The sequence below is a fragment of the Sorangium sp. So ce1335 genome, from assembly GCF_051521615.1.
Classification (GTDB): Bacteria; Myxococcota_A; Polyangia; order Polyangiales; family Polyangiaceae; genus Sorangium.
In genome coordinates this window covers 6,489,421-6,604,763 of record NZ_CP150363.1, presented here as the reverse complement: position 1 = coordinate 6,604,763, position 115,343 = coordinate 6,489,421, and the positions used below count along the sequence as shown (strand labels likewise).

Here is a 115,343-nt window from a genome sequence, read left to right as displayed (position 1 = left end):
TAGAGCTCGACACGACCCAGCGCCTCGGGCTCCTCACCCAGGCGGGCATGATGGCCGGGACGACGCACTCGAACATGACGAACCCCGTGACCCGCGGCTCGTTCGTGATCAACAAGCTGATGTGCAAGAAGGTCCCGCTCCCCACCGGCGACATCCTGGAGAAGGTCAAGCCGCCGGAGCCGTACACCGGCGCGACGGCGCGGGAGCGCTACAGCCAGCACAGCCAGGATGCGGTCTGCGCGGCGTGCCACCAGTTCCTGGATCCGGCCGGATTTCCGTTCGAGAACTACGACGCGGTCGGGCTGTTCCGCACGACGGAGAACGACGTGCAGATCGACGCGAGCGGCGGGGTCCCGGGCACGGACGTCACGGTGAGCGGGCCGATCGAGCTGGTGCGGGCGCTCGCCGAGGACGAGGACGTGCTGAGCTGCTTCGCGACGCGCTGGGCCGAGTACGGCTATGGTCTCACGCTGGGCTCCGAGGACGCTTGCACCAAGAAGGACATCACGGCCGCCTTCGTGGCGTCCGGGTACAACGTGAAGCAGCTCCTGATCGATCTCACGCAAACGGACGCTTTCCACTACATGGCTGCCCGAGAGGAGTGATGGTGATGTCGAACTTTCGCTTGAGCCGACGTGCCGTGCTGCGCGGTGCTGGCGCCATCGCCATCGCGCTCCCCTGGCTGGAGATCATGGGCCCCGAGCGCACGGCGCGCGCGGCCCCGGCTCCCGCCAAGCGCTTCCTCTCGGTCTACACGCCGGGCGGGACCGTGATCAACCGCTGGCGGCCGACCGGCACCGAGACGAGCTTCACCCTGGGGCCCATCCTGTCGCCGCTCGCGCCGGTGCAGGACCGGCTGCTCGTGGTCGACGGCCTCGACCTGAAGAGCGCGCGCGGTGAGCAGCACCAGAGCGGGATCATCGCCTGGCTGACGGGCACGGCGCAGGAGGGCTCCTCGAACGGCGGCTACGGCAGCGGGCCCTCCGTCGACCAGGTGATCGCCTCGCGGATCTCCGCCGGTCAAAAGGCGAAGGCGAGCATCGAGATCGCGGTGCGCTGGGCGACGGGCAAGTCCCACGGCCTGGTGTCGCCGATGAACGCCGCGAATTTCGAGACCGCCGCGCCGTACAAGCCGATCCCGCCGCGCCTCGATCCGGTGGAGATCTTCACCGAGCTCTTCGGCACGCTGGATCCCAGCGCCGGCAACGATGCCGCCCGCCGCCTCGCGCGGAAGAAATCGATCCTCGACTTCCTCGACGGGCGCTACTCCGCCCTGTCCGCGCGGCTCGGCGCCGCCGACAGGCAGAAGATCGACCAGCACCTGACGAAGATCCGCGAGATCGAGAAGAGCATCAGCAACGTGCCGGTCGAGACGAGCGCGTGCAAGGCGCCGGAGCGGGTCGACACGTCCGACTACAACCCGCGCACGGGGCTCAACTCGGCGGACAACGGCTCGATCAAGGACACCTCGACCGACGCGGCGATCCCCAAGGTCGGCAAGCTCATGATGGACATGCTGGTGATGTCGCTCGCCTGCGACATCACCGCGGTCGGCACGCTGCAGTGGAGCGACACCGAGGCGAAGCACACCTTCCCCTGGCTCAACCTGAGCGAGCACCACCATTACTACCAGCACGACGGCGGATTCAAGCCGAACGAGTGCGAGCTCATCTGCAACTGGTATTCAAAGCAGCACCTCTATCTCCTGCAGGAGATGGAGAAGGTCGACATGGGCGGACACTCGCTGCTCGACGAGAGCGTCGTCTTCTTCGGTTCCGAGCTCTCGGATCCGCCGAGCCACAACAAGACGAACATGCCGTTCCTGCTGGCCGGCGGCGGCGGCGGCCTGCGCACGGGGCGCTGGGTCCGGTACCCGAACCTCCCGCACAACAACCTCCTCGTCTCGATCCTGAATCTGTTCGGCGACACCCGGGACACGTTCGGTGACCCGCGGTACTGCACCGGGCCGCTCACGAACCTGACATAGCCCTCCCGGCGCCGGCGCACGGCCGGCGCGCCAGGACAGGTCCTCCGCGCGGCAGCCGCCGCAGATGCAGCGGCAGCCGGCCCAGGGTCGCTGGGCCAGCTGCCGCGCTCCGCTCCTCGGGGCCCGGCCGCCCCGGCGCTCAGGCCGGCGCGAAGAGGCCCGAGATGGCCGTCGTGTGGAGGTCGTCGTCGCCGATGACGAGGTCCGGGACGCGCAGCGCCCCCGCGCACGCCATCCACAGGTCGTTCGTCGACCGGAGGCCGCGGCCGCCGTTGTCCCACACGCGCCCGCCGACGAGCCCGGTCTTCGCGCCGCCGAAGAGCAGCCAGGGCACGTTGTCCCAGTTGTGCTTGCGGGTGCCGACCTCGGTCACGTACGGGATGAGGGTGTTGTCGAGGAGCGTCCCGCCGTTCACCTCCTGGGTGGCCGCGAGCTCCTTCAGGAACCCCGCGAGCTTGTTGGCGTAGAACTCCTCGACGCGCGTGAGGAACTCGAGCGTATCTCGCGTGTCCGGATCATGGCTCGTCGTGTGGTGGACCTTGAAGATCCTCGGGTCCGGCGGCCAGAGGTCGCCGAAGCTCACGTGGTTCGTCCCCGGGGTCCACTGGAAGGTCACGACGCGCGTCAGGTCGCACCGGAAGGCGGCCTTGAGCACGGCGAAGTGCAGGGCCCCGATGCGCGCGTGCTTCTCGTCGTCGCGCTCGCCCACGACGTGGTTCGAGGAGTAAGGGTCGATGTACTCGCTCACCTGGACGATGTCCGGCGGCTGTTCCATCCCGCAGAACGCGGCGTTGTGCGGGTCGGCGTCGAGCTCCTTCTCCACCTCGCGGATCGCCTCGACGTGCGCGTCCAGCATCTCGCGCTGCGCGCTCGGCGCGAGCTCGTGGAGGCGGCCGAGGTCCCTGCTCGCGAAGTCGAGGACGCTCTTCTTCTGCCGGCGCGCCCTGGCGAGCGCCTCGAGGTTGTCGCTCGTCGTCCCGCCGGGCATCAGCGTGCCGAACACCCGCTCGTAGACCTCGAGCGGCTGGTAGTACGGCGTCATCGGGCTCCGCGGGCCGGAGTACGACATGTGTCGCGTCGACACCTCCGGGGTGTCCGCGCGCTTGTCGCACGAGATCTGGAGCGACGCGATCGGCGTCCCTTGCAGATCGGGCGACTGCTTCACGAGGAGCTGGTCGATGCTCGGCCCCTCCGCCATCGGGTCGTCCCCGCCGTTGCCGGGGTAGAGCTGCCTTGTCCGCCGGCCGGTCGCCATCAGGACGGTGCCGCGCTCGTGGCCGCCGCCGACCGACCCCTCGTAAGGCAGCTTCAGGTCGCGCAGCACGACCATCCGGTCCCTCACCGGCTCGAACGGCCGCAGGATGCGGGACAGCGTGAAGCTGGTCCCGCTCCCCTGCGGCCACCAGTTCTCGTAGACGGTGCCCACGGGGCGCTGGATGATGAGGAGCCGCTTCGGGCCCTCTGCGCCCTCGGCGGCCCGCTCCATGCCGCGGAGGATCGCGAACATCCCCGCGGCGGCGCCGATGCCCTGGAGGAAGCGACGGCGGGAAGAGGCATAAGGTAGGTTGCGGTTCATGGTCACTCCTCCTCGATGCGGTCGGTGAGCGCGCTCGACGTCGCGATGGCCTTCACGATGGCGGGCAGGGTGCGCGCGCCGTCCGGCAGCGCCTCCACCACGCGCGCGACCTGGCAGTCGACAGGCCTGAGCAGATCGTCGTCGGTGCCGTAGGTGACGAGGTTCCGCGTCACGCACGCGGCGAAATCCTTCGTCCGCGCGACAGCGTCGGCGAACCCGAGCGCGCTCGCGTAGCTGCCGGACAGCCCGGGGATGCCCTTCACCTCGACGCGCGCGTCGATGGGCTCTCCGTCGAGCGTCTCCCGATAGCGGCCCAGCGCATCGTAGCGCTCGAGCATCAGGCCGAACGCGTCGATCCCCTCGTGGCACCCGCCGCAGGTCACGTTCTTCGCGCGCGCCTCGGCGCGCTCTCGCTCGCTCATGTCGGCCTCGAGCAGGTCCGCCACCGCGTCCGCGAGCGCCTCCGGCGGGGAGGGGAGCTTCGGCAGGCAGAGCAGCGCGCCGCGGACGAACAGCCCCCTCGCCACGACGCTCGTGTTGTCCGTGCGGGAGAGCGTCGCGAGGACGCTCGCCTGCGTGAGCAGGCCGGCGCGCTGGTCGGCGGGCAGGGTGACCGGCGCGTACTCCTCCGGCGCGCCTTCGTGCTCCACGCCGTACACCCTGGCGAGCGGCTCGTTCACGAGCGTCTCCCGCGACGTGAGCAGCTCGGAGACGTCCGCGCCGCGATCCCAGAGGACCGTGTCGAGGAACAGCTCGGTCTCGTGGAACATGCTCGCCTGGAGCGCGGGGCCGTACTCGGGGAACATCCCCGGATCTTTCACCGTGCCGAACAGGTTGCTGAGCCCCCACGCCGCGAGCAGCGTCGTGCTCAGGCTGTGCCGGGTCTCCGGCAGCGCGAGCAGCCGCTCGGTCTGCCGTTCGACCTCTTCCGGATCGCGGAGGGCCCCGGAGTCGGCGGCGGCCATGAGCTCGTCGTCCGGCGGGCTGTCCGTGAGGAAGAACGCGAGCTCGCTGGCGATCTCGTGGGGCGACAGCTTCACGACGCCGTCGCGCCGCGCCTCGCCGAGCTCCGTCCGGTAGCTGAAGGAGGGCGACGCGAGGACGGCCTCGACGGCGAGCTTCACGCCGCGCTCGTAGCTCTCCTCCTTCCCGACCTCGAACACAGCCCACAGGTCCTCGAGCTCGTCCGCGCCGAGCGGCCTCCGGAACGCCCGCGCCGCGAACCGGCCCAGGAAGTCGCGGGCGCACGCGTCATCCCCGCTCGTGGCGCAGCCCGTCACCTCTTCGAAGCGCCCTTCGAGGCTCTCCGCGGCGTGAGCGGCCGCGTCGAGCCGGGTGCGCACGAGCGATGTGCCGACGGAGAACCCCTTCTTCATGAAGGGCTTCGTCCTCTCGTCGGGCGCCTGATCGGCGCGCACGGCGGCGTCCCCGAGCAGCGCGCGCACGGAGTTCGTGAACTGGAGATCGGCCAGCAGCACGACCCGGCTCGCGAGCCGCGGCGCGCACTGCGCGTCAGCGCCTGGCTGCTCGCCGCCCGCGCCAGGTCGCTCGGCGCCCCCGCGCGGCTGCTCGTCGCCGGCGCCCCCGAGGGTGCCCGTGCACGCCGCCGCCACGATGGCCGAGGCGCACGCGGCGAGCCGCGCCGAGCGGCGCCCCCCGCGGGAGCGCTCCCGGGCGGCCTGCCTCTCCCCCGGAGCAGGGGACGCCGTGCGCCGAATCCATTCCCAAATCCGAGGTCGAACCATGATCACGCCTCCCGATCTCTCCCGAGGCGCGGGTGCCCGTTCGCTCACCCGCCGCTCGAGATCAGCCTGTTACATGGGGCGAGACGCGCCGCGTCCGACGCGGAAGGCGAGCGGCCTCCGGCCGGACACCCTCTCGAACCCCCTCACGCATCACCACACCATCGAACAAGACCGATGACATCGACGGGCCAGCGACGTGCGATGAGCTGCCATCTCGTCGCCGGCCCAGGTGCGAGCGCGACGTCGCCTCATGGCAGCAGGTCGGCGATCAGCTTTCGCTGCATACGAACGCACGACAGCCTCCGTAATAAGTTCGTTTACGGATGAAATTCCGGATGAATGCACGTGAACCGATGCGCGTGCGGGTCCCAGGAGGCGTCTCACCCAGCCTGGTAGGCGCGTGGGACGCCCTCGCGACCTCACCGCTGCGCGCGTCCGCGGCGGCCCAGCGAACGGAATCGCGCAGAGAGCGATTCTGACCCAAGGGGACGAAGGGCCCGGCGAACGACCGCCGATCCAACGAAGCCCCGAGGCCAATTGTGAACGTTCACATGTGTGGATGTCAAACGAAATGGACAGGCGGCGGCGGCTCTCGATCCACCCGAGCAGCAGGCGGAGGCTCATGCGCCCAGACGCGGAGAAATCCAGGCGCACGGTCGTGCGCGGAGGCGTCAATGAGGCGGGCCGCGAGGTCCTCGTGACGCGGCGCTCCAGCAGAGGCCCACGCGCGTTGTCGTCGATCGAGGCTACCCGCGATCGCTCGATAATGGTTGACACCGATCATGTGAACGTTCACTATTTGCCGGCTGGGCGTCTGTTCGCTTTCTGGGGAGCATGCGCGACATGGATGCCTGGCATACCGTCCTCGGCCCTGATCCAGCGGCCGGCAATGGCGACGCCACGCGCGGCGTGAACGCATTTCGAGCGTGAACAGCAAGGAGACTTGCCGTGAAAGAGACGAGATCCTCGGGCAAGAGTTGGGCGGTCATGGCGCCCTTCCTGATGGCGCTGCTCGCGATCATCGGGTGCAGCAAGAAGAACGAAGGGACGGGCGCCGGGCCCGCCGAGGGGAGGGACGCGAAGCCGAAGATCGTGAAGCTTGCCTTCATCACCAACAACGCGAGCGAGTTCTGGAAGATCGCGCAGGCAGGCGTCCGGAAATACGAGCAAGAGAGCAAGGTCCAGGTCGACGTGAAGATGCCGCCGAACGGCACCACGGAGGAGCAGAACCAGATCCTCGAGAACCTCTCGAGTCAGGGCTACGACGCCATCGCCGTGAGCGCCGTCGCGCCGAACGATCAGGTCCCGGTCCTCAACAAGGCGGCCGAGCGGAGCAAGCTGATCACGTTCGACTCGGACGCCCCGAAGTCGAACCGGCTCCTCTACATCGGCACCAACAACTACGAGGCCGGCAAGGCGCTCGGCGCCCACATCGTGAAGCTCCTCCCGAACGGCGGCAAGATGGCCGTGTTCGTCGGCATGTTCTCCGCGGACAACGCGAAGCAGCGCCTGCAAGGCATCCAGGACGCGATCGCCGGCAAGAACATCGAGATCGTCGACAAGCGGGAGGACAACACGGACCGCGCGAAGGCGCGCTCCAACGTGGAGGACATCATCAACGCGCACCCGGACCTGAGCCTCGTCGCCGGCCTGTGGTCGTACAACGGCCCCGCCATCGCGGCGGCCATCGAGGCCCTCGGCAAGAAGGGAAAGGTCCTCGCCGCCGTGTTCGACGAAGAGGAGGAGACGCTCACGGCCATCGAGAACGGCACGATCTCGGCCACGGTCGTCCAGAAGCCGTTTCAATTCGGTTACCTGGCGAGCAAGTGGGCGCATGAGCTCGCGACAAAGCCCGACGCGGCGGGGACGCAGATCCCGGCCGACAAGAGCATCGACACCGGCATCGATGTGATCGAGAAGTCGAGCGTCGCGGAGTTCAAGCGGAAGCTCGCCGAGATGAAGAAGTGAACGTGGCGGCGTCCGGACCGGCGCTGCTCGCGATGAGCGCGATCACGAAGCGGTTTCCCGGCGTGGTCGCGCTAGAGGGCGTCTCCCTCTCGCTCAGGCCGGGCGAGGTGCTCGCCCTCATGGGCGAGAACGGCGCCGGCAAGAGCACGCTCATGAAGATCCTCGGGGGCGCCCAGCAGCCCGACGAGGGCGAGATCCGCATCGACGGGAAGAGGGTCGCCCTCGAGAGCGTGCGCGTCGCCAAGCGCCTCGGCATCGCGCTCATCCACCAGGAGCTGATGCTGGCGCCGAACCTGGACATCGCGGCCAACATCTTCCTCGGCAGCGAGGGCGGCGGGACCGGGCTGCTCCTCCGCCCGCTGCCGAGGGGCAGCATGGTCGCCCGCGCCAGGGAGCTGCTCCAGCGCGTCGGCTTGGCGCTCCCGCCGTCGACCCCGGTGTCCGCGTTGACCGCCGGCCAGATGCAGATGGTCGAGATCGCCAAGGCGCTCGCCCTGAACGCGCGCATCATCATCATGGACGAGCCGACTTCGTCGCTCACGAGCGGCGAGTCCGAGCATCTCTTTCAGATCATCCACAAGCTCCGGGCGGACGGCATCGGCATCGTCTACATCTCGCACCGCATGGAGGAGGTCATGGCGCTGGCGGACCGGGTGACGGTCCTGCGCGACGGCCGCCACGTCGGCGACCTCACGCGCGCAGAGGTGACGCACGAGAAGATCGTCTCCATGATGGTGGGCCGCGAGCTCAGCGCGCACTACTTCCCGGAGAAGCGGCCGCGCAGGTCGACCGAGCCCGTGCTGGTGGTCGAAGGCCTCGTCGTGCCCGGCGCGCCGGCGCCTATCTCCTTCTCGGCCCGGCGCGGGGAGATCCTCGGCTTCGCCGGCCTCGTCGGCTCGGGCCGCACGGAGCTCATGGAGACGATCTTCGGGGTGACCCCGGCGCTCGGCGGGCGCATGACGCTCGAGGGCGAGGCGTTCGCTCCTCGAAGGCCCGGGGACGCGATCGACCGCGGGGTCTACCTGGCGCCGGAGGATCGAAAGCGGCACGGCCTCGTGCTGCCGCTCAGCGTCGCAGAGAACACCTCTCTGCCCAACATCGCCAGCTATGGCCGCTGGGGCTTTCTCGACAGGAGGACGGAGCGCCGCGTCGCCGACGCCGAGGTGAGGCGCCTGCGGACGAAGACGCCCGGCATCGGTGAGCGCGTCGTGAACCTCTCCGGTGGAAACCAGCAGAAGGTGGTGCTCGGCAAATGGCTGGCCATGAGCCCGCGCGTGCTCATCCTGGACGAGCCGACGCGCGGCATCGACGTCGGCACGAAGGCCGAGATCTACCGCCACATGGCCGCCCTCGCGGAGGAGGGCATCACCATCCTGATGGTCAGCTCGGACATGGAAGAGATCATGGGAATGAGCGATCGCGTCGCCGTCATGCACGAGCGACGCATCAAGGGTGTGCTCTCGCGGGAACGGCTGAGCCAGGAGCGGATCGCGACCTTGATGACGGGCCGCGCCGACGAGGAGGCGCTGTCATGAGGCGCGAGCTCGGCATGACCATCGCGCTCGCCGTGATGTGTCTGGGTCTCTACCTCTCGAACCCGGATTTCCTCGGTCAGTCGAACTCGATCAACACCCTGCGGCAGATCTCGATGCTCGGGATCTTCGCCATCGGCATCGGCTTCGTCATCATCACCGGCGGCATCGATCTGTCGATCGGGTCCGTGATCGGCCTGACGGGGGTCCTGATCGCCAAGATCTCGTCGAGCCAGGCCGGCGGCCTGGGGTGCTCGCTGTGGATCGGCATCCCCGTGGCGCTCGGCGTGGCGATGCTGATCGGCCTCGGCCAGGGCTTGCTCATCACGCGGCTCAAGCTGCAGCCGTTCATCGTCACGCTCGGCGGCATGCTGCTCGTGCGCGGCGTCTCGCAGACCATCGCCGAGGGGGGCACGCTGAGCCTCGGGGGCTCGCCGCTGCTCGGCCTCGCGAACGGCGGGCTGCTCCGGGTCGGGAGCGACGCGCTCGTCCCGTACCCGCTCCTGATCTTCCTCGCCGTCATCGGCGCGGCGACCTACGCGCTGCACTTCACGGTGTTCGGCCGCTACGTCTATGCGATCGGCGGCAATCGCGACGCGGCGGAGTACTCGGGCATCAACGTGAAGCGGGTGGAGACGTCCGCCTACGTGATCTCGGCGGGCCTCGGCGGCGTGGCCGGCGTCTGCTACGCGTCGTACATCGGGCAGATGTCGCAGCAGGTCGGCATCGCGTACGAGATGTACGCGATCGCCGCGGCCGTGCTCGGCGGCTGCTCGCTCCGCGGCGGTGAGGGCACGGTGCTCGGCATCATCATCGGCTCCGCGGTGATGCGCGTCATCGACAACGGCATCAACATGTTCCAGCTCCCGTACGAGGACGCTGACAGCATCCAGCGCATCTGGCGCCTGGACCCGAACTGGACGTTCATCATCATCGGCGCCGTGATCCTCGTCGCCGTGATCCTCGACCAGATCGTGCACATGGTGCACGCGAGGCGGCGCATCCGGCGTGCCTCCGCAGGGGCCGCTCAGGCGGCGCCGAGCGCCCCGGCGCACGGAGCGGCGCCATGAGCTTCCTCGACGTACCCGTCGAACTCCAACGCATCGCCGAGCGCCGCATCATCGCCGTCGCGCTGGGCCCGGAGCAGCTTCGCACATGAACAAGACACCCGACCCGCTGATCCTCGTCACGGGCGCGACCGGCAAGGTCGGCCGCGCCTTCATCGCCCGTCTGCTCGCCGAGCCCGGCTTCGCGCGCTGGCGCGTGCGGGCCCTGTGCCACCGCCGCCCGCTGCCGTCAGACGGCCGGGTCGAGTCGGTCTTCGGCGCGATCCAGGACCGTGAGGCCGTGCAGCGCGCGCTCGAGGGCGTGACGCACGTGCTGCACCTGGCCACCAGCAAGGAGACGCCCGAGGACGCGATGGACGTGTCGGTCAAGGGCCTGTTCTGGCTCCTCGAGGGCTGCAGGACGAGCGCGACCTTCCGCCAGTTCATCCTGATCGGCGGCGACGCGGCGATCGGGCACTTCCACTATCCGCACCCGATCCCGGTCGTCGAGACCCAGCCGCACAGCGCCTATCCGGGCTGCTATGCGCTGTCGAAGGTGCTCGAGGAGACGATGCTGCAGCAGTACTTCATCCAGTATGGGCTGAACGGTTGCTGCCTGCGCGCGCCCTGGATCATGGAGAAGGACGACCTGCGCTGTCACCTGAGCTTCGGTCCGGACGTGTTCGGCGCCCCGCGCTGGTGTGACCTCGTCGGCGCCGAGGCCGCCGCGGACTACGCCGCGAGCGGCGCGATCCCGGTGCTGCTCGACGACGCCGGCGCCGGGGTGCTGCGCAACTTCGTGCACGTGGACGATCTCGTCGGCGCGATCGTCGCGGCGATCGACCACCCGCGCGCCCGCCAGCAGCTGATGAACGTCTGCATGGACGAGCCGCTCGACTACGTGCGTGTCGGCGACCACCTCGCGCGCACGCGCGGCTGCCCGCTGGTGCCGATCAGCGAGCGGTATCACTCGACCTGGCTGGACAACAGCAAGGCGAAGTTCCTGCTGGGGTGGCGTCCGCGGTACGACATGGAACGCCTCGTCGAGTCCGCCTGGGCGTACCAGCGGCCGGCCGACGACCCGCGGCGGATCTGGTACCCGGGATAGAGCCTGTTCACGAGCGCCGGCACACCGGCCCGTTCACGCCGCCTTCATGTGGGCGCCAGGCTGGCAGGCCTGGCGACGGTCCCCGTCGCTTCACCAGGCGGCCAGGGCGCGCTCAGCGGGCGGCGCGCGGGCGCTCCGTGGGCCGGAGCGCGTGGGCGATGCCGCTCTGCAAGCTGCCCAGCGTGGTGATGCCGGAGAGGTCGGCGCCGAGCTCGACAAGGGCCCTCGCCACCTCCGGGCGGATGCCCGTCACGACCACGCGCGTGCCGAGCATCTGGGCGGCGCGCGCGGTCCGCGTCAGCGCATCAGCGACCAGCGCGTCGACGGCGCGCACGCCGGTGATGTCCAGGATCGCCGTGCGGGCGCGCTGGCCGCTGATGCCGGCGAGCAGCGTCTCCATGATCTGCCGCGCGCGCGCGCCGTCGACCGTTCCGACGAGCGGCATGGCCAGGACGCCGTCGGCGAGCGGGATGAGCGGCGTCGACAGCTCCCGCAGGGTCTCCTGCTGCGCGGCGATGATCTGCTCCTGCAGCGCGGTCCGCTCGGCCTCCGCGCGCCTCAGGTCGGTGTCCTCTCTCACGACGCCGCCGACGCCGACAACCTCGCCGCGCTCGTTGCGAACAGGGAATTTGACCGTGTAGAAATAGTAATTCTGGCTGCCGTAGTCCAGGACCTCTTCGTACCGCATCTCCTGGCCGCTCGCGAGCACCTCCCGCTCCTTCGCCACGATCGCGTCGGCGACGCCGGGCGGGGTGGCGCCGAACTCATGCTCGTCCTTGCCGAGGAACTCGATGGCGTGCCGCCCGAGCGCGCGCGCGTAGTGGCGATTGACGAACACGTAGCGCCCCTCCGCGTCCTTGATGAACATGACGTTCGGCGAGTTGTCCACGAGCTGCAGGAGGAGCAGGTACCGCTCGTGCAGCAGGCGCTCTCTCTGCTGCGGATCGTCGCCCTCATCCACGATGGCCGCGATCTCCCGGACGTCGCCCCGCGCGTCGCGCAGCACGGCGTAGGTCCACCGGCAGGTGACCGCGTTTCCCTGTCTCGTCCTGGCCGCGCTCGTCGTCGTCGCGAAGAGGCTCTCGCCAGGGTCGTGGTTGAACGCCTGCACCGCCTCGGGCGACACCGGATCCGCGGCCACGAGGTCGGTCAGGCGGCGGCCCAGGGCCTCGCCCTCGCTCCACCCGAAGAGGCACCCGGCGCCGTCGCTCCAGCGCGTCACGGTGCCATCCAGGCGCCAGTGGATCAGCGCCGGCACCTGCGTGGCGCCCCGCGCGAACGGCGCGTCGAGGTACGCCGCCGCCGCGCTGACCAGCCCTCTCTCCCGCCCGAGCTCACCGCGCAGCGCGGCGAGCTCCTTCTCCAGCTCCTCGACGCGCGCGCGCAGCGCCGCGCTCTCTGCCCTGTCGTCGACGTGACCATCGGTGTGCGGGGACACCCCTCCTGGCCCGGGCATCCCGTCGAGCTGGCCATGCCCGCCGGCCGTGCCCCCTGCTCCCCGCTCGCGGTCTCCTCCGGATCTCCCGTGCGCGTCTTCGCGTCCGCTTGGTCCGGACGCCCGCTCGCTCGTGTCGCGGCTCATGCTCGCCCCTCCGCGCGCTGCTCCGAAAGCGCGTCGCGCCCAATGTAACGGTTTTGCAGGTCGAGGTCTCGCCAGAAAGATGACACGGCCCGCCGCGCGGCGGGCCTGTCGTCGCCGGCGGTGACGATGGCCCGGCGACGAGCGCCTGCGCCGCTCAGGCGAGCATGCCGTCGATGGGCCCCGAGCCCTGACCTTCACCGAAGTTCTCGGTCCACTCGGTCTTGTCGCGAACGGCGGCGGCGATGAGGCCGTTGAAGAGGCGGTTGTTCGTGACGTTCCCGGCGTCGATGTACTCCCCCTGCTTCAGGTAGCCGCCGCCGCTTCCGGCGATGATGGTCGGCACGTTGCGGAAGCTGTGCGACGGGCCGTCCGCCACGTGGTTCGTCCACATGAGGATGGACTTATCGAACAGATCGCGCTCCTTGAAATGATTGAGACCGTGGAGCAACGTCTGCATGCGCACCACGTCGATCTCGGCGTGCGCTTGCTCGGCCGTCGGGTTGTTGCCCGAAGCCGCGTCCGACTGGACACGATGGCTGATGTGGTGGAAGGGCCAGCCGAGCCCCGCGTTCGACGGCACCGCATACTTCGTCTGATCCGTGCCGTCGCCGTGCTGCAGCGTCGCCACGCGGTTGAAGTTGCAGGCGAACGCCAGCGCCACGAGCTCGAGGTGGAGCTTCGCGACGTCTTCGATCATGCCGTCCATCTTGAACGCGAAGCCGCCCTCGAGCGCCTCGAACGCCGACGTCGTGAGGCCCGCCTGGCTGCAGGCCCCGCCCATCTCGCCCATCGTGACCTCGGTGTCGCGGATGGAGTCGAAATGCTGCTGGAGGCGCAGCTTGTCGGCGGCGCTCAGCGCCGGCATGCGCATCAGGCTGTTCAGCTCCTCCATCACGAAGTCGTTCACGCTCTTGCGGCTGCGGAGGAGCTCCTCGGCGACCTGCGCGCCGTTGCCGCCACCGTTGCCCGTCAGGCCGACGAGCTTGGAGTAGAGCGCGTACGGGTTGTCGTCCGCCGAGCGCACCTGCCCGGCGCCGCCGCCCTTGAAGGAGATGCGCTCTGCGATGTACCCGTTCCTGCGGTTGCCGGCGTAGAGCGTGAGCGGCTCGGCGCCGCCCTCGTTCACCAGCTGGGCGATCACCACGTCGGCGGACACGCCGGTCGAGGCCACGGTCTTGCCACCGCCCTGCGCCGGGCGCGCGGTGAGCGCCTGAGACAGGCCCTGCGCGTGGCCGCAGTTGGTGGGGCCCCCCATCGGGAAGTTGATGCCGCGGATGAACAGCAGGTTCGGGGCGTGAGGCGCGAGCACGTGCGTCGCCTTGCCCGTCATCTCGGCGAGCCCGCTGGTCGTGAGCGGGCCCGTCTTGTCCGGGAAGAACTTGTTACCCACCACGCCGCACGCCGCCACGATGTAGAGGCTGAACACGGGCGGGTTGTCCGCGGCCCAGGCCGAGCGCGCCGGCAACCCCTCGAGGAACGGAAGGGCGATGGCGACGCCGCCCGCGCGCAGGAACGCGCGCCGGTTGATACCGCGCCGGCGCGCCGTGTGCGGATGGGTGATGTTCGTTGCGTTCTTAAGGTTCACAGCGCGCCTCCCATGCGAGTCCGGAATGCCTCGTTCTTCACCAGCTCGATCATCATCGCCTTCACCGAGCCGCCGGCGCCCACCGAGCCGCCGGCGCCACGGCTCACGTCGGCGAGCCCCTCGACGAGCGGCAAGTCCGCCGGGACGACGTCGCGCTGGAGCGCGAAGCTCGCGAGCTTCTTGGCGTAGCAGAGGTGGGCCTGCTCGCCCTCCGCCATGTAGCGCATCAGCTCGCCGGCGTCCGCGAACGACTTCGGTCCCTCGGAGAAGGTGTAGACACCGCTGCTGTCGATCGGCAAGCCGCCGTTCTCCTCGTCCCGATATCGCCCCATGCCGTCGAAGTGCTCGAAGGCGAAGCCGACGGGGTTGATGAGCTGGCTGTGGCACGCGCCGCCGCAGGCGCCGGTGAGCCGCGTGATGCGCTCACGGTTCGTCTGCCCGGGCTCGAGCGGCGGGACCGGCGGGATGTCGGGGGCCGGCGCTCCGAGCGGCGTGCACAGCACGTCGAGGTTGATGCTGACGCCGCGGTGGATCGAATCCGACTCATCGTTCAGGGCGTTCAACGTCAGGTAAGGGAGCTGCGAGAAGAAGCCGACGCGATCGGGGCCGAGGTCCCGCTCCACGACGCCGCGGCCGCTCGGCGCGAGGCCGTAGATGCTCGCCATCCCCGGCCCCACGAAGCCCTTGGTGGACGTGAGGATGTCCTTGACGCCGAGGCCCTCGGTGAAGATCTTCTCGAAGAACAGGTACGCGCTCTCCTCGTACTCCTCGTTCAACGATTCGTCGTAGTCCGGCACGCCGATCTTGCTGATCGTGGCGTAGCGATCGAAGTGGAGCAGCTCGCGATGGAAGTACCGCATGGCATCGACCGCGGCGGGCTCCTCCAGCATGGGCTCGGCGACCGCGGCGATCGCCTCCGGCGTCGTGAGCGTGGACGCCTTGTCGAGCAGCTCGTCGCTCGGCGCGGCGTCGCGCAGAAGGAGCGAGAGCTTCGCCGCGACCTCGTAGCCGTCGAGCGGCTCGCCGTCCTCGCCGAGCTCCGTGCGGTAGAGGAAGTGCGGCGACTGGAGCATCGTCCGAATGACGAGCTGCGCGCCCTTGGCGAACGCGCTCTTCGAGCCGGACATCTCCGCGCCGGTCTCGAAGAGCGCCGTGTACCGGGCGATCTCGGCGTCCGTCAGCGGACGGCGATACGCTCGGCGCCCCACGGCCTCGATGAAGCCAGCCGCGTCCGTATCCGGGTAGACGTTCGCGAGCGCCGCATCCGAAGCCGTCACCTCCTCGGCGAGCGCCTCCGCCGCCGATCGGTAGTCGTCCCACGAGCGCTGGTTCACGCTCAAGAGGTGCTCGTTGTTCGTGAAGTCCGTCGTGCCGGCGACGGGCTTCTCGAACGCTTCGGACAGCGACGAAGGGGCGTCCAGGTTCAGGACCACCTGCACGCTGCGCGCCCACTGCGAGTTCGTGAGGCGCACGAACCGGTGGTACTGCGGCGCGCCCGGCATGTCGATGCCGCGCGCCACGCCGCCCTTGACCGGGCCGCTGCCGCCCGGCACAGGGTCGTCGCTCCCCTCCGGATCGCCCAGGGCGCCCGTGCACCCCGCGAGCAGGAGCGCCGCGACGCAGAGCCCCGCGCCGAGGGCCCGCCTGCGGCGCGGCGAGCCGGTGATCGAAACAGACGGTGAGGTCATCGATGCCTCCTGACCAAGCTTGGGTGACGAAGAATCAATTCCAGCGTAGCGATGATGCGATCGTCCAGGAATCATGCCCCGGGCGCCGCCGGGGCGAGCACGATCCTCAGTAGGTCGAGAACAGCGCCCAGAGGAGCTTCGGCGCGAAGGCGGGCCAGCCGTGGTTCGTGTTGTTGTAGTTCGGGTCTCCGTGCTCGCACCAGTAGACCGGATAGTCCTCGTCGCAGCCCTGGTACACGACGCAGTTCGAGCGATCGTCCGTGTACCCGTCCACCGGCGTCGTGCTCGCCTGGCAGTGGTTCAGCGCGGTGTAGAAGTCGCGCGTCTTCGGACCGTTCTCCGTCCCGACCACCGAGTCGCGCTCTCCGTGGATGACGACCGCCGTGACCTGCCCGGTACAGCTCCGGGTGCCGGCGTTGAGCGGATACTGGGGGACGTTCTTCGTGGCGCACGGGCCCACCGCGCGCAGCTTGTCCGCGTGCTCGCAGCCAAGGATGCTCGAGAAATCGCCGCCCGAGCTCTCGCCCGCCGCGAACACGCGCGCCTTGTCGATGCAGAAGCTGCCCGTGATCTGCTCGTAGAACGGCTGAAAGAAGGAGACGTCGTTCGCGCCCCAGCCCGAGTTGGAGTTGGCCGGGTGAGGGTAGACGCGGATCCACGCCTCCCTGGGGCCGGCCGCCTCGAAGCCCGCGTTCTGCTCTGCCCAGTTGATCGGGTTGTTCGTCGGGTTGAACATGATCATCACCGGATACGGCTTGCTGGCGTCGTAGTCGGTCGGCAGCTTCACGTAGTACTGGTGACCCGATACGGTGAGCGGGCTCTGCGCGCTGCCCGTCTGCGGATTGGCCTTGCCGCAACCCGCGCTCGGCTGCGGGGCGACCTTGCCGTCCATCGATCCGCCCGCGCCGCCCGCTCCAGGCGAACCGCCGGTTCCGCTCGTTCCTCCCTCACCGCCCGTTCCACTTGCGGACGCGCCGCCGTCGCCGGCCGTGGCGCCGCTGCTGGTCGTGGTGCTGTCGGCGCTGCTCGAGACGGCAGCCCCGCCCGCTCCGGGGTGAGGGGTGTCGCCAGACGAGCTCGCGCCGTCACCACCGTCACCACTGCAGGCCGAAAGAGCGCACGTGCTGGCCAGCGCCGCGAACAATGTGACTCGAGCGATGGTAAGCTTGTTGGACATTTGAACACCCAGGAGCTATTTCGCCCTCACCGGCAGCGTTCCACGAGGCGCGCGCTCAGCGTGAGGTCGTTTCCGGTTGATTGGAATAATCGGACGCCGACGGCAAAGCTGAGTCGGCGGTCGCGCCGAGCCGTATATTGTGAGCGTTCACAACTCAGGTGTCAACACTTGTCGGCGGGACCGTGGCAGTCGCCGAGCCCGAGGGAGGACAGGGGCACGGCGCCTGTTGAAGGAAGGAGCCGTCGACGGTATGGCACATCACTCACCGACGGAGTGGCTCGAAGCTGACCAGAGCCGTCGGGGTCGAGGAGGTCGAGGAAGGTAGACGGCGGGGCAATTTTGTTGACGCCTCGTATGTGATCGTTCACATCTTCGCGCGGGGCGTTTTTTTTCATTTGTCTTGAATGGGCCGTGCTGCGCACCGTGCCCTTCGTCCTGCGCTCGGGATCGAGCCTTTGCACCGGGTCTGTTCGCTCGGTCGTCGCGGGCGCGCGGGGAGGGTGAGGCCGCGGGGGCATCCGAGGCTCCGGAGAGCCACGAGCGTTGAGCGGCGCGCCCAGAACGGGCTGAGCACGCCCCGGGAGTGAGCATGAACCAACGTCGATTCCATTCGTCACTGGCCTGCATCGGCTGCGCGCTGTCGATCGCCGCCTGCGGGGGCAATGACGGCCACAGCGGCGCCGCCTCCACCGGTCAAGGGGGCGGCGGCGCCGGCACGACGGGCGCCGCCTCCAGCGGCTCCAGCGGGGGGGCCCCTGGGGGCGCGTCGGCCAGCACGGGAGATCCATCGGGAGGCGGTATGGGCGGTGGAGCGCCCGGCGGCGGGACGACGGCGGGCGGCGGCGAAGGCGGCGCCGGGGGCTCGGGGGGGGCGGGCGATCCAGGCGAGTTCGAGCCGGTGACCATCTCGTTCGGGACCACGCTCGATCCGCGCGCTCAGGTGCTCGAGGCGCGGGCGCTCGCCGAGTCCGTCGCCGATCCCGGCTCTCCGCAGTGGCGCGCCAGAGGCGACCAGCACAGGACGTATCGCTTTCCAGCCGCCGGCGTCGACGTTCCGTACCGTGTCTGCGTCCCGGAGCGCTGGGACGGCGCGTCGAAGTTGCCCCTCGTGATGTTCCTGCACGGCGCCTCGAACGACGAGAGCTCGTACCTGGATCAGAACAACAAGCAGATGGTGAAGCTGGCCGACCAGCACGGTGTGGTGCTCGTCTCACCGCTCGGCTACGGGGGCGCGTACGGCAACTTCCTGCGGCTGCCGGCCGTGTTCGGGCAACCCGAGGAGGCGGAGAAGCTCCTGGCCATGCGCACGCCGGAGCGCGAGCGCGATCAGGAGCTCAGCGAGAAGGACGTCATCAACGTCCTGGAGCTCGTGCTGAACGAGTACCCGATCGATCGCGGCGCGATGTTCCTCACTGGACACTCGATGGGGAGCGGCGGCACCTGGTACATCGGCGCCAAGTACGCCGACTACTGGACGGCTCTGGCGCCGATGTCCGGGCCGTTCGTCCAGGAGTCAGGCTATCCGTGGGACCGGCTGCGCGACATGCCCATCTTCGTGACGGAGGGGACCGGCGCCACGCCTTCCCTCGCTGGCAGCCGGGAGCTGCGCGACTGGATGATGGCCGGCGGCTTCGCGATCACGTACAAGGAAGTCGACGCGGACCATGGAGGGATGGTTCCGCTCGTGCTGCCCGACGTCTTCGACTTCTTCGACCGCCAGTAGCCCGCGCGCGGCGTGACCCGCACGCGCGGCGTGACCCGCGCGTGCGGCGTGAGTCGATAGCGCGGCAGCGTCCGCAGTCGGGGCAGGGGGGCGACGGAGCGCCCCCGAACCGGCCCGTTCATCGACGCGGCGCTCGTGGGCAGGAGACCGGGGGCCAGAGCAGAAGCCTGGAACACCGATCCCGTTGAGCGAGCGAGAGATGAACCGCCAAGACGCCGAGGGCGCCAAGGAGAAGACGACATCTTGGCGTCCCTGGCGCCTTGGCGGTTCGAAATTCCGCTCGTTTCGGGCGGGTCCAGCCCGCTTGTCGCTCTAGCGGATCGCCTTCAACAGGCCGAGGCGGTACGGGAGCTGCGAGTACTCGCCGCCCGAGCTCGGGTTGCGTCCCTGGTACAGGAACTGCAGATTGCAGGTGTCGATCGTCGCCGTCTCGTCGTTGCCGTCGCGCAGCAGCTCGCCATGGCTGATGTCGTCGCTCCAGTCAGCCACGCCTTGCGCGTAGGTGACGTTGTTCTGACCTGCGAACGGCGTGTTCCAGGTGTCCGCGAGCGGGGTCCACGCGCCGTCCAGGCGATCGGCGGTGAACGCGCGATAGAACCTGGCGCCCGTCGGGCCGATGGCCTCGATGAGGGTCAAGTACTTGTCCATGCCCTTGATCTTGTACGTGGAGCTCCCCTCGAACAGGTTGTACCGGTTCGAGTCCTGGAGGGCGACCGAGACAGGACCGAACCCCTTCGGGAAGTTCTGCACGGTGGTCTGGCTGCGGTACATCTTGCCGTCATCGCCGGTGAAGAAGAGGTAACAGTTGGCGCTGTCGCAGATCACCCAGTAATCGATGGGCAGGCTGGGCATGCCGGCGGGCGTGGACGCGAAGAAGTTCTGGGGTCTGCTCCACGTCTCCGGGCGGCTCGGGTCGTCGGCCGTGGAGAACTGCGGCGGCTGGGATTGATAGATGAGGTACCACTTGTTCTGGGGCCTGAAGAAGAAGATCTGCGGCGCGCACCGATAGCCGCTGAACCCGGGCGTGCGATCCATGTAGTAGTGCGGCGCGGACGCGGCCTGGGGCCAGTCGGTGAAGCTCAGGTGGGTCATCTGCCAGTTCCCGGAGGTGTTCGCCGTGGTGGCATAGATGTTCCAGCGCTGGTCATGGAAGACGACCGTCGGGTCCTTGATGGCCACGATGTTGTGGGTCGCGTCGGACTTCGGGCTCACAAGGATGCCGCTCGACTGCCAGCGGAAGGTGCTGGGCAAGCCGCAACCCCCGCCGTCAGAGCCGCCAGTCCCACCGCCCGACCCACTGCTCGACCCACTGCTCGACCCACCGCCCGACCCACTGCTCGACCCACTGCCCGAGGTCACGGGCACGACGCGGAACTGCTGGTTCGTCCCGCCGTTCGACGACCACTGGACCACGGCGGTGCCGTCCGCGGTGCCGCGCGCGTAGACGTCCAGGGCCTTGCCGCTGTGGCGCGCCGTGAGGCGCACGGCGCCGCCGGCGACGTCGGCGAACGACCACTGCTGGTTCTCTCCGCTCCAGCACGAGTACTGCTGGACGCGGGCGCCGTCGCTGGTCGAGGCCCCAGCGACGTCCATGCAACGATTGCTGTTCACGTTACGGATGCGGTAGTAGCCGCCTCCCGCCGATTCCATGCGGAACTGCTGCCGCGTCGAGCCGTTGCAGGTGGCGATCTGCAGGCCCGCCGCGTCCGCGGTGCTGCCTCCGGCCACCTCGACGCACTTCCCGCTCTGGGCGGCGACGATGGTGTAGGTCGCCGCGGTGTCGATGGTGACGCCCTCGGCGGCGTCGTCGAGCTCGACGTCGGCCTCGTCGAACTGCTCGGCGGAGCCGCACGCGGTCGTGGCGGCGAGCATCGTGAACAGCGACACGTGTTCCAGTCTGATCCTCATCGTTATCTCCTCTCTTCACAGGGGTGTGAAGCGGCAAACAAGACACATTCGAAGGCGCCCGGGATCGGCCGCGCGGGCCCTGGCTCCACGGGCAGCCCCCGTCGAACCTTCGACCCTGCGGGCGCGGCTGCGCGGCGATGCGGTCGAGCTCGCGCGCGCGGCGCTCCGTGGTGCGCGCGTCTGCGCGCTCGGCGTCAGCGCCCCAGGTAGCTCATCAGCCAGGACATGGCGGGCCGCATCTGGCCGCCGCTGCTCATGAGCCCTGAGTTGGACAGCCAGGTCTGGCCGCTGACGTAGCCCCAGAGCGTGATGCCCTTCACGCTCGGGTGGTTGTAGAACATGGGGAACTGGCTCTGCATCACGTTGAGCTGCTGCGCGTCGTTCGCCAGGTCGATGTCGTACTCGGTGATGTAAACCGGCAGACCGGTGCCGGCGAGCCTATCGAGGAAGCCCTTCACGGTGCTGGTCGGGATCGAGAACGCGGCGTGGGCTTGCGCGCCGATGCCGTCGATGGGAGCCCCCGCCGCCCGGATCCGATTGACGATGTTGATCGTGTTCTGATTGTCGCTGCTATATTCGATGTTGTTGTAGTCGTTGAGCAGCAAGGTGGCGTTCGGGCAGTACTGCCGCGCCCATTTGAACGCTTGCACGATCCAGTCGTAGCCGCTCGACCCCGCGCCGCCGAGGGCGTTCATGTACACCGGGGTGGTGTGCGGGGGCGGCTCGTTCACGACGTCGATGATGGCGACGTCCGGGTAGCGCTGGCAGAACGCTCGGATCCACTCCTCCACCTCCGCGCGCTGCTCGCTCTGCGGCAGACCGGCGAGCCAGCCCGGCTGCTGGGCGCCCCAGATCAGGGTGTGGCCCTTGTAGGGTATGCCGTTCTGGCGCGCGTAATCCCGGACTCGGTCCATGCCGGCCCAGTTCATCACATCCCGCTGGGGTTCGACGGAGCCCCACTTGCCCTCGTTCTCCGGGGAGATCTGGTCCCAGTAGCGGGCCAGATCCGATCGCACCTGCCCGCCGGTCGTGATGTTGCCGACGAACTTGTCGCCCTCGCCGCCGCCTCCCGAGCCGCCCGGGTTCACGGGTGTGATCCGGAATTGCTGGTTGGTCCCGCTGTTCCACGACCACTGGATCACGGCGGTGCCGTCCGCGGTGCCGCGCCCGTAGACGTCAAGGGACTTGCCGCTGTGGCGCGGCGTGAGGCGCACGGCGCCGCCGGAGACGTCGGTCAACGACCATTGCTGGTTCTCCCCGTTCCAGCAGGAGTATTGCTGGACGCGGGCGCCGTCGCCGGTGGAGGCGTCCGCGACGTCGAGGCAACGGTTGCTGTTCACGTTGCGGATGCGGTAGTAGCCGCCGCCCGCCGACTCCATGCGGAACTGCTGCCGCGTCGAGCCGCTACAGCTGGCAATCTGCAGGCCCGCCGCGTCCGCGGTGCTGCCTCCGGCCACCTCGACGCACTTCCCACTCTGGACGCTGACGATCGTGTAGGTCGCCGCGGTGTCGATGGTGACGCTCTCGGCTGCTTCGTCGAAATCGAAGTCGGCTTCGTCGAGCTGCTCGGCGGGGCCGCACGCGCCGAGCGCGAGCGCCGTCAGCAGGGGCCATCGTTCGAATCGCGTTCTCATGAGGTTCTCCCGTGCCCGAGCGGGCATGTCGCAGGTTGTGGAGTGAGCGCGGCCTCTTCGAGGCACGAACAGGCCGCGATCCGCCTGAGATCGTCGCCGCGGGTCAGCTCTGTGCACGGCGCCGAGCGGATGCTCGCAAACCGGCGCGCGCGCGGGTCACCGTGGAGACCTCGCGCCCAGCGCTGCTGACGCGCGACCGCAACGCCCGCGAGCTCACCGCTGCTCGCGCACGTGACGACCGAGCGGACTGAACCTGTGCCGAGACCGATCGGCTGACGAAGGTCTCGGCGAGTAGGACCACCCCTCCGGAGCAAAGCAAGAAATGCGAACGAACCCAAATGTGAACGCTCACAAGCACGATGTCAACCTGGATCGACCTCTCTGCGGTTCCTCGAGACGGAAGGAGGACGAATCTGACAGGGCTTCTCCGGAGCGCCGCGTCTGGATGCGCAGGTGCCGGCCTCATTCACGCTTCCGCGCGCGACAGTGCACCTGAATTTATCCGCACTCGGACGCGCAGCGACTGATCGCGTCGGCGCTCGTACCGTTGCTCACCCCTCGGGCCGGAGGACACCTCCCGGGTCGATCTGTGTTGACATCGGATGTGTGAACGTTCACGGTGTCGCGGTTGGTATCCTTATGCTTCGCTCTCGAAGGGGCGTCCTGCGCCCGAGCCCCTCGTCATCCGGTCGATCTCGGCGCCGATCCCGTTCGCGCCGGGCGCACACGCGCGGTCGAGCAGAGGAGCGCCGGAGCGTCATGAGCCGAGCGAACCACGACATCGACGGTGCCTGACGAAGTCTCAGGACAGCAAGGATCCAGGAATGGCAACGAGCACCACATCCCTCCAAGGTAAGCTCTTCAGGGTGGCGTTGCCGCTTTGCGGCGTGGTCGCGTCTCCCGTCGTCGCCCTGGCAGACAACCCCATCGTGCAGACCATCTATACCCCCGACCCTGCGCCCATGGTGCACGGTGACAGGGTATACCTCTATACCGGGCACGACGAGGACAGCGCCACGGACTGGTTCACGATGAACGAGTGGAGGGTGTACTCCTCCGCGGACATGGTGAACTGGACCGATCACGGCTCGCCGCTCAAGTTCAGCGATTTCAGCTGGGCAAAGGGCGACGCGTGGGCAGGCCAGGCCATCCACAGGAACGGGAAATTCTACTACTACGTTCCTGTCACGAGCCGCTCGCTCAACAGGATGACCATCGGCGTGGCGGTGTCGGACAGCCCTACCGGTCCGTTCAAGGACGCCCTGGGGCGGCCGCTCATCACGGCCAACTGCGGCGACATCGATCCGACGCCGTTCATCGACGACGACGGCCAAGCGTACCTGTACTGGGGGAACCCCAGCGCGTGCTACGTGAAGCTGAACGAGGACATGATCTCCTACCAGGGAGACGTCGTGCGCGTGCCCATGACGGCGGCGAGCTTCGGACAGCGCACCGGGGAGAACGATGGCCGCCACACGACCAAGTACGAAGAAGGTCCGTGGCTCTACAAGCGCGACGGGCTGTACTACCTTGTGTACGCGGCCGGCCCCATCCCCGAGTACATCGCCTACTCCACGAGCAACAGCCCCACCGGCCCGTGGACGTACCGGGGGGTCATCATGCCCACGGAGGGCAGCAGCTTCACCAACCACGCGGGCGTCATCGACTTCAAGGGGAGCTCTTACTTCTTCTACCACAACGGCGCCTTGCCGGGCGGCGGAGGCTTCCGCAGGTCGACGGCCGTCGAGCAGTTCACGTTCAACGCCGATGGTACCTTCCCGACGATCAGGATGACGCAGGCGGGGGCGCCTGGCGTCGGCAACCTCGACCCGTATGTCACGACCGAGGCGGAGACGATCGCCTGGGGGGCCGGCGTCGAGACCGAGGTGTGCAGCGAGGGCGGGATGAACGTCACGTCGATCGAGGACGGCGACCACATCAAGGTGAAGGGCGTCGACTTCGGCACCGGCGCTGTGTCGTTCGACGCGCGCGTGGCCTCGGCGAACGGCGGCGGCAGCATCGAGCTGCGCCTCGACAGCCCGACCGGCACGCTGGTGGGGACCTGCACGGTTCAGGGGACCGGCGGCCCCCAGACGTGGGTCACCAACTCCTGTCCGGTCGACGGCGCGACAGGGATTCACGATCTGTACCTGAAGTTCACCGGTGGAGACGGCCCCCTGTTCAATTTCAACTGGTGGAAGTTCACGCCGATCGACGCCCCGGATCCGACCGGCGGCGGGGGCGCGCCGAGCGAGGGGGAAGGGGGAGCGACGGGCAGCGGCGGCTCGGGCGGCTCGGGCGGGGTCGGGAGCGTCAGCAGCGCAGCGACGACCGGCACCGGAGCGACGACGGGCAGCGGCGCGGGCGGCGCGGGCGGCGACCCCGCCGATGGCGCCGGCGCCGACGAGGGCGGCTGTGCCCACCGGGTCGACGCGGGGCCCAGCTCCCCCGCGGGGGCGCTCGCCGCCTTGATCGCGCTGGGCGCGGTCGTCGCGCGGCGGCGTCGCGCGCGAGGCGCCGAGCGGAGCGGCGGCGCCGCGAGCTGATTGTCTGGTGCAACGACCGCGCGCCCGCCGAGTGGTCTACCGAGCGGGCGCCGGCGGTTTCAACACTCTCACTGGAGGTTCCACGATGTTCACGAGATTCCGCGTAGGTCCCATGCTCGCCGCTGCCTCGATGGCGCTCGCTGTGAGCTCGACGGCGGCCGCGAAGCCTTACAAGGGCGCAGAGATTTACTCGACGCAGGCCCAGCTTCACGGTCGCATCGAGGTGCGCATGCGGATGGCGCGCGGCAGCGGCATCCTGTCGACCTTCTTCACCTACAAGGACGGCTCCGAGATGTCGGGCGCGTTCTGGGAGGAGATCGACATCGAGGTCTTCGGAAAGGGCGACGCCCGGAGCTGGCAGTCCAACATCATCACCGGGATGGGCACGAGGGTGACGTCGGAGGGGGTGCACCCGACGAACGTCTCCCTCGCGGACGGCTACCACACCTACACGCTGGAGTGGACGCCGGACTACGTCGCCTGGAGCCTCGACGGGACAGAGGTCAAGAGGACGACGGGGCGGCAGGTGGCCGACCTGAAGAATCCTCAGTCCCTGCGCTTCAACACGTGGGCCTCCGATGCGGTCGAGTGGGTCGGGCCGTTCGAAGAGTCCGCCCTCCCGCAGCACCAGTTCGTCAACTGGATCAAGTACTACCGCTACAACAACGGAGCCTTCGAGCTCGCGTGGCAGGACGACTTCGACTCCTTCGACACCGGGCGGTGGAGCAAGGCGGACTGGACGTTCGACGGGAACCGCGTGGACTTCGACCCGCAGAACGTGACGGTGAAGGACGGCGTGCTCGTGCTTTCGCTGACACGGGAGGGGCAGACCGGGTTCACCGGGGCCGTGCCGCGCGATGAGGACACCGGGCCAGGCACCGGCGCGGGCGGGGGAACGACGACGACGACGACGACCTCGACAACCTCGTCCGGGAGCGGCGCGGGCGGGGAGGGGACGGCGACATCCTCCTCCGTGAGCGGCGCGGGCGGGGAAACGGCGGCGACGACCTCCTCCGGGGTCGGCGTTGGCGGGGCGCCGAGCGAGGCCACCTCCTCCGGGGCAGGCGGCGCACCGGGCGAGGGAGGCGGGACCGGCGGAAACGTGCTGGACGAGCTGGACGAGTGGTCCTCCAATGAAGGTTGCGGGTGCGTCGCCGCCGGAGCCAGCTCCACGGCGAGCTCGTGGGCCGCGGCGCTCGCCATGGGGCTCTCCGCCCTGGCGATGCGACGGCGCCGGACCCGTGTCTCGTCGTCGCGGCCGTGACGACGCGGGGCGCCGCGGGGCGCCGCTGGAGCGACAAGCGGGTTGAACCCGCCTGAAACGAGCGGAATTTCGAACCGCCAATGCGCCGAGGCGCCAAGCTATCGTCTTCTTCTTGGCGTCCTTGGCGCCTTGGCGGTTCATTTCTCGCGCGCTCAACGCGATCGGTGTTCTAAATAGCCGATCCCGAATCGGCAACGGGCGAGCTGACCACAGGCCGCAGGCTCGCGGACGACCCCGGGTACGGGGAGAGGGCCTCCAGGCAATCATCCACCTCCTCGACGAGTTGGTCGATGCTCGCGCACCGATGGTTGCGGGTGACGTTGTCGTGGACCTGCTTCCAGACACGTTCGATGCGGTTGTACTGGGGCGCATACGGCGGCAGGAAGTGCAGCACGAGCTTGCCTCCCGCGGCCTCGACGAATGCTCGGGTCTTCTTGCTCGTGTGGATGCCGAAGTTGTCGACGATGACGTGCAGCCGCCGGTAGCGCCGGTAGCGGCGCAGCAGCGTGGCCAGCGCCGCGATGAACAAGTCGCTGCTCTTGCGAGCGCCGAACGCCCACGTCAGCTTGCCCGAGCCGATCGTCAGCGCGCCAGCGACGTAGCGCTTCTGGTTGTTGCCGGGCGTGAGCACACGCTTCTGCCGACCGCGCCGCATCCAGTCGAGCCCGAGCCGCGGGTTGAGATCGACATCCATCTCGTCGACGTAGAACGCGATCTCGTCGCGGGGCAGGCTGCAGATCAGCTTGCGGATCGCTCCGATCCTGCGGCGCTCGCGCGCCTTCGGCCACGGGCAGCGGACGACGGGACGGGGGCGCTTGCGGCGCGCCCCCATCGCTCGCAGCAGCCGACCGATGTGGCCGACGCTCAGGCGTAGCCCGGTGTCGCGTTCGAGCTGGAGCGCCAGCAGCTCGCGCGTCCACGTCGGCCGTGCCCAGCCGAAGTCCTGCGGGCTCGCGTCGAGCAATTGCTCAAGTCGCCGCCGGTGCGCTGCAGAAACCTTGCGCTGACCGTTGTGTGCGCGATGGTCGCGTAGGCCCGCAAGTCCTTCGGCGAGAAAGCGCGAGCGGATCCGGCTGATCGTCGAGCGAGCGACCTGGAGCTCCTCTGCAATACGTGCCGGCGTCGCTCCGGCGTCCAACCTCAGCAGAATCAGGCAGCGGATTCGGTAGGCCCCGTCCCGCGCTTTTCGGGCTCGCTGCTGGAGCACCCGCTTGTGCCGGGAACGAAGCCGAAGAACATTCTCCCCATCGGCCTCTCCTCCTCGTGGTGGGTTCGTTCACAGCGGCCACGAGCGCACGGAGAGGCCGACCTGCAAGCTTTCCGTTCAAGCGCTTGGAATTGCTGGCGTTCCCGAATCAGGATCGGGAATTTAGATCTTCTCCCAGCGTCCGCTCTCGGCGGAGCGGAAGAGCGCGTCGATGACCCGCATGTTGCGGACCGCGACCTCGATCGGGTTCTCGACGGGGCCACCCGCGCGGATGGCGCGCGAGAACGCCTCGCTCTGCAGGTGGTACTGGTCGACGATGGGAAACGAGCTGACCCTGGCCGAGCTGCAGTCCAGCGTCGAGCCGTCGTCGAGGAAGATCCTGCACGGCTGGTCGGCGGGGGCGTTGAACGGAATCTCGATCTCGATGCGGCCCCTGGTGCCGAGCGCGTTCACGCGCTGGTAGGCCACCGCCTGCGTGCTGCACGTGAACGTCAGGTGCGCGCCGCCGTAGTCGAGCAGGCCCGAGGTCAAGCGATCGGTGCCGAACTCGGGATCGCGCTCGATGAGCGCCATCGCCCGCACGGGCTCGCGTCCGAACAGGAAGCGCGACGTGTTCACCGCGTAGCAGCCGATGTCGTAGAGCGCGCCGCCCCCGACTTCCTTCCTGTTGCGGATGTTCGTAGCGTCGCGGTTGAAATACGAGAACGCCGTCTGGACGCTGACAAGGTCGCCGATCCGGCCGCTCCGCACCCAGTCCCTGGCCTGCTGCCACTGCGGGTGATTGCGGATCATGAACGCTTCGGCGATCAGCTTGCCCGTCTCGTGCTGGACGTCGACGAGCGCCGCGGCGTCCTTGGCGCTCAGCGCGATCGGCTTTTCGCACAGGACGTGCTTGCCGGCGCGGGCCGCGCGCGCCGTCCACTTCACGTGCAGGTGGTTGGGCAGCGGGTTGTAAATGGCGTCGATCTCCGGATCGTCGAGCAGCTCATCGTAGCTGCCGTACGCTCTCGGGATCCCGAGCGACTGCGCGGCGGCGCGCGCCTTGCCGATGTCGCGCGACGCCAGCGCGGCGAGCTGGGTCAGGGGCCCCCGCTTCATGCCGCGCAGGCTGACCTTCAACGCGAACTGGCTCGCCCCGAGGACGCCCCAGCGCACGGGGGTGAGGTTTTCGTCGGGCTTCCGGCCTTCGGCGGACGTGGACATGGGCTCCTCGCGACGCTGATCGCTGACGGCGTCTTGTGAACGAGCGGCTCGCATCGACAGCGGCGGGGGAGCCCTCGCCAGGAGAGGCGCGCCCGGCACGACGAGCGTAGAGCGGGTGGAGACGCCTCGGATGTCGAAAAGTAATGTGAACGTTCACATTGCGGAAGTCAATGAGAGCCACCGAGATCTTGCGCGGCGGCGGCCGGTCGCGGCCTCCGCGTAGGCCGTCTCACCAGCGTGGCTCGTGCGAGCCCGTGGGTTCCAGGATACCGCGGGGGGAAGGCTCGGGCGCTGCGCCGCCTCGTCCTCGACCGCGAGGCGCGCGGCGCTGGAGGACCCCGCCAGGTCCGTCGCTCCCCCCCGGGAGCGAGCGCGCTCGCGGTCGGTCGATCGGCGTTGACACGCGGCATGTGATCGTTCACATTGGCCACGGGGTATGCTTTTGCTTCGCTCCCCGTGGGGCGTCATGCGCGCCGGGACCTCCGTCTTCTGATCGGTCCCGGCACCGGATCCTGGGGGGCGGCATAGCCCATGTCCGGGGCAGGCCGTGCTCAGCCCCTCTCGAACGCGGCAGTGTCATCGCGCCGGTCCCGCCCGGTAGCAGGTGCTCCAGGTTCCATGACGCCGGGCGAAATGGGCTCGGCGACGCGATCAGCTGCTCTGAGGCGTGGTCGCCAGATACGGGTTCCCGCGCGTCGTCACCCCCTTGCACCATCGGAGAGCAAGATGAAGAAGCCGTCATGGCACGAGCTCCGTTCCTCGAGAGAAGTCGCCGCCGTCTTCGCGCTCGCGTTCGCGGCCGCGTGTACGGGCGCGCTGGGTGACCCGGCGGACGGCGCCGGGCCACCCGCCGGAGGAGCCGCAGGAGACGATGGACCGTCGACGGGCTCGGACCCGCCGCCGTTCCAGCCCGCGGCCGGGATGCTGCGCCGCTTGACGAGGACGCAGTTCCGCAACGCCGTGCGCGACGTGTTCGGCGTGGAGGTCGATCTCCACGACCTCGACGCCGATAGCTGGAACGGGGGCTTCGCGGCCATCGGCGCCGCGACCGTCGTGACCTCGGAGCGAGGCGTCGAGCAGTACCACGCGGCCATCGAGGGCGCCGTCGACGCTGTGTTCGCGGATCCCGCGAGGCGGGGCGAGTTCATCGGTTGCACGCCGAGCGGCGCGGCGGGCGACGCGTGCGTGCGCGGCTTCATCGAGGCGCTCGGGCTCCGCGCGTGGCGCCGCCCGCTCGAGGCCACCGAGGTCGAGCGGCTCGTGTCCGTCGCCACGAACGCCGCCTCCGAGCTCGGCAGCGCCTTCGAGGGGGCCCGCTGGGCGACGGTGGCCCTCTTCACGTCGCCGAACTTCCTGTACCGCGCGGAGCTCGGGGCGCCGAGCGCCGATGGGTCGCTCCGCTTGACCGGCCACGAGATGGCCTCCCGGCTCGCGTTCCTCGTGTGGAACAGCCTGCCGGACAGGGAGCTGCTCGACCAGGCAGCGAGCGGGGTGCTCGGGACGGTGGAGGGGGTCCGCGCCGCGGCGACGCGGCTGCTCGACGCGCCCGCCGGGCGCGAGGCGGTCGGTGCGTTCGCCGAGGAGTACATGCGGCTCGATCGGATCGGCACGCAGGCGAAAGACGCGGAGCTGTTCCCGGAGTACGGCCCCGCGCTGCAGGCGGCGATGGCGCGCGACATGCGCGGCACCTGGGAGGTCCTCGCGTTCGACGAACAGGCGAGCGCGCTCGACCTGTTCTCGACGACGAAGGTCGTCGTCAACGCGGAGCTCGCCCAGCTCTACGGGCTCGACGCGGCAGGTCTCGGCTCGCGCACCTTCGAGGTCCGCTCGCTGCCCGCGGACGGCCCGCGCGTCGGCATCCTGGGCAAAGCGGGTTTTCTCTCGCAGTTCGCCAACCAGAAAGAGGGGTCGCCCACGTTGCGCGGGAAGTTCATGCGCGACGCCCTCATGTGTACGCCCGTCCCGCCGCCCCCCGGCGACGTCGCCCTCGAGCTCCCGGAGCCGCCCGCGGACAGGCCCATGACGAAGCGTCAGCGGCTCGAGCAGCACCGGACCGCTGCTGCCTGCGCCGCCTGCCATGCGTTCATGGACCCGATCGGCCTGCCGCTCGAGACGTTCGACGCGATCGGCCGTTACCGCACGACCGACCACGGCCTGCCGATCGACCCGAGCGGCGACTTCGACGGGGCGCCGGTCGCTGACGCGCGCGAGCTCGGCATGACCGTCAGCGAGAGCGACGCGGTCGCCCGGTGCCTCGTCCGGAAGTACTACACGTACGCGGCGGGCCACGAGGAGAGAGACGTGGACCGCTCCGTGCTGGACACGCTGGCCGCTTCGTTCGAGGCGTCGGGGTTCAAGCTGCGCGAGCTGGTCCTCGACGTCGTGACGAATGAAGCCTTCTCGTCCGTCGCCCCACAACCCTGATCGCAGGTGCCCCCATGACGAACAAAGCCATGAATCGACGAACCGTTCTCCGGGGCATGCTGGCGACGGGCGCCGCCGTGACCATCCCGCTCCCGCTGCTGGAGATCATGCTGAACGAGAGCGGCACGGCGCACGCTCAGACGAAGACCCCTGTCTCGCCGCTCTACGTCACGTGGTTCTTCGGGAACGGCACGCTGCCCGGCCGCTGGAAGCCGGCGCGCACGGGCTCCGGTCAGGCCTGGGAGCTGAGCCCGGAGCTCCAGCCGCTGGCGGAGCTCAAGTCGTACCTCACGGTGATCAGCGGCCTCGAGAACAAGCTGGTCGTCTCCGGCTTCGAGCACCCCAGCGGGTCGGCGGGGGCCACGACCGGCGCGCCGCTCAACGGGAACGCCGTGCGGGCCGCGTCCATCGACCAGCTCGTCGCGGACGCCATCTCGGAGGGGGCGCCGTACCGCTCGCTCGAGGTGGGGTTGACGCCGGCGACGCCGGGCGGCCCTCAGGACTCGCTGCACACGGTCTCGCACAGGGGGCCGAACGCGCGAAACAACCCGGAGTTCGATCCGAAGGCCGTGTTCAATCGGTTGTTCATCGGCGGCTCGTCCGCGCCCGACGACGACGGCGCGGAGCAGGCAAGGAAGCTCGCGAACGTACGGAAGAGCGTCCTCGACTCCGTCCTGCAAGACGGCGCGCGGCTGCAGCAGCGGCTCGGGGCGGCCGACAGGCAGCGCGTGGAGCAGCACCTCGATTCGATCCGCGCCATCGAGCGGCGCCTCGAGGCGACGGACCCCGGCGGCGGCTCGCCGCCCGTGTGCAGCAGCCCGACGGCCCCCACCGTCGGCAAGGACGCGCAGAGCGAGGCCCCCCCGGCGGTGAACGCCGCCATGGTCGAGCTCTCGGCGCTCGCGCTCGCCTGCGAGAGGACCCGCGTCCTCTCGTTCATGTTCTCGCTGCCCGCCGCGCACGTCTACTACCGGCACCTCGCGCAGGACATGAACGACGACTTCCATGACACCATCTGTCACGGGGATCCTGGAGACCAGTCGAATCAGCCTCGCGTCGACAAGGGCGTCGTTTACACGATGCGCTGCCTGAACGAGTTCTTGACGAAGCTCAAGAATACGCCGCACGGCAGCTCGAACCTCCTCGACAGCTCGCTCGTCTACGTCACGTCCGACACCGCCTGGGGCAAGGTCCACACGAGGACGGAATGGCCGGTGCTCCTCGCCGGGAAAGCCGGTGGGCGGCTGCGCGGCGACGAGCACCACAACTTCCCCGGCGACAACCTGAGCAAGGCGCTCCTGACGATCGCCCAGATCATGGGCCTTCCCTTGAAGGAGATCGGCGCCGACGCGGGGCGGGTCACGTCACCGCTCGCGGGCATCCAGGTCTGAGCGCGGCGCCGAGCGCGCTGGAAGCAGCGCTCGGTCCGCGCTCGCCCACACGTGCCCGAGCGGCCCGACCCGCCAGGGCGCCCGCCGACGGCAGCGGCGCCGCGCCGCCCCTGTCACACCTGACACCTGCCACACCGGTCGATGTGACATGTACCGGTCACCGCGCGCGAGCGCGGCGGCGCCCCGGCGAGGGGCGTTGTCCCGCGAGCGGGCGCGCAGGGATCCCGGGGGCAGCGGGCCCGGCGGGGGGCGGGGTACTTCGGCCGAAGGTGGGGTCTCTTGAACCGCCAAGGCGCCAAGGCCGCCAAGAAAACACAAGAATCCTGGCGTCTTATGGCGCCTTGGCGGTTCCATCATGCCGGCAGGATGGGGGAACTCCCCCACCACCCGACGGGGGGCCGCGCGGCGTCGCAGCCGTGATCGCGCCGTGATCTCGCCGTCATCGCTCCATCGATCGTCCTTGGCCCCGCCCTTGCCATGTCCCGTGGCGAAGGCCGGCGCGACGCGCTGACGAGCCGACGGCCCTGCGAGGTGTCCCGCGGGCGCGCCGCAGGCGTCGTGATCGAGGGCGCGTGGCGCGCTGGCCGCCGCGCGGGCGGGAGCCCGCGTTCAACCCACGTTCGACCGAGGAGAATGACGATGAACATGAACTCGATGCTCCGCGACGCCTCGATGGCCCTCACGGTCCGCCGCGCCGCGGCCCTCGCCCTGGGCCTCTGCGCCCTCGGCGGCTGCGCCGTGGGGCAGCAGCCGGAGGACGAGCCCGTGGAGGAGGGGCTCGCCCCGATCGCGAGCCTGCACCTCGAGAGCGGCGCCGAGGTCCACTTCTACGAGCCGGCGGAGGGGCGCGTGCTGGGCTTCACCACGGCCGCCATCCCCGAGTCGCTCGAGCGGCTGCCCCCCGTCGCGCTCTACGAGGCGCTCGCTCGAGAGGCCGCGCCGCCGGCGCTGATCGCGGCGCAGCAGCGCATGGACGAGGCCCGGCTCGCCCGCGGCCCGCGCCGCGCCGCGACGGGGCCCGACGCGATCGAGGGGGCGGCGCCGCCCCCTCGGGCGAGCGCCGCAGAGGAGCTCGGGACCGCCGCGCAGGCCCTGACGGCGAGCGAGTTCGTGGACGACTGGTGCGACGTCAGCGGCCTCGATATCGACTTCTGCTGGACCGACAGGACCGACTACCACTACGAGGAGCTCAAGGGCGTCAAATGGTTCCACGCCCACGTCGACTCCACGTCGGGCACGGTGGAGCTGCGGGTGCATTACAAGAAGTCGGGCGACTGGGTCCTGACCTTCGCCCGGACCGTCACGGCGACCGGGGGCGTGATCTCGTACGAGACCGAGGACAACGACACCTACAGGGTCGCCGTCGCGCAGGTGGATTCCGGCAACAGCTATCATCTCTCGATCCACGGCGACAAGTAGGCCACGGCGACAAGTAGGCCACGGCGACAAGTAGGCCACGGCGAGGTGCAGGCCGCGGTCCGCCGCCACCGGCGGGGCGGCGAATCGCTCCGGCGGGCTCGGCCGGCGCTGCCATCGGGCCGATCCCGCCTGGGCGCGCCCTCGGCGGGGAGGCTACGATGTGCCGAGGATGGAGCCCCTCTTCGTCCTGATGATCGTCACGGGGATCGCCGGCCTCGCGCGGTGCTTCGCGCAGGCGCGCCAGGACGCGCGGCGGGCCGCCGAGGCCCGCTGGCGCATCGCGCGGCCCGTCTGGCAGCGCGCCGCGGCGCTCGTCGGGGGGGAGTTCCGGTCGGGACCGGGCCAGTGGGGCGACCCCCGCATGCAGATCTCCGTCGTGTGCGAGAACGTCGCGCTGATCGTCGACCACGACGTCGAGCACGGCGACGCGTCCGTCGTGCGGTACAACACGCGCATCACCGGCACCGCGCGGAACCCGTCGGGCCTCCGCCTCCGCGTCCACGAGCAGCGGCTCCGCCGCTCGAGCGGCGGGCCGTTCCGGGCGCGGCAGGTCGACGTCGGCGACCCGGCGCTCGACGGCGCGTTCGTCGTCAAGGCGAGCAGCCCCACGCTCGCGCGCTGGTGGCTCACGCCGCCGCTGCGCGAGGCGCTCCGCGCGGCCGCCGAGTACCAGCTCACGCTCGAGTCGCACCGGCTGACCGCCGTCCGCGCCGGGCTGGAGGGCGACGCCGAGAAGCTCGCCAGCGCCATCCGCGCCGCCGCGCTCGTCGCGGCCCGCGGCCGCGCGCTCGCGAAGGAGCTGCGCGCGCTCGCGCAGGAGCTCGGCGGGCGGATCCTGCACGGCGCGGGCACCGCCGCGACCGAGGGCGAGACGACCATCGAGCTGGAGCACCGCGGCCGGATGGTCGCCGTGGGGTTCGGCCGGGAAGGGAAGAAGGGCCCGTTCGGCACCCAGGTGCGCGTGGCCCGCGCCGCGTCGCCGTCGGAGCGCTTCGTCCTCAGGCGGCGGCCCCGGCGCGGCCCGGCCCGGGCGGCGCCTGGCCGGGCGGGCGACGACGCCCTGTCCAGGGCCTACGCGCTGTGCGCGGACGCGCCGGACCGGGCGGCGCTGCGCCTCGGCGAGGAGCTGCGGCGCGAGATCGCCGCCCTCCGGCCGGCGGCGATCGTGGGCGACGAGGCCGCGGTCACGCTCGTGTTCGGCCACCTCGAGACGAGGCGCGAGCCGATCGAGCGCGCGATCGCGATCGTCTCCGCGCTCGCGGCCCCCGAGCCGCGCGGGCCCTATCGCTGAGCGCGCGCCGCGGAGGCGCTCCCCGTCGCGGCGCGCCTCTCGCCGCGCGCGATCATCGCGGCGTCGCTGTTCGGCGCGGCACGCGACGCCGAGGTCCCCGGATCGCGCCGCGTGAGGCGCTGCAGATCGGCGCGGCGTGGTAGATCGTACGCACGCAGCATGAAGGCCCAGGTCGATCGCACGCACGCAGCATGAAGGCCCAGGTCAGCATCCCGGCGCCTCCTCCGCGCGCGTCCGCCCCGGGGCGGAGAGGGGCAGGATGAGCGCGGCGCGCGACGAGCCGACGACGCTGGTCCGCACCGAGCGGCGCGCCGGCTCCAGCGCCGAGCCGCGGCCGTTCCTGTTCCTCGTCTTGCAGTGCCAGCGGCCGCTGGATCCGTCCGCGCGGCTGTCGCTCGACGGCATCGACGAGGTGCGCTTCGGGCGCGGCCCGGTGCGCTCGATCGACCGGCGGACCGAGGCGGGCCGGGCGCTGCTCGACGTGCGCCTCGAGGATGGCTGGGTGTCGTCGCGGCACGCGCGCATCACGCGCGACGGCGGCCGGCTCTGCCTGGAGGACCTCGGCTCGACGAACGGCACCTTCGTGAACGGCGTGCCGCGGCGGAGCGCGAAGCTCGCCGAGGGCGACCTCATCGAGCTCGGGCACACGTTCTTCCTGTTCCGCGAGGTCGCCGCGCCGGACGACGCGGGGTCCGCGGCGGATCCGCCGTTCGGCCTCGCCACGTTCGCGCCCGCGCTGGCCGATCGCTTCGCGGCGCTGCGCGCGATCGCGCCGGCGAACATCCCCGTCGTGCTCCAGGGCGAGAGCGGCACCGGCAAGGAGGTCGTCTCGCGGGCCATCCACGCGCTCTCGGGGCGGCCCGGGCCGTTCGTCGCCATCAACTGCGGCGCGCTGCCGGGCAGCCTGCTCGAGTCCGAGCTGTTCGGCCACAAGAAGGGCGCCTTCTCGGGCGCGTCCGAGGACCGGCCCGGCCTCATCCGCGCGGCCGACAGGGGCACGCTCTTCCTCGACGAGATAGGCGACCTGCCCGCGGCGTCGCAGACGGCGTTCCTGCGCGTGCTGCAGGAGTCCGAGGTCGTCGCCGTGGGCGCGACGCGCCCGGTGAAGGTCGACCTCCGCGTGGTCGTCGCCACGCACCGCGATCTCCCCGCGATGGTCGAGCGCGGCGATTTCCGGGGCGATCTCTTCGCGCGCCTGTCGGGCTTCGTGCTCGAGCTGCCGCCGCTGCGCAGGCGCCGGGAGGACCTCGGCCTGCTCATCGCGGCGCTGCTCCGCCGCGTCGCCCCGGACCGGGCCGGGGAGATCTCGATGAGCTGCGAGGCGGCGCGCGTGCTCCTGCTGCGCGAGTGGCGGCTCAACGTGCGCGAGCTGGAGAAGTGCCTCGCGACGGCGGTCGTGCTCGCGGGCGGCGGCAGGGTCGAGCTCGATCACCTGCCGCCGCCCGTCAGCGCCCCGCGCAGCAGCGCCCCGCCCGAGCCGTCGAGGCCCGAGGCCCCGGCGGGCGAGCCGCAGCGGCCCGCGGCGGAGGACGACGCGCGGCGCGAGGCGCTGGTCCGCCTCTTCCGCGAGCACCGGGGGAACATCAGCGCGGTGGCGAGGGCGATGGGGAAGGGGCGGACGCAGATCCACCGCTGGATCGCGCGTTACGGCATCGAGCCCGCCGGCTACCGCAAGGACGGCGAAGGCGGAGATGGCGGGGGCGAACGCTGAGCACCCCCGCGGCGGGGTCGACGGCGATCAAGGGCAGAGCGGCGGCGTCGTCGACGGATCGGACCCTCCGGGGGAGGACTGCTCCGGACCCGGGCGCCTGGGTCGCCGGACGACGTCCACCGGATCGTTGAGAAAGGACGTGATCGGGTGGTGCCATGTGCCGCCACCGCCCGTGCACTCCTGGAAATCCCCGTCGCCCGCCACGAGCCCGCCGTCGTCGAGGGCGCACTGATGAAGCGGCGGGCAATTCGTGATGTTGTACGAATCGCCGCAGGCGCCCACAGGGTGCGCGACGCAGTCGTCGTCGTCGTCGCCGTCGCCGTCGTCGTCGTGGCCGCCGGCGCAGAGGCGGTCTTTCTGATAGGCGATCTCGTCGTCCCAGAACTCGCCCGTGCAGGCGTACGCGTGTCGAAACACGACCGCTCCGTCGCGCGGCGCGGGATAGAAGTTCCCTTCCTCGTCCACCTCGTTCATCTCCGGCGTGAACTTGGGGTGAAGCGGGTTCTCCTCGGTCCAGAAATTCCCGTAGAACGCGCCCTCGCGCCAGCGAAAGACGTTCGCCTCCTGCGCCGGATACACAGCGGGCCGAAACGGCGCCGGCTCGGAGGTACGGAGGTCGTCGGTCCCCGACACGCCGACGGGCGACGGGCGGCTCGCGACGCTGAAGGCGTCGATCTTCCGAGACGCCGGGGCTCCGTCCTTCCCGGGCGCGCCGCTCGGGCGGCGGGACAGCCGTGGGCCGCTCATCACGCTGAAGTAACCGCTGCTCGGGCACTCGAAGCGGAGCGCGGGCTCGCGGCGGCCGCTGCAGCGCACCTCGCTCTGGGCGATGTGAGCGGGCGAGCGGGCGTTGCAGCCGTGGATGCCGTCGCAGATGCGGAGGACCGTGTCATCGTCGGACGGCCCGCCGGCGACCGGGAGGTCGTCGTCGCATGCGTCCACGGGCTTGCCGCCGGCGCCGAGGGTCACCGTCGAGCCCGGGCTGCACATGCCGACGTGCTCGGCCGTCCAGCCACAGTTGCGCGACAGGCCCCGCGTATCGGTCCTGCACGGCGCGAAGCTCGCGATGGGCTCGTCGTCCTCTGTCGCGGTCCCCACGCGCACGGAGGGCCCCGGCGAGAGGAGCCCCGGCCGATGATCCGGGAACGCTTGCCCGCGCAGCGAGATGGTGATGCTGCGGCCGGTGGGGTTCACATGCGCGAGCAGGCACGCCGTGATGAGCTGCCGGCACTTCGCGCCCCCGGAGCCCTGATGCACCCCCTGCCTGTTCCAGTGAGGGCAGATACCGATCTCGCCGGGGAACTCGTAGGTGTCGCCCGTGCGGGTGTCGGTGTACGAGACGCTCTGGCCCTGCTCGAGGGCGCACGAGACGAGATAGCTCATCACCTCGCGCGTCGGCTCGTGGCGGAGCCTGTAGCGGAGCACCTCGTGCACGCTGTCGTCGGCGTAGGTCGCTGTGGCGAGCGGCAGCATCACCATGGCGCGGTTGGCGCGGAGGTTCGTGATCAGCGCGTTGCGGGTGAGCGCCTCGGCGGAGAGGCCGTTGGTGTACACGGCCTGCACCGCGTCCATGTACGGCACCAGCGCGTCGGCGAATACGTCGACGTCGGCCACCGTGCCGGTGGCCGTCATGGGCCCGGCCCCCAGCGTGGAGCGCGTCGGCCCGTCGAGCGAGGACGCGTCGTCGCCGGCAGCGGCGCAGCCCGCGCCGGCGCTCGAGAGCCCGAGACAGAACACAAGCAACCCAGGGATCCGGTAGGTCATCACGCGGTCAGGTCCTTTCTTTGGGCCGGGCAGGCCGGATCGCCGGTTCACGCAGCGCCGGTGGCTGCCGGCGCGGCGAGCGCGCGCTCGACCTCGTCGAGCCGCTGCTGCCAGAAGCCCGCCGAGGCCGCCCTCGCCTCCGCCAGGAACAGGCGCGCTTCGCCGCCGGCGCCCGCGCGGAGCGCCGAGACGATCGCGCTGTGCAGGGCCTCGGCGCGCTCGTGCATCACCTCGGTGCGCCGCGCCTCGTCCACGAGGGCGCGCCACGCCGCGGCGTCGAACCGACCGGCTGCCCGGTCGTCCAGCGCAAGTTGCACCAGGCGTGCCAGCGTCAGGGCGCAGGGGGTGAGGTCGGGCTCGGAGACGCTCGCGCGCGCCTCGGCGAGGTGGCGGGCCGCCGCGTCGTCCTCGCCGCGGGCGAGGTGGATGCGGGCGAGGAGCAGGGCGTCGTCGGGCGACGGGCGCTGGTTGAAGAAGCGCCGCTGGAGGTCGAGGCTGCGGCGCGCGAGCGGCAGGGCCTCGTCCGGCGCGCCCATCCAGAAGCGCATCTCGGCGAGGTTCAGCGTCGCGAGGCGCTCGAGCTGGGCGTGGCCGAGCTCGCGGGCGAGGCGGACGGCTTCGCGCTGCTCCACGAGGGCCCGGTCCTCCTCGTGGCGCTTCATCCACATGAACACCCGGTTGATGAGCGCGCCGCACAGGTGGAAGGCGTCGCCGGCGCGCCGGCAGGCCTCGACGACGGCGTCGCTGTGGCGCTCGGCCTCGTCGAGGCGGCCGGCCACCGAGAGCGCGCCGACGAGCAGGTTCCGGGCGATGACGTGCGTCTCGTGGTCGCCGAGGGCGAGCGCGTCCCGGGCGGCCTGCTCGACCTTGGGGATCCCCTCGTCGAGGCGCTGGCCGCGGCAGTCCGAGCGGCCGCTCGCGAAGAGGCAGCGCGCGTCGAGGCGCGCGTCGCCGAGGCCCGCGCAGAGCTCCGCCGCGCGCGCGGAGGCCTCCGCGGAGGCGGGGAAGTCCTCGAGCCAGTCGAGCGCTGTCGCCTCCTCGAGCAGCAGCTCCGCCGCGCGGCCCCTGTCGCCCGCGGCCTCGGCGAGCGCCCGGGCGGCGCGCAGGTCGGCGAGCGACTCGTCGAGCCGCTGCAGGCGGTAGCGCGCCCGGCCGCGGCCCGCGAGCGCCGCGAGCGCCAAACCGCGGGCCGCGTCGTCGCCGCCGTCGAGCAGGCGCAGGGCCGCGGTGAAGCGCTGCTCGGCCTCGATGACGTCGTGCCGGGCGAGCGCCTCCTCCGCGAGCTCGGCGTGGGCCGCCGCGGCGGTGCGGGCGTCGCCCGCGGCGGCGGCGTGGCGGGCGATCCGGGCGCGCGCGCCCGCGGCGGGCGGCGCGTCGAGGAGGCGCCGGAGGACGGCGGCGTGCAGCGCGCGGCGGCGGGCGGGCGGGGTGCGGGCCTCGACCGCCTCGCGCAGGAGCGGGTGCCGGAAGGCGTAGCGCGGCGGCGACGCCGGCAGCGCGACGAGCACGCCGGCGCGGGCGAGGCGCGCGAGGCCGACGCCCGGGTCGAGCGCGCCGGCCGGCGGCGGCGCGCCCGGGGCGTCGAGGGCGGCCTCGAGGTCGGCCGGGGAGAGGTCGTCGCCGACGATCGCCGCGCGCTCGAGCAGGTCGGCGAGCGGCGGCGGCAGGGCCGCGACCGCGCGGGCGGCGAGGCGCTCGCCGAGCGGCGCGGCGGAGAGGGAGAGCAGCTCGTCGGGCGCGAGGGCCCAGCCCTCGCCGCCCGGGGCGCGCCGGATCGCGCCGCCGGCGCGCAGGGCGCAGGCGATCTCCACGAGATCGCGCGGGACGCCGCGCCCGAGCGCGCGCAGGTGGTCGAGGACGGGGCGGGGGATGAACTCCACCGGGCGCAGGTGGTCCTGGAGCAGCGCGCCCGCGGCGTCGTCGTCGAGCGGGCCGAGGTCGAGCGCGAGGCGGCGGGCGGCGCGGTCGCCGAGGCGCGGGCGGAGCGACGCGATGGACGGCCGGGCCGCGAGCACGACGGCGAGGCGCGCCGGGCTTCCCTCGGCGGTGGCCAGCTCGAGCGCGTCGAGGGCGGCGGCGTCCGCGCGGTCGGCGTCGTCGAGCAGCAGCGCGAGCGGCGCGGCGGCGGCGAGGGCGGCGGCGAGGGCCCGGGCCTCGGCGAGGCGGCGCGCGCCCGCCGCCTCGAGCAGGGGCGCGGCCGCGGGGTCCTGGCCGGCGAGCCGGCCGAGGGCGAGCCCCACGGCCGGCCACGCGCGGGCGGCCTCGGGCGGGCCCAGGCGGCGCGCGAGCGCCGTGTCGGCGGTGGCGTCGAGCGCGCCGCTGGCCGGCAGATCCAGGGCTGCGCGCAGGAGGGCGACGAGGGTCGCGCCGCGCTCGGCGGCCTCGGGCCCTGGCGCGGCCGCGGCGTGCACGGCGGCGCCGCCGGCGCGGAGCGCCGCGGCGAGCGCGCCGAGGAAGCGGGTCTTGCCGTGCCCCTCGGCGCCGAGGACGGTGACGAGCGCCGGCCCGCCGCCGGCGAGCGCCTCCTGGACGGCGGCGAGGGCCCCGGCGAGCGCGGCGTCGCGGCCGCGCAGGGCGGCGTCGCCGGGCGCGCCGGGCGGCGCCTGGCGCGGGGCGGGGGGCGCGTCGCGGGGCGGGGGCGCGCCGTGCGGGCCTTCGGCGAGCGCGCGCTGCGCCTCGGGCGTGAGGATCGCGGGAGCGGCGGGGCCGAGCTCGTTCTGGCCGGGTTCTTCCCGGCCAGGCTCGTCCTGGCCGGCCCCGCCTCGGCCGGCCCCCCACGCCTCGGCGGTCTCCAGGGCGGTGCCCGCGAGCGTGACGCCGTGTGCGCCCTCGCGAACCCGGAGCGGCGCCACGTGGACCACGAGGGGCGGATTCGCCAGGCCGGCGGCGACGAGGTGCCGGGCCGCCCGCACCGCCGCGCGCACTCCGTCGCCCGGCGCGGCGGCGGCGGGGAAGGCGAGCACCGTGTGCTCCCCGCGGAACCGCGCCAGGATGCCGCCTTCGGCGCGCGCGATGTCGACGACCAGCGCGCCGGTGCGCTCGCGGCTGCGCAGGGCGAGCAGCGCCACGGGCCGACGCGGGGCGGGCTCCGCAGTGCGCGCGCCGGGCTCCGCAGTGCGCGCGCCGGGAGCCGCAGTGCGCGCGTCGGGAGCCGCAGTGCGCGCGTCGGGAGCCGCAGTGCGCGCGTCGGGAGCCGCAGTGCGCGCGTCGGGAGCCGCAGTGCGCGCGTCGGGAGCCGCCGCAGTGCGCGCGTCGGGAGCCGCAGTGCGCGCGTCGGGGGCCGCAGTGCGCGCGTCCGGGGCCGCAGTGCGCGCGTCCGGGGCCGCAGTGCGCGCGCCCGAGCCGCTGGTTTCGTGCGCCTCGGGGTCGGCAGTGCGCGCGTCGGGAGCCGCAGTGCGCGCGTCCGGGGCCGCAGTGCGCGCGTCCGGGGCCGCAGTGCGCGCGTCCGACACGACAGCGCCCCCGCCGGACGAGGCTGCGCGCGCCTCCAGCGCCGCCGTGAGCGCGCGCGCCACGTCGCCCGCGCGGGCCGGGCGGGCCCCGGGGTCCTTCGCCAGGCAGCGGAGGACGACCTCGTCGACGGCCGCCGGCAGCCGCGCGAACGCCGACGGCGGAGCGGGCCGGCGCGCCACGTGGGCCTGCCGCACCTCCGCCGCCTCGCCGACGAACGGCGGCCGGCCGGTGAGCAGCTCGAAGATCATCGCGCCGAGCGCGTACACGTCCGCCCGCGGGTCCAAGGCGCCCGCGCCGAGGCACTGCTCCGGCGCCATGTACGCCGCCGTCCCGAGGACGGCGCCGGTGCGCGTCAGGTCGGGGCCGAGCGCGGCCCTCGCACCGTCCGCGCCGTCCGCGCCCGCCGCGCCGCGCGCGGGCGCCGCGAGGCCGAAGTCGATGAGCGCGACCTCTCCCCCGGGCCGCAGCCACACGTTCTCGGGCTTGAGATCGCGGTGCACGATCCCCGCGTCGTGGACGGCGTCGAGCGCCGCCGCGACGGCGCGCGCGAGCGCCGCCGCCTCCTCGAGCGGCGCCGCGCCAGCGCCCGGCAGGTCCGCGAGGCGCGACGCGAGCGAGCCGCCCGCGAGCCGCTCCAGCGCGAGGAACGGCCGCAGGTCCGCGGCGTGGCCGCGGCCGAGCAGCGCCGGCACCCACGGCGGCGCGAGGAGGGCGAGCGCCGCGGCCTCGCGCGCGATCCGGCCGTCGTCGTGCCGCCGCGCCACCTTGAGCGCCACGGCGCGGCCGTCGCCCTCGCGCGTCGCCGCGTAGACGCGCGCGAACCCGCCCTGCCCGAGCATCTGTTCGACGCGGAACCCGGGGATGCGCGGGGGGGGCTCGGGATCGACCACCTCGGCGGCGCCGCGCGCCGGCGGCGCCGCGCGCGGGTGCTCCGGACATGCGGCGCCGGCGTGCCCGGGGAGGCGGCGATGGCACTCGGAGCAGCGCATGGGGCCCGAGTATACTGGGGTAGGTCGCCATGCTCCCGCCTGCCGAGCTCCCCCCCGAACCCGAAGCGACAGCCGTCATCTCGGGTCGCCCCGAGGAGCTGCAGACGATCGCCGCCGGCGACGCGCTCCCCGCCGGCGCGGTGGTCGGTGGGTACCGGCTCGACGAGGTGCGCCTCGCGGGCGGCTTCGGCGTCGTGCACCGCGCCTGGCCGCTCGGGGGCGGCGCGGCGGTCGCGCTGAAGGTGCTCCGCCGCGAGCTGTCGCTGCTGCCAGGGATGCTCCGGCGCTTCCAGCAGGAGGCGGAGGTGCTCGCGCGGCTGAGGCACCCGGCGATCGTCGAGGTCCGCGGCGTCGGCGCGCTCGACGACGGCCGGCCGTACATCGCGATGGAGTGGGTCGAGGGCCGGACGCTCGCGGCCGAGCTCCGCGCGCGCGGCGCGCTCTCGCCGGCCGAGGCGGTCGCGCTGCTCGAGGAGGTCGGCGGCGCGCTCGCGGCCGCGCACGCGATCGGCGTCGTGCACCGCGACGTGAAGGCCCAGAACGTCATGATCCTCCCCGCCGCCGGCGGGGGCGGCGCGCGCGGCGTCAAGCTCGTCGATTTCGGCATCGCCAAGCTCCTCGATCCGCCGGGCGGCGCGCGCGGCGGCAAGAGCAGCCTGATCGTCGGCACGCCGCTCACGATGGCGCCGGAGCAGATCCTGGGCGGCGCGGTGGACGCGCGCACGGACATCTACGCGGTCGGCCTGCTCGCCTACCAGCTCGTGACGGCCGAGCTGCCGTTCCAGGGCGCGAACGCGGTCGAGACCGAGGAGATGCACCTGCGCGCGCCGCCGCCCTGCCCGAGCGAGCGCGCGCCGGTGTCGGCCGCGTTCGACGCCGTCGTGCGCCGCTGCCTCGCGAAGGAGCCGGCGGACCGGTACGCGACCATCGCCGAGCTGCTCGCGGCGCTTCGCAGCGCGGTCGACGCGCCGGGCGCCGCGGGGGCGGCCTCCGGCGCGGCGCCTTCGCCAGGCGCCGCCGGCGCGGCGCCTTCGCCAGGCGCCGCCGGCGCGCCGCTCGGGCCGAGCACCGCGCTGCTCGTCGAGGCCCGGCTGGCCGCGCCGGACGACGCCGCGGACGAGGCGCTGGCCGACGTGGAGGGGCTGATCCAGGCGGCGCGGGGCGCGCTGTTCCGGATCGGGGCGACGCTCGTCGTCGAGAGCGCCGACGCGCTGCTGGCGACGCTGCCCGCGCCGTACGAGCGCGCGCCGGAGCGGGCGCTCGGCTGGGCGCTCGAGCTGTGGGCGGAGCTCGGCGCGCGGGCCGGCGCGAGCCCCGAGGTCCTCCCGCGCCTCCTGCTGCACGCGGACGCGCCCGAGGCGCTGCGCCGCTGGGCGCCGGGGCCGACCGGGGCGGGCGTGTTCGTGACCGACGCGTTCGCCGGGGGGCTCGCCGAGACGATCGAGTGCCCGCCCCTCGCGCCCGCCGGCGGCGCGCTGCGTCGGGTATCGCCCTGAGCGGTGTCGCCAGGTAGTCCCCACGTACCAGGAGCGCGGCCAGGGATCCGGAGAGATTTCAACGCAAAGGCGCAAAGGCGCAAAAAGACGCCAAATTCGCGTAGTTTTGCGTCGTTGCGTTGACCTCTTTTCTGCTCGCGGGGCAGAGCAGAGCCCTGGCAGGATTTCTGACCCGAGGTACTGGTGAGCGATATCGCCCTGTACGGGCGCGCGCTGCCACTGCCCCTGCCACAGGGCGTGTGACAGGGGACGATGTGACAGGGGCGATGTGACAGGGGCGATGTGACAGGGGGACGGCCGGCGTGGGGCCGGGGGGCGCCTGCGCGGCGCTGTCGCGCCTCGCGCGCGGCGAGGGCCGCGCAGGGGTCCCGCTGTGCGTGGTCACGCAGGCTTCCGGCATCCCACGGCCGTGAGCGGAGCTCGCGACGGCTGCCTGGTGGTCTTCAGCGGATGTCGCGACGTCGCCCCCGGCGGGCGCTGGCAAGGCGCTTGCGATGGCGCCCCGTCGCGAGGCGCCGCCGCGACCGGGCCAGTCCTGGCCCGCCGGGCGGCCGGCGCCTCTGCCTCGACAACAAGATAGCTGAGGAGACACCGTCATGCGCATGGTTCGCTTTGCATTCGCGCTCTTCGCCCTGTCCGCCGCCGGCTGCGCCGTCGACACGGCCGACCCCGATCTCGCGGTGGACGCGCCGCCCCTCTCGGAGAACTGGACAGTCAGCAGCTCCGCGTCGACCACGAGCTGGAGCTCGGGCCTCGTCGCCAACCTCTCGGTCCCGCAGTCCCTTCACTGCAACCTCGATTATGGTAGTGGGTACTTTTTGACAGATCTCGGCGTGAACCAGGAGCCCGTCGCCAATCCCGCCCAGTTCATCGCCAGGATGGAGGGCAGGTGCCGGGAGTTCAATCTCCTGAATGCCGCCCTTCCGCAGAACGGCAACTTCGCGAACATCAACATCTTTGCCGCGCCGAGCTACCGCCCCGGCGTGCTCTGGACCGCGGTCCCCGCGATCGACTCCTATCCCATCGGGCTGCAGCTCAGGGTGAACCCCGGCTCCCACGTGAAGGACGTGCGCATCATCTACGCTCACAAGGACGCGACCGGGATGGCGCTCGACGTCGCAGCGCCTTTCTACTCCCCCTGGGCGATCGGGTACGCCGGGAACATCCAGACCCTGAGCTGCCCGCCCCAGGAGGTGATGACGGGGCTGGATCTCCGGTACGACACGGTCGCGGGGCCGATCCGGACGCTGGAGATCCACTGCCGAGCGCTGAGCTGGTGAGCGGGCCGGCGGCCGGCGCGTCTGCTGTGGCCTCGGCCTCCGGCAGACGCGCCGGACCCGGCGGCGCTATCCTTCCTCGTCGGCATCGTGCACCATGCGGCGAGGGTGCCCCTGGGGGCGTGAGCCGAGATCCCGCGGCGGCACCGGCGAATGCGCTGGCCGGATGACATGACCCCATGACGACCCCCCTGCGCCCCGAGGACGTGCTCGCGAGCCTCCGCCGCGCCGGGCTCGCGACCCGGATCGACGCCGCGGCCTTCGCGGCCGCGTGCGACGCGGAGCGCGACGGCGCGCCGCTCGACGCCGAGATCGCGCTCTCGGCCCTGGCGTCGATCTACGGCGCGCGCGGCCCCTCGGAGGCGAGCGACCCCGACGGCGCGTTCGTGGTGGACGAGCACGCCGCCTCCGATCCGAAGGTCCTCGCGGCCGTGTGGCTCGCCTTCGAGCGGTGGCTCGAGCGCCCGATCCCCGTCTCGGTGGCGACCGATCTCGACGAGCTCGTCTCGTACGCTGGCGACATGTGCTTTCTCCGCCGGCACGCGGGCGCCGCGGGGGAGGCGCCCTGTGTGTTCTCCGTCGACGGGTGGCGCCCGCGCGACGATGCGTCCTTCTCGCTCTATGTGCTGCGAGGCGACGGCGAGCCGCTCCATGCGCTCGGCCTGCCGGTCCAGTTTCACGTGCACCCGAACACCGAGGCCGCGGCCGCCGGCATCTTCCGCCTCGACGGCCTCACGGACAGCTACCGCGAGCACGCCCCGACGTGCGCCGTCTGCCGGGACAACCTCCGGCGCGCCGCTGACGCGGGCTCCCTGCCCGACGAGTTCCGGCCGCTGCTCGTCGGATGAGCGGGCGCCGGCGGAGGCCGGCGCGATCCCGGTCGGTGGAGCGGACGACGGCGGGCGCCGTCAGGGACTGGCGCCCTGCCGTCCCAGGAGCCGCGCGGTCGCGCCCTGCGCCGCGTGGACCGCGCGGCCGGCCGCGCGCGCCGCCTCGCGGAGGGCCTCGTCCGCGCCGCGCGCGCCGGCGCTCCCGGACGGCCTCCAGAGAAGGTGCGCGGCGAGCGCCACCCCGAGCGCCACGGCGATGCCCGCGGCCGCGAGCCGCAGGCGCCGCGGCCCGCGCCGCGCCCGCGCGCCGGACGGCGCCGCGGCCGGCGCGCCCGCCGCGGCCACGAAGGCCGCCACCATCGCCTCGACGCCCGGGAACCGCTCCGACGGGCTTATCGCGAAGGCGCGCGCGAACCACGCCTCCAGCGCGGGCGGCGCTCCCGGGCACACCGTCGTCAGCGGCGGCCGCGCGCCGACGAGGATGGAGGCGAGCACCGCGGCCAGGTTGCGGCCCGGGAACGGCTGCTGCCCGGTGAGCGCCTCGTGCGCGACGACGGCGAGCGACCACATGTCGAGGTGCGGCCCGGCCTGCCCCTCGCACGTGTGCTCCGGGCTCAGGTAGGCCGGCGTGCCCAGCACCACGCCGTCCGCCGTCCGGCGGCGGAAGTCGACCGGCCGATCCTCACCGACCCATTTCGCGATCCCGAAATCGGCGATCTTGGCGCGCAGATGGCCGTCGCTTCCCTCGACGAGGAGGATGTTCGACGGCTTGATGTCGCGGTGCACGACGCCGAGGCCGTGCGCCGCGGAGAGCGCCTCGCCGAGCTGGCGGAGGAGCGGCGCGAGCTCCGCGGCAGACATCGGCCCTCGCTCCTGCAGCCATTGCAGCAGCGAGCTGCCGCGCACGTACTCCATGACGAGGTACGGGCCCGCCGCCGCGTCCTCGCCGGCGTCGTGCACCGCGACGACGCCGGCGGTCTTCTGCCCGAGCTGCGCCGCGACCCGGGCCTCGAGCCGGAACCGCTCGATCGCGTCGAGGTGCCGCCCATGGCGCGGTACGACGAGGAACTTGAGCGCGACGTCGACGCGCCGGACGGTGTCGTGCGCGCGCCAGACCTCGCCCATGGCGCCGCGCCCGAGCGGCTGCTCGAGCTGGTATCGGCCGTGGACGAGGCGGCCTCGCTGCGGCCTGGCGCGGGGCTCGTCCCGTCCGGCGCGGCGCGAGGACGCAGGGCGGGAGTCGGCGGGTCGCTCAGCGAGCGCGGCGGCGGCGAGCACCGCGGAGCGCGCGCTGTCTTTTCTCTGCGATTCGGGCTGTGGATCGAACGAGGATGGTTGGAACACGATCGAACACCTCCGTGCCGCCTCTGTGCTCCAGGCGCATCGAGCTCCCTCTCGGGCGACGCGCTGGGGCCAGGGACCGGGGCATGTCCTGAGCGTACCGCGAGCGCGGGACCCTGAGAATCCAGGACAGCGCGCGTTCCTGCACGTTCTTGCGCAGAGCGCTCCTCGCGGACGTGCCCTCACGCGCTCGCACAATGGCGCCGGACGTCGTCGCCTGCGCCACGTGAGCTCATGCGGCGACGGGCCTGTCCGTTCTCGGCACGATCCAGCGAGCTCATGACAGGACCGTGACGCGGCGCGACGGCTGCTCGATGTCGACGCCAGCGATCCGGCCCTATAGTCGCGCGGTCGCCGCGCCCGACGTCGCGCTCAGCGGCGTCGGATCGCGCCTTTGGGCGGTATTCGATGGCCAGGAGATGAGCACATGAAGGCATACGAGCTGCAAACAGCCGGGGGAGCGGATGCGTGGGTGCCGGTCGAGAGGGACGCGCCGCAGGCGGGACCGGGGCAGGCGCTCGTGCGGATACGGGCCGTGTCGTTGAACTACCGCGATCTGCTGCTCGCGAAGGGCGGTTACCTGCAGCCGGTGACGCGGCCGGTGATCCCGGTCTCGGACGGGGCTGGCGAGGTCGTGGCGGTGGGAGAGGGGGTGACGCGGGTCAAGGTGGGGGACCGGGTGACGCCGACGTTCTTCCAGACGTGGACCGACGGCGAGCCGGTGCAGCTCCGGGACCGGGCGCTGGGGGCCGGGAGCACGGATGGGGTGCTGGCGGAGCTCGTGGCGCTCGACGCCGAGGGGCTCGTGCCGCTGCCCGAGCACATGAGCTTCGAGGAGGGCGCGACGCTGCCGTGCGCGGCGGTGACGGCCTGGCACGCGCTGGTGCCGCAGGGAAAGCTGCAGGCGGGGCAATCGGTGCTCGTGCAGGGCACGGGCGGCGTGTCGATCTTCGCGCTGCAGCTCGCGCGCGCGCTGGGGGCGCGGGTCATCGCCACGTCGAGCAAGGACGAGAAGCTGGCCCGGGCGCGCGAGCTCGGGGCGGATGAAGGAATCAATTACCGGAAGCACCCTGACTGGGAGGAGAAGGTGCTGGAGGTGACGGGGGGGCAGGGCGTGGACCACGTGATGGAGGTCGGCGGGGAGGAGACGCTGCCGAGGTCGATCCGGGCGGCGCGGGAAGGGGGGCACATCGCGCTGATCGGGCTCCTGAGCGGGGCGTGGGGGGCGCCGGATCCGAAGGCGATCGAGCAGAAGAGGCTCCATGTGTCGCCTGTGTTCGTCGGGAGCCGGGTGATGTTCGAGGAGATGAACCGGGTGCTCGTGGCGCACCGGATCAAGCCGGTGATCGATCGGGTGTTCGGGTTCGACGAGGCGCGGCAGGCGATGAGGTACCTGGAGTCCGGCGCGCACTTCGGGAAGATCGTGATCCGCGTCTGAACGGCCCGGGCCGGGCCGGCGCCGGGAGGCCGCCCCGGGGATCCGGCGCGCCGCGCGGAGAGGTCGCCGTCACGGCCCGCGGCCGGCCCGAATGCGCTTGAACCGGACCCGCGCACCCACAACGTTACGCGGCCCGACATGGCAGACGACGTCCAGGCCGCCACCGCCGCCACCCCCGCCGCGCCGGCGGCGCCCTTCGAGACCCGGGAGGCCCTCGTCGCCTGGCTCGCGCGACACGGCGTCGCGCACCTCGCGCGGCTGAACCTCGAGGCGGCGGCGCCGCGCGTCGACCCCGCCCTCTGGCCCGAGCTGCGGGTGCTCGGCGCGCGGCGGCGCCTCATCGATCTCGCGAGCGCCGACGAGCTCGCGCGCGCGCTCGCGTGGCTGCCGTCCCCGCGCCTGCGCGACGCGCTGCCGCCCGCCGTCTGGCGCTTCCTCGAGGACGAGCGCGCCGACGCGGCGCGGGCGCGCGCCGAGGTCCCGTCGCTGCTGCGGCCGCCGGACGAGCCGCGGGCCCTGCCGGCGCACGAGCGGCTGTGCGTCCTGCGCGCCCGCGTGCCGGACGCGGTGGCCCCGCGCCGCGAGCGGGCGCTACAGGCCTGCGTCCAGGCCGGCGCCCTGCGCTTCGACAAGGCGCTGCCCGGCTTCCGCTTCGACGACCTGCTGCCGTTCGAGTCGCAGCGCGCCGGCGTCGGCTTCGTCCGGCCCGAGGCGCGGATCACCCTCGCGCCGGGCGCGCTCCGCGCCGAGTGCTCCTGCGGCGCGGGCGACTGCGTCCACGTGCTCGCGGCGATCGACGCGGCGCTGCTCTGGCTGCGCCAGCCCCCGGGCGACGCGTTCTTCGAGGCGCTCGAGGAGCTCGGGCGCCCCGCCTGGGAGCGCACGCTGCTGGCGCTCGACCGCGCCCTCGACGAGGGCCCCGGCGGGCGCGCCGGCGTCGATATCACCTACCGCCTGCGCGCGGTCGAGGACGTCGGCGTCGCCGTCGAGGCGTGGGTCCACCGGATCGGCAAGAAGGGCCAGCGCAGCGCGGGCACCCGGGTCGGCCGGAAGCGCCTCCTCCAGGAGCACGGCGCGCGGCTCTCCTCCGAGGACGCCCGCGCCGCGGCGCTCTTGCCCGAGGGCGACGGGTTCGCGCCGCGGGCGCTCGTCGAGGCGCTCGTCGGCCACCCGCGCGTCTTCCTCGACGAGGCGCCGCACGTGGCGGTGCGCGTCGAGCGCGCGCCGGTGGGGCTCGTCGCGGAGGAGCGCCACGGCGTCGTGCGGGTGAGCGCCGGCGTCGACGGGACGGCGCTGCCCGCCGCGCTGCTCGAGCGCGCGCGCCGGGCCCGCCCCGAGGACGTGCTGTTCCTGTGGGACTGGGACCAGGGCGCGCGCCGGCTCACGCTGCTCGACGTCAAGGCCGAGGTGCGGTCGCTGCTCGACGTGCTCCTGCGCGAGGGCAACCTCTTCCCGCCCGAGAGCCACGCCGCCCTGCTCGCCGCGCTCGCGCGGTGGGCGCAGCGCGTGCCCGTCGCCATGCCGCGCAGCGTGATGGGCGAGTCGGTCCCCGCGCTGCTGCTCCCGGTGCTGCGGCTCTCGCCCCAGCCGAACGGCGCGGTCGAGGTGGAGCTGCGCGTGCGGCCGCTCGCCGACAGCCCCGCCCTCGCGCCGGGCGCGGGCGCGCGCGACGTCCACGTGCGCCGCGGGGACAGGGCGCTGCACGCCGTGCGCGACCTGCGGCGGGAAGAGGAGTTCGCCCGCGCCCTGTGCGCCGAGCTCCCGCTCGCCGGCGCCGAGCGGCTCGAGGAGGGGCGCCCTTTCCACTACCGCTTCGACAGCGCGCACGGGGCGCTCGACCTGCTCGCGGCGTGCGCGCGGCGCGATCCGCCGCCGGAGCTCGAGTGGGTGGGCGCGCCGCTGCGCGCCGTGAGCAGCGGCGGCCCGCCGGCGCTCAAGGTCGTCCTCGAGAAGAAGCGCGCGTGGTTCGGCCTCCTCGGCGGCCTGAGCGTCGAGGGCGAGCGGGTGGAGCTGGCCCGGCTGCTCGACGCCGCGCGCCGCAAGGACCGCTACGTGGAGGTCGAGCCCCGCACGTACGTGGAGCTGGACGAGGCGCTGCGCGCCCACCTCGAGCGCCTGTCGGACCACGTGCACGCGACCGGCAACGGCCTCGCCGTGGGCCCCTCGGCCGCCGGCGTGCTGCGGGAGATCGAGGCGGCCGGCGCCGCGCTCGAGGCGGACGGCGCGTTCCGGCAGCTCGTCGATCGCGTCGCCGCGGCCGGCGAGCTCTGCCCCGCCGTCCCTACGGCGCTCCGCGCCGAGCTCCGCCCGTACCAGGTCGACGGCTTCCGCTGGCTCACGCGGCTCGCGGCGTGGGGCGCGGGGGGCGTCCTCGCCGACGACATGGGCCTCGGCAAGACGGTGCAGGCGCTGGCCGTGCTGCTCGATCGCAGCGAGCGCGGGCCGGCGCTCGTCGTCGCGCCGACCTCGGTGGCGTTCAACTGGAAGGACGAGGCGGCGCGCTTCGCGCCGTCGCTGCGCCTGACGCACTACGCGGACGCGGCCGATCGCGGCGACGCGCTCGCGTGGCTCGGCCCGGGCGACGTGCTGGTGGTCAGCTACGGCCTGCTCGCGCGCGACGCCGCGCGCCTCGCGTCCCGGCGCTTCGCCACGGTCGTCTTCGACGAGGCCCAGGGCCTGAAGAACGCGACGACGCAGCGCGCCCGCGCCGCGAGGGCGCTCCAGGCGGACTTCAAGCTCGCGCTCTCGGGCACGCCGATCGAGAACCACCTCGGCGAGCTCTGGAGCCTCTTCACCGCGGTCTTCCCCGGCCTGCTCGGCGGCTGGGAGTCGTTCCGCGGCCGCTACGCGGCGCCGATCGAGCGGCAGAGCGACCCCGCCGCGGCGCCCGCGCTGGCGCGCGTGCTCGCCCCGTTCCTGCTGCGGCGGACGAAGGCGCAGGTGGAGTCCGAGCTGCCGGCGCGCACCGAGGTGCGCGTGCCGGTCGTGCTCTCGGGCGCGGAGTGGCAGCTCTACGAGGACGCGCGGCTCGCGGCGCTGTCCGAGCTCGAGACGCGCAGGTCGGTCCTGCGCGAGCAGGAGCGCCGCGTCGAGGTGCTCGCGGCGCTCACGCGGCTGCGGCTGCTCGCCTCGCACCCGCGCCTGTACGACGCGCGCTCGGAGCTCGTCTCGTCCAAGCTCGAGCGCTTCCTGGAGCTCGTCGACGAGCTGCGGGCCGAGGGCCAGCGCGCGCTCGTGTTCAGCCAGTTCACGTCGCACCTCGCGCTCGTGCGCGCGGCGCTCGACGAGCGCGGCGTCCGGTACGTCTACCTGGACGGTGAGACGCCCCGGAAGGCGCGCGGCGAGCGGGTCCTCGAGTTCCAGGAGGGCACGGCGCCGCTGTTCCTCATCTCGCTCAGGGCGGGCGGCTTCGGCCTGAACCTCACGGCGGCCACCAACGTGATCCACCTCGATCCCTGGTGGAACCCCGCGGTCGAGGACCAGGCGTCGGACCGCGCGCACCGGCTGGGCCAGCGGCGGCCGGTCACCATCTACCGCCTCGTGGCGCTGGGGACGATCGAGGAGCAGATGCTGTCGCTGCACGAGCAGAAGCGCTCGCTCGTGGCCCAGGTGCTCGGCGGCAAGGACGAGGCGGGGAAGCTGACGACGCAGGAGCTGCTCGAGTTGCTCTCGGCGCGGCCCGGCGGGCCGGCCGGCGGGGAGCGCGGGGAGGGGGCGCGGGGCGGCGGGGGCGAGGTGGAGGCGTCTGTCTGACGGAGGGGCGCTACGTCGCCCAGAGCACGCGGAGCTCGAGCTCGATGGCGTCGAAGGGCGCAACGCGGACGCGCGCGGCGTCGCGGTGGACGGCGGTGCGGGTCCAGTCGCGTCCCGGGGTGAGCGAGAAGACCTCCAGGGTCCGCTGGATCGGGTCGAGAAGCCAGGCGTGCTGCACGCCCTCGCGCGCGTAGAGGGGCATCTTCTCCCTGCGGTCGACCTGCTCTGTCGACGGGCTCAGCACCTCGCAGATCCAGTCGGGAGCGAGCGAGAAATAGGCCGTCTCGGGGAGCTCGGGCATGCGCTCGCGGCGCCAGCCGGCGATGTCCGGCACGACGACCTCCACGTCGCCCGGTGACGCCGGATCGGGGAAGTGGATCTCGGGCTCGTCGAGGATCCACCAGCCGCCCGGCCCGTTCTTGCCGTGGTCGAACGGGCCGGTGAGCTCTGCGCCGAGGCCCGAGCTCGCGCGCGCGTGCCGCGGCGCCGGCCGGGGGAAGACGTGGAGCACGCCGCGGATGAGCTCCGCCACCTTGTGCGGCGGCGCGGCCTCGATGTCGGCGTACGTGGCGCGGCGGGGCTTCTCGGCGGGGTGGCCCATGCGTCCAGCCTGCCTTCAGGGGCGCAGCGAGGCAAGGCGCCGGGAAACAGCTGGGGAATGGCCCATCCTGGGTGAGCGCCTCGGCGCGGCGTCGCCCAGCGTCAGGTGGGCTCCTCGCTCCGGGAGCCGCTCGATCCGCGTGAGCCCTTCGCCGGCCTCACGCCTCGCCGACCTCGTTCGCGAAGGCCCTCGCGGGGTCGGCCTCCCTCGCCGGGTCGCCCGGCGCGGCCTTCTGGACGACCGTGCGCTTCCACCGCCCCGAGGCGTAGTACGCGAGGCTGGCGATCAGCGAGACGACGAAGCTCACCGCGATGGCCCACCAGACGCCCTCCACGCTGCCCATCTCGCGGGAGAGCCAGTACGCGAGCGGGGCGCGCACGACCCAGAGGCTGAGCAGCGAGATGGCCGTCGTGACGACCGTCGCGCCGGCGCCGTTGATGATGCCGTTGCTCACGAACGACAGGCCGAAGACGACGTAACACGCGCCGACGATGTGCAGGTACGAGACGCCGAGCCCGATGACGACCGGATCGGTGATGAACACCCGGAGGAGCGCCTCGGGGAAGATGAGCGCCGCCGCCGAGATCACGAGCGTGATCCCGCCGCTGAACACGCACCCCCACGTGAACACCTCGCGCACGCGGCCGTGGTGGCCCGCGCCAAGGTTCTGCCCGGCGAGCGTCGAGATCGCCATCCCCATGTTGATCGCGGGCAGGAACGCGATCTGGTCGATGCGCGAGGCCGCGCCGAACGCCGCCGTCGCGACCTCCCCGAACCCGTTCACGATCCCCGTCACCACCACCATCCCGAGCGAGACGACCGACTGCTGGATGGCCGCCGGCACGCCGATCCTGCACGTCTTCCGGATCGTCGGGCCGAGCTCCCCGAAGCGGGGCCACCGCGGCGCGATCGGCGACTTGCGCGCGCGGAGATACGCGTGGAGCGCCACGAGCGCGATGACCTGGGAGACGATCGTGGCCCACGCCGTCCCGTTCAGGCCGAGCGCCGGCAGCCCGAGCCGCCCGAAGATGAGGAGCGGGTCGAGCACCGTCGTGAGCAGGACCGAGCCGAGCTGAAAATAGAGGGGCGTCTTCGAGTCCCCTGTCCCCTGGAGCATGCTCCGGAGCGCGAACATGCCGAAGCTGAACGGCAGCGAGAGCAGGTAGATCCGCAGGTAGCCAACCGACGGCGCGAAGACGTCGGCCGGCGTGTCCATCGCCAGGAGGATCTCGGGCGTGAAGATCTCCCCGAGGACGGTCAAGAGGACGCCGAGGCCGTAGATCAGCGCGGTGGAGCCGTCGACGACGCGGCGCAGCTCGTCGAAGCGCCGCGCGCCGAAGCTCTGCGAGACGAGGATGTTCGTCGCCAGGGTGATGCCCATCCCGACGCCGAAGATCGTGAAGATGACAGGGAAGCTCACGGTGACGGCCGCCAGGGCTGCAGTGCCCAGGAACTGGCCGACCCAGATGGCGTTGATGAAGCTGTAGGTCGTCTGAAGGAAGCCCCCGACGAGCATCGGGAGCGAGAACGTCACGATGTGCCGGGGGATGCTACCGGTCGTCAGATCGGTTCCGAACCTGGGTTTCATCGAGCTCCTCGCCCGCGGGCGGGCGGAACGTGGCGGTGGGTGGCTTGTCGCGCGCGCGTAACGTAGCGAACGCGCGGCGAGGAGCCACTCCCCTGGCGTGTCGCTTGCAGTCGGCGCCGGCCGCTGAGCGCGCTCCTGCACAACGCGCCAGCGAGGAGAACGACATGGCGAAAGCAAAGTCTGCGAGCGCCTCGAAGCATCCGGGAGCGCAGGCCGCGAGCGCCGCGACGTCCGAGGCGTCCTTGCCGCGCCTGCTCACCGCGGCGGAGCAAGAGCTCCTGGGCCGCGCCCTCAGGTTCCTCGTCAACGTCCAGGCCGCGCCGTTCATCGCGCGCGCCCGTCGCGAGGGCTACACGCCCGACGAGCACCGCGAGGGGTGGCGGCTGCTCAAGGTCGCCTCGGGCGAGCAGCGCCCGATCGAGCACCTGTTCGTCGAGGCGCCCTGCGGCGGCGCCGTCGAGGGCGCCGAGCGGCTGCGGCTCCTCCAGGCGGTCGACGCGTTCGAGAGCACGTGGTTCCCGCGCGCCCGCGCGATCATCCGTCGCGTCGTGCCGCGCGAGCGCCGCGGCGGCTTCGAGGCGGCGTTCTTCAAGAACCTCGAGCAGCAGCCGCCCGGGCCGGCCGCGAGCATGTCGGTCGCGACGTTCCTCCGCCGGGTCGAGGGGCTCGCAAGGAACAGCGACGAGGACGCGAGGAAGGTCCACAGGACGCTCGCGGCGCGCGGGCTGACCGACGAAAGGATGCAGCAGGCGCGCGAGCTGATCGGCAAGCTCGAGGCCGGCGCGCCAGCGCAGCCGCCGCGGATCCCGGCGGCCGAGCTGGAGTGGGCGTGGAAGGAGCAGCGGGCGGCGCTCGAGGGCCTGCGCGGCTGGTTCAACGACTGGGCGACGACGCTCCGGCAGGTCTTCCCGGTCAAGGTGCAGATCCAGCTCGGCCTCACGGCCGTGAAGCGCACGGCGGCCGCCCCGGGAGAGGCGATCGAGGAGGACGCGGCGCTCGACGAGGAAGACGCCGCGCCCGAGGGCGCAGCGCCGCTGCTCGGCTGACCCGGCCGAGGCTCGCCCCGGCCGCGGCAGTCCGGTCGACGCGCGCCGCCAGCTCGGTCGATCGGGTATGTGTCCTTACGAATCGAGGTGGGCGACGCTGCTTCGCGGCGTCTGGGCCCAGCGCGGTTCCGCAACCGGCTGCGTCCTTCCGCAATGGTTTGCGTCATCCGGCAAGGTGTTGCGGTTGCCGCGCGCGCTCAGCCCGCGCGCAGCCTCCACACCGCGGGTCGCAGCAGCAGGAGCGGCGCGGCGAGGCCCGCGATCACGCCGGCCCACACCGTCGCTTCCACGCCGATGCGGCCCGCCAGCCAGCCGGCCGCCAGGGTGCCCGTGGGCAGCAGCGCGCCCGTGATCACGTGGAGCGTGGCGTTGACCCGGCCGAGCACGGTCAGGGGCAGCATCGATTGCCGGGCGCTCACCGCGTGGATCATGAACGCGACGAGGAACGCGTCCCCGACGAGCTGGTGGAGCACGAGCGCGGGGACGGCGAGGTCCCCGAGCCGCGCCGCGAGCGGGATGAGCAGGGCGCCCGCCTGGCCGGCGGCGAGGCTGACGATCATCGCCGGCCCGGCGCCGAGGCGGCGGCCCATCCAGCCCGCGACGACGCTGCCGCCGAGCGCGCCGACCCCGCCCGCGCTGATGATCAGGCCGACCGCGGCGGGATCGAGCCGCAGGTGCTCCAGGAGATAGAGCATGTACAGCGCCGAGAAGGCCCCGCCGCTGAGGAGCGCCTGCGCGCCGATGGCAAGGAACGTCGCTCCGACGACGGGGTGGCCGAGGCCGTGGCGCAGCCCCACGCGGAGATCCTCGAGCAGCGCGGCGCCGCGCCCGGACGCGGCGCCCTCGGGGACGGCGGGCGCCTCCGCGGCCCGGATGCGCCCGAGGAGCGCCGCCGACCAGAGGTAGGACAGCGCGTCCACGACCATCGTCACCGGCGCGGTGAGGACCTGGATCAGGATGCCCGCCGCGCCGGGGCCGGCGATCTCCGCGGCGGCCTCGGTCCCCTCGAGCCTGGCGTTCGCCGCGACGAGGTGGTCCTGCCCGACGAGCGCCGGCAGGTACGCGTTGTCGGCGATCTGGAACAGGGAGGTCGCCATGCCGACGAGCGCGGCCACCGCGAGGAGCTGGACGAGGGTGAGCGCGCCGGCCCACGCCGCGATCGGGACCGAGAGGATCAGCGCCGCGCGCACGAGATCCGCGCCGATGAGCAGCGGCCGCTTGCGCGAGCGGTCGACGAGCCCACCCGCGAAGAGCCCCACGAGGACGCCCGGCGCGGTGGACAGGGCGGAGAGCGCCGCCACGCCCGCGGCGTCGGCACCGAGGCTCACGATCGCGATCACGGGCAGCGCCGTGCGGCTGACGCGTCCGCCGAGCGCGCTCACCGCCTGCGCCGCCCACAGGCGCAGGAAGTCGGGGTTGCGCGAGAGGCCGTCGCGGGGAGGGGAGGGCATGGAGAGCGCGAGCAGGGGAGGAAAGAGGGAAGGAGGCGAGAAGGAGGGAAGCGGAGTCTACCGCCCTGGCCGAGCGCCGCGAGCGACGAAGCACCGCGCCGGCGCGCGGCGCATCGCGCGCTCGCGCGCGGCGCAGGGCGCCCACTCCGCCAGCGCGCCGCTGACCGCAACGGACTCGATGGCGCCATCACGCGCGCCTCCTGCGCGTCCCTGACCCGGAGGACCCGGAGCGAGGCGCTGTCGAGAGGGGACGGAGCGAGGCGCCTCCACCCGGCAGCTCCTGCGTCGCGGCGCCCGCATCCCGCTCGCCTCGGAGGGCGAGCGCGGCTAAAGGCCTCCATGGAGCCACTCGCGCCCATGCCCACGCTCCTGCGTTCACCCGCCACAAGGATCGGCGCAGCGCTCGTCGCGATGGCGATGGCGCTCGTCGGCTTCCTGCCCCTCTTCGACGGCCCCGGCTACGAGAGCGCGCTCGCCGCAGGCCTGCTCGTGCCGGGCGCCGCGGCGATCGCGACAGCGCTCGACGTCGCCGCCCACAGGCCCCCGCCCGTCGAGGCGTTCCGCCGCGGCGTCGCGAACGGCGCCCTCTTCGCCCTCGTCGCGTACGCCACCACGCTCGCGCACGGCCTCCGCGCCGGCTTCTGCGACGTGCTCGGCGGCTCCGCCCACTTCGCCCTCGGGCCCGGGCTCGGCGCCGCGCTCGGCGGCGCCTGGGGCGCCGTCGCGGGCGAGCTCGCCGCGGGCAGCCGGCGCGACGAGAGCGCGCCCCCGCCGCCGGCGTGGCGCCGCCGGCTCGCCGCCGTCCTCGCCGCGCTCGCCGCCCCGCTCGGCTCCGCCGGCGTCAGCGCCGTCCGCTTCTACACGAGCCCGATCGTCTTCGCCTACGATCCGTTCGCCGGCTTCTTCAGCGGCACCCTCTACGACACGGTCGTCGACGCCTCGGGGCTCGTCACCTACCGCGCCGGCACCCTCGCCACCCTGCTCGCCGCGTCCGTGCTCGCGCAGCACCTCGTCCACGACGCGGGCGGCCGGGTGACGTTCCAGCCGCAGGGCCGCCCGGGCCTGCTCCTGCTCGGCGCGGCGAGCGCCGCGATCAGCGCCGGGACGCTCCTGGAGGGCGCGCGGCTCGGCCACTTCCAGACCTCGGAGAGCATCGCGGCCGAGCTCGGCGCGCTCTCGCAGGGCCAGCGCTGCGAGGTCGTCTACCCGCGCGGCATGCGCGAGGCCGACGTCCAGCGCTTCGTGCGCGAGTGCGACGCCCACATCGCGGCCGGCGAGCGCTGGCTCGGCGCGCCCGCCGAGGTCGACGGCGAGCCGCTCCGCGTCCGCGCCTACCTGTTCGAGAGCGCCGCGCAGAAGGGCGCGCTCATGGGCGCCTCGCGCACGTACGTGGCGAAGCCGTGGCGCCGCGAGGTGTACCTGCAGGCCGCCGGCTACCCGCACCCGACCCTCGGGCACGAGATCATGCACGTGCTCGCCGGCGCCTTCGCCCGCGGCCCGTTCAAGATCGCCGGGCGCCTCGGCGGGTGGCTCCCCGACCCGGGCCTCATCGAGGGGATCGCCGTCGCCGGCTCGCCGAAGGAGGGCGAGGACCTGAGCCATCGAGGGTGGGCCAAGGCCATGAAAGATCTCGGGATCTTGCCCCCGATATCGCGCCTCTTCGCGCTCGGCTTCCTCGCCGAGAACTCGTCGACCGCGTACACCGTGAGCGGCGCCTTCGTCGGGTACGTGCGCGCGACGTACGGCCCCGACGCGGTGCGCGCCTGGTACGGCGGGCGGCCGCTGCCGGAGATCACCGGGGCGCCGTGGGACGCGATGGAGCGCGCCTGGCACGCCGACCTCGACGCGCTCTCGCTGCCCGACGCAGCGAAGGCGCAGGCGAAGGCCCGCTTCGACCGGCCCGCCGTCTTCGAGCGGCGCTGCCCGCACGTCGTCGACGCGTGCGTGCAGGAGGCCGAGCAGCTCCGCGCGCGCGGCGACCACGAGGGCGCCATCGCCGCGTACCGGCGCGTCCTCTCGCTCGACCAGAGCCCCGCGACCCGCGTCGCGATCGCCGAGACGCGCCTCGCCGGCGACGCGCCGAGCAGCAGGAGCGAGGGCGTCCGCGAGCTCGAGGCGATCGCCGGCGACGCGTCGATCCCGCGGCACCTGCGCGACCGCGCCGCGGAGCGGCTCGGCGACGTCGCGCTCGCGGCGGGCGACAGGGAGCGCGCCGTGACCTGGTACCGCGAGGTCGCCGGCCGGCTCGTCGACGAGGACCGGCTCCGCACGCTGGACGTCAAGATCGCCGCCGCGAGCGACGACCGCGCGCGCGCGGCCGTCGTCGAGCTCTTGATCGGGACCCGCGGCGGCGCGCCGGACAGGTTCCGGGCGGCGGAGCTGCTCGGCGCCTGGGCCGTGCAGGCGCCGAGCGACGGCCTGCCGAGCTACCTGCTCGGCCGCCATTACCTGAACGAAGGCCGCTTCGACGAGGCCGCCGACCGCCTGGACCGGGCGCTCGCGGCCCACCTGCCCATCCAGCGCGTCTGGATCGAGGCCGAGCGGCTGCGGCTCGTCGTGGCGTGCGGCCTCGACGACGCCGAGACCGCCCGCCGCATGTTCGCGCAGTATGCCGCCCACGACGGCGCGGCGGGCGCCGGGCCCGCCGTGAGCGAGGAGCGCCGGGACGCCGCCCTCCGCCTGCTCGAGCGCTGCGCGCCGCCTGCGTCCCCGGCGGCCTCCTCCGGGCCGCCGGCGGGACAAAAATGAAGAATGCCTCTCGTTCCGGCGCGCCGCCGTGGTGAGATGTCGTGGAAATGCTCGATGCGCCCGCGAGCGAGAGGTCGTGCCGCCTCGTCGCGCTGAACGCTGTCCTCACCGTCGTCGCTCGCCACTCGAACCTCCTGTTGCCGAGGCCGTTCGAGGAGCTCGCCGGCTCGGTCTGCCGGTTCGCCCCGTTCCACGTCCTCGCGGTGCTGTTCCCGGAGCCCGAGGGGGAGCTGCTCGCCTACGCGGCCTTCCGCGGTGAGACGCTCTCGGCGGCGCCGTTCGGCGCGCGGATGCCGGCGCCCGCGGCGCTCTTCCGGCGGGTGTTCGGCGAGGGGAAGGCGTTCTCCTGCGAGAGCACCCGCGCGGGCGACGCGCTCGACGGGATGGGGGCCGCCGAGGGGTGCCTCTCGTACGTCGCGCTCCCGGTGCGGAGCGCGCCGCCCGGCGCCGATCCCGGCGCATCCGTCGCGGCGCGCGCCCCGGGGTCGGCCGGCGTCACGGGCGGCCCCGTCATCGCGGCGCTCGTGCTCGGGTACGCCGAGCAAGCCGGCGCGGCGGCGGCGCCCGTCGCCCTCTTAGAAGAGCTCGCCGACGCGCTCGGCGCCGGCCTCGACCGCTCGCTGCGCGTCGTGGCCGGCGAGCGTGAGGCCGCCGAGCGGCTGCTGCGCATCCGCGAGCTCGAGGAGCAGCACCGCAACCTGCTCGACAACGCGCCGCTCATCATCTTCCGCCTCGACCCCGAGACGGGCGAGCTCTCGTTCCTGAACCGCCACGCCGAGCGGCTCCTCGGCGTGCCGGTGGCCGAGGCGCTCAGGACGCCGGGCTTCCTCGCGGAGGCGCACGCCGATCCGGAGGGCGTGATGTGCTTCGAGGACGCCGTCGCGCGGGCCAAGCTCGGCGCGCCCTCGTCCTCGTACGAGGCGCGCCTGCGCCGTCGGGGCGGCGACGCGATCACCGCGCGCGGCACGGTGTACCCGCTCGTCTCCGATCGCGGGCGCGTCGTCGCGATCGAGGGCGTCCTCGCGGACGTGAGCACCGAGCACGCGGCGCGCACGCGGCTCATCCAGGTCGATCGGCTGTCGACGCTCGGCACGCTCGCGGCCGGCGTGGCCCACGAGATCAACAACCCCGCGGCGTTCATCCTGCTCGGCCTCGACATGCTCGACCGGCTCCTGCGCGGCCCGAACGTGCGCATGGAGGGCGCCGCCGCCTCGAGCGCGTCGGAGCTGCTCCAGGAGCTGCGCGACTCCATCAAGCGCATCGTCGACATCGTCCGCGATCTCAAGCTGTTCGCGAGCCCGCCGCAGCCCGAGGGCTCGCGGCGCACGCTGACGGACGCGAACCGCACGGTCGAGTCCGCGCTGAGCCTCACGCGCGGCCAGATCATCGAGCGGGCGCAGATCGTGAAGAACCTCTCCGAGGTGCCGCCGGTCCTCATGGAGGACGGCCGGCTCGGGCAGGTCATCGTGAACCTCCTCGTCAACGCGGCGCAGGCGATCCCGAAGCCGAGCTCGAAGCTCGAGGCCCGCGATCAGACCGTGACGGTCGAGACGCGCAGCGACGGGGAGACGGTCGAGATCGTCGTGAGCGACACCGGCGCCGGCATCGCGGAGGAGAACCTGCCGCGCATCTGGGCGCCGTTCTTCACGACGAAGGGCCCGGAGGTCGGCACCGGGCTCGGCCTGTCGATCAGCCGGGAGATCATCGAGCGCGCGGGCGGCACGATCGCGGCCGAGAGCCCGGTGCCCGGGAGCGATCCGCCGGGCGGCGCGCGCTTCGTCATCTCGCTGCCCGCGGCGGGGCGCACGGAGGCGGCGACGCCGAGCGTGTCGCCCGTGCCGCGGCTCGTCTCGAAGCGGGCGCGGGTGCTCGTCGTGGAGGACGAGGCGTCGCTCGCGCGCGCGCTGTCCGAGCAGCTCGGCCGCGTGCACCAGGTGTCGATCGCGCCGAGCGCGGACGCCGCCATGGGGATGCTCGCGGGGGGCCAGCGCTTCGACGTCGTGCTCTGCGATCTGCGGATGCCCGGCATGTCGGGCGACGTCTTCTACACGCGCCTCCGCGAGAGCGATCCGGCGCTGGCGCAGGGGTTCATCTTCATGACCGGCGTCGGCTTCGGCGCGGACGTCGAGCGGTTCCTCGCCTCGTCGGGCCGCCCGCTCCTGGAGAAGCCGTTCTCCGCCGAGGACGCGCTGTCCGCGATCGCCGAGGTCGTCTCGTCGAACCGCGCCGCGGCGCGCGGGGCCGGCGCGTAGCGCGCGGGACCGGCGCGCAGCGCGCAGGGTCGGCGCGCAGCGCGCGTGGGCGCGCGAGGGGGGCGCTCAGCCCAGGATCTGCGCGCAGACCCGCTGGAGCTCGCGCAGCACGTCGGGGGTGGCCTGGAGCGTGATGCGCGAGCGCGCCTCGCCCTCCTGGTAGCTCAGCGTGAGCACGACGACGGGCGCCGCGATCTTCGCCCCGCGGCTCGCGGCGGCGATCGTGTCGATGCGCCAGTCGACGCCGGTGAGCAGCTTGCCGTGGTCGAGCAGCGCGCCGCGCACGATCTCCCGCCGCACGACCGCCCTGGCTTGCTCGTAGCCGGCGAGCAAGATCGCCTGGATCTCCTCGGCCTCGTCCACGGGCACGAGCACCGCGAGGTCGGTCGCGAGCGCGGCGCGGTCGAGATCACGCTTGCTCGCCTCGCGGACCAGGAAGCGGCACGCCTTGAGCACCCGCGCGAGCGCCTCGGACCCGACCTCGTGCCGGCGGCAGAACTCGTCGAGGTGCCGCTCCACGGCCGCGGGCACCGGCTCGCCGAGGCTCGGCCCGAGCGCCTCCCACAGGCGCCGCCGCGCGCCCTCGGGGAGCTCCAGGAGCCGGCGCAGGTCGGCGGCGAGCTCCGGGGGCGGCGGCTGCCCGCCCAGGCTGCGGAGCCCGGCGCGGGGGGAGGGCGCCACCTGCGCGGGCGTGCTCATCGCGACCTCGTCGACACGCGCCCAACACTCGCCGAGCTCCGCGTCGATGTCCATGGCCACGCGCGCGCGCCGCGCGGGCCGCGCCGGATCAGTCGCTGAGCTGGATCGGGACGTAGAGGGCGCGCATCTTCGACATCGTGCCCTGGCGCGTGTACCCCGCGAGCCCGTAGAGCAGGTTCCACCAGTGCCCGCTCGGCGTCTCGCCGTACGAGAACACGGGGAAGAAGTGGAACTCCCACTCCTTGCCGCCCCGCACCCGCTGCTCCTTGTAGAACGTGTTGAGCGCGAGCTGCGTCACGGACGCCTCGTCCGCGAACCGGAAGAAGAGCGGCAGGACGACCGTCGTGCGCGACCTCGGCGACGAGAAGTCCCAGAGGAACGGCGCGACGACGAGGTGCGTGTCATTGCGATCGCGCCCCGAGTAGAAGAACGGATAGATGTCCGTCTCCCAGCCGGTGAGATCCCTCGTGTGCCGGATGAGCGGCGTGATCCACGTCGTGTCGCTCAGCCCGTGGCGCTTGAAGCGGCCGTAGAGCGGGAACAGGGCGAGATCGTCGCTCCGCGGCGAGGTGTTCCGGTAATAGAACGGCAGCAGCATCGTCCGCTCGAGGTCGATGTCCGGATCGCGGTACTGCCAGAAGAGCGGCGTGATCATGTCGAGCTCCGTCCGCCCTCGGTAGCGAGCGTAGCCCCAGGTCGCGAACGTGCTCTCCCCCTCCTCGCCGCGCGCCTTCACGAAGAGCGGCGTGACGAGCAGGTTCGAGTTGCCCTCGCGCCCGTAGTGGAAGAACGGGAACAGCGTCGTGCGGTCGTGGTTCTTGCCCCAGCTGTGCCAGTAGAACGGCATGACGTTGAACACGTCGCCTTCGCGCGAGTGCTGCCAGAGCAGCGGGCCCCACAGGTTCGTCGACCGGTCTCCGACGTCGCTGTAGTGGTAGTAGTGCAGGAGCGGCGGGATGATCTCGTACTCGCTGCTCTCGTCGCGACCGTAGAAGTAGAGCGGCGCCAGGCCGAGATCGATCTTGTCGGCGGAGCGCGCGTCGCACGCGGGGCCGCCCCTCCAGCTGCAGAAGAGGGGGCCGACCATCTTGAAGCCGCTCCGCGCCGTGTGGTGCGTGACCGTGAGCAGGGGAGGGATGTGGAGGTAGCCGCTCCCGTCGTCGCTCTTGCCCTCGAAGAAGAGCGGCGCGAGCCAGTTGTCGTGCCGGCCCGGCTCCGCTTTGCGCCCGGGGCCCGCGGGGCGCCCCTCGGACTCGCGGTGCATGAACGGGCCGACGATCGTCGTGTAGGTGTTCTGGTCCCGCAGCTTCCAGAAGAACGGGAAGAGCACGTCGGCGTCGACGTCCTTGCTCCGCCGGTTGTAGTAGAGCGGCGTCACCATCGTGGCGCGATCGCCCGGCATCTTGCGCTCGGCCCAGAAGGGGAAGACCGTCCGGAACTGGTAGTCGCCGCTCCGCTCGCCGTAGTAGAGCCCGTACCAGTCGCGCTGGATTTCCTCGGCGCGCCCTCGCTCCCACTCGCCGACGTCGTTCGTGCCGATCTGCTTCTCGACCGACGGCGGCACCGCCAGCGGGTCCTCCGGCAGCGTCGGCTCCTGCGTCTGGATCGGGCTCTCCTCGGAGGTCGGCGCCGCGTGCGTCTCCGGCATGCCGGGCGGCGGCTTCGGCGAGCTCGACGGCGGCGGCCCCATGCCGGGCTGGCCGAAGCCGACCTGCGCCGCGGCGACCGACGGCGCGGCGAGCGCCGCCAGCGCGGCCGCGATCGCGAGCGCCGATCCCGCGCGCCGCGCCGCCCCTCGCGGCGCGCCGCGCCTCGCCGCGCTCTGCCGCGCGCGGCCCCCTGCGTCGCTCACCGGAGCGCCGCGCGCCCCCCGCGAGCCGCCCTGCTCTCCCATCGCCTCGGAGGTCAACGCGCTCCCCGCTGGCCGCCGCCGGGTGAAGACTCGAGGGCCCGGTCCGCGAGCACGCGCGCCGCGCCATCGAGCGGGATCTCCTCCTGCACGTGCGCGGCGAGGTCCTTGATCTGGATGACGCCGCGCTCGATCTCCGAGTCGCCAAGGATCACGCAGAGCCGCGCGCCGAGCGCGTCCGCGCGCCGGAGCATCGCCTTGAGCCGCCCGCCGCGCCCGTCCAGCTCGACCGAGACGCCGAGCGCGCGGAGCTCCTTCGCGAGCCGGAGCGCCCGGTCGGCGCCCACCTGGCCGAGCGGGGCGAGGAAGCAGCCGGGCCTGCGGCGCTGGGCCTCGCCCGGCATCAGCGTGAGCAGCCGCTCCATCCCCATCGCGAAGCCGATCGCGGGCACGCTCGGCCCGCCGAGCCCCGCGACCATGTTGTCGTAGCGGCCGCCGCCCGCGAGCGTGCTCTGCGACCCGAGATCGCCCGTCGTCGCCTTCACCTCGAAGAGGGTGCGCGTGTAGTAGTCGAGCCCGCGCACGAGCGAGCTGTCGACGACGTAGTTCACGCCGAGCACGTCGAGGCAGCGGCGCACGCCGTCCCAGTGCGCCCGGTCCGCGTCGTCGAGCAGGTCGAGGATCGACGGCGCGTCGCGCGACACCTCGTTGTCGCGCGGATCCTTCGAGTCGAGGATGCGCAGCGGGTTCTTCTCGAGGCGGCGCTGCGAGTCCTCGCTGAGCCTGTCCTTGCGCGGCGTGTAGTGGGCGAGCAGCGCCTCGCGGTAGCGCTCGCGCGTGCCCGCGCTGCCGAGCGAGTTCACGTGGACGACGAAGTCGCCGATGCCGATGCGCTCCAGGAAGCCCGCGACGAGGTCGATCGTCTCCGCGTCGCAGAGCGGCCCCGGATCGCCGAAGAGCTCGCAGCCGGCCTGGTAGAACTGGCGGTAGCGCCCCTTGGCCGGCCGCTCGCCGCGGAACATCGGCCCGAGGTAGTACCAGCGGGTGACCGGCTCCTTCGCGTGGACGGCGTGCTCGACGTACGCGCGCGCGGCGCCCGCGGTGCCCTCGGGCCGCACCGTGAGCTGATCGCCGTGGCGCTCGAAGGAGTACATCTCCTTCTCGACAACGTCCGTCGTCTCCCCCATCTGGTGGCGGAAGAGCTCCGTCGGCTCGAGCAGCGGCGTGCGCACCTCGGCATAGCCGTGGAGCTCCGCGTGGAGGCGGAAGGCCCCCTCGAGCTTGTGCCAGCGCTCCACCTCTTCGGGGAGGATGTCGTTCATCCCCCTGACCGCGCGCAGTTCCATCGCGCGGCGCTTATGGTCGGTGCCGGCGAGCGGGTCAAGCCGGTCGGATGCTTCCCCGTACGTTGGGTCTCGCCGGCTCACCGTCCGACGGCTATGTGCTGTCCCCAAGAGGCATGGCGAAGGCGAAGACGCGCGCTGCGGCGATCGATCTTGGGAAGGCCCGCGTCGGCGTGGCGGTGACCGACGAGCTCGGGCTCTACGCCCACCCGCGGCCGCTGCTCGACGGGCGGAACCGGAAGGCGCTCCTGGAGGCGCTCGCGGCGCTCGCCCGGGACGAAGGCATCACGCGGTTCCTCGTCGGGCTGCCGCTCGAGATGAACGGGGACGAGGGGCCGGCCGCGCGGCGGGCGCTGTCTTTCGCCCAGGCGCTGGCCGACGCGACCGGCGTGGAGGTGGAGCTCGTCGACGAGCGGCTGACGACGGTCGAGGCGGCACGGCGGCTGCGCGACGGGGGCGTCTCGGGCCGGAAGAGCAAGGAGCGCGTCGACGGGGCGGCGGCGGCGCTGCTGCTCCAGGCCTGGCTGGACGGGAGGCGCGGCTAGAGGCGGCGCGCGCGCTTCGGGGGCGGACGTCGGGGCGGCGGGCGCCTAGAACAACGATCCGTTGAGACCGCCAAGACGCCCAGGACGCCAAGAAGAAGACAATGCCTTGGCGTCCTGGCGGTTCGACGTTTTGCTCGTTTCAGGCGGGGTCAACCCGTTTGTTGCTCTAGCGGTTCTCGCTGCGGAGCAACAGGTACGCGCCCGCGGCGCCGACCGCGCCGATCCCGAACAGCACCACGTCCCACATGGGCCACGCGACGCCGGCGGCGCGCCGGAGGACGACGGCCTCGACGACCCGCACGAGCAGCGACGCGAAGCCGTACGCGCACAGCCCGACGACGATCGGCCGCCGCAGGTTGTCGGACAGATCGACGGCCTTCATGCTGTTGTTCCACACGTTCCGGCGCACGTGGCTCGCGCCGATCAGCGCGGGGGTGATCAGCGCGAAGCCGATGCCGGACGCGAGCAGGACCGCCTCGAGGCCCGTGAGGTTGTCGGTGACCCCGCCGCCGCGCGAGAGGCGGATGATCGCGGTCACCAGCGTGATCAGGCTGCCGGCGACCCAGAAGAGGCCGAGGACCGAGAGCAGCAGGATGAGCGGCCGCGCCATGCTCACCTGCTGCGCCTGGCGGAGCTGCATCGTCTGCGCGCGCGGCGCGGACGGCAGCGACGTGCGCGGCCCGGGCACGCCGGGGGAGGTCGGCTCCCTCGGCTCGGGCTCGCTCATGTCGTAGAGCGCGAGCTCCGCGTCGAGCTCCTCCATCGTCTGGTAACGGTGGTGGGGCTCCTTCGCCATGGCCCGCTGGATGATCATCTCCAGCGGCTCGGGGATGCTCGGCTCCAGCGAGCGCGGGCGCGGCGGATCCTCGGTGAGCACCGCGGTCAGCGTCGCGGTCGGGTCGTTGCGGTCGAACGGGCGGCTGCCGGTGAGCGCGCAGTAGAGGATCGCGCCGACGGCGTAGATGTCGGCGCGGTGATCGACGCGCTCGCCGCGGGCCTGCTCCGGCGCCATGTACGACGGCGTGCCCATGATCATGCCGGTCTGCGTGAGCGCGGCGCCCGGCGCGTCGTCGACCTTCGAGATGCCGAAGTCGATCACCTTGGCCGTGGGCATCGCGAGGTCGCCGGTGAGGAAGACGTTCTCCGGCTTCATGTCGCGGTGCACAACGCCCTTCGCGTGCGCCGCGGCGAGCGCCTTGCAGATCTGCCGCACGATGCGGACGGCGGGCCCGATCTTCATCTTGCCAACCTCCGCGAGGTAGTCGGCGAGCTCCTTGCCCTCGAGGAACTCGTTGACGAGGAACGGCCGCCCCTCGGCGGTGCGGTGGACGTCGAAGACGGTGACGACGTACGGGCTCTGCACCGCGGCCGCGGCCTCGGCCTCGCGCTGGAACCGCGAGATCACCTGCGGCTGCCGCGCGTACTCCGGGTGCAGCATCTTGATGGCGAACCGCTTGCTCGCGATCCGGGTGTGGCGCGCCTCGTACACGCGGCCCATGCCGCCCTCGCCGACGACGCGCACGACCGTATACGTCTCGTTGAGCGTCTTGCCGACGAGGTCGTCGCGCAGCGAGTCGTCGATCGAGTCGTCGAGCGTCGCGGCGTCGCGGGGGCAGACCCTGAACTCGGCCGGGTACCGGACCCCGCAGGTGGGGCAAACCTTGGGCGTCGCGTTGTCGCTCCCCGGGTTCGGGAGCGAGGGGGCCGAGGCGGAGAGGCTCGTCATCGCGTTCGCGATATGCAGATCCGACTGGGAGCCGCGTGCGTCCGACTGCGGTCGGGAGGCTTCTTCAGGGGGCCGGATGGTGCCGGGCATCGCGGACCGAGGGTAGCCAATCGGCGTTTCTGGGGGTGACAAATCGCGCGGCCCTGTCGACCGCGTTGACGGACCGAGGCGCCTGCGTATACTCGCGCGCTCCTCTGCTCACTGGCCTGAACTTCGTGGGCTCCCGCCGCTCCGGGCTGGGGGCTCGCCTTCAGGCGTCGCTTGGCCAGTCGTCGGCGTAGAAGACGCGCCGGCCCGGACGCTCGGCAGCGCACCGGACAAGGCCATGGAGAGCCAGCCATGCTGCATTCGGTTCAGAAGACGGACATCATCCAGAAGTACGCGATCCACGAGGGCGACACCGGGTCCCCCGAGGTCCAGATCGCGCTCCTCAGCGAGCGGATCAACCAGCTCCAGGAGCACTTCCGCACGCACCAGAAGGACCACCACTCCCGCCGGGGCCTGCTGAAGCTCGTGAGCCAGCGCCGCCGTCAGCTCGACTACCTGAAGCGCGTCGACATCGAGCGCTACCGCAGCCTGATCACCCGCCTCAACCTCCGCAAGTAGCGGAATTCAAAGGGTAAACCGCCCGGCTCCGCCGGAGCGATCTGCCCTGCGCGCGCCCTCGGGCGGCCGCGCCGCAGCGCGGCAAGCGGCGCGCTCGGTGGCCGCTGCGAGCCATCGACGTACACCCCCACCGGGATCGCCCGTCCGTCCTGCCGCGCCGCGAACGCTCGGCGCGGCGGGCGGCGCCCCCGTGCGCTCCAGGCTCCTTACCAGTCACAGGCCTTTTGCCGGCGTCCGCGCTCCTTCCGTTCGGGTTCCGTTCGGGAAGATCGCGGGGCGCACCCCTGAACGTTTGCTTTTTGCGCTGGCGAGAGCGGAGCGGACGCTTTAAGGAGGTCATCCACTGACCATGGAACGGAGGGGCGACAGGCCTCACCGTTCCCGAGCGCGGGCTCCGCGCGTCTTCGTCTTCGCTTCGTGCGCAGCAGCCAGGCTCCTGCGCAGGGACCGAGGAAGAAGAGCAGCCCCTCGCGCTCGGGCGTAGCGCCGCACGCAGCGGCCCTCGCGATCGCGAGAGAGAGCTGAAAACCAATGTTCGTTCGTGAATCCGTCATGGTGGGCGGCCGTGCCCTCACCCTCGAGACCGGCCGCCTGGCCAAGCAGGCGCACGGCGCCGTGCTCGTCACCTACGGCGACACCATGGTGCTCGTCACCGCGGTCTCGCAGGACGAGCGGCCGGGCCTCGACTTCTTCCCGCTCACCTGCGAGTTCGTCGAGAAGACGTACGCCGCCGGCAAGATCCCCGGCGGCTTCTTCAAGCGCGAGGCGCGCCAGCGCGAGGAGGAGATCCTCTCGAGCCGCCTCATGGACCGCCCGCTCCGCCCGCTCTTCCCGGAAGGCTTCAAGCGGGACACGCAGATCATCGCGACCGTCCTCTCCAGCGACAAGCAGAACAAGGCCGACGTCCTCGCCCTCACGGGCGCGAGCGCCGCGCTGCACATCTCGGACATCCCGTGGCACGGCCCCGTCGTCGGCGTGCGCGTGGGCCGGCTCGACGGCGAGTTCGTCGCGTACCCGACGGTCGCCGACATCGAGCGCTGCGACATCGATCTGGTCGTCGCCTGCTCGCGCGACGCGATCGTGATGGTCGAGGGCGGCGCCGCGGAGGCGACCGAGGCCGAGATCATCGACGCGCTGATGTTCGCGCACGAGACGGCGCAGCCGGTCATCGACCTCATCGAGAAGATGCGCGCCGCCGTGGGCAAGCCGAAGCGCGAGTTCGTCGCCCCGGCGCTGCCGGACGACGTGAAGCAGCGGGTCGCCCAGCTGGTCGACCAGGACCTCAGCGCCGCGACGCGGGTGACCGACAAGAAGGCGCGCTACGACGGCTACAGCACGCTCAAGAAGAAGCTGACCGAGACCCTCTCCGCCGAGCTCGGCGCCGAGAAGTTCCTGCCGCTCCAGGGGCTCGTGAAGGCCGAGTTCGAGGAGCGCAAGGCGCACGTCGTCCGGACCTACGTGATCGAGGAGGGCAAGCGCATCGACGGCCGCGACGGCAAGAGCATCCGGCCGATCATGTGCGAGGTGGGCCTGCTCCCGCGCGTGCACGGCAGCGCGCTGTTCCAGCGCGGCGAGACGCAGGCGATCGTCACGACGACGCTCGGCACCTCGACCGACGAGCAGAAGATCGACGGCCTGATGGGGGAGACGTGGAAGCGCTTCTACCTCCACTACAACTTCCCCCCCTTCTCGACCGGCGAGACGAAGCCGCTGCGCGGCCCCGGCCGCCGCGAGATCGGCCACGGCGCGCTCGCCGAGCGCGCGCTCTCCCGGATGATCCCGCCGCCGGATCAGTTCCCCTACACGATCCGCATCGTGTCGGAGACGCTGGAGTCGAACGGGTCGTCGTCGATGGCGGCGGTCTGCGGCGGGTGCCTGTCGCTCATGGACGCGGGCGTGCCGATCAAGTCGCCCGTCGCCGGCATCGCGATGGGGCTCATCATGGAGGGCCAGCGCTACGCGGTGCTCTCGGACATCCTCGGCGACGAGGATCACCTCGGCGACATGGACTTCAAGGTCTGCGGAACGGCGCGCGGCGTGACGGCGATCCAGATGGACATCAAGATCGCGGGCCTGAGCCGGCAGATCCTGATGCAGGCGCTCGATCAGGCGCGCGAGGGGCGGCTCCACATCCTGAACAAGATGCTGGAGACGCTGCCGACGACGCGGCCCGAGCTCAGCCAGTACGCGCCGCGCATCACCACGGTGCGCGTGAAGCCCGACCAGATCCGGCTCATCATCGGCCCCGGCGGCAAGACCATCAAGGGCATCGTCGACCAGACCGGCGTCGCGATCGACGTCGAGGACGACGGCACCGTGAACGTCGCGTCGTCGGACTCGGAGGCGGTGCGGAAGGCGCTCGACATCATCAAGGGCCTGACGGCCGAGCCCGAGGTCGGCGCGACGTACAAGGGCACGGTCAAGCGCATCACCGACTTCGGCGCGTTCGTCGAGATCCTGCCGAACACCGATGGCCTGCTGCACATCTCCGAGATGGCGCACACGCGCGTCGAGCGCGTCGAGGACGTCCTCAAGGAGGGCGACTCGCTCGACGTGAAGGTGCTGAGCGTCGATCGCGACGGGAAGATCCGGCTGAGCCGGCGCGAGCTGCTCCCGCTCCCCGAGGGCGAGGAGGGCGATCGGGCGCGCGAGCGCATGGCGCAGGCGCGCGACGCGGGCCCGCCCCCGCGGCGCGACGGCCCGGGCGGCGGCCGAGGCGGCGATCGCGATCGCGGCCCGCGGCCCGGCATGGACCGCGACCGCGACCGCGGCGCGCCGCCGCCGCGCGAGCGCCGCGAGCGCCGCTCCTAGTCAGAGCGCCGCGAGCGCCGCTCCTGGTCGGACGCCCTCCGAGAAGGGGAGGCCATGCCGCGCTGCGGCGCACCGCTGGGCCTCCCCGCCGCTTGCTCCCCATCACGAAGATCCCTTGATCCGCGTCGATCCGCGGGCCTGCGCCGCGATCGCCGCGCGGCGGCGGGCCGGCGCGACCGGCGGCTGCGTTGACGCGCGCGGCCCTGACGCGCGTCGGAGCTCGACCATCCATCGAGCTGCTTTGTTGGAATCCGATGAACTCCGCATGGCCCCTTCACAATCAGGGTAGTGTCGAGACCCCTGCTCGTGGCATGCTCCGCCCGTGCTCGTACGCAGAGCGAAAATCGTCTGTACCATTGGCCCATCGTGTGACTCTCAAACGACGCTGGAGCAGCTCATCCGCGCCGGTATGGATGTCGCTCGACTCAACTTCTCTCACGGCTCGCACGAGGATCATGGCAGAGCGATCGCCACGGTCCGTGCGGCTGCGGAGGCCTGCGGAAAGCCTGTGGCGATCCTGCAGGACCTGTGCGGCCCCAAGATCCGAGCCGGTCGCTTCCCCGGCAACACCTTCGAGGTCGCTGACGGGGCTTCGGTCACCCTTGTCGAGGCAAACAGGGACAGCCCGGTTGCCACGCCCGGCGAGATCCCGATCCTCTACGAGGGGCTCGCCTCGGACCTGCAGCCGGGCGACATCGTCCTGATCGACGACGGCCGCGTGGTGGTCACCGTCACCAAGGTCGAGGGCGAGCGCGTCCACGCCGGCGTGACGCAGGGAGGACGCCTGCGCGATCGCGTCGGCGTGCACCTGCCCGCCAGGCGCGTGCGCATCTCCGCCCTCACCGAGAAGGACAAGGCCGACCTGAGCTTCGGGCTCGCGCAGGGGGTCGATTACGTCGCCCTCTCGTTCGTGCGCAACGCGGACGAGGTGCGGCACGTGCGCGACATCTGCGAGGCCTGGGGTCGCCCGACGCCGATCGTCTCGAAGATCGAGACGCCCGGCGCCATCGACAACCTCGAGTCGATCATCCTCGCCTCGGACGGGGTCATGGTGGCGCGCGGCGATCTCGGCGTGGAGTTCAACCCGGAGCGGGTGCCGATCATCCAGCGCGAGATCCTCGGCCTCGCCCGCGTGCACCAGAAGCCGGTCATCGTCGCCACCGAGATGCTCCAGTCGATGGTCACGGCGACGCGCCCGACGCGCGCCGAGGCGAGCGACGTGGCGACGGCCGTCTTCGACGGCACCGACGCGGTCATGCTCTCGCAGGAGACCGCGACCGGCGCCCACCCGCCGCTCGTCGTGCGGATGATGGCCCGCATCGTCACCGAGGCCGAGCAGAGCTCGTTCTACCGGTATCTCTCGAGCGAGCAGCCCGGCCAGCGCGCCAACGTCGCCGAGGCGACCGCGCGCGCCGCGTGCGACATCGCGAAGGACATCGGCGCGAAGCTCATCATCGCCTTCACGGAGAGCGGCCTCACCGCGCGGTACGCGTCGAAGGCGCGCCCCGTGGTGCCGATCGTCGCCTTCTCGCCGAACGACACGACGCGCCGGCGGCTCGCGCTGCTCTGGGGCGTGGTGCCGTTCCCCGTCGACGCGCTCCGGAACTCGGACGAGATGATCGAGCGCGCCACCGGGCAGCTCCTCGCGAACGGCCTCGTCTCACCGGGCGACAAGCTCGTCACCATCTATGGCGCCCCCGTGGGCGTCTCGGGGTCGACCAACGCGATTCGGGTGAAGGTTGTTGAATGAGCCTGCCCGCCCCCGATAGGGGCTCGACGGGCGAGCAGGACTCCAGATACGCGGGCGCAGGAGGCCTCCCGAAGCTCGACAAGTACGAGCTGATCGAGGAGATCGGCCACGGCGGGATGGCCACGGTCTACCGCGCCCGCGACCCGCGCCTCCGCCGCGAGGTCGCGGTCAAGATCATCCACAAGCACCTGCGCGAGAACGCCGAGGTCGGCACGCGCTTCGTCGCCGAGGCGCGCGCGGCGGCGAAGCTGCGCCACCCCGGCATCGTCGAGGTGTACGACGTCTCCAGCGAGCAGGACCGCGAGCGCTACCTCGTCGTCGAGCTGCTCCGCGGCTCCACGCTGCGCAAGATCCTGAGCGCCCACCGCGACATGCCGGCCGAGATCGGCGCCGCCGTGGTGCTGGAGCTCTGCGACGCGCTGGAGCACGCGCACGCGGCCGGGATCATCCACCGCGACGTCAAGCCCGAGAACGTGCTCGTCGAGCTGCCCTCCGACCGCGACGGCGCGAGCTGGGACGGCGCGGGGGTGGTCATCAAGCTGACCGACTTCGGCATCGCCAAGATCCTCGACGCCCAGGGCGTCACCTCGACCGGGCAGGTCCTCGGCTCGCCGGCCCACATGGCGCCGGAGCAGATCGACGGGGGCGAGGTCGACGCGCGCACCGACGTGTTCGCGCTCGGGGTGCTCTTCTACGAGTGCCTCGTCGGGCACCTTCCGTTCGAAGGCAAGAACCCGGCGCAGGTGCTCCGCAAGGTGCTCGAGGGGGTCTACCCGGAGGCCGAGCGCGAGCGGCCCGCCGTGGGCGCGCGGTGGAGCCGGATCGTCGCGGCGGCCCTCGCGCACGACATCGCGGCCCGCACGGCGAGCCCGAGGGCGCTCGCCGATCAGATCCGGGCCGAGCTCGCGGAGCTCGGCGTGGTGGAGCCGCGCGTCGAGCTCGCCGCGTACTTCGCGAACCCGGCGGGCTACGCCGAGCGGCATGTGGCGCAGCTCGTCCCGCGGCTCGTCGCGCGCGCAGAGGCAGCCCGAAAGCGCGGCGACGTGCCGGGCGCGGCCGGCGACTACAACCGGGCCCTCGCCCTCGCGCCGAACGACCTCTCCATCCTCAAGCGGGTCGCGCGGCTGAACGCGAGCCGCAGCCGGCGGAGGCTCGCGCAGCGCGCGCTCGCCGTGGCGCTCGGGTCGGCGGCGCTGGGCGTCGGCGCGTTCGCGATCGCCCGCGCCTTCCGCGAGCCCCCGCCGGCGGACGGGGGCGCGCAGACGCCGCCCGGGCCGCCGCCGGCGCCCCTCGACAACCTGGTCCCGTCGCCGAACGTGCGCGCGGTCGCGCCGCGCGCCACGGTCGCGCCGCGCGCCACGGACGCGCAGCGCGCCACGGACGCGCCGCAGGCCGTGGACGTGGCGCACGCGCCGCGCTCCCGCGCGCGGCCGCAGCCCCCGCCGGCCGCGTCGCAGGCGGAGGAGCCGGCCGTCCGTGACGTGGTCTTCCAGATCGTCCCGAGCGGCGCGAAGCTCGTGCTCGACGGCGTCGAGATCAACTGGTTCGGCGCGAACAAGGTCACGCCGCTCAAGATCGGCGCCCACACCGTCCACATCAGCGTGCCGAACTCGCGGTGCTGCAAGCCGTACTCGGGCGTCATCTCGGTCGTCGCGCCCAGGCCGGGCGTCACCGCGCCGCAGCGGATCGTGCACCGCCTGGAGATCCTGCCGAGCACGGTCGTCCTGAGCGGCGCCCCGCCGAGCGCGCAGTACGCGTGCCCGCAGATCGGCCTCATCGGCTACGCGGGCAGCCCGCAGACCGTGACCCTGAGCGACGTGTTCTGGAGCGGGCGCTGTATCTTCACGCCAGCGACCCCGGACGCCGCGCCGCGCGTCGGCAACGTGACGCTCGTGGCCGGCGAATCGAACACCGTTTTCTGGCCGTCCGGTTGAAGGGATCGCCGGCGTACACCGTCATTCCCGCACGGCCCCCTGAAATCTCAGCATCCCTGTCGAAACTCCGCTACATCACGGCGACCCCTCCGCATGGCCGCGCGAACTCCAGGCGGACAATCTCCCGGCGCTCGCTTCCCATCGGTCGGGAGCCGCCGCGCCCTGCGCGCGCCGCGGCGCCTCGCGGCGGCGGCGGGCGCCGTCGCGCTGTGCCTCGCGGGCAGCGCGCGGGCCGACGACATGCAGCAGATCGAGGTCGCCAAGACGCGCTTCGACGCCGGGAACTACGAGGAGGCCGTGAGCCGCTTCGCGGCGATGCTCGACCCGGCGAACCCTCCCTGCGAGCGCGGCCCGACCGACGCCGCGAGCAAGCCGTGCAGGATCTCCGAGCCCGAGCTGATCGAGCGGGCGCGCGGCCTCGCCGCCGCGGCGCTCGTGGCGCTCCGGCGCACGAGCGAGGCGGACGCGTACATCGAGCAGATCCTCCTCGCGAACCCGGGGTACGCGCCGAACCCGGCGTTGTTCCAGCCCGAGGTCATCGATCGGTTCTCCGCGGTCCGGGCGCGCATCCGGGCGCGGATCGAGGAGGTGACGCAGCAGCGGGCCGAGGCGCAGCGCGCGGAGCGGCTGCGGATCGAGCAGAGCCGCCAGGAAGAGCGCCGCTGGATCGCCGAGCTCCAGCGCCTCGCCGGGCGCGAGCGGGTCGTGGAGCAGCACTCCCGCTGGATCGCGATGCTGCCCTTCGGGGTGGGGCAGTTCCAGAACGGCGACGAGGGCTTCGGCTGGTTCTTCCTCGTCAGCCAGGCCGTCGCCGGCGGGACCTCGATCGTCTCGGCGCTGGCGCTCGCCAGCTACCAGAACGTCGACGTCACGTCGAGATCCCCGCCCCAGGGCGGCGGCCCCACGCAGAGCGTCGACATCGACGCGCTGAACCAGCGCATCAGCACCGTGACCGCCGTCAACCGCGTGGCCTTCGGGGCCTTCGCGACCCTGGTCGCGGCCGGGGTCGCCCACGCGCAGATCACGTTCGTGCCGCAGACGGTCGGGTTCCGCACGCGCCCCGTGCCGCCGGCGCCCCCGAGCTTCACCGCCGCGCCGACGATCTCCGCGCTCCCCGGCGGCCTCTACGCGGGCGTCGCCGGCCGGTTCTGATCGAGACCGCCGGCGCGGCGCCGCCGAGCCGGCCGCGCCTCGCGGCTCACGCCTTCTGCGCGGCGGCGATCCAGAAGCCGCCGAGCTGCGCGAGCGGCGAGTCGCAGAGCGCCCACTCCGCCCGGCGCAGGAGCCGGCCCAGGCCGGGCACGCGCATCGCGGCCGCGAACGGCGTCACGATGCGCACGCCCCGCGACGCGACGACGCGCACGCCCGGCGGCATCAGCTCGGCGGCGGCGCGCGGCGCGTCGAAGCGCGTGTAGACGGCGCTCTCGCGGGTCCTGTCGCTGATGGCGCCCGCCGGGCCGAGCTTCTTCACGAGCCCGCGCAGGCTGTGGGGGTTGTAGAACTCGGCGATCACGTGCCCGCCGGGCCGCACGACGCGCGCCATCTCCGACAGCGCTCGGCGCACGTCCTCGACGTGGGCGAGCACCTTGAAGGAGCAGGCGACGTCGAAGGTCCCGTCGGCGAACGGCAGCGCGGTGGCGCTGCCCTCCACGACGTCGAGGCCGCGCTCGCGGGCGCGCTCGAGCATGCCGGGGGAGAGATCGACCCCGTGTGCGGAGCGCGCGAACTCGCGGATCCGCGCGAGCAAGAGCCCCGTCCCGCACCCGACCTCGAGCACGTCGCGCCCCTCTCCGAAGCGGCGCACGAAGTCGACCTCGAGCGCGTCGACGAGGTCGTGGTAGCCCCCGGGATCCCGGCCCCCGCGTCGGGCCTCGTAGCGCGCCGAGAACTCGTCGTAGTACGCCCGCGTCGCGCGCAGGTGTTCGTCCGCCTTCGCCTCTTCCGTCTGGGATCGCATGGGCTCGCTATAGTACCCCTCGGCGCGCGCGGCTTGCGTCGGGGCCGAGAGGGGCGCATCTCTCCTGCGAGGTGACCCCATGAAGCCCGGCGACCATCCTGATTTCTTCCGGTTCGCGCCGCCCCCAGGGACCTCGCGCGAGAGCTCGATCCGGCTCGATCGCGAGGGCCGCTTCTGGCACGACGGCGCCCGCGTCGACCACCCGGCGCTCGAGCGCGGGCTCCGGTCGTGGATCGCGCGGCACCCGGACGACGGCCGCCCGATCCTCACGAACGGCTACGACTGGTGCTACTTCCAGGTCGACGCGGCCCCGCTCTTCGTCGACGCGCTCCGGATCGACGAGGGCGGCGGCGTCACGCTCGTCCTCTTCGACGGCACCGAGGAGCCGCTCGATCCGGCGACGCTCTCCGTCGGCGACGACGGCGTCGTGTACGCGCGCGCGCGCGGCGGCGCCCTGGAGGCGCGCTTCACGCGCCACGCGCAGTCGCAGCTCGCCCCGCTGCTCGTCGAGGCCGAGCCGCCAACGCTCCGCGTCGACGGCCGCGAGGTCCGGCTGCCGCCGCGGAGCGCCGCCGCTCAGTAGCGGTACTGCCAGAGCAGGTCGAGCACGCCCGAGGTCTTCTGGCGCTCGTCGACGCCCACGGTGCCGCGGAGCGTCCAGTGCTTGTTGATGCGCCAGTCGACGGTGATCTCGGTCCGCGTGCCGCGCTCGCTCGCCGTGCCGCCGGGGGTCGGCCCGCCGGGGCTCTGCGTGCTGCTGCCCTGCACCGCGCCCTCCTGGAAGGTCGCCAGCGCCGTGACATCGTCGTTCAGCCGGTAGACGAGGCTCGTCCGCAGCGAGCCCTCCGAGGTCGTCCCGAAGCGCGTCGACAGCCCGCGCAGCGGCGCGATGCCGCTCAGCAGCGCGTTGAACTGCGCCGCCGCGAGCTCGCCGCCGACCGACGCGGCGACGCTGCCCGCCGCCTGCCGCGCGGACATCTCGGCGCCCGCCGCCTGCCCCCCCTCGGAGAAGTCGGCGCCGAACAGGAGCCGCGCGAGAATGTCCTGCTGCGAGCTCGGCGGGTTCGACGTGAAGCGGAGCTTCTCGTTCGTGATCGGCCGGAGCGTGCCGTTGTAGGTCGCGTAGATGCGCGTGCCGTCGGGGGCGTCCCAGTACGCCCTGACGTTGAGGTGCGGGTTCGACGGCTCCTCCTCGCGCAGGCGCACGCGCCCGCCCTCGATGATCTCGAACACCTTGCCGTAGATCTCGAGCTCGCCGCGCCGGAGCACGATGTCCCCCGACACCCGCGCGTCCTCGCCGAGCACGACCCGGGGCGGCGTGTCGTTGTCGCTCGTCAGGCGGAGCCGCAGCCCCGCGCCGGTGACCTGCGCGTCGTCCACGTAGAACGTCATCGCGTAGCGGAGCGCGTCCCGCGCGCGCCTCTGCTTCTCCGGCCCGAGCGGCTGGCGGACGGAGATGTCGGGGTTGTCGTCGAGCGGCTGCACGTTCCGGCTGCTCGTCGCCGGCAGCGCGAGGCGGAGCGTGGGGACCGTGGCGTACAGCGCGATCTCGCCGGGCTTCTTCTCCGCGACGAACGACAGCGCCCCCGAGGCCGTGCCGAGCGGCACCCCCTCGAGCGTGAGCGGCAGCGCCTGGTCCTCGGCGATGGTCAGCGCCCCGGCGCCGTCGCGCAGCGCGAGCCCGTCGAGCCGGAACAGCGCCCAGCCCTGCGCCAGCCCGGTCATGCCCGCGGCGCGGAAGCCCTCGATCCGGAGGACGCCTTCGTCGGCCGTGATGCGGGCGGCCACGTCGCGCAGCTCCTGGCCGAACTCCGGGATGTGCACGACGCCCTCGCTCACCTCCAGCCGGGCGCTCAGGCTGCCCTCCTCGTCGCCGGACGCGCCGCCGAGCGCGACGCGGAGGTCGCCGTCCAGGATGCCGTCGACCTTGCTCACCAGCCGGCCGACGAGGGGCTGCAGCGTCGCGAGCCGGAAGCGCTCCGCGGAGAGGGCGAGCTCCGTGCGCTCGCCGTCGGGGACCGGGATGAGCCCGCCGCGGAAGCGCACGCTGGCGTGAGCGCTCGCCCGGAGCTTGCCGCCGCGCGGCCCGTCGAGCGCGAGCTCGGTGACGCGGAGGTCTCCGCGCTCGCCGCCGGGCCTGGGGTCGACCTGCAGCGAGAGCACGCCGCGCTGGAAGGCGAGGTCGCCCCCGAGGGAGAGATCCGGCAGCGTGAGGCGCGCCGTGAGCTTCGGCGCGACGTTGAGATCGCGCATCTCGATCTCGCCGCTGACGTGCCCGTCGATGCCGCTGTCGCCGAGCAGCGGGATCTCGCCGAGCGGCACGCCGCGCAGCGTGGCGCGGAGGGCGCCGGTCCACGCCGGGGGCGGGCGCGCGCCCTTCAGCGCGCGCGGCGACGGCGGCGAGAGCAGGCGATCGAGCGGCGCGATCACCTGGCCGCGCACGGCCGCGATCTCGCGCGCGCCGCGCGTGACGTGCGCGTCGAGCGTCGCCTTCTCGCTGTCGTACGTGACCCACGCGTCGAGGTCGGTCGGGAACAGGAGGTCCGTCACCTCCGGCGCGTCCTTCGGCGCGTACAGGAAGCCCCAGGCGAGGGTGCGCGCCGTCACGACAGGGCGCGCGACCGTGCCGCTCGCGTAGGCGTCGATCCGCACCTCGCCGCCGATCGGCGGGAGCGCCTCGCGCACGAACGAGGGCAGGGTGGTGAGCTCGTCCAGAGAGCGCCGCGGGACGGAGACCTTCGCCGTGATCGGCGCGCGCAAGAGCGACGCCCACCGGCCCGCGGGCGGCCCGGCGAGCGCGGCGAGGTCGAGATCGATCGCGCCGGACGCGTCGGCGAGGATGCCGCCGTCGAACAGGGTCAGCGCGGCCTCCGCCCTGCCTGTCGCGCCGTTCAGCGAGCCCTCGAGCCGGCCATCGATGAAGCGCGACTCCCAGGCTGGGCGCTCGGCGCCGATGCGGTGCGGCCCGGCGAGCGCGAGGCCCTGCGTCCGCACGAGCGCGTCGTGCAGCGATGGGAACGGCTCGCCGGCCGCGCGCGACACCCGGAAGCGCGTCGTGAGCTTGCCGCGCACCTCGCTCAGGAGGTGGCCGATCGGCATGAGCTGCGCGAGGCACCCGAGATCCCAGTCGTCGGCGGCGACCTCGGCCTCGCCGACAAGGGCGGCCCACGTCTCGGCGCGCAGGAGCGGCCCCGTCAGCGTGCCCTCGGCGCCGGAGACGCGCACGCTCGCGAGCGGGCCGGCGCACCGCGGCGCGGCGCCCTCCCACGGCGGCCCTCCGGTCGCGGGCGGCGCCTTGCCGTCGATGCGCACGAGCGCGTCGGCCTTGAGCTGGTCGCGCTCGAAGGTCGCCGAGAGTTTGGCCGAGACGCCGGACAGGAACGCCACCTCGCCCCCCTCGAGCTCCAGCCGCACGTGGCCCGAGCGGCCGGTCCTTCGATCGTGAGCGAGCGCGACGTCGATGTCGGCGCGGCCGCGCACGCGGAGCGGGATCCCGAGCAGGCGCGCGAGGCGGCCGAGGTCGATGCCCTCGCCCCGGAGGTCCCCGGTGACGTCGTCGCCGCGCACCGCGAGCCGCCCCCTCACCGAGCCGAGCTGCGCGGAGGTGAGCTCGAGCCCCTCGACGGCGACCCCGCCGGCCGAGGGGGCGATCGCCGCGATCTTCCCCGCGACCTCGGCGCCCTCGCGCCGGAGCTTGAGGTCGACGTCGCGGAGCGCGCCGGTGGCGGAGCTCAGCCGGGCCGAGGCGCTCAGGGCGTCGTCGCCGTCGGTGACCGTCGCGCTGAGCCTCGGCGAGGCGAGGGAGCCGGAGATCCGCGCGGTGACCTCGTCGTAGGTGTGGCCGCCGGCGAGCGCCTCCTGGCCGGAGAGCGAGGCGTCGAGCGCCAGCGCGTCGAGCGGCCCGGAGACCGGCCCGGAGACCCGCCCGGCGACGCGCGCGCTGGCGAGGCCGACGTTGGGGCCGACCCGGACCCCGGAGAGCGCGCCCTCGAACCGCGCGTCGAGCGCGCCCTCGCGCAGGGTCCCCTCGACGCGCACGCGGCCGGCGCCGTCGATGATCCCGGCGAGGCGCGGCGCGGCGGCGATCGTCGGGACGTCGGCCGTCGCCGCGAAGCGGACGCCCTGGCCCCCCGGGAGGAGCGAGATCGCGGCGTCGATCGGCGCGCCCGGCTCGTGGAGGTGCACGCGCGCGTCGAGCTCGCCGCGGTCGAGGACGAGGTGGACGTCCGCCGCCGGCACGGGCTGGCCGAGCAGCGCGGTGGGCTCGGTCCGCGCCTCGACGGCGAGCCGGAGCTCGTCGCCCACCTCGACGCGCACCCGGCCCTCGCCCGTGATCGTGGGCGCCGGCTCGCCGCCGGCCCCCGGCGCGGCGCTCGCTCCGGCGGAGCCGGCTCGCGCCGAGGAGGCGCCGGGGCGGGCGAGCGACGCGCCTCGGCGAGCCGGCGCGGCGCCGCGTCGGCCGGGGAAGGCCCCGAGCCGCGACGGTAAGGCAGCGGTCCGAGCCGGCGCGGCGCCCGCTTGCGCCGGGGCGGCGCCCGCCTGCGCCGGGGCGGCGCCCGCCTGCGCCGGCGCGGCGCCGAGCTCTGCGCCCGACGCGGAGAGCTGCACGCCGAAGAGCCGCAGGTCGACGTCCTCCGCCAGCGCGTGAGCGTCGAGCCGGACGGGGCCCGTCACGTCCAGCCGCCCCGCGAGCGCGAGGGTGCCGCCCGCCGGGCCGGCAGGGATCGCCGAGGCCGTGGCGACGACGTCGAGATGGGGGAGATCGCCGTTCAGGGCCACGCGCGCGGAGACCGGCTCGGTGAGCGGGTGATCCGGGAGCAGGCTGCGCAGCTGCTCCGGCGTGGCGCGCGGGACGCTGACGTTGGCCTCGAGGTGATCCTCGTCGAGCACGGCCCGCGCGGTGATCTCGACGTCGGCGAGCCGGCCGGCGAAGCTGCTCCACATCCGGACCTCGTCGCCGGCGCGGAGGTGGTAGTTCGCGGTGCCCGCCGTCCTGGCGGGCAGGAAGGCGCGATCCACGAGGCCGGTCTGATCGACGTCGACCGCGACGCCGTCCGGCCCGACGTGCAGCGACCCGACGAGCCGGCTGACGTCGGCGTCCAGCGCGCGCGGCGGCGCGAGCTGCCCGTGGACCCAGCCGCGCCCGATCTCGACGCGCGACAGGGCGACGAGGACGTCGCGCGACGGCCCGCCGGGCGCGGCCGAGGGCGGGCGGGTCGGCGGCAGCGGCGTGAACGTGTCGGCGAGCGTCACGCCCCCCGCGCCGCTGCTCTGCACGAGCACCTCGATCTGCTCGACGCGGATGTACGGGACCTCGATGCGCAGCGCGCTCGTCCCGAAGAGCGCGCTCTCCAGCATCGCGAGCACGTCGGCCCGCGCCTCGATGCCGCTCGCGCGGATCACCGCGGTCCCGCGCGGATCGAGCGCGACAGCGGCGCGGATCCGCACGCCGTCGAGGCCGAGCGCGTCGATCTCGTCGGCGACGATCTTCCCCTCGAACAGCGAGCCGAGGAGCCGGTTCGTCGCGTCGCGGGCGACCCGGCGCGCGGCGGGCGTGTCGAGGTGGAGCGCGACGCCCGCGGCCGTGGCGCCGGCGAACGTCAGCGTGAGCCCGACCGCCGCCGCCGCGGCCGACGCCGCCCGGCGCATGCGTCCCGGCGCGCGCGGCGGTGCTGCGGGCCGCGGCTCTGGTGCGGGGTCGGGCGTCACGGGGCTAGCTTAGTACGCGCGGCCCCCGGCGACCGTGCCGCCGCGCTGCGCGGGCCATCGGGGTGCGCCCGCGGCGCCCCTGGCGCGCCCCGGGGAATCGCGCGCCGGCGCCGCGCGTTCAGCCAGCGAGCCGCTCCAGCTCCACGAAGAGCGTGCCGAGCTCCGGCTTCGACCGGAGCGGCGCGCAGAACCGGCTGGCGAGGTGGAGCATCTCCGCGTCGAGCTGGTCCGCCCTGCGGCCGATCTCGGCGATGCGCTCCTGGGACTCCCGCCGCCTGGCCTCGAGCTGCCGGTCGAGCTCCTCGAGCCGCTCGCGCAGCTTCTTGATCTGCGCGTCCACCTCGGCCACCTCGTGCTCGCGGGCGATCGCCTCGCTCTCCGCCTCGTAGTCGGCCTTCCGCGCCGCGTACCACCCCTCGACCAGATCGGCGAGCTTCCGGTAGCTGGCGGCGAGCTCGAGGTACGGCTCGGCGAACCCGCACCGGCCCTCCCAGCGCACCGCCTCCTTGTGCGCGCTGAGCACCGCGGGGATGAACGCCTGCGTGGCCGCGGTGAGCGGCGCCACCCTGGCGCGGAACGAGCGCGCCTCGTCGCGCGTGAGCGAGGCGTCCACCGTGAGCGCATCCATCGCCCGCCCGATCTGCATCCGGCCGTCGCGCCACTCCTCGGCGACGCCCTCGAGGCGCCGCTGCTCGTCGAGGGCCCTGGAGCGGAGCTCGGCGTGCTCCCGCACGAGGCCGCGCAGCCCGTCGAGCTGCCGCTGGATCTCCGCCGGCGGCGACGCGCCGAACGCGCGGGACGTCATCCGCTCGAACAGGTCGAGCCGGCTGACCCAGGGGTCGCGCCCGGCGCCCCGCGTGCGCACCGACGAGTCGCGCGGCATCGCCTCCGGCGGCGGCGGGAGCGCGATCCGGTTCGCGGCCGCGATCTCCTCGAGCTCCGCGAGCACGCGGTACGCGTCCACGGGGCGGTCCGAGGGGGCCTTCGCCAGCAGCGCGCTGACCAGCCGGTCGAGCGCCTCCGGCATCTCCGGGGCGAGCTCCCGGAGGTGCGGCGGCTGCTCGTTCATGTGCTTGAGGATCCAGCTCGCCGGATCGGGCGCGTCGAACGGCAGCCGCTGCGTGATCATCTCGAACATGATGACGCCGAGCGAGTAGAGGTCGGCCGGGGGGCCCGCGTCGATGGTCGTGCTGCGCTCGGGCGCCATGTACTGCGGCGTGCCGAAGATCTCGCCGAGGTTCGTGAGCCGCGCGTCCTGCGCGCACCGGGCGATGCCGAAGTCGAGGAGCTTCACCCAGTCCCCCTTCAGCAGGAACACGTTCTCGGGCTTGAGATCGCGGTGGACGACGTCGAAGTCGTGCGCGCGGCCGAGGGCGCGCGCCATCTGGACCCAGATGGGCAGCGCCCGCGCGAGCGGCACCCGGCTGCGCTCCACCACGTCGGCGAGGCTCGTCCCCTGGAGCAGCTCCATCACGAGGAAGGGGAGCCCGTCGTCGGTGTCGCCCTGATCGAAGATCTCGATGATGTTCGGGTGGGCGAGCCGCTGCGCGTGACGCGCCTCGCGCCGGAAGCGCTCGCGCGTCGTCGTGTCCTGCGCGAACTCCCGGTTCAGGATCTTGATGGCGCACGGCGTGCCGATCAGCTTGTTGTACGCCCGGTAGACCGTGGCCATGCCGCCGATGCCGAGCCCCTGCTCGATGACGTAGCGGCCCGCGATCGACATCCCGATGCGGGGGTCCTTCTCGGAGACGAGCGACGAGCCATCGATGAAGCAGAAGGCGCTGTCGGCCGGGTAACGCTGATGGCACTGCGGGCAGGTCTTCATGGCGGGCACGTCGGCTGCAAGGTTACACTCTACGAGGCGCCGTTCTCGAGGGTCAACGCTCGCCGCGCGCCGCGGCGCTTTGTCCGATCGGCGGGTTGCCAGGCGTTGCGCGTCGTCGCCCATCGTCTTCCCCGTTCCCCGGGGCGCGAACGATCCGCGACGTCGCGCGACGCCGGGCGGAGCTCGCCGCGTTATGTTGTCTGGACGTCATGGACGAGGCCCCCTTGCGCGCGGTGGTGATCGGCTCGGGTGTCGGCGGCGCCGCCGCGGCGCTGCTCCTGGCGCACGCTGGCATCCCGACCGTCCTCGCGGAGAAGGAGCGCCGGCTGGGCGGCTCCGCTGCGGCGTACGAGCGGGACGGCTTCCGCGTCGACACAGGCACGCACATGCTCTGCCGCGGCGAGGACGGCCCGCTCGGCGACGTGCTCCGCCGCGTCGGCCAGGCCGACGCGATCACCTTCCGGCAGAGCAGCGAGCCCGCCGCGCTCTCCTTCGCGGGCCGCGTCGTGCAGGCCGAGCTGAGGCGGCTCGCCGGAGCCGCGCGGGTTCTCGCGCGCGGCCTCGAGCTCACGCCCCTGGAGGCGGCGCGCGCCGCGCGCCTCGTCGCGCACGCGACCGCGATGCGGGACGTGGACCTGGCCTCGTGCGACGACGTGACGGCCGAGGCCTACGCCGCCCGCTTCCTCCCGCGCGCCGCGGCCGCGGCCCGGCTCGGCGCTCTGCTGGCGCTGCCGCTGCTGCTGCCCGGCGCCGAGGCCTCGGCGGGCGAGGCGCTCCTCGCGTGGCGCCGGCTCGTCCGCCCCGGCCAGCAGCGCTACCCGGAGGGCGGCGCAGCGCGCGTCCCCGACGTCTTCTGCCGCCTGGCCCGGGAGCTCGGCGCCGCCGTGTGGACGGGCGCGGCCGTGCGCCGCGTCGTCGTGCGCGACCGGCGCGTGCGCGGCGTGGAGCTCGAGGACGGCACCGCGCTGCCAGCGCGCGTCGTGGTGAGCACCGCCGGCCTGCTGTCCACCGTCTCGGCGCTCGTCGGCGAGCCGCATTTCCCCGAGGCGTACGTGGCGCGCGCCCGCGCGCTCGCGCCGCAGCCGAGGCTGGCCCAGGTGAGGATCGCCTTGCGCCGGCGGCGCATCGCGGCGGGCGCGCTCGCGGGCCTCGCGGGCGGCGACCGCGACGGCGCGCCGGCCCTGCCCTTCTACTGTCTCGTGCCGACGCGCTTCGACCCGTCGCTCGCGCCGCCCGGGCACGAGCTGCTCTGCGCGTGCGCCGTGTCCGGCGCGCTCGGCGGTGCGCCCGCCGCGTCCGCCGACGCGCTCCTCCGCGCGCTCGACGGCGCGGCGCCCGGCCTCCTCTCCGACGCGCTCTTCATCGACGGCTCGCCCGCCGACGGGCGCGGGGACGCGTTCGCCGCGGGCGACGCGCTCGCGGCGGGGATCGCGCAGACGCCCGGCCAGGTCGGCCGCGCGCGCCCGGCGGTGTACACGCCCATCCGCGGGCTCTACCTCGCGGGGCGCGCCGCCGGCGGCCGCGGCGCCGGGATGGAGCTCGCGGCCTCGAGCGCGGTGGAGTGCGTCGATCGCATCCTCGTCGATCTTGGCCGCGATCTCGGCGCGCCCGCGCCGCCCGCGCTGCGCGACATCGCCGGCGCGCTGCTCGGGCGCGCCGCCGCCTCCGCCGTGTCCTGGGCCGCGCGCCCCCGCGGATAGCCCGCGCGGACCGGCCGGCGGGCCCGCCGAGCGCCCGGCGCCTCAGCGCGGCGTCGTGGAGCCGCGGCTGGCGCGCGCGAGCGCGTCGAACGGGAGGTTCTGATCCTCGAACACGGCGTCGAGCTCCTCGCTGCCCTTTTCCCGCACGCCCGAGCGCGGGGACAGCTCGGGACGCACCGAGGAGGGCGGGGCGAGGCGCGCCGACAGCGGCGCCATGGTCCTGATCGAGGGCGGGGCCTCCGTGCCCGAGGGCACGCCGCGCGGGACGGCGCGCGCCGACGGAGGCGGGCTCGACAGCGACCGCACGGTCGGCGGGCTCGGCAGCCGCGTGGAGGAGGGCGGCCCGGCGTGCGAGCTCGACGGTGGCATCGGCGTCGGCCGGTGGGACGAGGACGGCGGCACGCCGCTCGACAGGCGCGACGACGGCGGCGCGCCGCCCGGCAAGCGCGACGACGGCGGCGGCGGCGCGCTCGGCCGCGCGCGCGTCGACGGGGGCGGCGGGGTCGAGAGCACCGCGCGGGCGGGCGCCCCGCGCGTCGAGGGGGGCGGGGTCGACAGGCGGGCGCCCGCAGCGGCGGCCGGCTGGACGGGCGGCAGGCCCGGGAGCGCGCGCGTGGAGGGCGGCGGCACCGAGCGCGGCGCCGCCGACGCGGCGTACGGGCCCGGCTGCGCGCGGACCGACGGCGGCGGCGCGGAGCGCACCGGCGACGGGGCACGGGCCGACAGCGGCGCGCTGGACGGCGGCGCCGGGGTGGGCGTGCCGCTCGTCAGGGGCGTCCGGACCGACGGCGGGGAACCGGAGCGCGACGACGGCGGCGGCATGGTGCTCTGGCCCGACGCCACGTCGCCGCGCCGCTGCGCGAGCCGCGGATCGGCGCTCGCGCCCGGCCGCTGCGCCGCGCGCGGATCCGCGCCCGCGGCCCCCCTGGCGACGACGGTCTCGCTGCGCTGCGCGCCGATCAACGTGTAGCGCCCGCTGCCCTCGTCGCGCCGCCCTCCGTCGCGCTGCGCGCTCATCTCGCGCGTGTCGCGCAGCGCGCCGTTCAGCATGGCCTCGAGCTCGCGCTCGCTGACCTCCTCGTCGAGCCGCACAAGCGTGGAGCGTACGTCCCGGGCAAGCGCGTCGAACTCGGCCGGATCGGTCGCGTAGACGCTGTTGGAAAGGATGATCGCGAGCGGCCGTCGCTCGGCGGCGATCGTCGCGGCCGTCGCCGCGTCGCATCGGTGCAGGAGCACCCCGCAGCCCGGCGCCACCGTGAGGCACAGGCTGAAGAGCGCCGGCCACGCCGGATCAAGGACCACAAGAATGCTGGGTACATGAAGCGGGGTTGCGGTGATCTGCGCGCGACGGTCCATGGCAGATCGAGGATAACTGAAACAAACGGCTGGATCGTAGTTCTCTTTCTCTAGGTCGGTCATTTTCGCTCTGCTTGTGCGTTCTGCAATGAGGCCAGCGGCGCAGATCTCCTACAGCCAGATTGTCTGTGTGCGGCGCGCCCCGCTCCGCGCGTCCTCGCTCTGCGCGTCCTGGCGCTGGGCGTCCTCGCTCCGCGTGTCCCCGCGCTGCGCTGGGCGCGCCTTTTTCCGCCGCGCGTGCATTCCCTCGCCGCGCGCTCGCGTCGCGCTCTCCCTCTCGCGTCTGCTCGGCGGCAGGCGCGCTGCGCCGGGCAGACGGGCGAGCGACGCGCGCCCTCCGCCGGGGTGAGCGGCGGAGGGCGCGCGTCGCGGCAACACCGGTGTCGCGGTGGGCGCCGCGTCACCGGTGGACGCCGGGCGATGACGTGGTGCGATGTCCGCGCCGCGCGCGGCCGCCTCGCCCGGCGCCCCGGCGATCACAGCCCCGTGTAGATGGTGGCGAAGGAGGCCGCCTCGCCGCGGAGCAGCAGGTTGAGCCGCGGGTTCGGGACCTTGAAGGTGTGAATCTTCGCGTTGCGCACGTCGAGCACCGCGAAGGCGCCGCCGGGCGTGCTCTCGGCGAGGCCGTTCATCAGCAGGTTCAGCACGACGGACACGCGCTTCGACGACAGCGGCTCGCCGCGGAAATACATCTTGATCACGTGGGGCGTGCCGTCGATGACGAGCCCGAGCTCCGGATTGACGTTGATCTCGAGATCGCCGAGGCGGTACGTCGACGTCGGCGGCTCGAACCACGTCATCTTCGCCGAGGCGAGGAACTTGCGGTATCCGTTCACCACCGACGGGTAGATGCGGCGGCGCCGCTCGTCGTGCTGCGCCGCGAGGAATGCGTCGAGCACGCTGGTGGGCTTTCCGCTCCTGTGCATGTCGACGATCGCCTCGCGCACCTGCCTGTAAAAGTCCGTGTGGAGCTCGTCCTTCCGCTCCTTGAACTCCCTGACGCCGGTCAGCTTCGGCGTCCCGGCCTTGAGAACGAAGTCGACAAAGTACGTGAGCGAGATCTTTTCCATGAAGAAGTCTCCTCCAGAACGAAGCGTTCAGGCGCGCCATTTACACGCGTCGTGCGAGAGACACGCCGTCGCGCCGCGTTTTTGATGTCTACCATGGATAGCCATCTTCGACCCGTCCGAAAAGGGATCGATCGGACGGACATTGTCCCAACCTCCGAGGGTCGGACGGTCGCGGTGTTGCGCGAGAAAAACTGTGTAATGTCATATATTTGCATCTCCGGGCAGCGTCCTTCGCACCGGGCTGCGCCGGGTTCCTGTAGGCTCTGTCGGGTCATGACGAGAGGAGGCGCGCGACGGTGAGAATCGACAGAAACCAACTGTTGTCCGTGGGTATCCTGTGGAGAACGGGAATCGGCGGGACGACTCGATGCGTCGACGAGGTCGGACGTGGTCTGTCACAGCCCGGCGCTCGACGGCGCTTGACGCCGCCCGCGCGCCGGGGACGGCGTCGATCGTCGCCCCAGGCGACCGCGGAGCGGCGTGACGGCGGGGCGGCGGCGGCGCGTCGGCCGGAGAGGAGCGCGGGTGATGAACATCAGGTCTGAGCGCGCGGGCGACGAGGCATCGATCCGCGCTGTCCACCTCGCGGCGTTCCCCTCGGCGATGGAGGCCGACCTCGTCGACAGGCTGCGGGCCGCGGGGCGCGCGGTGGTCTCGCTCGTCGCGGAGATCGACGGCGCCATCGTCGGACATGTCCTGTTCAGCCCGGTGGCGATCGCCGGCCCCGGCGCCCCCGGCGGCGGGCTCGGCCTCGCGCCGCTCGCGGTCTCGCCGGGCTTTCAGGGCCGCGGCGTCGGCTCGGCGCTGGCGCGGGAGGGCATCGCGGCGTGCAGGGGCGCCGGCTGCGCCTTCGCCGTCGTCCTCGGCGAGCCGGCGTACTACGCCCGGTTCGGGTTCACGAAGGCCAGCCTGTTCGGCCTCGGCAACGAGTACGCGGCAGACGAGGAGTTCATGGCCCTGGAGCTCGCGGCGGGCGCGCTGAAGGGAGCCCGAGGCGTCGTGACCTACAGCCCCGAGTTCGGCGTCTTCGCAGCCTGACCCGCCGCCACGACGCGGGCCAGGGCGACCCCACGGCCCGGCGCCGGGGATCGGGCTTGCATACATACGTTCGTGAATGTATATAAGAGGGGTGCGACGGACGAAGGACGAGGCGGCGGCGACCCGCGAGCAGATCCTCGACGCGGCGCTGCGGGTCTTCAGCCAGAAGGGGTACTCGGCGGCGACGCTCCAGGACGTCGCCGCCGAGGCAGGGCTGACGCGGGGCGCGGTGTACTGGCACTTCCAGGGCAAGGCGGAGCTCTACACGGCGCTCGTCGGCGAGCGCTTCGCGAAGGCGAGCGAGGTCCTCGCCGAGGCGCTGTCCCCGCGGTACGCGCCGCTCGAGGCGATAGAGCGCCTGCTCACGCGGTCGCTCGAGGTCGTGGAGGAAGACGCGGAGTACCGCGCGGTCGTCTCGATATCGCTGTTCAAGACCGAGCTCACCCCCGAGCTCGAGCCCGGGTTCCAGCAGAAGATCGCGAGCCAGCGCCGCCTCGTCGACACGCTCGCCGACCTCGTCCGCAAGGGGATCGCGGCCGGCCAGATCGACCGCGCCACCGACCCGAGGGCCGCGGCGCTCGCGGCCGTCAGCCTCGTGAACGGCGCGATCGCGCTCTCCCTCATGGACCCGAAGATGCTGGAGTCGAGGGCCGCCGTGCGCCGCATGGTCGCGACGTTCGTCCGCGGGCTCCGGCGCTGAGACAGCCGCCCTCTCACCGCTCCTGTTCTGCCCTCTGCTCGTGTGTCAATTTACATACATTCATGGTTGTTTGCTGGAGGTGAAGCCATGTTCCTCAGGCCGTACTGGTATGTGGCCTGCGCGTCGGCGCAGCTCGGGGCGGCGCCGCGCGCCGCCCGCGTCCTCGATCAGGACATCGTCGTGTTCCGCGGAGACGGCGGCAGGCCCCGGGCGCTCGCGGATCGCTGCTGCCACCGCGGGGTCAAGCTGTCGCTCGGGCGCGTGACCGGCGGGGAGCTCGCGTGCGGATACCACGGCTGGCGGTTCGACGGCGGCGGCGCGTGCGTGCACATTCCGTCGCTCGCGCCGGGCAGGCGCATCCCGGAGAGGTGCGGTGTGCCCGCGTTCCCGTGCGTGGAGCAGGACGGGTACGTGTGGGTCTGGCTCGGCGGCGGCGAGGGCGCGCCGCCGCCCGCTCCCTCGATCGACGGCTTCGCGGCGCACCGCTGGGACCAGGGCTCGGTGGAGCACCAGTGCGCCGCGCTCAAGGGCCTGGAGAACAACCTCGACTGGTGTCATCCGGTGTTCGCGCACCCGTGGACGCACGGGCAATTCTACATCGCGCTGCTCCGCGGGCTGCGCGAGCAGCTCCTGGAGATGCGGGTGACGCCGGACGGGATGACGCTGCGCGGGCCGGTCCGCGAGGACGGCGGCGCGCCCGGGGGGCGATCGACCGAGACGCTTCTCTCGTTCACGCTCCCCGACCGCGTCGAGGTCCGCTCGTTGGGCGGGCCGTCGCGCCGGATCGTCCTGCACTTCGTGCCGACCGCGCCCGACCGGTGCCGCATGGAGTGGCTCGTCGCGCGGGCGCTGCCGTTCGGGCCGCGCGTGCGCTTCCGCCGGGACGAGCCGGCGATCCTCCGGCAGGACCGGCTCCTCCTGGAGAGCGCCGAGCGGACGGCGGCGGAGCACGGCGCCCTCGGCGAGCACCACGTCGAGGCGGACGCGCCCACGCTGCTCCTGCGCCGCATCGTCGGCTGGGCGGCGCGCGGCGAGTGGGAGCAGCGGCGCGCGAGCCTGCCGGAGCGGCGGGTCGTCCGGGTGGTGTCGTAGCGGCGTCCGGCCTGGGTCAGGCCGCCGAGCGGCGCCACGCCGAGCGCGCGTCGACGCCGTGCTCGGCGAAGCGGGGCACGTAGTCCCGCTCCACGGCGCGCTCGAGGATCTCGCCGTAGCGGGCGACCGGCATGAGGCCCCAGGCGCGGTCGTCGCCGGAGATCGCCGCGCGCCGCGCGCCGCCGGCGGGCATGTAGCTCCGGCGCAGCCGCGCGAACATGGCGGGGAGCTCGCGCTCGACGAGCTGGCGCACCGCCGGCGCGCACGGCAGCTCGAGCAGGTGGCGGAGCAGCGTCCAGCCGAAGTCGCGGTGCCGCACCTCGTCGCGCAGGATGCGGTCGAGCGCCCGGCGCGCGGCAGGGACGGCGCACCCCTCGCGGAGCACCTTGAAGAGCGGGACGGCGACCGTCTCTCCGAGGCAGAAGATCTCGACGCCCGCCCGCGCGACGGAGAGCTCGAGCGGCTCGTCTCCGTGGCCCTTGAGCCCCAGCGTCTCGCGGCGGAGCGGCGCCAGGGCCCCGCCGCCCGCGAGGACGTGGACGCGATGGCTGAGGCGCGCGTGCGCGAGCTCGTCCTTGACGATGCGCAGGCCGTCGTCGATGAGATCGGGCGACGCGCCCATCTGGATGAGCCAGAGCGTGAGGTGCTGCGTGATCGCCGCCGAGCGGTACTCGGCCTCGATGCGCCGCCCCCACTCGCCGCGCACCGCGTCGCTCGCCGGAGGCAGCGGGGCGCGCGGCGCCTGCTCCGCGCCTGCGGCGCTGTCCTGCTCCGCGTCAGCGGCGCTGTCCTGCTCCGCGCCAGCGGCGCCGTCCTGCTCTGCGCCAGCGGCGCTGTCTTGCTCTTCGTCGGGGGTGTCTGTCATGGGGTCACGCTGATCACCGGTCTTGCCAGGATCCGGAGAGAGAGCTCACCGCAAAGACGCCAGAAGCGCAAGGACGCACTCTATTGATCCTTGTTGCGCCTTTGCGCCTTTGCGTTGAAATCTCTCCGGATCCTCGGCACAACTCGGGAACCGAAAACCAGACTCCGGGTCAGGGGGCGGCAAGACGAGAAGGTGGCAGCGCGCCGGCCCCGGAGGAGCTCACCCTCCGGTGGTCGCCGCGGAGGGCGGCAGGCAGACGCTCATGGTCCTCCCGCACGCGGCGCAGGTCGCCCCGTCGGGAGACGAGGCGACGCAGGGGTTGACGACGACCTCCTGGCAGCGCGTCCCGGCCGGACACGGCGCGTCGACCTCGCCGCACGGCAGGCTCGGGAAGCAGCCCGCCGCGGACAGCGCCGGGGTCCCCGAGCCCTCGGCGCAGCCCGGCACGAGCCACTGACACGCCGGCCCCAGGGCCGCGCACTCCTCCCCGCTGGCGGCCGAGAGACAGTCCTCGGGCGGCGGTGGGGGCGGCGGGTTGCACGCGACCGCGATCGTCACGGACCACGTGCCCTCGACGCTGCAGGTCATCGTTGTCGGCTCGGGGCAATCGGGCGGGCCGTCATAGGAGCAGCTCTCGCCGAGCAGCGAGCACGCGCTGCCAGCGGCCGGCATCTCGTCGGGGCACGCCGGCGGCGGCGGGTTGCACGCGAGCGGCTTCGTCTCGACCGTCCATGTGGCGTCCGCGCCGCAGGTCGCCGTGCTCCTCTCTGGGCAATCGGCCGGGCCGACGTACGGGCAGCTCACGCCGACGTCGGAGCACGCGCTGCCCGCCTTCGGCAGCTGATCGGGGCACGCCGGCGGCGGCGGCGGCGGCGGCGGCGGATTGCAGGTCGGCGTCAGGTCGATCCACCTCCCATCCGAGCACCGGGCTTCGATGGGGCTGCCGCACCCGTCCTCGCCGTAGTTGCAGGAGAGATCCTCCTCCTCGCAGCTCGATCCCATCGCCGGCCGCGTCTCGGGACAGCTCCCTTCCGTGATCGTCGGGTCGCACCCCGGCAGCGCCACCGCGCCAGCGAACGAGGCCGCCGCCGCGACGGTCACGACGAAGGGGGACCGGAGCACCTTGCGCTTCTTCTGGATGGCCATGACTCGTGATGTCCTTTCTGTGGCACAACATGGCGCAAGGTCCGTTCTTGCGCGCCCTGCGGCCAGCGTGAGCAAACGAGGGGCCAGGGTGAGCGGCCGGGAGGAGCGCACGCGCCGGGAGCGCGCTTTCGGGAGGACGGCAATACTGTGGTGCAATTGAACTTGTGCCGTGCTCCCGTCTTCCCGGTCAGAAGCCGACCGCCGCCTACCGGCACGCGCTGATCCGCACGTCGTCGATGTTCCAGCCCGACATGGGCGCGCCGCCGAAGGCGATGACGGCGCTGTAGCCGAACCGCACCCGGAGGCGCCGGCTCTTGTAGGGCGTCAGATCGTACGTGACGTTCGTCCACGCGGACTCGGTGATGTCGTCGAGCGGAGACTCGTAGACGATGCGCCAGCGCGATCCGTCGAAGACCTCGACGCGGGCCCTGTTGCGGTACGTCGTGTTCAGCCAGCGCCAGAACGACAGCGTGACCCGCCCGCTCGCGGTCGCGTCGACCGCGGGGCTCGTCAGGTAGCGCTGCGGGTGCGGCCCGGTGATGCTCGGGCCGCCGCCGAGGACCACGCCGGCGACGCCGTTGTCGCCGGCCTTCGTGTTGTCGCTCGCCGGATCGGGGAACCCCGCGCGCTGGCCGCGGGACGCCCGCGCCGGGCCGATCTCCCACCCGGCGGCGAGGCTCCACCGGGCGACGTTGTCCGAGAAATCCTCCGCGAAGAGGACCTGTCCGGAGCACGGCGCGACAGGGCCGTCGTTCCCGGGCGCGCCGCGGAACGCGGCCGGCGCGGACGCCGCCCAGTCCACCGCCGGAGACCCGTCTCCCTGCGCGATCCACGGCTCGCCCGTCGAGCCGGCGGTGCACCCCGCCGCGGCGAGTCCGAACGAGAGCGCGGCCCGTCCCATCCACCTCTTCATTGTCGCTCCTGCGGACGTGCAAATGCCCCCGGCGCAGGCGCCATTCCGCACGGCCGTCGCGCAGCGCCGAGAGCACGTGTTTGTAGGACCGAACCGGGGCGGTGGACAGCCCGGGGGAGCGGCGCCCGATGCGGTGAGATCGGCGTCAGGCGCCCTCGGACATCGGGACTCCGCCGTCGCCCTCGGTCGACCTCAGCCGCGCCCGCGCCGTCCGGGGCGACCGCGCGATCCGCGTGATCCGCGTGAGCCGCGCGAGCACGCGGATCAGCGCGGCGCGGGCGCGGCCTCGGGCAGCGGGGCCGGCGGGATCGGCGTGCGCGAGATCGTCTCGCGCTCCGTCACGTCGGAGATCATCAGCGTGAGCAGCAGGCCGAGCAGGAGCGTCGACACGATCATCGGGAGCGCGTTCGAGAAGCGCTGCTCGATGAGGTGCATGAAGAACAGCAGCACGAGCACCGTCTTCACCGTGGCGATGAGCAGCGCCGCGACGACGTCGGCCCGGCCGAGGTGGGCGAGCGAGAGGAGGTACGAGACCAGCGTGAGGACCATCAGGGCGAGCCAGACGATCACGTAGGTCCGCGAGGAGAGGTGCTTGACGGTCATGGGTGCCACCTGCCGTTAGCGGTGCATCAGGTAGAGCATCGGCCAGAGGAATATCCAGATCACGTCGACGAGGTGCCAGTAGAGCCCGCCGAGCTCGACGTGCGTCTCGTTGCCCGCGCCGTACCGGCGCCGGCGGCACCCCCACGCGAGCCAGCCGAGCACGACGAGCCCCGCGGTGACGTGGACGGCGTGCAGGCCGGTCGAGACGAAATACAGCGTGAAGAACAGCCGCGCGCCCGCCTGCGGGAGCTCCTCGAAGCGGTAGGCGGCGCCGGGGAAGATCCCGTGGTGGAAGTGGTTCGCGTACTCGACGCCCTTCAGCGTGAGAAAGGCGACCCCGAGCGCGATGGCGCCCAGCAGCAGACGGCCGGCGCGCACCGGCCGATCGAGGCGCACGGCGTAGACGCTCAGCGCGACGAGGAGGCTGCTCGTCAGGAGGATCGCCGTGTTCGCCGTGCCGATCGGGGCGCTGTTGTGCGCGATGCCCGCGACGAAGTCGGCGCCGTACATCGCGCGGTAGGCGGCGTACAGGCCGAAGAGGCCGCCGAAGAGCAGGACCTCGCTGGCGAGGAAGATCCACATGCCGAAATGCGCGGCGTGGGTCTGCTTCTCGAGATCCTCGAACTGCATGGCGAGCCGCGCCGGGGCGAGCGGCTGCGGCTCAACGGGCGGCGGCTGAGATTCGAGCATGGGCCTCCTCGTCGGTCAGGTGGTAGTCGTACGGGCCGCGCTCGACGACCGGGGTCACCGGGAAGTTGTGCTTCGTCGGGATCGGCGGCGTGATCCACTCGTAGCTGCGCGATCTCCACGGGTTGGCGGGGGCGCGCGCCCCCCAGCGAAGCGCGATGAGGAGGTTGACCAGCGCGAGCACGAGCGCGGCCGCGAGCAGGTAGGCGCCGCCCGTCGAGAGCACGTTGAGCCACTGGTACTGCTCCGGGTAGCTGTAGTAACGGCGCGGCATCCCGGCGTTGCCCAGGAGGAACTGGGGGAGGAACGTCAGGACGAACCCGAGGAACGCCCCGAAGGACGTGAGCAGCCCCATGGGCTCGGAGTACATGCGGCCGAACATCTTCGGGAACCAGTAGTGCGCGGCCGCGAGGAACGCGGTGAGCGAGCCGCCCACCATGATGAAATGGAAGTGGGCGACGACGAAATACGTGTCGTGCCAGTGCACGTCGAGCGACTGCGTCGCGACGGCGATGCCCGTCATGCCCCCGAAGACGAAGAGGAACAGGAACCAGAGGAAGTAGAGCATCGGGGTGTTGAAATGGATGGCCCCCTTCTGCAGCGTCGCCACCCAGGTGAAGACCTTGATGGCGGAGAAGATCCCGATGAACATCGAGAACGCGCCGAAGATGCCGGCGTCGACCTCGCTCATCCCGGCCACGAACATGTGGTGCCCCCACCCCGCGAACCCGATGAGCGCGATGCCGAGCGACGAGACGGCGATCGCCCAGTAGGACGCCGGCTGGCGCTGCGAGAAGGTGCAGACCACCTCGCTTACCACCCCGAGCGCCGGGAGCACCATGATGTAGACGGCAGGGTGGGAGTAGAACCAGAACAGGTGCTGGAACAGCACGGGATCGCCGCCCAGCGCGGGGTCGAAGAGGCCGAAATGGTAGATGTGGTCCGCCCCGACGAGCAGGATCGTGAGGCCGAGGACGGGGGTCGCGAGCAGGATGATGATGCTCGTGCTGTAGATGGCCCACACGAAGAGGGGGAGGCGGCCCCAGCCGAGCCCGCTGGCGCGCATCGTGTGCGTCGTCGCGATGAAATTGACAGCGGTCATGATCGACGAGATGCCGAGGATGAAGATGCCGATCACGACCGGCATGACCGCCGTGGGCGTCGTCGTGCTGTAGGGGGGGTAGAACGTCCAGCCGGTGTCGGCGCCGCCGACCACGGCGGCCGACAGCGTGATCGCGCCGCCGATCGCGAAGATGTAGAGGCTCGCCAGGTTGAGGCGCGGGAACGCGAGGTCCTTGGCGCCGATCATGATCGGGAGGACGAAGTTCCCGAAGATGTTCGGGATCGACGGGATCAGGAACAGCCACACCATGACCACGCCGTGGAGCGTGAACATGCGGTTGTAGGTCGACGCGTCGATCACGGTGGGCCCCGGCGTCAGGAGCTCCGTCCGGAGGACGAGCGCGAAGACGCCGCCGAGCAGGAGCATCGGGACGACGAGCGCATAGAACATGATCCCGATGCGCTTGTGATCGGTCGTGAGCAGCCACGAGCGCACGCCCGCGTCGGCCCGGAGATAATCGGCCTCGTGCGCGCCGTGCCCCGGCGCCGCACCCTCGATTCCGTGTGCGATCATGGCGTCGTCCCTCCCGGCGCGGCGGCGCCGCTCCCGGTCGCGCCGCCGTCCCACGGCACGACGGGGCCGCGGGGCACGTCGCGGATCGATTTGATGAGCTCGATGATGGCGGCGACCTCCGGCGGCGTTATCTGCCCCAGGTACGACGGCATGACCGGCTGGAACCCGCGGTGCATCACGGCGAGCGGGTCCATGATCGACTCGGTGATGTACGCCTCGTCGGCGATGCGCTCGCCGCCGGCCTCGAGCGGCACGACGGCGCGGTACAGGCCAGCCCAGGTGGGGCCGATGTGCGTCGTGCCGTCGAGGGTGTGGCACCGGAGGCAGTTGTGCCGGGCGGCGGCGCGCTCGCCGCGGCTCGGCATCGTGGGCTCGGCCTCGGCGCGCTCCTGCTCGGCCTGCGCGGCGGCCTCCTGGGCGAACGCCGGCGTGCTCGCCGGGCCGCCCTGGAGCCAGCGCTCGTAATCGGCGGGCTCCAGCGCGATCACCTGGCCGCGCATCTCCGAGTGGCTCGTGCCGCAGTACTCCGTGCAGAGGATGGGGTACGCCCCGGGCTCGCTCGCCTCGAACCAGGCCGTCGTGTAGCGGCCCGGGAGGACGTCCTGCTTGATGCGGAACGCGGGGACGAAGAAGCTGTGGATGACGTCCCGCGACGTCATGATGAGCTTGACCGGCCTGCGCGCGGGGACGTAGAGCACCGAGATCATGCTCTCTCCCTCGGGATAGGCGAACTTCCACATCCACTGCTTGCCGGTGACGTAGACGTCGAGCGTGTCCGCGGGCGGCGTGCGCAGGTCGATGAACTGGCGCGTTCCGACGTTCCAGAACGCGAGGAACAGGACGCCGAGGCCGAGGAGCGTCACCGTCTCCAGGGCGAGCGCCGGCTTCGCGAGCGTCCCGGCGTGCGGCCGCGCGGTGTCCTGGACGCGCCGTCGATAGCGGATGAGGAAATAGCCGCCGATCAGCGTGATCAGGACGGCGCCCCCCATCGTCACGGAGACGACGACGTAGTGGAGCCAGTCGATCTCGCGCGCCAGCGAGGAGCGCTGGTCGGGCAAGAACAGGATGCGGCGCAGGAGCTCGTTCATCGCGCGCCCTCCCGTCGGCGCTGCCACCCACGCCAGCCGAAGAAGGCGACGAGCGTGAGGACCCAGGCCAGGATGGCGGCCGCGCCGACCCGCAGGAAGCCGGCCACGTAGGGGCCGTAGCGGCGGCTCGCCGGGTCGTAGCGATAACACGTCATGAGGACCCGATCGAGGGGCGTGCCGATCTGACCGCGGCTCGCCTCGAGCAGCGCGAGCCGGAGATCGAGGGCGGGGAACTCGATGCCAACCAGCGTGCGGGAGATGCGGCCGTCCGGCGTCAGCACGAAGACCGCGGCGGGGTGCGCGTACTGGTCTGTCTGCGCGTCGTACGCGAACCGGAACCCGAGATCGCCCGCGAGCGCGCGGATCTCGGGGAGATCGCCGGTGAGGAACGGCCAGAGCTCCGGCTCCGGCGCGGCCGCCATGCCCAGGGCCGCGAGGGTGGCCGTCCGCTTCCGCGCCGCGGACGCCGGGGTGTCGCGGGGATCGAAGCTCACCGTGATCGCGCGGTAGTGCTCGCCGAGCCGGTAATCGAGCTTCGCCATGCCGGAGACGAGGCCGCGCAGCACGAGGCCGCAGAGCGTCGGGCAGCGGTAGTAGGCGAGGACGAGGAGGACAGGGCGCGCTCCGTCGAGGTGCGCGGCGAGCGGCGCTGTGCGTCCCTCCATGTCCGTGAACGGGAGCGCCGTGTTGACGGCGCTCCCGAGGCGCTCCTCGATGTCGGCCTCGCGCGCGGCCCGCGGGAGCGCCGGCGGGTCGGCGGCGGCCGCGAGCGGCGCGCGCGAGAGCGAGAGCGCGAGGAGCGCCGCGGCGGAGAGGTGCGCTGTCCTCATCATCGGCCCTCCTCGACGACGAGGCCCATCGCGTCCTCGATCGGGATCTTGACGAGCCCGCGCTCCCGGTCGGCCCAGCCGAAGCGGCCGAGCTCCTCGCGCTTCCTGCGGTTGAGCACCTCGCCCAGGCCCTCCTCGCCGGTGGCCTTGCGGCGGAAGATCCGCTGATCGACCCCGGACACCACGCCGCGCGGCTCGAAGCCCTCGCGCGCGTGCTCTGCGGTCCTGCCGACGGAGCGGAGCGCCGCCTCGCGGCCGCGCAGGATCATCCAGGACCAGGCGCCCAGGATGGCGAAGATGACGATGACCGCGAACGCGATCGCGAGGATCCTCCGCCAGGGGAGGTGATCCTCTTCCTGGCGCACGTCGGGACGGCGGTAGTGGGACGTCATACGCTCTCGTAGCGGAGTGCGGCCGGCAGCGCCGGGTCGTTGACGGGGACGAGCGGCTTGCCGCGCTGCCGGATCGCGGCGAGCGCGACGCACGGGCCGACGACGGCGAGGAGCGCCGCGAGATCGAGCCAGTGGTACGGCGCGCGAGCGCCGGAGGCCTCGGGCACGACGAGCCAGTGCATGTCGAGGTAGTGCGCGACGAGGACCCACGCGGCGACCGCCGACAGCCAGGCCGGCCTCCGCTTGATCCTGTAATTGAGCAGGATCGCGAAGGGGATCACGAAGCGCGCGAGCACGAGGACGAGGGTCGCCGCCCCCCACGGGCCGTGGGCGCGGCGCAGGTAGAACTCGGCCTCTTCGGGCTTGTCCGCGATCCAGATCAGCATGAACTGGAAGAAGGCGGCGTAGGCCCAGAAGATGGTGAACGCGAGGAGCAGCCGGCCGAGCGCGTAGTAGTGCGACGTGTTCAGCCCGGGCAGGAGGCCGGCGCGATCGGTGGTGAACGTGAGCCCCGTGAGCAGCGCTATCGCGGCGACGAAGCCGCCGGCGAAGACGTAGACGGGGAACATCGTCGAGACCCACAGCGGCGCGAGCGACATGAGCCAGTCGAACGACGCGAAGGAGAACGACAGCGCCACGAGCGGCAGGCCCCCGACGCTGAGCGCGCGGAGCCGCCCGCCGCCGGCGAGCGCCGGGCTCGCGTCGCCCCGGAGCGAGCCGCCGCGCAGGAGGGCGCTCAGGGCCAGCCAGATGGCGAAGTAGACCGCCGTCCGCGCGAGGAAGAAGGGGAGGTTCAGGTAGGGGGTCTTGTGGAGCACGATCGACCGGGCGTGCTCGTCGTGGATCGACTCGGGATGGAGCCAGTCGCCGTAGAGCGAGTCCATCCCGAGGAGGAGCGGGAGGAACAGCACGGCGAGGAGCGGCAGCGCCGAGAGGATCGACTCGGCGAGGCGGCGGACGGCCACCGGCCATGTCGCGCCCATCGCGTGGCAGATCATGAGGAAGATGAGCGCGCCGACCGCGGTGGTCACCGCGTAGGCGTACGCCGCGAGGTACGCGTGGAAGACGCGCTCCCGGTCCACGAACGCGCCGACGACGAGCAGGACGGCGCCGAGCAGCGCGAGGCCGAGCGACCGCACGACGAGCGCGCGGCCGCCCCGGAAGATGGGGATACGAGGGATTCGCCCGTTCACGGGAGCTCCTTCAGGGCGCGCTCGCGGAGGGGCAGGGGGAGCGCGTCGAGCGCGGCGGCGCGGCTCCTCCCGAGCGCCTTGACGTAGGCCACGATCGCCCAGCGCTCCCGGAGCGGGATCTGCGGCTCGTACGAGCGCATGAGGCCGTAGCCCTCGACGATGACCTGGTAGATGCGGCCGGGCGGGAACGCCTGCACGCGCGCGTCGACGAGCGACGGCGGGCGCCGCTGCGTCATGTTCCGCGCGACCTCCGACTCGCCGTCTCCGGCGACCCCGTGGCAGGCGCCGCAGAAGATCTCGTAACGGCCCTGGCCGTACCGGACGAGCTCCAGCGTGACAGGGATCGGGATGCGGTCGACGTACGCGCCGCCCGCGACGCCCCGCGTGAGCCCGGGATCGCCGGTCACCCGGTCGTTCGGCACGGTGCCCTCGGGCGGGCGGCGCATGACGGCGCCGTCGTGGAACATCTCCGCCGGCTCGTACGGCGCGTAGCGCTTCTGGCGGAGCATGCGCTCGAGATCCAGCGTGTTTCCCTCGCCGGGCTCTTCCTGGGCCGGGGTCGCCGGGGTGCAGGCGGCGCAGAGCGCCGCGGCGAGCCCGGCGAGCGCTGCCGAGCGCCCGCGCCTCACGGCCGCTCCTGTCGCGGCGGGCTCCCGGCCCAGGCGACGGTGAGCGCGCCGAGGTCGGTGAGATCGCGCTCGGTGATGGGCCGGATGAGCGCCGGGTCGCGGGCGTCGATGCCGATCCAGAACCGATCGATCGTCGCGCGCTCGAACCCCGGGACATCGAACACCGGATTCCAGAGCTCGGGCAGCTTCGTGAGGACGAGCAGCACGACGAAGCCGACGAGGGCGGTCGTGAGCACCATCATCTCGAAGGTGATCGGCACGAACGCCGGGGCCGCGTGCTGCGGCCGCCCGCCGATGTTGAGCGGGTAGTCGTAGACGCTGTTGTGCCACTGGACGAGGTAGCCCCCCGCGGCGCCCGCGAGCGCGAAGGGCAGGAGGATCCACGTGAGCGGCGACCGGTCGAGCCCGAGCGCCGCCTCGGCGCCGTGGATCGGATACGGCGTGAACGCGTCGAGCCGCCGGTATCCGCGGCTCCGGAGCTCCGCGATCGCCCGGAGCATCGCCTCGGGCGTCTCGAACTCGGCGAGAAGTCCTCTCTTCATCTCAGTGCTCCTCCTTGCCGAGCTCGTGGTTCAGCTCCTTGACCTCGGCCACGGGGATGAACGGGAAGAGGCGCAGGAAGATGAGGAAGAGCAGCAGGAAGAAGCTGATCGTCCCGGCGAACATCGAGATGTCGACCCACGTCGGCCGGTAGGCGTGCCACCCCGACGGGATGAACTCGCGCTGCAGCGACATGACGATGATCACGAACCGCTCGGCCCACATCCCGACGTTCACGAGGATCGAGATGATCCAGAGAAGGACCATGTTCCGCCGGACCCGCGAGGACCAGAGGAGCTGGGGCACGAGGACGTTGCAGAACATCTGCGCCCAGAACACGGCGGCGTTCGGGCCGGTGGGGCGCGCGACGAAGAACTGGTAGATCTCGTACTCCGATGCGCTGTACCAGGCGGCGAAGAATTCGATGATGTAGGCGTAGATGACGATCCAGGCGGTGACGAGCGTGAGCTTGCTCAGGTTGTCGATGTGCCGCTGGGTGACGACGTTGCCGAGGTGGAAGACGCGGCGCGCGGGGATGAGCAGCGTCAGCACCATCGCGAAGCCGGAGAAGATGGCCCCGGCGACGAAGAACGGCGGGAAGATCGTCGCGTGCCACCCCGGGACGAGCGCCGTCGCGAAGTCGCTGCTCACGATCGAGTGGACCGAGACGACGAGCGGCGTCGCGAGGCCCGCGAGCAGCCCGTAGAGCAGCCGGTAATGGCGGAAGGCGCGCGCGGAGCCGCGCCAGCCGAGCGACAGGACGCCGTAGACGATCCGCCGCCCGCGGGTCGGGGCCCGGTCGCGCAGGGACGCGAAATCGGGGATGAGCCCGACGTACCAGAAGACGAGCGAGACCGTGAAGTACGTGAAGATGGCCGCGGCGTCCCACGGGAGCGCGCTCTTGTACTGGGGCCAGACCGCGAGCGTGGAGGGGTAGGGGATGAGCCAGTAGGCGAACCACGGCCGGCCGAGGTGCAGGAGCGGATAGAGGCCCGCCTGCATGACGGCGAAGAGCGTCATCGCCTCGGCGAACCGGTTGATGCTCGTGCGCCAGCGCTGCTCGAGGAGGAGCAGGATCGCGGAGATGAACGTCCCCGCGTGGCCGATGCCGACCCAGAACACGAAGTTGATGATCCCGAACGCCCAGCCGACAGGGATGTTGTTGCCCCAGACCCCGATCCCCGTGACGATGGTGTAGACGACGGTGAGCGCGAGCAGGGCCGTCCCGGCCCCGGTGAGGGCGAAGGCCGCCCACCACAGCCTGGAGCGCGGCTTCCACACGACCGACAGGAGCTGCTCCGAGAGGGCCTCGTCGGTGGGGCGCCCGATCAGGAGGGGCTGGGTCACGGCTTGACGAGCTCCGGGTTCTCGTTGTCGATGCGCGCGAGGTACATGTTCCTCGGCCGGGTGCCCTGGTCGTGGAGCACCTCGAAGCTCCGCGGCTCCTCCCGCCAGGCGACCATCTCCGTCTCCTTGTGCGCCAGGGAGCCGAACTGGATCGCCCGCGTCGGACACGCCTGCTGGCAGGCGGTGACGACCTCTCCGGGGCGGATCTCGCGCTGCTCGACGCGCGCCGCGATCTCCGCGCGGCGGATCCGCTGGACGCAGTACGTGCACTTCTCCATGACGCCGCGCTCGCGCACGGTGACGTCCGGGTTGCGCTGGAGCCGCGCGAGCCCGTCGTTGAAGGCGTGGAGCTCGGTATAGTCGAACCAGTTGAACCGGCGGACCTTGTAGGGGCAGTTGTTCGAGCAGAACCGCGTCCCGACGCAGCGGTTGTACGTCATCTCGTTGAGCCCGTCGGGGCTGTGCGTCGTCGCGTTGACGGGGCACACGTATTCACACGGCGCCTTCTCGCAGTGCTGGCACAGCATCGGCTGGTGGACGACGCCTGGGTCGCGCGGGTCGCCGGAGTAATAGGTGTCGATCCGGAGCCAGTGCATCTCGCGGCTCTTCAGCACCTCGTCCTTGCCCACGACGAGGATGTTGTTCTCGGCCTGACACGCGACGACGCACGCGCTGCACCCGGTGCAGATCGTGAGATCGATCGTCATGGCCCACTGACCGAGCGGCACCCCGGGGGCGGACACCTGGGGCATGAGCGACGGCTGCGGGCCCTTGAACGCCTCCGTGAAGCCGGGGTGCTCGCGGTAGACGGCGAGGGGGACCGAGAGCGCGATGGGGCGCCCGTGCAGGCTGAAGTGCCTCTGCGTGAGCGCGAGCTCGTGCTTCTCCCCGGGGCGCTTCCGCACCGAGGCGCCCGCCGCGAAGAACGGCGCGTCCGAGGTGCGGAGCCGGTACGCGTTGGACCCGACGCCGGCGGCGAGCGACTCGGCGCCGCTCCGGCCATAGCCGAGGTTCAGCGACACGGTCCCGTCGGCGTGCCCCGGCGCGACGAGCACCGGTATCGAGAGCGTGCGCCCCCCGAGCTCGACATCGACGATGTCCTCGCTCTCGACGCCGAGCGCCTCCGCGGTCCCCGGGCTGACCAGCGCGGCGTTGTCCCAGGTGAGCTTCGTCATCGGGTCGGGCAGCTCGAGCAGCCAGGGATTGTTGGCGAAGCGGCCGTCGTACACGCTGGCGTCGGCCGAGAAGGCGATCTCGATGGCGCCCGCCGGCGTCGGCGCCGCCGCGGCGAGCTGCGTGAGCGCCGCGGCGATCCCGGCGGGCCGGAGCGCGGCGTTCTCGCGCGGGGCGGCGGTGCCCTCGACGAGCCCGCGCCGGAGCGCCTCCTCCCAGAACGCGTCGAAATCGGCGCCGCCCCGGCGCGCGCTCCACGCGCCGCGGAGCAGCTCGCGCGCGCTCCGGCGCGGCTCGCCCGCGAACACGGTGAGCACCTCGGAGGCCGTCCTGCCCTGGAAGAGCGGCTCGATGAGCGGCTGGATCAGCGAGATGGTGCCGTCGTAGGCGCGCGCGTCGCCCCAGGCCTCGAGGTCGTGCGCGGCGGGCACGAACCAGTCGCAGGCGGCCGCCGTCTCGTCCTCGTAGAGCCCGAGGTAGACGCGGCTCCGCACGGCGCGGAGCAGCGCGGCGAGCTCGAGATCGGCCGGCGCCGTGTAGGCGACGTTGTTCTCGAGGATCACGAGGGTGTCGACGGCGCCGCGCCGGATCTCGTCCGCGAGGGCGGCGAGGTCCTGCTCCGCGCCGCCGCCCGTGATCAGCGTCCCCCGGGTGGCCCACGAAGCGCGGTCGCTCTGGAGCGCGGTGTTCATGAGGTGCGCGATCGCGTGGACCGCCGGCGGCTGCCGCTCCCCGACGACGACGACGCTCGCCGCGCCGCCGCGCGCGAGGTCGCGCGCGAGCGCCTGGACGAACGGCCTGTCCTCCGCGCGCACCCGCGCCCGGAGCGCCCCGAGCGCCCCGAGCGCCTCCGCGGGGACGGCGCCGGGCCGCGCGCCCTCGGCGAGGAGCAGCTCCGCCGCGATCGCCGCGGCGATCGCCGGCACCTCGCTGGGCCGCCGGCGCAGGCGGTGATCGGCCATGCTCCCGGTCGGGCTCAGGCCGGGCTCGACGACGTAGAGCCGGTTCATCGTGCCCGTCGGCGACCCGATGCGCCTGCGCTCGGCGAACTGGCGCGAATACGGCACGCTGAACGGCATCGACGCGAGGAAATCAGCGTCGAGCGCGAGGATGACGTCCGCCGTCCTGAAGTCGTACTGCGCCTGGAGCGGCGCGCCGAAGGCGAGCTCGGCCCCGCGCGCCGGGTGCGGCGACCTGGCGGGCGCGTGGAACGTGAACCGGGCCGCTGGGTGGCGCTCCTGGACACGGCCGATGAGATCGAGCGTGAGCGGCGAGCCGGTGGGCCGGAGGACGAAGCGGAGCCCGGCGCCGCGGTCGTCCCGCGCGCCGCCGAACTGCTCGACGAACGCCTCCCACGCGGCCGGCGCCGGGCCGCGCCGCGCCGCGCGCGCGCGGTGCCGGTCGTAGAGGCCGAGCACCATCGCCTGCTCGTAGACGCCGGTCGATCCGAGGCTCGCCGGGTGCTCCGGGTTGCCCTCGACCTTCGTCGGCCGCCCCTCGTGGTTCTCGACGAGGATGCCCGTGGCGAACCCGTCGAGATCGAGGCTCGTGGCGTAATACCGGAGGATCCCCGGGGTCACCTCCGGCGGCGTCGTCACATAGGGGACGATCTTGTCCGCGGGCTTCGCGTTGCACCCGGACACGCCGGCGAGCGCCATGCTCGCGCCGAGGAGCTTGAGCCAGCTCCGCCGGTTGAGCGCGCCGGCGTCGCCCTCGCCGCCGGGGAGCGCCTGCGCGGCGGCCTCCCGGAGCTCCGGTGTCTCGAGGAGCTCCGCGAGGCTGCGCCAGTACGCTTTGCCCGTCTTGCCGTCGAGCGCGGAGCTCCATGGGATCTGTGTTCGATCAGCCATCGTCCCTCTTCAGGTCATCGGTGGATCGCCGCCGCCTTTGCCGCTGTCCCCTGTTCGCCGCCTGCTCGCCCTCCTCGCGCCGGCGCTCGCTCACCTGTGGCAGGTCGAGCAATGAAGGAGCCGCCGCACGCCGAGCTCCTGCGCGATCTGCCGGCCGATCCGCTCCGCGTCGGGGCCTGGGTCCCAGTCCATGTCCGCGACCGCGGAGGGCGGGCGGAGGTGCCGCTCCGGCGCCCTGTGGCAGTCGAGGCACCAGCCCATCGTCATCGGAGACGCCTTGTAGACGTCGGGCATCTGGTCCACGCGGCCGTGGCACGTCACGCAGCCGACGCCCTTGTTCACGTGGATCGCGTGGTTGAAGTAGACGAAATCGGGGATGTCGTTGACGCGATTCCAGGGGATCGGCGTGTCCGAGAAATAGCTGCTCCGGACGAGCTGGAGCTTCGGGCTCTGGTTCCAGATCTGGTTGTGGCACCCCATGCAGAGCGCCGTCGACGGCATCCCCGCCGTGCCTGCCCGTTCGACCGTCGAGTGACAGAACCGGCAGTCGATGGCGTCGTCCTGCACATGGTGCCTGTGATCGAACTGCACCGGCTGCTGCACGGGCAGGTTCCGCCCGGTGTTCCAGTCGCTGCGCACGTAGATCATCGGCGCTGCCACGGCCGCCGCGCCGCCGAGGAGGACGGCGGCGATGGCGATTCGGAAAGCGGTGTTGCTCCAGCGCGGAAAAACGGATGCCATGATGGGGCTCGACCGGCGCGCCCACCCTGCGTCAGCGCGGCCGTCTCCATCGATGCGAGGATCGCGGGGCCCGTTTCGCGGACACGCCACCTCCCGCGCGCCGGCGCCCGCGCGTTCGGGGGATCCCGGAAGGGCGCCGTCCGGTGTGCGCGTGTCGTGCGTGCGATCGACGGCGAGCGACCTCCGCGCGGCGATCTGCGATCAACCGGTCTTCGCCTGCCGGGGTGGGGTGCCGGGGTGTTCTTCGATCACGAGGCGGGCGGCGGCCTTGTCGCGCGCGCCGGCCGGCCGCCGCGCGCTCACATCGACCAGCGGAGCCCGGCGTAGCGCGGCCCGAGGACGAGCTCGGGCGAGGGCGCAGGCGCGGCGGCGGCGCTCTTCGCCGGCTCCACCGGCACCTTGCGGCCGCCGATGATGGCGAGCGGGATGCCGACGCCCGCAAAGATGAGCCCGCCGACGACGAGCGCGGCCCCGGCGTCCGCTGCGCTCTCGCCCTCGTCGAGGTAGCCGAACTCGTCCTCCACCGGATCCCCGGAGTCGGCCGAGGCGAACGCCAGGCCCCCGCCGATGAGGGCGACGGCGCCGATGCTCGTCAGGACGATGCCGGTGACCATCATCCCCTTGCTGCGGCGCCGCATCTGCGGCCGCGCCGGCGCGGCGGGGACGGGGGCAGGTCCGGCCACCGGCGCGAGGGCCGCGCCGCCGGCCGGTCGCGCCGGGCCGCTCGCCGGCGGGGCCGCGCCGCCGGTCGCCGGGGCCGCGCCGCTCGCGGGCGGCGCCGCTGCGCGCGCCGGCGCCCCCGCGGCCAGCGGCGGGATCGCCACCGCCTCCGCGGCGCCCGCCCGGGTGAGCTCGACGGTCTTCGCGAACGGCGCCCGGCCCGCCGCGGAGGCCTCGATCGTGTGCTTCCCCGGATCCACGGGCACCGGGATCCCCCACTGCGCGCGCCCCACGACGGCGCCGTCGCGCTTCACCTGGAGGTCGGCCGGCGCGTCGGCCGGCGCCGTGATCGTCAGCCGGATGAGCCGCGGCTCCAGCGCCGTCGCGCGCTGCCGCGCCACCTTCTCGCGCTCCGCCTGCCCGGCGGCCCTCGCCGCGCCGGCCACGTCGAGGAACGTCGACCAGGCGCTCGCCGTCCGGCCGACCTGCTCGTAGCAGACCGCCAGGTTGAACTGCGTCCCGATCCCGGGATCGAGCCGCTGGCTCTCCTCGAGCTTCGGGCACGCGTCCGCGTGCTTGCCCTGGGCCATGAGCTGCCTCGCCGCGTCGAACAGCGCCTGCGCTGCGGCCGTGTCGGCCCTGGCGTCGCGGGCGCCGCCCACGAGGGCGGCGAGGAACGTCGCGAGCGCCAGCAGGCGCCCGAGGTGCTGCATGGGCAGGCTCGTCATGGTCGTGTCCTCACTTGCGATCGTCGAACAGGTTGCCGCTCACCGGCGGAACGGGCGGCGCGGCGGGCGTGGCCGGCGGCCGGGAGACCCGGGGCGGCGGGGATGCAGCGGCGCCCGCAGCGCGCGGCGCGGCGCCGGCAGCGCGCGGCGCCGCGCTCGCCGGGCGCTGCGCCGCCGGCCTGGCGCTCGCGGGCGTCGCGGGGGCTGCCTCGGCAGGGCGCGGAGCCGCCGCGGGGCCGTCCGCCGGCGCGGGGCCGTCCGCCGGCGCGGGGCCGTCCGCCGGCGCGGGCGCCTCGGAGGCGCCGGGCGTGACGGCCGGCGCGAGCGCCGCGGGCGCGGCCGGCAGCGCGGCGGAGGCGGCCGGCTGCGCCGCGGCGTCGGACAGCGGCGGCGCCGCCGACGCGCTGGCGGACGGCTCGGCCGGCGCGTCGCCGGGCCGCGCGCGGCCGTTCAGGAAGGCGAAGGCCGCGACCGCGGCGATCAGCGTCGCGCCGCCGGCCAGCGCGAAGGTGAGCCCCAGGGGCCGCTTCCGCGCCACGACCGTCCCGCTCCACGTCGGCGAGGTGCTCGCCAACGTGGGGGAGGTCGCCCCGCTCCCCGACGCGACCGGCGCCCGCGGGGGGCCCGAGCTCCGCGCGATCCCGCTGATCCGCTCGACCGACAGCCTCGCCCGCCCTGTCGCGAACGGCGCGAGCGCCGCGGCCAGCTCCCCGACGTCGCGGAAGCGCCGCTCCGGCGTCTTCTCGAGGCACCGCAGGACCACGGCCTCGAGCCCCGGGGGCACGTCGGGGCGGAACGCGGCGAGCGGGCGGGGGGCGGCCTGCATGATCGCCACGCAGAGCTGCGGCATCGTCGCGCCGTCGAACGGCGGCGCGCCGGAGAGCAGCTCGAACAGGATGACCCCGAGCGACCAGATGTCGGTGCGCGCGTCGACGTCGCGGGACGACTTGAGCTGCTCCGGCGACATGTAGAGCGGCGAGCCCATCACCGCCTGCGTGTCGGTGATCCGCGGGTCGGAGCCGCTCGGCGCGACCTTCGAGATCCCGAAGTCGAGCACCTTCACGCACGGCGAGCCGTCCGCGCGCCGCGTGAGGAACAGGTTCGCCGGCTTGAGGTCGCGGTGGACGATGCCCGCGGCGTGCGCCTCGGCGAGCGCCTCGCACGCCTGGAGCACGTACTCCACCGCCGCGTACGGGGGCATCGGCCCGCCGGCGCGGAGCGCGTCGCACAGGTCGCTGCCCGACAGGTACTCCATCACCATGTACGGCGTGCCCGACTCGAGCGTCCCGACGTCGGTCACGCGCGCCACGTGCTCGCTCTTGACCTTCACCGCGGCGCGCGCCTCGCGCACGAAGCGCTCGGCCAGCGTGCGCGAGCGCGCCGCCGCCGGCAGCAGCAGCTTGATCGCGACCCGCTCCTCGAGCTGGAGGTGCGTCGCCGCGACGACGACGCCCATCCCGCCGGCGCCGATCACCCGCTCGACGCGGTATTTCCCGGCGATCACCTGCCCCTCTCGAACCAGCCCCTCGGCTTCGTCGTGCGTCGGCGCGGTGCTCGTCATGGATCGGTCCCTTCGGCGCGCCGGATCGAGGCCCGCGTGGAGGCGCGATCTTCGAGGAAATCCCGGCGCAAAGCCAGCCCACGATAGCCGCCGGACGGACGGCAATCAATCGCGTGGCTGCGCTCCGTCGCGCGGTGGGGATCGGCGCGCGCCCCGCCCGAGCACGCGCCGGTCCTCCGGCGCGCGCCCCGCCGAGCGCGCGCCCCGCCCGAGCACGCGCCGGTCCCCACCGCGCGCCGTGCCCCGGTTCCTCCCCGGAGCGCTTCCCCCGCGCGGGATTCCGGGAGAACATCGCGCGCGTCATGGAGCACGGCCCCCCCGGCAGCGCGAGCGAGCGGCGCCAGCGGATCCTCGAGGCGACGGAGCGGCTCCTGCGCCGCTACGGGCCGGCCAAGACGACCGTCGCGGACATCGCGCGCGAGGCCGAGATCGCGGTCGGCGCCGTGTACCTGGAGTTCTCCTCGAAGGACGCCATCGTCGAGGAGCTCTCCCAGGGGCAGCACCGCGCCGTCATGGCCGCCATGCGCGCCGCGGCCGCCGAGGACCTGCCCTTCTGCGACCGGCTGCGCGCCGTGTTCGACGCCCGCGCGCGCGCCTTCCTGGAGCTCGCCGGCTCCGGCGAGCACGCGTGCGATCTCGTGCACTGCCAGAGCCGCGCCGTGAAGGCGGCCCACGCCCGCTTCCTCGACGAGGAGCGCGCGCTCCTCTGCGAGCTCATCGAGCGCGGCGCCCGCGCGGGCGAGCTCGACGCCGAAGACCCCGAGCTCGCCGCGCGCGCGCTCCTCCGGGCCTACGCGAGCTTCTCTCCTCCATGGCTGTTCCAGAGCTCCCGCGAGGAGGTGGAGGCGGTGCTCTCCGCCGTCCACCGGATCGTCCTTTACGGCCTCGCCGGCCGTGAGCCCGCGCGCGAGCCGCCGCGCTGACCCCCTCGCCGGCGACTCCCCACCTGCGCGCCGGCCCGAGCGCCGCGGCGCGCACCGCGCCCGACATCGCCTCTCGCTGCCGGCGGCCGGTCTCGCCGCCGTCGGCGGCCCGTCCGTCGAGGCGCCTTGACGAGCTGCGTTGAGCGCCGACACCCACGATCCCGACCCACGGGCTCTGCCCATCGAGCCCGCCCGGCCCGCGCCGAGAGGCCTGTTGTGCGCGCAAACCCCCGTTCTACGATCTCGCGCCCACGCGCGCCGATCTGTCCGTGACTTCTGACGTTTTCCGTGACAACGACGGATCGCATCGCCTACGATGCCCCCCTTGCTGGGGCCGCCCGGCGCCTGGCCAGAACGGAGCACAGCCTTGCAGGTCGCGGTGGGCTATCGCAGCGAAGCGGTGTTGCAAACAACGAATGAGCGCTGGAGCATCGTGCGCGCAGTGCGCGAGAGCGACGCGCGGCGCGTGCTGCTCAAGGCTCACCTCGACTCACCTCGTCACACTGCAGCTCCGGCCGCGGGCGCGCTCCTCAACGAATTCGAGATCACCCGCTCTCTCGACGCCGCGCACGTGCTGAGCCCCACGCGGATGGAGCGCTGCGGCGAGGCGCCGGTCCTCGTCTTCGAGGACGAGGATCTCGTGCCCCTCGACGGGCTCCTCGCGGGCTCGCCGCTCCGGATCGACCGGTTCCTCGCGCTGTCCGCCGGCATGGCCGGCGCGCTCGCCGAGGTGCACCGCCGCGGCGTCATCCACAAGCACATCCAGCCGCAGAGCTTCTTCGTCGACCCGAAGGCCGACGCCGTCCGGCTCACCCATTTCATGTTCTCGACGCGGCTCCGGAAGGAGCACCCCCAGGTGCAGAGCACGGTCGAGGAGGGCCGACTGCCCTACATGTCTCCGGAGCAGACGGGCCGGATGAACCGCGCCCTCGACTGGCGCACAGACCTCTACTCGCTCGGGGTCGTCTTCTACGCGATGCTCGCGGGGCGCCTGCCGTTCGACGCCTCGGGGCCGCTCGAGTGGATGCACGCCCACCTCGCGCGCCCCCCCGTGCCGCTGCCGGAGGACTCGGTGCCTCCCGCCGTCGCCGCCGTCGTCATGAAGCTCCTCGCGAAGGACGCGGAGGAGCGGTACCAGAGCGCAGAGGGCCTGTCGAACGATCTCCTCCGGTGTCAGCGCTCGCTCCTCGCGACGGGGCGAATCGACCCGTTCCCGCTCGGCGAGCACGACGTCTCCGGTCAGTTCCGCATCCCGCACCGGCTGTACGGGCGCGAGGGCGAGGCGCAGCAGTACCTGTCGATCTTCGAGCGCGTGCTCGGCGGCAGCCGCGAGATGATCGTGATCACGGGTTACTCCGGCATCGGCAAGACCTCGCTCGTTCACGAGATCTACAAGCCGCTCACCCGGGAGCACGGCCAGTTCATCTCGGGCAAGTTCGACAGGCTCCACCGGGGCATCCCGTACTCCGCCGTGATCCAGGCGCTCCGCGGCCTGCTCCAGCACGTGCTGGCGGAGAGCGCGGAGCGCGTCGACGAGGCGCGGCGCGCCCTGCAGAAGCACCTCGGGAGGAACGCGTCGCTCCTCGTCGACGTGCTGCCCGAGATCGCGATCGTCCTCGGCGCGGGGAATGTCCCCCCCGCGCCGCCCGAGCTCGGCCCGGCCGAGGCGCAGCACCGCCTCCTGCTCGCCTTCCGCGGCGTCCTCAAGGCGTTCTGCGACCGCGGGCGGCCGCTCGTCCTCTTCCTCGACGACCTCCAGTGGGCCGACGCGGGCACGCTGTGGCTCGTCGAGGGGCTGCTCGGGGGCGACGAGCTCGGGCCCTTCCTCCTCGTCGGCGCCTACCGCGACAACGAGGTGAACGAGAGCCACCCCCTGCGCATGACCCTGCGGTCGGTGCAGGCGGGCCCCGTGAAGGTGAGCACGATCCAGCTCTTCCCGCTCGCGTTCGCCTCGCTGATCCGGCTCGTGGCCGACACCTTGCGGCAGGACCCGTACGCCGCGGAGCCGCTCGCGCGGCTCATCATGCACAAGACCGAGGGGAACCCGTTCTTCGCGCGGCAGTTCCTCCAGGCGCTCGACGCCGACGGGCTCGTCTACTTCTCCCCGGAGGACCGCCGCTTCCGGTGGGACCTCGACCGCATCGAGGCGCGCGGGTTCACCGAGAACGTCGTCGAGCTGATGAGCGCGCGGGTGCGCGGCCTCCACCCCGCGACCGTCGAGCTCCTGACGCTCGCCGCGTGCATCGGGAACACCTTCGATCTGGAGACGCTCGCGGTCATCGCCGGCCTCGACAGGGCCGAGGTCGCGCGCCGCCTCGATCCGGCGATCCGCAACGAGTACATCCTCGGGGACGCGGGCGAGCTCGCCGAGGCGGCCGCCCAGGCCCGGTTCCGCTTCCTCCACGACCGCGTGCAGCAGGCGGTCTACGGGCTCATCGAGGGGCCCCAGCGCGAGGCGGTCCACCTCCGCATCGGCCGCCGGCTCCTCGCGGACGCGACGCCCGAGGAGCGCGCCGAGCGCATCTTCGAGATCGTCGAGCAGCTCGACCAGGGGCTCGGCCTCGTGCGCGACGGCGACGAGCGGCTCGCGATCGCCGAGCTCAACCTGGAGGCGGCCGTCCGGGCCAAGCAGGCGACCGCCTACGCCGCGGCCCGGCGCTACCTCGAGGCGGGCCGCCGCCTGCTCCCGGACGGCGCGTTCGCGTCGCGCTACGCGCTCGCGTTCGCCCTGCTGCGCCAGCTCGCCGAGGTGGAGTACCTGCTCGGCGCGATGGACGCCGCCGAGGCGCTCGTCACCGAGGCGCTCGCCCACGCGAGGACGCCGGTCGAGAAGGCCGATCTGCTGAAGCTCCGGATGGTCCAGTACACGATGCGCGGCCGCTTCACCGACACGGTGGAGGCCGGGCGGGAGGCGCTCGCGCTCGTCGGCGTCGCGCTGCCCTCCCGCGCGGGCGAGGCGGAGCTCGAGGCGCTCGTCGAGGCCGAGGCCGCGCGCGTGGAGCAGCTCCTCGCCGGCCGGGCGCCCGCCGCGCTGATCGACGCGCCGGAGATCGCCGACGAGGGCCAGCGGCTCGCCGTCGGCGTGCTCAACGAGCTGATGGCGCCGCTCTACATGCTCAAGCTCGAGAAGCTGAACTTCTTCGCCTGCTGCAGCATCGTGCGGATCTCGCTCGAGCACGGCCTCGCCCCCGAGGCGTCCTACGGCTTCGCGATGTACGGCGGCCTGATCGGCCACTTTTACGGCGACTACCGCAAGGGCTACGCGTTCGGGCGGCTGGCCGCCGACATCGGCCTCCGGTTCCGCATGCAGGGCGATTTCAGCCGCGCCTGCTACATCCTCGGCAACAACATCCAGTCCTGGGTGCGGCCGCTCTCCGAGACGGACG

At 72.8% G+C, this 115,343-nt stretch carries 78 protein-coding genes (2 of these 78 only partly in view); 36 read left to right on the top strand and 42 right to left on the bottom strand.

Annotation, left to right across the window (positions count from 1 at the left end; all coding sequences use genetic code 11):
• On the top strand, positions 1 to 605 hold the final stretch of the coding sequence (locus WMF24_RS24350) for a DUF1592 domain-containing protein (RefSeq protein WP_437729760.1). Its footprint begins 1,108 nt before the window's first position; the window shows 605 of its 1,713 coding nt (coding positions 1,109-1,713); the start codon falls outside the window, past its left edge; it ends in the stop codon at positions 603 to 605.
• Positions 605 to 1,987, top strand: a complete 1,383-nt coding sequence (locus tag WMF24_RS24345) for a DUF1552 domain-containing protein (protein WP_437729759.1) — start codon at positions 605 to 607, stop codon at positions 1,985 to 1,987. The genes WMF24_RS24350 and WMF24_RS24345 overlap by 1 nt, the downstream gene beginning before the upstream one ends.
• A gap of 139 nt (positions 1,988 to 2,126) precedes the next feature.
• Here the strand turns inward: WMF24_RS24345 and WMF24_RS24340 are convergent, their stop codons facing one another.
• Together WMF24_RS24340 and WMF24_RS24335 are read right to left on the bottom strand one after the other, a co-directional pair.
• Positions 2,127 to 3,563, bottom strand: coding sequence for a DUF1552 domain-containing protein (locus WMF24_RS24340; protein ID WP_437729758.1), 1,437 nt, complete (start codon positions 3,561 to 3,563; stop codon positions 2,127 to 2,129).
• A gap of 2 nt (positions 3,564 to 3,565) precedes the next feature.
• Complete coding sequence (locus WMF24_RS24335; protein WP_437729757.1) at positions 3,566 to 5,176, bottom strand: DUF1592 domain-containing protein; 1,611 nt, start codon at positions 5,174 to 5,176, stop codon at positions 3,566 to 3,568.
• A 1,080-nt stretch (positions 5,177 to 6,256) separates the two neighbouring features.
• On the opposite strand from WMF24_RS24335, the gene WMF24_RS24330 reads away from it, so the two are divergent.
• The 4 genes from WMF24_RS24330 (at position 6,257) to WMF24_RS24315 (ending at position 10,962) form a co-directional block, all read left to right on the top strand.
• On the top strand, positions 6,257 to 7,276 hold the full coding sequence (locus WMF24_RS24330) for a sugar-binding protein (protein ID WP_437729756.1): 1,020 nt from the start codon (positions 6,257 to 6,259) through the stop codon (positions 7,274 to 7,276).
• A gap of 32 nt (positions 7,277 to 7,308) precedes the next feature.
• Positions 7,309 to 8,811 carry a sugar ABC transporter ATP-binding protein gene (locus WMF24_RS24325; protein WP_437738849.1) on the top strand — a complete coding sequence of 501 codons (1,503 nt, stop codon included), beginning with the start codon at positions 7,309 to 7,311 and terminating at the stop codon, positions 8,809 to 8,811.
• The gene (locus WMF24_RS24320; RefSeq protein WP_437729755.1) at positions 8,808 to 9,878 is read left to right on the top strand and encodes an ABC transporter permease; all 1,071 of its coding nucleotides are present in this window, start codon (positions 8,808 to 8,810) and stop codon (positions 9,876 to 9,878) included. The genes WMF24_RS24325 and WMF24_RS24320 overlap by 4 nt, the downstream gene beginning before the upstream one ends.
• 85 nt (positions 9,879 to 9,963) lie before the next feature.
• Positions 9,964 to 10,962 (top strand): NAD-dependent epimerase/dehydratase family protein, encoded by a 999-nt coding sequence (locus WMF24_RS24315; protein WP_437729754.1) that lies wholly within the window; start codon positions 9,964 to 9,966, stop codon positions 10,960 to 10,962.
• A gap of 112 nt (positions 10,963 to 11,074) precedes the next feature.
• On the opposite strand, the gene WMF24_RS24310 is transcribed toward WMF24_RS24315, so the two are convergent.
• From WMF24_RS24310 to WMF24_RS24295, 4 genes are all read right to left on the bottom strand, one after another.
• On the bottom strand, positions 11,075 to 12,400 hold the full coding sequence (locus WMF24_RS24310; protein ID WP_437729753.1) for a PAS domain-containing protein: 1,326 nt from the start codon (positions 12,398 to 12,400) through the stop codon (positions 11,075 to 11,077).
• Positions 12,401 to 12,698: 298 nt separating this feature from the next.
• On the bottom strand, positions 12,699 to 14,129 hold the full coding sequence (locus WMF24_RS24305; protein ID WP_437729752.1) for a DUF1552 domain-containing protein: 1,431 nt from the start codon (positions 14,127 to 14,129) through the stop codon (positions 12,699 to 12,701).
• Positions 14,126 to 15,817, bottom strand: coding sequence for a DUF1592 domain-containing protein (locus WMF24_RS24300; RefSeq protein ID WP_437729751.1), 1,692 nt, complete (start codon positions 15,815 to 15,817; stop codon positions 14,126 to 14,128). Before WMF24_RS24300 ends, WMF24_RS24305 begins: the two co-directional genes overlap by 4 nt.
• A gap of 106 nt (positions 15,818 to 15,923) precedes the next feature.
• A complete protein-coding gene (locus WMF24_RS24295) occupies positions 15,924 to 16,709 on the bottom strand; it encodes an alpha/beta hydrolase family esterase (RefSeq protein ID WP_437729750.1) in 786 nt (261 codons plus the stop codon).
• A gap of 874 nt (positions 16,710 to 17,583) precedes the next feature.
• On the opposite strand from WMF24_RS24295, the gene WMF24_RS24290 reads away from it, so the two are divergent.
• Positions 17,584 to 18,717: a hypothetical protein gene (locus WMF24_RS24290; protein WP_437729749.1), complete on the top strand. Its 1,134-nt coding sequence runs from the start codon at positions 17,584 to 17,586 to the stop codon at positions 18,715 to 18,717.
• Positions 18,718 to 19,029: 312 nt separating this feature from the next.
• Here WMF24_RS24290 and WMF24_RS24285 read toward each other — a convergent pair whose 3' ends face one another.
• Complete coding sequence (locus WMF24_RS24285) at positions 19,030 to 20,625, bottom strand: non-reducing end alpha-L-arabinofuranosidase family hydrolase (protein ID WP_437729748.1); 1,596 nt, start codon at positions 20,623 to 20,625, stop codon at positions 19,030 to 19,032.
• A gap of 194 nt (positions 20,626 to 20,819) precedes the next feature.
• Positions 20,820 to 22,259, bottom strand: coding sequence for an endo-1,4-beta-xylanase (locus tag WMF24_RS24280; protein ID WP_437729747.1), 1,440 nt, complete (start codon positions 22,257 to 22,259; stop codon positions 20,820 to 20,822).
• Between the two features lie 824 nt (positions 22,260 to 23,083).
• Here WMF24_RS24280 and WMF24_RS24275 point away from each other — a divergent pair.
• Both WMF24_RS24275 and WMF24_RS24270 read left to right on the top strand, forming a co-directional pair.
• A complete protein-coding gene (locus tag WMF24_RS24275) occupies positions 23,084 to 24,805 on the top strand; it encodes a glycoside hydrolase family 43 protein (RefSeq protein ID WP_437729746.1) in 1,722 nt (573 codons plus the stop codon).
• 85 nt (positions 24,806 to 24,890) lie between these two features.
• Positions 24,891 to 26,069, top strand: a complete 1,179-nt coding sequence (locus WMF24_RS24270; RefSeq protein ID WP_437729745.1) for a family 16 glycosylhydrolase — start codon at positions 24,891 to 24,893, stop codon at positions 26,067 to 26,069.
• A 169-nt stretch (positions 26,070 to 26,238) separates the two neighbouring features.
• Here the strand turns inward: WMF24_RS24270 and WMF24_RS24265 are convergent, their stop codons facing one another.
• Entirely contained in the window at positions 26,239 to 27,276 is a 1,038-nt protein-coding gene (locus WMF24_RS24265) for an IS630 family transposase (protein WP_437729744.1), read from the bottom strand.
• Between the two features lie 162 nt (positions 27,277 to 27,438).
• On the bottom strand, positions 27,439 to 28,479 hold the full coding sequence (locus WMF24_RS24260; RefSeq protein ID WP_437729743.1) for a Gfo/Idh/MocA family protein: 1,041 nt from the start codon (positions 28,477 to 28,479) through the stop codon (positions 27,439 to 27,441).
• Between the two features lie 726 nt (positions 28,480 to 29,205).
• Between WMF24_RS24260 and WMF24_RS24255 the strand changes: the two genes are divergently transcribed.
• From WMF24_RS24255 to WMF24_RS24235, 5 genes are all read left to right on the top strand, one after another.
• Entirely contained in the window at positions 29,206 to 30,903 is a 1,698-nt protein-coding gene (locus tag WMF24_RS24255) for a DUF1592 domain-containing protein (protein ID WP_437729742.1), read from the top strand.
• A gap of 29 nt (positions 30,904 to 30,932) precedes the next feature.
• The gene (locus tag WMF24_RS24250) at positions 30,933 to 32,294 is read left to right on the top strand and encodes a DUF1552 domain-containing protein (protein ID WP_437729741.1); all 1,362 of its coding nucleotides are present in this window, start codon (positions 30,933 to 30,935) and stop codon (positions 32,292 to 32,294) included.
• 639 nt (positions 32,295 to 32,933) lie between these two features.
• Positions 32,934 to 33,713: a hypothetical protein gene (locus WMF24_RS24245; protein WP_437729740.1), complete on the top strand. Its 780-nt coding sequence runs from the start codon at positions 32,934 to 32,936 to the stop codon at positions 33,711 to 33,713.
• Positions 33,714 to 33,882: 169 nt separating this feature from the next.
• The gene (locus WMF24_RS24240) at positions 33,883 to 35,004 is read left to right on the top strand and encodes a hypothetical protein (protein ID WP_437729739.1); all 1,122 of its coding nucleotides are present in this window, start codon (positions 33,883 to 33,885) and stop codon (positions 35,002 to 35,004) included.
• 259 nt (positions 35,005 to 35,263) lie between these two features.
• A complete protein-coding gene (locus WMF24_RS24235; protein ID WP_437729738.1) occupies positions 35,264 to 36,715 on the top strand; it encodes a sigma 54-interacting transcriptional regulator in 1,452 nt (483 codons plus the stop codon).
• A gap of 27 nt (positions 36,716 to 36,742) precedes the next feature.
• Here the strand turns inward: WMF24_RS24235 and WMF24_RS24230 are convergent, their stop codons facing one another.
• Together WMF24_RS24230 and WMF24_RS24225 are read right to left on the bottom strand one after the other, a co-directional pair.
• The gene (locus tag WMF24_RS24230; protein ID WP_437729737.1) at positions 36,743 to 38,482 is read right to left on the bottom strand and encodes a hypothetical protein; all 1,740 of its coding nucleotides are present in this window, start codon (positions 38,480 to 38,482) and stop codon (positions 36,743 to 36,745) included.
• 44 nt (positions 38,483 to 38,526) lie between these two features.
• Entirely contained in the window at positions 38,527 to 42,921 is a 4,395-nt protein-coding gene (locus WMF24_RS24225; protein WP_437729736.1) for a protein kinase domain-containing protein, read from the bottom strand.
• 29 nt (positions 42,922 to 42,950) lie between these two features.
• Between WMF24_RS24225 and WMF24_RS24220 the strand changes: the two genes are divergently transcribed.
• The 3 genes from WMF24_RS24220 to WMF24_RS24210 all read left to right on the top strand — a co-directional run bounded on the left by WMF24_RS24220 (position 42,951) and on the right by WMF24_RS24210 (position 46,542).
• A complete protein-coding gene (locus WMF24_RS24220) occupies positions 42,951 to 44,417 on the top strand; it encodes a serine/threonine-protein kinase (protein ID WP_437729735.1) in 1,467 nt (488 codons plus the stop codon).
• Between the two features lie 818 nt (positions 44,418 to 45,235).
• Positions 45,236 to 45,697 (top strand): hypothetical protein, encoded by a 462-nt coding sequence (locus tag WMF24_RS24215; RefSeq protein ID WP_437729734.1) that lies wholly within the window; start codon positions 45,236 to 45,238, stop codon positions 45,695 to 45,697.
• 176 nt (positions 45,698 to 45,873) lie between these two features.
• Entirely contained in the window at positions 45,874 to 46,542 is a 669-nt protein-coding gene (locus tag WMF24_RS24210; RefSeq protein ID WP_437729733.1) for a hypothetical protein, read from the top strand.
• A 60-nt stretch (positions 46,543 to 46,602) separates the two neighbouring features.
• Here the strand turns inward: WMF24_RS24210 and WMF24_RS24205 are convergent, their stop codons facing one another.
• A complete protein-coding gene (locus tag WMF24_RS24205) occupies positions 46,603 to 47,868 on the bottom strand; it encodes a serine/threonine-protein kinase (RefSeq protein WP_437729732.1) in 1,266 nt (421 codons plus the stop codon).
• Positions 47,869 to 48,292: 424 nt separating this feature from the next.
• Here WMF24_RS24205 and WMF24_RS24200 point away from each other — a divergent pair, with 424 nt between their 5' ends.
• Positions 48,293 to 49,303, top strand: coding sequence for a zinc-dependent alcohol dehydrogenase family protein (locus tag WMF24_RS24200; protein WP_437729731.1), 1,011 nt, complete (start codon positions 48,293 to 48,295; stop codon positions 49,301 to 49,303).
• Between the two features lie 138 nt (positions 49,304 to 49,441).
• Positions 49,442 to 53,056 carry an SNF2-related protein gene (locus tag WMF24_RS24195; RefSeq protein ID WP_437729730.1) on the top strand — a complete coding sequence of 1,205 codons (3,615 nt, stop codon included), beginning with the start codon at positions 49,442 to 49,444 and terminating at the stop codon, positions 53,054 to 53,056.
• A gap of 10 nt (positions 53,057 to 53,066) precedes the next feature.
• Here the strand turns inward: WMF24_RS24195 and WMF24_RS24190 are convergent, their stop codons facing one another.
• Both WMF24_RS24190 and WMF24_RS24185 read right to left on the bottom strand, forming a co-directional pair.
• On the bottom strand, positions 53,067 to 53,657 hold the full coding sequence (locus tag WMF24_RS24190; RefSeq protein ID WP_437729729.1) for a Uma2 family endonuclease: 591 nt from the start codon (positions 53,655 to 53,657) through the stop codon (positions 53,067 to 53,069).
• 157 nt (positions 53,658 to 53,814) lie between these two features.
• Entirely contained in the window at positions 53,815 to 55,245 is a 1,431-nt protein-coding gene (locus WMF24_RS24185) for an MATE family efflux transporter (protein WP_437729728.1), read from the bottom strand.
• A 164-nt stretch (positions 55,246 to 55,409) separates the two neighbouring features.
• Here WMF24_RS24185 and WMF24_RS24180 point away from each other — a divergent pair, with 164 nt between their 5' ends.
• Entirely contained in the window at positions 55,410 to 56,291 is an 882-nt protein-coding gene (locus WMF24_RS24180; protein ID WP_437729727.1) for a hypothetical protein, read from the top strand.
• Positions 56,292 to 56,488: 197 nt separating this feature from the next.
• Here the strand turns inward: WMF24_RS24180 and WMF24_RS24175 are convergent, their stop codons facing one another.
• Positions 56,489 to 57,742 carry an MFS transporter gene (locus WMF24_RS24175; protein WP_437729726.1) on the bottom strand — a complete coding sequence of 418 codons (1,254 nt, stop codon included), beginning with the start codon at positions 57,740 to 57,742 and terminating at the stop codon, positions 56,489 to 56,491.
• Between the two features lie 357 nt (positions 57,743 to 58,099).
• Between WMF24_RS24175 and WMF24_RS24170 the strand changes: the two genes are divergently transcribed.
• Together WMF24_RS24170 and WMF24_RS24165 are read left to right on the top strand one after the other, a co-directional pair.
• A complete protein-coding gene (locus tag WMF24_RS24170; RefSeq protein ID WP_437729725.1) occupies positions 58,100 to 60,490 on the top strand; it encodes a hypothetical protein in 2,391 nt (796 codons plus the stop codon).
• Between the two features lie 47 nt (positions 60,491 to 60,537).
• Positions 60,538 to 62,742 (top strand): hybrid sensor histidine kinase/response regulator, encoded by a 2,205-nt coding sequence (locus WMF24_RS24165; RefSeq protein ID WP_437738848.1) that lies wholly within the window; start codon positions 60,538 to 60,540, stop codon positions 62,740 to 62,742.
• A 66-nt stretch (positions 62,743 to 62,808) separates the two neighbouring features.
• Here WMF24_RS24165 and WMF24_RS24160 read toward each other — a convergent pair whose 3' ends face one another.
• The 3 genes from WMF24_RS24160 to hisS all read right to left on the bottom strand — a co-directional run bounded on the left by WMF24_RS24160 (position 62,809) and on the right by hisS (position 66,636).
• On the bottom strand, positions 62,809 to 63,441 hold the full coding sequence (locus WMF24_RS24160) for a COMM domain-containing protein (RefSeq protein ID WP_437729724.1): 633 nt from the start codon (positions 63,439 to 63,441) through the stop codon (positions 62,809 to 62,811).
• Between the two features lie 88 nt (positions 63,442 to 63,529).
• On the bottom strand, positions 63,530 to 65,350 hold the full coding sequence (locus tag WMF24_RS24155) for a hypothetical protein (RefSeq protein ID WP_437729723.1): 1,821 nt from the start codon (positions 65,348 to 65,350) through the stop codon (positions 63,530 to 63,532).
• Positions 65,347 to 66,636: a histidine--tRNA ligase gene (hisS, locus tag WMF24_RS24150; RefSeq protein ID WP_437729722.1), complete on the bottom strand. Its 1,290-nt coding sequence runs from the start codon at positions 66,634 to 66,636 to the stop codon at positions 65,347 to 65,349. The genes WMF24_RS24155 and hisS overlap by 4 nt, the downstream gene beginning before the upstream one ends.
• 113 nt (positions 66,637 to 66,749) lie before the next feature.
• On the opposite strand from hisS, the gene ruvX reads away from it, so the two are divergent.
• Positions 66,750 to 67,178: a Holliday junction resolvase RuvX gene (ruvX, locus tag WMF24_RS24145; RefSeq protein ID WP_437729721.1), complete on the top strand. Its 429-nt coding sequence runs from the start codon at positions 66,750 to 66,752 to the stop codon at positions 67,176 to 67,178.
• 166 nt (positions 67,179 to 67,344) lie between these two features.
• Here the strand turns inward: ruvX and WMF24_RS24140 are convergent, their stop codons facing one another.
• Positions 67,345 to 68,904, bottom strand: a complete 1,560-nt coding sequence (locus WMF24_RS24140; RefSeq protein WP_437729720.1) for a serine/threonine-protein kinase — start codon at positions 68,902 to 68,904, stop codon at positions 67,345 to 67,347.
• Positions 68,905 to 69,243: 339 nt separating this feature from the next.
• Between WMF24_RS24140 and rpsO the strand changes: the two genes are divergently transcribed.
• From rpsO to WMF24_RS24115, 5 genes are all read left to right on the top strand, one after another.
• Positions 69,244 to 69,510 (top strand): 30S ribosomal protein S15, encoded by a 267-nt coding sequence (rpsO, locus tag WMF24_RS24135; protein WP_437729719.1) that lies wholly within the window; start codon positions 69,244 to 69,246, stop codon positions 69,508 to 69,510.
• A gap of 531 nt (positions 69,511 to 70,041) precedes the next feature.
• Positions 70,042 to 72,321, top strand: a complete 2,280-nt coding sequence (gene pnp, locus WMF24_RS24130; RefSeq protein ID WP_437729718.1) for a polyribonucleotide nucleotidyltransferase — start codon at positions 70,042 to 70,044, stop codon at positions 72,319 to 72,321.
• Between the two features lie 322 nt (positions 72,322 to 72,643).
• On the top strand, positions 72,644 to 74,071 hold the full coding sequence (pyk, locus tag WMF24_RS24125; protein WP_437729717.1) for a pyruvate kinase: 1,428 nt from the start codon (positions 72,644 to 72,646) through the stop codon (positions 74,069 to 74,071).
• Positions 74,068 to 76,005 carry a protein kinase domain-containing protein gene (locus WMF24_RS24120; protein WP_437729716.1) on the top strand — a complete coding sequence of 646 codons (1,938 nt, stop codon included), beginning with the start codon at positions 74,068 to 74,070 and terminating at the stop codon, positions 76,003 to 76,005. The genes pyk and WMF24_RS24120 overlap by 4 nt, the downstream gene beginning before the upstream one ends.
• A 93-nt stretch (positions 76,006 to 76,098) precedes the next feature.
• Positions 76,099 to 77,157, top strand: coding sequence for a hypothetical protein (locus WMF24_RS24115; RefSeq protein WP_437729715.1), 1,059 nt, complete (start codon positions 76,099 to 76,101; stop codon positions 77,155 to 77,157).
• Between the two features lie 46 nt (positions 77,158 to 77,203).
• On the opposite strand, the gene WMF24_RS24110 is transcribed toward WMF24_RS24115, so the two are convergent.
• Positions 77,204 to 77,962: a class I SAM-dependent methyltransferase gene (locus tag WMF24_RS24110; RefSeq protein WP_437729714.1), complete on the bottom strand. Its 759-nt coding sequence runs from the start codon at positions 77,960 to 77,962 to the stop codon at positions 77,204 to 77,206.
• A 79-nt stretch (positions 77,963 to 78,041) separates the two neighbouring features.
• Here WMF24_RS24110 and WMF24_RS24105 point away from each other — a divergent pair, with 79 nt between their 5' ends.
• Positions 78,042 to 78,545: a hypothetical protein gene (locus WMF24_RS24105; protein ID WP_437729713.1), complete on the top strand. Its 504-nt coding sequence runs from the start codon at positions 78,042 to 78,044 to the stop codon at positions 78,543 to 78,545.
• On the opposite strand, the gene WMF24_RS24100 is transcribed toward WMF24_RS24105, so the two are convergent.
• Complete coding sequence (locus tag WMF24_RS24100; protein ID WP_437729712.1) at positions 78,539 to 83,671, bottom strand: translocation/assembly module TamB domain-containing protein; 5,133 nt, start codon at positions 83,669 to 83,671, stop codon at positions 78,539 to 78,541. The genes WMF24_RS24105 and WMF24_RS24100 overlap by 7 nt on opposite strands.
• Before the next feature lie 118 nt (positions 83,672 to 83,789).
• The gene (locus WMF24_RS24095; RefSeq protein ID WP_437729711.1) at positions 83,790 to 85,496 is read right to left on the bottom strand and encodes a protein kinase domain-containing protein; all 1,707 of its coding nucleotides are present in this window, start codon (positions 85,494 to 85,496) and stop codon (positions 83,790 to 83,792) included.
• A gap of 209 nt (positions 85,497 to 85,705) precedes the next feature.
• Between WMF24_RS24095 and WMF24_RS24090 the strand changes: the two genes are divergently transcribed.
• Positions 85,706 to 87,196, top strand: a complete 1,491-nt coding sequence (locus WMF24_RS24090) for an FAD-dependent oxidoreductase (RefSeq protein ID WP_437729710.1) — start codon at positions 85,706 to 85,708, stop codon at positions 87,194 to 87,196.
• Between the two features lie 42 nt (positions 87,197 to 87,238).
• On the opposite strand, the gene WMF24_RS24085 is transcribed toward WMF24_RS24090, so the two are convergent.
• Positions 87,239 to 87,412, bottom strand: coding sequence for a hypothetical protein (locus tag WMF24_RS24085; RefSeq protein ID WP_437729709.1), 174 nt, complete (start codon positions 87,410 to 87,412; stop codon positions 87,239 to 87,241).
• Here WMF24_RS24085 and WMF24_RS24080 point away from each other — a divergent pair.
• Positions 87,411 to 88,166 carry a hypothetical protein gene (locus WMF24_RS24080; RefSeq protein WP_437729708.1) on the top strand — a complete coding sequence of 252 codons (756 nt, stop codon included), beginning with the start codon at positions 87,411 to 87,413 and terminating at the stop codon, positions 88,164 to 88,166. The two genes, WMF24_RS24085 and WMF24_RS24080, sit on opposite strands and share 2 nt — an antisense overlap.
• Positions 88,167 to 89,028: 862 nt before the next feature.
• On the opposite strand, the gene WMF24_RS24075 is transcribed toward WMF24_RS24080, so the two are convergent.
• Positions 89,029 to 89,622, bottom strand: a complete 594-nt coding sequence (locus WMF24_RS24075) for a hypothetical protein (RefSeq protein ID WP_437729707.1) — start codon at positions 89,620 to 89,622, stop codon at positions 89,029 to 89,031.
• Between the two features lie 528 nt (positions 89,623 to 90,150).
• On the opposite strand from WMF24_RS24075, the gene WMF24_RS24070 reads away from it, so the two are divergent.
• The 3 genes from WMF24_RS24070 to WMF24_RS24060 all read left to right on the top strand — a co-directional run bounded on the left by WMF24_RS24070 (position 90,151) and on the right by WMF24_RS24060 (position 92,452).
• Entirely contained in the window at positions 90,151 to 90,660 is a 510-nt protein-coding gene (locus WMF24_RS24070; RefSeq protein ID WP_437729706.1) for a GNAT family N-acetyltransferase, read from the top strand.
• 91 nt (positions 90,661 to 90,751) lie between these two features.
• Positions 90,752 to 91,360 carry a TetR family transcriptional regulator gene (locus tag WMF24_RS24065; protein ID WP_437729705.1) on the top strand — a complete coding sequence of 203 codons (609 nt, stop codon included), beginning with the start codon at positions 90,752 to 90,754 and terminating at the stop codon, positions 91,358 to 91,360.
• An 87-nt stretch (positions 91,361 to 91,447) separates the two neighbouring features.
• On the top strand, positions 91,448 to 92,452 hold the full coding sequence (locus tag WMF24_RS24060; protein ID WP_437729704.1) for a Rieske 2Fe-2S domain-containing protein: 1,005 nt from the start codon (positions 91,448 to 91,450) through the stop codon (positions 92,450 to 92,452).
• Positions 92,453 to 92,468: 16 nt separating this feature from the next.
• On the opposite strand, the gene WMF24_RS24055 is transcribed toward WMF24_RS24060, so the two are convergent.
• From WMF24_RS24055 to WMF24_RS23975, 17 genes are all read right to left on the bottom strand, one after another.
• On the bottom strand, positions 92,469 to 93,317 hold the full coding sequence (locus tag WMF24_RS24055) for a ferritin-like domain-containing protein (protein ID WP_437729703.1): 849 nt from the start codon (positions 93,315 to 93,317) through the stop codon (positions 92,469 to 92,471).
• Positions 93,318 to 93,536: 219 nt separating this feature from the next.
• The gene (locus WMF24_RS24050; RefSeq protein WP_437729702.1) at positions 93,537 to 94,463 is read right to left on the bottom strand and encodes a hypothetical protein; all 927 of its coding nucleotides are present in this window, start codon (positions 94,461 to 94,463) and stop codon (positions 93,537 to 93,539) included.
• Positions 94,464 to 94,668: 205 nt separating this feature from the next.
• Positions 94,669 to 95,376 carry a hypothetical protein gene (locus tag WMF24_RS24045; protein WP_437729701.1) on the bottom strand — a complete coding sequence of 236 codons (708 nt, stop codon included), beginning with the start codon at positions 95,374 to 95,376 and terminating at the stop codon, positions 94,669 to 94,671.
• A gap of 264 nt (positions 95,377 to 95,640) precedes the next feature.
• Complete coding sequence (locus WMF24_RS24040) at positions 95,641 to 95,979, bottom strand: cytochrome C oxidase subunit IV family protein (protein WP_437729700.1); 339 nt, start codon at positions 95,977 to 95,979, stop codon at positions 95,641 to 95,643.
• 15 nt (positions 95,980 to 95,994) lie between these two features.
• Positions 95,995 to 96,669, bottom strand: a complete 675-nt coding sequence (locus tag WMF24_RS24035; RefSeq protein WP_437729699.1) for a cytochrome c oxidase subunit 3 family protein — start codon at positions 96,667 to 96,669, stop codon at positions 95,995 to 95,997.
• Positions 96,641 to 98,302: a cytochrome c oxidase subunit I gene (locus WMF24_RS24030; protein ID WP_437729698.1), complete on the bottom strand. Its 1,662-nt coding sequence runs from the start codon at positions 98,300 to 98,302 to the stop codon at positions 96,641 to 96,643. The genes WMF24_RS24035 and WMF24_RS24030 overlap by 29 nt, the downstream gene beginning before the upstream one ends.
• Positions 98,299 to 99,390, bottom strand: a complete 1,092-nt coding sequence (coxB, locus tag WMF24_RS24025; protein ID WP_437729697.1) for a cytochrome c oxidase subunit II — start codon at positions 99,388 to 99,390, stop codon at positions 98,299 to 98,301. Before coxB ends, WMF24_RS24030 begins: the two co-directional genes overlap by 4 nt.
• Positions 99,387 to 100,223 carry an SCO family protein gene (locus WMF24_RS24020; RefSeq protein ID WP_437729696.1) on the bottom strand — a complete coding sequence of 279 codons (837 nt, stop codon included), beginning with the start codon at positions 100,221 to 100,223 and terminating at the stop codon, positions 99,387 to 99,389. The genes coxB and WMF24_RS24020 overlap by 4 nt, the downstream gene beginning before the upstream one ends.
• Positions 100,220 to 100,612, bottom strand: coding sequence for a hypothetical protein (locus WMF24_RS24015; RefSeq protein ID WP_437729695.1), 393 nt, complete (start codon positions 100,610 to 100,612; stop codon positions 100,220 to 100,222). The genes WMF24_RS24020 and WMF24_RS24015 overlap by 4 nt, the downstream gene beginning before the upstream one ends.
• Entirely contained in the window at positions 100,609 to 101,805 is a 1,197-nt protein-coding gene (locus WMF24_RS24010) for a hypothetical protein (RefSeq protein WP_437729694.1), read from the bottom strand. Before WMF24_RS24010 ends, WMF24_RS24015 begins: the two co-directional genes overlap by 4 nt.
• Entirely contained in the window at positions 101,802 to 102,434 is a 633-nt protein-coding gene (locus WMF24_RS24005; RefSeq protein ID WP_437729693.1) for a c-type cytochrome, read from the bottom strand. Before WMF24_RS24005 ends, WMF24_RS24010 begins: the two co-directional genes overlap by 4 nt.
• Complete coding sequence (locus tag WMF24_RS24000) at positions 102,431 to 102,976, bottom strand: DUF3341 domain-containing protein (protein WP_437729692.1); 546 nt, start codon at positions 102,974 to 102,976, stop codon at positions 102,431 to 102,433. Before WMF24_RS24000 ends, WMF24_RS24005 begins: the two co-directional genes overlap by 4 nt.
• Position 102,977: 1 nt before the next feature.
• The gene (nrfD, locus tag WMF24_RS23995; protein ID WP_437729691.1) at positions 102,978 to 104,321 is read right to left on the bottom strand and encodes an NrfD/PsrC family molybdoenzyme membrane anchor subunit; all 1,344 of its coding nucleotides are present in this window, start codon (positions 104,319 to 104,321) and stop codon (positions 102,978 to 102,980) included.
• Positions 104,318 to 107,344, bottom strand: a complete 3,027-nt coding sequence (locus WMF24_RS23990; RefSeq protein WP_437729690.1) for a TAT-variant-translocated molybdopterin oxidoreductase — start codon at positions 107,342 to 107,344, stop codon at positions 104,318 to 104,320. Before WMF24_RS23990 ends, nrfD begins: the two co-directional genes overlap by 4 nt.
• A gap of 90 nt (positions 107,345 to 107,434) precedes the next feature.
• Positions 107,435 to 108,085 carry a cytochrome c3 family protein gene (locus WMF24_RS23985; protein ID WP_437729689.1) on the bottom strand — a complete coding sequence of 217 codons (651 nt, stop codon included), beginning with the start codon at positions 108,083 to 108,085 and terminating at the stop codon, positions 107,435 to 107,437.
• 299 nt (positions 108,086 to 108,384) lie between these two features.
• Complete coding sequence (locus tag WMF24_RS23980; RefSeq protein ID WP_437729688.1) at positions 108,385 to 109,473, bottom strand: hypothetical protein; 1,089 nt, start codon at positions 109,471 to 109,473, stop codon at positions 108,385 to 108,387.
• A gap of 10 nt (positions 109,474 to 109,483) precedes the next feature.
• Complete coding sequence (locus WMF24_RS23975) at positions 109,484 to 111,034, bottom strand: serine/threonine-protein kinase (protein WP_437729687.1); 1,551 nt, start codon at positions 111,032 to 111,034, stop codon at positions 109,484 to 109,486.
• 302 nt (positions 111,035 to 111,336) lie between these two features.
• Here WMF24_RS23975 and WMF24_RS23970 point away from each other — a divergent pair, with 302 nt between their 5' ends.
• Together WMF24_RS23970 and WMF24_RS23965 are read left to right on the top strand one after the other, a co-directional pair.
• Positions 111,337 to 111,957, top strand: a complete 621-nt coding sequence (locus WMF24_RS23970; RefSeq protein ID WP_437729686.1) for a TetR/AcrR family transcriptional regulator — start codon at positions 111,337 to 111,339, stop codon at positions 111,955 to 111,957.
• 403 nt (positions 111,958 to 112,360) lie between these two features.
• A protein-coding gene (locus WMF24_RS23965) for an AAA family ATPase (protein ID WP_437729685.1) crosses the window boundary here: on the top strand, positions 112,361 to 115,343 show its 5' portion. 2,324 nt of this gene lie beyond the right edge of the window; only the first 2,983 of its 5,307 coding nucleotides appear in the window; the start codon lies at positions 112,361 to 112,363; its stop codon lies beyond the right edge, outside the window.

What these genes read in the sequence shown, in the direction of transcription:
- WMF24_RS24200 (WP_437729731.1), top strand. Translation starts at nt 48,293, where the DNA reads ATGAAGGCATACGAGCTGCAAACAGCCGGGGGAGCGGATGCGTGGGTG.
- WMF24_RS23990 (WP_437729690.1), bottom strand. Translation starts at nt 107,344, where the DNA reads ATGGCTGATCGAACACAGATCCCATGGAGCTCCGCGCTCGACGGCAAG.
- WMF24_RS24195 (WP_437729730.1), top strand. Translation starts at nt 49,442, where the DNA reads ATGGCAGACGACGTCCAGGCCGCCACCGCCGCCACCCCCGCCGCGCCG.
- WMF24_RS24050 (WP_437729702.1), bottom strand. Translation starts at nt 94,463, where the DNA reads ATGGCCATCCAGAAGAAGCGCAAGGTGCTCCGGTCCCCCTTCGTCGTG.
- WMF24_RS24120 (WP_437729716.1), top strand. Translation starts at nt 74,068, where the DNA reads ATGAGCCTGCCCGCCCCCGATAGGGGCTCGACGGGCGAGCAGGACTCC.
- WMF24_RS24340 (WP_437729758.1), bottom strand. Translation starts at nt 3,563, where the DNA reads ATGAACCGCAACCTACCTTATGCCTCTTCCCGCCGTCGCTTCCTCCAG.
- WMF24_RS24300 (WP_437729751.1), bottom strand. Translation starts at nt 15,817, where the DNA reads ATGACCTCACCGTCTGTTTCGATCACCGGCTCGCCGCGCCGCAGGCGG.
- WMF24_RS24045 (WP_437729701.1), bottom strand. Translation starts at nt 95,376, where the DNA reads ATGAAGAGGTGGATGGGACGGGCCGCGCTCTCGTTCGGACTCGCCGCG.
- WMF24_RS24085 (WP_437729709.1), bottom strand. Translation starts at nt 87,412, where the DNA reads ATGGCGCCGCTGTCGGCGCGCCTCGCCCCGCCCTCCTCGGTGCGTCCC.
- WMF24_RS23975 (WP_437729687.1), bottom strand. Translation starts at nt 111,034, where the DNA reads ATGACGAGCACCGCGCCGACGCACGACGAAGCCGAGGGGCTGGTTCGA.
- WMF24_RS24095 (WP_437729711.1), bottom strand. Translation starts at nt 85,496, where the DNA reads ATGAAGACCTGCCCGCAGTGCCATCAGCGTTACCCGGCCGACAGCGCC.
- WMF24_RS24315 (WP_437729754.1), top strand. Translation starts at nt 9,964, where the DNA reads ATGAACAAGACACCCGACCCGCTGATCCTCGTCACGGGCGCGACCGGC.
- WMF24_RS24020 (WP_437729696.1), bottom strand. Translation starts at nt 100,223, where the DNA reads ATGATGAGGACAGCGCACCTCTCCGCCGCGGCGCTCCTCGCGCTCTCG.
- WMF24_RS24035 (WP_437729699.1), bottom strand. Translation starts at nt 96,669, where the DNA reads ATGCTCGAATCTCAGCCGCCGCCCGTTGAGCCGCAGCCGCTCGCCCCG.
- WMF24_RS24015 (WP_437729695.1), bottom strand. Translation starts at nt 100,612, where the DNA reads ATGACGTCCCACTACCGCCGTCCCGACGTGCGCCAGGAAGAGGATCAC.
- WMF24_RS24280 (WP_437729747.1), bottom strand. Translation starts at nt 22,259, where the DNA reads ATGAGAACGCGATTCGAACGATGGCCCCTGCTGACGGCGCTCGCGCTC.
- ruvX (WP_437729721.1), top strand. Translation starts at nt 66,750, where the DNA reads ATGGCGAAGGCGAAGACGCGCGCTGCGGCGATCGATCTTGGGAAGGCC.
- WMF24_RS24225 (WP_437729736.1), bottom strand. Translation starts at nt 42,921, where the DNA reads ATGCGCTGCTCCGAGTGCCATCGCCGCCTCCCCGGGCACGCCGGCGCC.
- hisS (WP_437729722.1), bottom strand. Translation starts at nt 66,636, where the DNA reads ATGGAACTGCGCGCGGTCAGGGGGATGAACGACATCCTCCCCGAAGAG.
- WMF24_RS24040 (WP_437729700.1), bottom strand. Translation starts at nt 95,979, where the DNA reads ATGACCGTCAAGCACCTCTCCTCGCGGACCTACGTGATCGTCTGGCTC.
- WMF24_RS24320 (WP_437729755.1), top strand. Translation starts at nt 8,808, where the DNA reads ATGAGGCGCGAGCTCGGCATGACCATCGCGCTCGCCGTGATGTGTCTG.
- WMF24_RS24290 (WP_437729749.1), top strand. Translation starts at nt 17,584, where the DNA reads ATGAACCAACGTCGATTCCATTCGTCACTGGCCTGCATCGGCTGCGCG.
- WMF24_RS24070 (WP_437729706.1), top strand. Translation starts at nt 90,151, where the DNA reads ATGAACATCAGGTCTGAGCGCGCGGGCGACGAGGCATCGATCCGCGCT.
- WMF24_RS24075 (WP_437729707.1), bottom strand. Translation starts at nt 89,622, where the DNA reads ATGGAAAAGATCTCGCTCACGTACTTTGTCGACTTCGTTCTCAAGGCC.
- WMF24_RS24245 (WP_437729740.1), top strand. Translation starts at nt 32,934, where the DNA reads ATGAACATGAACTCGATGCTCCGCGACGCCTCGATGGCCCTCACGGTC.
- WMF24_RS24260 (WP_437729743.1), bottom strand. Translation starts at nt 28,479, where the DNA reads ATGTCCACGTCCGCCGAAGGCCGGAAGCCCGACGAAAACCTCACCCCC.
- pnp (WP_437729718.1), top strand. Translation starts at nt 70,042, where the DNA reads ATGTTCGTTCGTGAATCCGTCATGGTGGGCGGCCGTGCCCTCACCCTC.
- WMF24_RS24060 (WP_437729704.1), top strand. Translation starts at nt 91,448, where the DNA reads ATGTTCCTCAGGCCGTACTGGTATGTGGCCTGCGCGTCGGCGCAGCTC.
- WMF24_RS24140 (WP_437729720.1), bottom strand. Translation starts at nt 68,904, where the DNA reads ATGACGAGCCTCTCCGCCTCGGCCCCCTCGCTCCCGAACCCGGGGAGC.
- WMF24_RS24270 (WP_437729745.1), top strand. Translation starts at nt 24,891, where the DNA reads ATGTTCACGAGATTCCGCGTAGGTCCCATGCTCGCCGCTGCCTCGATG.
- WMF24_RS24110 (WP_437729714.1), bottom strand. Translation starts at nt 77,962, where the DNA reads ATGCGATCCCAGACGGAAGAGGCGAAGGCGGACGAACACCTGCGCGCG.
- WMF24_RS24295 (WP_437729750.1), bottom strand. Translation starts at nt 16,709, where the DNA reads ATGGACGGCAAGGTCGCCCCGCAGCCGAGCGCGGGTTGCGGCAAGGCC.
- WMF24_RS24175 (WP_437729726.1), bottom strand. Translation starts at nt 57,742, where the DNA reads ATGCCCTCCCCTCCCCGCGACGGCCTCTCGCGCAACCCCGACTTCCTG.
- WMF24_RS24255 (WP_437729742.1), top strand. Translation starts at nt 29,206, where the DNA reads ATGAAGAAGCCGTCATGGCACGAGCTCCGTTCCTCGAGAGAAGTCGCC.
- WMF24_RS24105 (WP_437729713.1), top strand. Translation starts at nt 78,042, where the DNA reads ATGAAGCCCGGCGACCATCCTGATTTCTTCCGGTTCGCGCCGCCCCCA.
- WMF24_RS24235 (WP_437729738.1), top strand. Translation starts at nt 35,264, where the DNA reads ATGAGCGCGGCGCGCGACGAGCCGACGACGCTGGTCCGCACCGAGCGG.
- WMF24_RS24090 (WP_437729710.1), top strand. Translation starts at nt 85,706, where the DNA reads ATGGACGAGGCCCCCTTGCGCGCGGTGGTGATCGGCTCGGGTGTCGGC.
- WMF24_RS24285 (WP_437729748.1), bottom strand. Translation starts at nt 20,625, where the DNA reads ATGAGGATCAGACTGGAACACGTGTCGCTGTTCACGATGCTCGCCGCC.
- WMF24_RS23980 (WP_437729688.1), bottom strand. Translation starts at nt 109,473, where the DNA reads ATGACGAGCCTGCCCATGCAGCACCTCGGGCGCCTGCTGGCGCTCGCG.
- WMF24_RS24055 (WP_437729703.1), bottom strand. Translation starts at nt 93,317, where the DNA reads ATGACAGACACCCCCGACGAAGAGCAAGACAGCGCCGCTGGCGCAGAG.
- WMF24_RS24030 (WP_437729698.1), bottom strand. Translation starts at nt 98,302, where the DNA reads ATGATCGCACACGGAATCGAGGGTGCGGCGCCGGGGCACGGCGCGCAC.
- WMF24_RS24185 (WP_437729728.1), bottom strand. Translation starts at nt 55,245, where the DNA reads ATGAAACCCAGGTTCGGAACCGATCTGACGACCGGTAGCATCCCCCGG.
- WMF24_RS23970 (WP_437729686.1), top strand. Translation starts at nt 111,337, where the DNA reads ATGGAGCACGGCCCCCCCGGCAGCGCGAGCGAGCGGCGCCAGCGGATC.
- WMF24_RS24210 (WP_437729733.1), top strand. Translation starts at nt 45,874, where the DNA reads ATGACGACCCCCCTGCGCCCCGAGGACGTGCTCGCGAGCCTCCGCCGC.
- WMF24_RS24275 (WP_437729746.1), top strand. Translation starts at nt 23,084, where the DNA reads ATGGCAACGAGCACCACATCCCTCCAAGGTAAGCTCTTCAGGGTGGCG.
- rpsO (WP_437729719.1), top strand. Translation starts at nt 69,244, where the DNA reads ATGCTGCATTCGGTTCAGAAGACGGACATCATCCAGAAGTACGCGATC.
- WMF24_RS24345 (WP_437729759.1), top strand. Translation starts at nt 605, where the DNA reads ATGGTGATGTCGAACTTTCGCTTGAGCCGACGTGCCGTGCTGCGCGGT.
- WMF24_RS24170 (WP_437729725.1), top strand. Translation starts at nt 58,100, where the DNA reads ATGCCCACGCTCCTGCGTTCACCCGCCACAAGGATCGGCGCAGCGCTC.
- WMF24_RS24000 (WP_437729692.1), bottom strand. Translation starts at nt 102,976, where the DNA reads ATGAAGAGAGGACTTCTCGCCGAGTTCGAGACGCCCGAGGCGATGCTC.
- WMF24_RS24160 (WP_437729724.1), bottom strand. Translation starts at nt 63,441, where the DNA reads ATGAGCACGCCCGCGCAGGTGGCGCCCTCCCCCCGCGCCGGGCTCCGC.
- WMF24_RS24165 (WP_437738848.1), top strand. Translation starts at nt 60,538, where the DNA reads ATGCTCGATGCGCCCGCGAGCGAGAGGTCGTGCCGCCTCGTCGCGCTG.
- WMF24_RS24240 (WP_437729739.1), top strand. Translation starts at nt 33,883, where the DNA reads ATGGAGCCCCTCTTCGTCCTGATGATCGTCACGGGGATCGCCGGCCTC.
- WMF24_RS24220 (WP_437729735.1), top strand. Translation starts at nt 42,951, where the DNA reads ATGCTCCCGCCTGCCGAGCTCCCCCCCGAACCCGAAGCGACAGCCGTC.
- coxB (WP_437729697.1), bottom strand. Translation starts at nt 99,390, where the DNA reads ATGAACGAGCTCCTGCGCCGCATCCTGTTCTTGCCCGACCAGCGCTCC.
- WMF24_RS24325 (WP_437738849.1), top strand. Translation starts at nt 7,309, where the DNA reads ATGAGCGCGATCACGAAGCGGTTTCCCGGCGTGGTCGCGCTAGAGGGC.
- WMF24_RS24190 (WP_437729729.1), bottom strand. Translation starts at nt 53,657, where the DNA reads ATGGGCCACCCCGCCGAGAAGCCCCGCCGCGCCACGTACGCCGACATC.
- WMF24_RS24115 (WP_437729715.1), top strand. Translation starts at nt 76,099, where the DNA reads ATGGCCGCGCGAACTCCAGGCGGACAATCTCCCGGCGCTCGCTTCCCA.
- WMF24_RS24180 (WP_437729727.1), top strand. Translation starts at nt 55,410, where the DNA reads ATGGCGAAAGCAAAGTCTGCGAGCGCCTCGAAGCATCCGGGAGCGCAG.
- WMF24_RS24080 (WP_437729708.1), top strand. Translation starts at nt 87,411, where the DNA reads ATGGTCCTGATCGAGGGCGGGGCCTCCGTGCCCGAGGGCACGCCGCGC.
- WMF24_RS23985 (WP_437729689.1), bottom strand. Translation starts at nt 108,085, where the DNA reads ATGGCATCCGTTTTTCCGCGCTGGAGCAACACCGCTTTCCGAATCGCC.
- WMF24_RS24250 (WP_437729741.1), top strand. Translation starts at nt 30,933, where the DNA reads ATGAATCGACGAACCGTTCTCCGGGGCATGCTGGCGACGGGCGCCGCC.